Here is a 115,343-nt window from a genome sequence, read left to right as displayed (position 1 = left end):
TTTCGGGGAAAGGCATTTCTTTGTCATACTTAGTATATTTACTGATTTCCGAGGAGCAGGAACCAACAGCGATAAATCATTTTTTGCACCTATTCCGCGATGAACGATGGATCCCATATATGATAGAGAGACTGGAATGGACCAATCGCCAACTTAAAAGTGGTAATGAAATCCCACCATATAATCCAGAAGATTTCAAACACGCATTTTGGCCCAAGAAGTAATATTAGCAGAAATCAATCATTTCCATAGTCATAAAGGTCAGCCGGGTCAATTTCGGTAGTAGATATCCCATGAAAATCAGATGGATCCCATACAACCTGTTCAGTAAATTGTCCTCCGTAGTCAGCGATAACTAATTCTTGATGATCAATTAGTTTAAACCCACAACTATAGCAAGTAAAAGAAGTGGGAAGGATTATCCTTTCATAAATAATATCTCCATCAATAAGTTTATCCTGCGACACAGAAACAACCTTGCCGGCCAATAGGCCGTCTGCGTTGCAACAAATACATTTTTCTATCTTTGTGCCACTCCTATGATTCTCCAGCGCCTTTTCACTACCCATTTTGAGTTTAGATTCTTTTTCAGCATCCGATAATTCTGCGAATGATTTAGCAAATTTACTTATGCTGAGTTTTACTGCTTTCAAAAGCTTAGTGTCAACTTCTGTTATCATTTCCTCTGCTGCACTTCCTTCAGATTTTCCAAACAGTATTTCTAGGCTAAATCCTAGGAATTCCAAAAGTATTTTGCATGCGTTATAAAAATCAGCCAACCAGTGTTTTGTTGAATAATCTGCAAATGCTGCAGAGCCACTATGTAGCTCTTCATTTCTGCGATCTATTAATTTTAAACAGGCATCTAGCTCTTTTTTGGTAAAGCCAGGAACTATTTTAAAACATCGATCAAATACAGTTTTAGCTGCAATGGACTTAGGTGGACCTTCAGCTTTAGAAAAGCCGAATACATACAAAATGTTGTCGCCTTCTCTAGGGTCCGCCAATAATACAGGGTGAATTTTTGAAAGAGTAGCCCTGCCCAAAAACTCTAGTGCAAGAGCACACCAAAAAGGAAACATAGGACTCTCACGTGACTCACTAATAGCCTTTTGTGTGTAAACATTACATTTGGACCATAATAGGTCAAATTCCCAGACGGAGGTAAATTTAGTCATTGATCATAAGTCTTTGAAGTGTTCTTTTATCTAATTCGCTCATTTTAACACTAGGACGGTTGTGCAATACCATCCAATTATTGATAATCAAGGTTTTTCCAGGACTCCAAGAAATATTCACACATAATCCTCGGCTAACTTGTGATGCAATTATTTTTTCTATTAAACTAACTTTACTGATGCAGTTCATACATCCAACATCATAGCGTAAAAATAGCTGTTTAGTATTAATATCAAGGTTCACAACACTTGAATAAAACCCCCAATTCCTGCCGAATACTGACCAGCATTCCCGCCTTAAATAGTCAATGTCGTCGCTATTCAAAAAAAATAAAAAAGGTAGTATAATTGTTGGCGTAGGGTCTTCTTCACCTTCTTTGTAACGAAGTAAGATGTACTTTGGTGGGCGTAAAAGGTAAGCGCCATCTGTATGATATGGAAATTCGGATAATCCAAACAATCGAGAGAGAGAATGCTGACTAGCATTTATGGATGTTGTAGGTTTTAGCAAATCTATGACCTCTCCATTTCTTCTGCTTTTCATTGGAGTGCCCAATTGGTTTCCGATATTTACAAATTCATCTTCGCTTGTTGTCAACTCCGTAAATCCGAATTCTAAAATATTCTTAACTATTCCGCTTATGTTCATAAGAAAAATTATTCAAAGTGATTTTATTTTAGCTATCATGATAGCTAATTATCAGACACCCTGATCTTTAAACATCAATCTTATATGCAAGCAATGAAGGTAAACCTCATTGAAAAGTAACTCCAATGGCCCTCCATATAGGTTATGCTCTTTAATTATCAATGGTAAATCACTATCTGACAAATGTTGATAATACAGAAGCCAACCAAATAGGTGAGGAGTTGTCTGTGTATTATTTAGTCCTAACACCTCTTTTGATAGTTTTCTTGCTTTCTGATCATCTGTAATGATCGCCTGTTTTGTGCGTTTAGCAAAGGCTATAGAGGAAAGCTCTCCTAGTCCTAATTTCTTCCTTTCTCTTAATAATTCAACCTCTTGTAAATCAGAAATACTTAAACTAAATGTTTGAATGGAAGATTTTTTTAGTTGTTCCTTAAGTTTATTTTGTAAGATTTCGTCCTCATTCTTTTGAGTTTTTCGAGTTTTCGTTAGACACTCATATTCGACGTATTTTGTAATAGAGAAAAAGCACTTCGCTTCCTGTGATGCAGCAAATAAAAGGCTAGATGATAGGATGTTCCATACGGAGCAGCAATCGACTACATTGATTGTGTTGAAATTTTTAATGTCAATTTCCATAACTTAGTTTCAGTGAAAATAACCCCAGAATTAATGGGAGATCAAATTCATTTGTGAGAAGCATTTCAGCCATTCTTCTTTCTGTTACTAGCCCGGCCTCATAAGCCGCATAACATTTATGAACATAGAATGCTGAAAGTCCTCTTTCAAGAAGGTGCATTTTTGCTTCTTTGCGCTTAGTAGTTAAGTTTTGTAGTTCTGGATCCTCTTTTATAAAAATTGGAATTTTTACTCTCTCTAATTTTTGAAACTCATTCTGCCCTATTAATTTTAGTTCTTTTAAAGAGATCAGCAAGGGTTTTACATTTGTTTTTAATTTTTGTGCAACAGACAAAATAATTTCTTGAGTCCATTCTTGGACATTTAGTGATTTCAAAGCTTCTTTTGGAATGAGAAAGTTAGACGCAAAGGTATTTGCTCGTAATTCTATATAGTCAGAATTCTTCTGCCAATCAGATTGGAAAGAGATATTAATAGCATTGTTAAAATCAAAAATAGCGTGTCCTAATTCATGGGCGAGTGTGAAATTTTGCCTGTATATATCCTCTTCGTAATTAACTAAGATACATTTCCCCGCGTAGGGATGATTTATAAATAATCCAGAAATACTCGAGTTCTTAAGTCGCCTTCTAAATACATGGATTTGAGCCTTCCTCACTTCATAATATATATCGTTTATAATAGTTTGGGTGGAATATCCTAAGAATGTTCTGAATGCTACTGCTCCCAATTCACCATGACCTTTATAATAATTTCCAATAGGAGAAAAATTAAACTTAGGTTCATTTTTGTTGAATTGATCCCATAGAAACTGTTCACATTCACATAAATATATAAATTCTTGAATGGCCCATCTATCTTCTTTTGAAAAGGAATTCCCAAATCGTCGATATAATATATCAACTTGCTCAGAGGCAGATAATTTTTGGTTACTTATAAAAAAATTATAGTCCTGTTTATAAAAGTCGGAAAATATCAAAATCTCGTCACCGGTTGCCTCGATTTCACCATTTTCAACCAAATTTATCCTGTTACTAGTTATGCCTGTTCCTTTCTCAACGTCCATTAAAGTTAATTGCAATTGCAGTCTGCAACGCATCAATTTATTTCCAATGGATTTGAGGTCGAGTGACATAAGAAGTAATGATAGGTATCTAATATAAGAAATATTTTATTAAATCTATTACTGAAAGTGGCTTTATTGAATACTAAATAGACCTAATCGAGAAAAAGGGGGCACTATGACCTCAGTTGGCTAATGGTCACCAAGCTTCGCTCGCCCCTTCCGCTGCGCTCTGGAGCGCAGCGGAAGGGGGGGGATGGGCGGCGGGGAGGAGCGACAGTAACGCTATTTAGCGGGAGATTATAGCACTGAACGACAGAACACTGATTAAGCGACGGGAGAATAAGCTGCGCGAACACCAGCGTCAGTACCTTGATCGACAGTGTACTATCGCGCGGCGTCCGTGAGAACAGATGATGGGAGCATCGATAGAATATAGGCTCAGCTTTATCACTTTGACCATCGGTTGATCATAAGCCCAGCTGTAGTAGCCCATCATCTATTCTCCCGGACGTTAGCGCGTTTGATAGAACAGTAATTTTTAATTGCTCTCACTGATAGCCCAGTAACTGGCCGTCTCGTGATAATTGGTTACTTCCAGGCCACGGCCCCACCCAATAATAGCCAATACGTTATCTGCCTGGATAAAGCAGGCAGATAACGCTGACAGGAATGTTATAAAAATGATTAGTTAATTATTAGGCTGTAGAGCGCCTATAAAAGATTTATCCGTGAGCAGCTCGGGCTTTTGCCTCATTATGGTAACTGTCACTGGCAGTTTTTAGGTCACGAAATAGCAATTCAGGGTGTTTCCAATATTTAACGCTCAACTTTTCCCGAATTTTACGGACCTCTGCAACCGCATCGTATTTTTTAGCTTTTTTCATGGTCGTTTGGCTTTAAAATTTCCCGTGGTGTTCTGATTTCAATGATTGCATAACCCATCTGTAAGTTAATGGAATTATACAATTTAATTCGGTTTAGATTAACAATATGTTTAAAATTCCAACTGGCCAAAACTTCCGCTTTGCTAAGTGTAGCAATAGCAATGTGAAGGGCGTCATTAAAGCTTTTATTGCTTAAAGCTCCGCCTGCAATATATGCCTCTGCAAGGTCTACTGCTTCCGGCGTATTTTTATGTTCTGCTTTAAAACTGGCCGGTACTTCATCAAGTTTTAAGGTTACTTCCTCGCGAGCCTGTCTCAGTTCCAACAATACCAGATCTGATATAACCAGATGTTTTATGCCATTTTTGAACTCTTCAAATAATGCGTTGCTGAATTCTTTGAATTCAATATCGAAACAGCCTCCAATTACGGAGGTGTCAGTATAAACATTCAACATGAATAAGAATTGAAAAATGAAAGAGGGGTTAAATGCTAAGCGGGAGATGCCTAGTGACTGTATGCTTGTACCTCAGCGCTACTGCTGTTATTCGGCGCATATACAAGACTTGGTGAAATATCCAGGTATCGCAACAGGTAGGAGAGTTGCGCTTTAACAATTATACGGATCTTCAGTAATTCTTCATCCGTCGGTCTCATATTTCTACCTGGACGTGGCGGCAGTACCAGTTCTGAAAATTGGGATTCAGTCCAGCCTAATTCGCGGCGCAGATACTCTTTTATGTAAATCGGAAAGTTGCATAACCTTGTATAGGTATCATGCAATTCGTTATCAGATAACGGTACCGGCGGGAATAGTTTTGCAAGGTTTTCAGCAAACAATCGTTGTTCGCTGGTTCGGAGTTTTTTCATTAAAACATGGTTTGGGTAACAACCCGATCCCCGCGGGCGGAAAGATCAAAGATGCGGTCCGCCCGCAGGCGTCCGGTTGTCGGGGTTAACAAAAAAAGGGGTGATTACAGATAATGGCGCTTACGTCGTGTTTTCTTTTCGGGTACAGGTGGCAATGGTTCAGGCTCTATCCTGTTAAGTAGAAGGCGGTTTGGCTCGATATCTACAGTCAATTTATCTCCAATCTTAAATCCTGCTTTCTCTATCCATAAACCTATCAACCTAATTTTAGGAACATGCCTGTTATCAATATCCAATCTCTCATGGATAGTGGAGCCTACCGTTAAACATCTTGTTTTGTGTCGATTTTCCATATATCTAAATTGTAATTATTGATACATAAATGTACGTATAATTACAATATAAAACAAGCATTAAATGTACTTTTTTGTATGTTTATGTACAATTAATTCCCATTATTTAAGCTATATTTTACTTATCAGTACAAAATATTCATTATTAATATTTATAATGTAATTGCAATCTTCTTAGTTCTTCATAGATTTAGGTTAATTAAAGTATTACTTCAAGCGACTTGAATTAACCCAATCAAAAAATTGATATGACATTCGGGCAACGTGTAACCATAATGCGAAAACAGAAGAATATAAACCAATCTGAGTTAGGAGCTTTGATCGGTACCAGCGGTAATATTGTGAGCAAATACGAAAGGGATTTTATCACTCCATCAATAGACGTGGCGGCCAAAATGGCTAAAGCATTAAACGTGTCCATTGATTACCTGGTTAACGGGATAAACGCAGAAAAGGGACCAATTACAGAAGAGGAAGCCAATAAATTGCAGCACTTCGACCAATTATTACCCGAAGATAAGTTGCATGTTCTGGCTGTAGTGGAAGCATTTCTGACAAAATCAAAATTACAATCCCTTATAGGATAAAAAAAGGCTCTCGCTGTTCGCGAGAGCCCCTTTACACCAAACAATCCGTAAGGTAACCACACCTTTAAACCGGAGAACTATTTTAGGCAATACTAACCGCCTTTTTCACTTACGGCAGCCTGACTTACTCCAGTCATCACCGTACCCGCAACAGCAAGGTATCCTGCTACTTTAGCGATGATCAACGGCAATGCTGGCATACCCATCAAGGCTCCGCTAATTGCGGTCAGAATCAATCCTATGTTACGCACCTTGGTAAAAAAAGGTGGTGTTGATGCTGTAAGACGTTTCATTAATTCCATAAAACGCTTTTTAAAGATTAAGAATTACCTGGACATTCTTGTCGAGGCTAACGTTTCGTTACGGACCCGGGGGAGGAGCCGGCATACCGGAAACCTCTACTACAGCCAGGGCATTGAAAGCACCGTTTTTAAGACTGTACAGCGCTCCATTTACCTGTTGGTAGAACTCAATGCCTAATGTAAGGAATAGCGGTTTTGTGCTATTGTCCGTTACTCTGGCGGTCAGGTTCATGGCAGCCGTTGCGGTAGCGTCGATGGGAAGTTCTGCACTGCTTGCATTCCCATTGACGAAGGTTTCTGCCTCGAAGTCTATTTCAGCAGCGGCTGCCTGCACTTTGAAATGCGTGGCGCCTGCAGGCCCAGCCAACATATTGACCGGAATAAACGACGGTATATCGACTATTAACGTTCCCGCCGCGCGATCAATTGCCGTAGTAAAAGGTGCATACAATGTACCGCCTAAACGACCGTTGATATTGAACTCAAAGCCTTTCAGCAGTTCAGCCTCGCCATCAATGACGTTACGCTGTCCTCTGATATTGGTTGCATCTGCCTGTATCACTTTCATCATTTCACGGGTTAGACGGGAAGACATGTAGCTATCACCAATATTCAAAAGTATTGCGCGAAGCGCCGTCCGCAGAAGCTTACCTGCTTTACCGGCCCTGCCAAATTCCGCTCCGTTTTCACGGGTACGAACAAACGCAGGATCTGTAGCAATGCGATCGGCATTAAGTCCACCTTTTCCGCGTGCCAGGTGTCCGGCCTTTGATTGGTAAAAAGTGATATTACCTATCGTACCTTTCAAAGGAATTATTCCCATTTGTTTTGCCATTGGAAACAATTTAAGATTAAGAAAAAGGGCTGTTTACATAGCCAAGCCCGTTAGGCTCACATCTGCGCAGAATGCAGTAAATTTGTGATTAACCACACCAAACATAAACCGGCATTTTAACCCAAAAAAGTTTCCATTCCGATTATGCCGAATTTGCAGACATTAATACCTCACCGCATGGTGATTTATGCCCGGGATATAGAAAATATCACCGGCCGCAGTGAGCGGACCTCCCGACTTTTGCTGCAACGTATCCGTGAAGCCTTGGGAAAGAATCCAGGGCAGTTCATAAGTGTTTCTGAGTTTTGTCAATATACTGGACTGAAAGTAGAGGAAGTAAACCTGTATTTAAGGCATTAAGTGCGTGTTAAAACCAAGTCAAAGGACTGTGTAAAGTAAGGTAGTACAGGGTTGTAGGGTTCAAGCCTAATTCATTTTGTAGTCTTTTAGCTTTTCTTTCGTATCTTTGTAAGGATAGAAAGTTCTTTCAAACCTGATCAAATGAAGCTATTCCGGGAGGTAACAAAAAAGGTTACACTAACTTTTAAAACCCTGAAAAGCCGCGATATATAAGGCATTGATGTAGTCCCAAGGGGATCACTGGAAGATTTCAAAGCTCGCGCTGGTCGCGGGCTTTTCTTTTTAGTTGAGTCCCTTTGGTATAGCCCCGATTTCAGGGTACTCAGCTTTTACTAAAATATGAAAATCCGAATCGGATTGTACCAACAGTCATCGCTATAGTCTTTTCCCGCAAAGAGGTCAGTAAATAATTTAAATCTGTTGTTTTGCGATACTCTTCGTCGCATAGTTATTTATTATATTTGCCTAATTTATCACAAATTGCTCCATAGAATGGAAGATGTCAATCTTTGGTTAGATCAGCCTAGAAAGGGCTAATCAGAAGTTAAGAATAAAGAAGGTTTTATTTAGTAGAATCTTTCGATGAGACAACCTGGAAGTCTTCCGGACATCTTATTGTGCTCATCAATCAACGCTTTCAATAGCTTATTTTTAACTTCATAATGAAAAGATGAATATAATTTTGTGGATAATACAGGGACTTCTCTCTGCATTTTTTATTTTGCCTGGTTATGGAAAAATTGCAGGAAGTAAAGAAAAGCACATCGCAGACGGACATTTGAAACCGAGCAGGTCTATAATACCAATTCGAATTTTAGGGGTTCTGGAATTATTAGGATGTATCGGCATTATAGTCCCATGGCTTTCAGGCATTGCACCAATTATGACACCTATGGCAGCGGCAGCCTTTTGCTCAATCATGTTAGCAGGTGTGGTTGTTCACGTCAGGAAGAAAGAATACAAAATGCTCCCAATGTTGATTGTAGTTTTTATCCTGTCAGCAATTGTTGCATACTTTAGGTTCGCAGGTCTAGCATCACAATAGAAAATATCCAATGGTTCAATGGAAGATTACAAAGCTCGCGCTAGTCGCGGGCTTTGTTGTTTTGGGACTATTTGTTAGTCTGTCAAGGTGCGGATTCGATGTTTCGGCTTACCTTTTTGAGCTCAGTATGTTCTGATTCAAGATCTTTTAGATGCTTGACATCACTGGCTTCCATCTCTCCATATTACTTCCTACTGATAATTTCCTTGTATAAAGCAGAATTATTCAACAAGTCCTGATGAGATCCTCCTTCAATAAGGACTTTTCCTTCATCTATAACAATAATATTGTCAAAAACATTGATATTTGAGAGGTTATGTGAAATTACAACGACTGTCCTATTTTCATTCGAAAAATTCCTGATTATTTCAGTCACATAATCATGACCACCCTTATCGAGCGAAGAAGTTGGCTCGTCGAGAAGTAATATTTCAGGATTTCTGTATAAAGCCCGGGCAATAGCAATTTTCTGCTTTTGGCCGGCCGATAGCAAAACTCCATTTTCTCCAATGTAGGTGTTAAAACCATTAGATTGTTTTTCTATGAAAGATAGTAAGTTAATCTGTTTACAGACTTTCATCAGGGTTTCATAATCAATCCTGTCGGGCTCGCCTATTGTAATATTTTCAATAATAGTTCCGGCAAACAGGTCTATTTTTTGAGGGACAACTCCTATCATTTTCCTTAAAGAGTGATTGCTTATGGTATCTAGATTGTACGCTCCTATATGTACATTTCCTGCGTCAATAGGATACATGTTTTGTAAAAGATTCATGATTGTACTTTTACCTGAACCATTATTCCCTATTATTGCGGTTGATTTTCTATGAGGAATAAGAAGGGATATATTATCCAGAATAATTGCACGGTTACCATATCGAAAAGTGACGTTTTTGAAAGTAATATCTCCAATCATACTAGTTTGAAGATCAATCTTACTGGTCTGATTTTCGGCCTCTGTTTTTAAATCCATAATTTCAAATAGCCTGTCAGATGCAATAACTGCTTCCTGAATTTGTTTATTCGATGCAATTAATGCAAAAAGAGGGGCGGTAAAGTACGCCAGGAGACTATAGAAGGAAAACAACTCTCCGGTAGTAATTACACCGTCTGTAACCATGAAAGTCCCAAAATAAAGCAGAAGAACGATAAGTGCCTTATTTACCAGGTCGCTTATTACTTTAATATAAGAATTTGAAGTATAAGCTTGGTATATGGTTCTTAAAAAGACGATAAAACTATTTTCCGTTTTTTCGTTCACATAATTTTCTAAGCCCAATCTTTTGATGGTACCTGAAGCATTTATTGATTCGACAAGCTGGCTCTCCAAAACTGCCGATGCCTCCATTCCTTTTCTCTGATAGATCCGGTTAATTCTATGACTGAAGAAATAAAGTAAAATCGCAAGAGGTATAATCAGGGACATCAGCAGTGCAAGTTTCCAGGAATAAATAGCCATTAAAACCAAGGATAACATGACAATAGCCCCGTTTAGAAAGATACTGATACAGACTTCATTTATAAAACTCCGGATCTTAATGGCGTCATTTACACGGCTGATAATTTCTCCTACACGCATCCCATCAAAAAATGCCTGAGGCAGGTAAATAATGTGTTTATAATATCCTAATATCAATTTTACATCAACTAGTTTCCCTATTTGTATAATTAAAAGCTCTTTGGAAAGATTGATAAAAGCTTGCATCACCACGATAATAATCATTATTATCGTCAATAAATTTAAAAGATTATTATTGGAGCTGGGGATTACATAATCTGTAATTTTTTGCACGTAAATTGAGGTGGAAACACCAAGTGTGGCATAGATTATTCCACCAAACAGCACCTGGAGAAACAATGATTTTTGAGGTTTTATAAGAGACCAAAAGTGAGAAGCATGCGACCGGGTAAAATTACCAGTCTCAAATTCAGCATCCGGAGTTAGCGTGATCAGCGTTCCACTCCAGATTTTCAGGAAATCTTCATGGCTATATTTAATGATTGTACCATAAGCGGGATCCATCACCTTAACATATTTTTTTGTAGTTTTATAAATGACTACATAATGGGGTTGCCTACTGATGAACACATGCGCAACAATTGGCTCTTTTCGTTCTTCCAAATCTATCAATTGTGCATTTGCGTATGCTGTAGAGATAAATCCCATACTTTTGGCGGCTTTGACGATTCCCAGAACCGTTGTGCCTCTAAGGTCCGTTTTGGTTAGACTACGGACGCTTGCTATTGAGATTTTAAGTTTATAATAAGAACAAACACTAACCAAACAGGCAGCGCCACAATCAAATGGATCATGCTGTTTAATTTTAATTCCCATCTTCCATTCTTTTTGTATTAAACCAATCAGCAGCTTTATCTGTAATCAACTTTCTTAAACTTCTCCGGGTTAAAGATAAGAATCATTATTAGTATTATCATACTCCAACTTATGCTGTTCGAATTGAAGTGCCCTGCATGGTAATTTGTCCTAATAAGATAAGATACAGACCGGTTGAAGGGACTGTACCTTATCTCCAGGATGTTTACCATTCAGGGATTAGTGTGAACATAGCAACTGGGTTTGCCAGCAAACACCATACAGTCGACCCTCCATCAATTGAAGCCATATCAGATTCGGTTAACTCTGTTACGGTTCTCTTTTCAATTGACAATGACTTTAAATCATCCATTTCAAGTTTGCATTCTTCTTTTAATAACATAGTTTCTGGGTTTAAAAATTGCGTCTACTCTGATAGCTTTTCGACATCCGCTTTTATTTCTGTTAAAGAAATGATTTTTTGCTATTTATCGCGATATGAGATAAATAGTAATTATAAATAAAGTAATAAATAACCATCTCATTAGTTCTTGGTTTGAATGAAAAAACGCGATTTAGAGTCATGTGGGTAACACTACTAAAGTATCGGAGTTCGCTAAAAAAAACAGCGTTCTCTTTTTTTTTCTCAGGAAAATGAGACAAAAATCCAGCTATACCCTTTTGATTAGCTGATACAATATGCTTAATGAAAGAAATATCTGAATCATTGCGGTCATATTTTTTGTCATTTGATAATAACTCCTGTAGCTTATCCCTATGTTTTCGATATTTTAAATTTAAAGCTTTCTTTTCCTCCTTGCCTACGTTGAACTCAATGTAAAAAGCATCCAAACTTTTTTTTAAATGGCTTACTTTATCAGAAGAGCTAAATCCAGCAGTGTTAAGAAATGAGTCAACGGAGACAACCGCAAACATCCATTTCTTTTCTTCCCATTCATTTGAATTGAAATTAACAAGGAAGTCAAGGAAATTAATACTTTCAAGATGAAATATACCTTCTGTCAGGTCGATGGATTTATCTCCATAGCGATCCAATTCCCGAATATAATTGTCTGTACTTAGCCTTGAAACCAGGTTCATTTGGACAGCTTTCTGCAGATACCGGCAAATTATTTCATAAACTTTTCCCTTGTTACTATCATCTGTCAGCTTAACTCTAAAACGTAAATGAAAGTAAGGGTCATAATACCTAATAAAGAACCACATCGTTATAAGACCTGCTTCAATAAGTAAGTCTGTCACAGGTTTAAGATAATTTAGGAGGACGTGGTCTGCTGAACTCTCACCACAATAAATTTTGAAGTATAGCCATTCTGCTTCGGGTGCATCATTGCCTGGCTCCATTCTGGTTTCATGGGGAAAGTTTCGATACATTTTGAACTCCTTTGAACCATCGATTAATACAGTCCCCATGAGTTGGTTGGCTGAAATTGTATGTTCGTCTTCGTGATAAAGAAATTCTTTGATTAATATTTGAGAACGATTCTTTGCTGCTTTCAGAAGGAACCTGAATGTGATCTGCGTTTCAAAGTCAATCAACAGTTCATTATCTCCGTCAGCTAAGACCACATATCTTGGAAACCTGAATCTGTTTACGAACTCCTCTATTAATTCAGTTATTGACTTATCACCATCATTTTTATAAAAACAATGCAGGTCCGATCTATCCAACTTCCACATCGCAGGATATAAAATTACCTTGCCATAAGTTACACGCGGGAAAAACTCGAAACAATGAAGAAGATCACCCCACTGGAAACTAATATTATTTTTCAAATTTTGCTTTTGAAAATCGCACAGGAAGCGGTATACAGGTAAGTTGCTCGAACTGTAATTATGCATTGAATTAAGCCTTGGTCGCACAAAACACTTTAACTTTTTTGACCATAGTAACAACACTCCATCCATACACTTTAAATAGAGGTCATTAATGTTTACCGAATACTTTCCCGACTTGTTGGAGTTCCCGAGATATGCGAGATTATATTGTCCAAAATCTGGATGTTGGACAATATTGGCAGCTTTGTCGCTTGGTATGTGTATTATTTCAACATCAATACAATTTACCAGTTCATTTTCTTCATATGATATAATATCTTTCGCTAAGTCAGCAATATCTGTTTTTATGTAAGCAAAGCGACTAATCGCATTTACAGCTGAGGGACCAAAAAAGCCTTCCAGCTGAATTTTATACGAATCGTTATTGATCAATCTGAAAAGAGCTGAGAGTGTGGACGGCAGATTGTTCGTTTGTCTTTCCCTGATCGGCAGATCATTGTCTGTCAAAGATATTTCATACGCCCGATTATCCCTGCCGGCCATTATTTTTTTAAAAAGCAGCCGATTACTGTAGTTCCATTTGATGCTTATAGCTTCACGAGGCGATTGGTGAAAGTCAATATCATTTACAAACGGCGAATACCCGAAATTTTTGCTAACTGGATAACCAAGACCACTATCATAATCCATGATCAGGTTGAGAGGCATAAAGCGATCACCATACTTTTCTGAAAATTGCTGTGAGAAAAGATTTAATTCTTTATCCTGATTATTTCCTTCAAAAAATGAATTTAGGAAAGTAAATGATTGCGCTAACAGCACCTTGTAATCCGCACTAACTGCTTCCTCTACTCCTTCAAAAAAGGAATCTACCTGTATAAGATTACTTTCGACCTGGTTAGGTATTATCAATTTAGACCTTTGATATAAGTTTTTGTATGCCCCTACGCCTAATGTATTATTTTCATTTACGTGTTGAAGATCCGAGCGCAAAGCATTGATAAAGTCCATAGCATCGTGTAATTCTCCCATTTCGCGATCGGGAAGATCTAAACCGATAAGGGCTTTAATATTATTTGAAATTTGTTGGAGAATATCAGTACCAACAGGAGACGGCTCGAAAGCGGAGGTCAGCACCTTACTTTCAATTAAGTAATCGAGGAATTCATTTGCAGCTTTAACATCGATGCCATTCTTAACAAGAAAACGCTCAAGATCTATAAAAGTTGCCCCTGTGATCGTTAAGTCAAATACCTCTTCAATGAGGCCGGATATTTTTATAGCGGCAATTTGATACTTCCTGGCAAATCCATATGGAAAAAACTCTACATACCTGAGTTCATTATTTATTTTGTAACCGCTATTATTTAGAAAGTATACTGAATATCTCTTTACAACAGTTAAATTTGATATTTTTTTGATTGTAGCCGCTAAAAAATGGAAATCCAATCTTGCTTTTCTTCTCCAATGGATCTTACCGGGATTAAAAACAACGTCCCCCTTGCCCCAGGAAGTTATTCCCACTCCAGAAAATAAACCAAAAGGCGTACTTCTTGTTGACATTCTGGTATAGTACTTTGCAAGAGTAAGCTCTAACGTATCAACATCAGCGACAGTAAGAGCGTTTGCCTGAAATTTAATGCATTTATCATAGACGACGGGAGAAGCTACATAAACAGCTTCCAAAAAGAATAAATCCTTCATCATCATTTCTATAGTCAAATCCGCAGCCAAAGTTTTTTTGTGGATTATATAGCGTGGTAATCTCAGAAATACCTTATCATGGAATCTAAAATTCATCTATATTAATGATTAGGTTATGTTTTGGTAGTAAGCAGCTTAAAACATTTTTGTTTATGTGTATTCGATATAAGCTTTTTGCCTTTTGCTTAAACAAAGCAACTAAATTAACCATGTCAGTACAATACCTGATTACCGGTATTTTTTTCTACCAGTACTTCGGTTTTATAAACAAGTAATCATTTTTGAACCCGGGAAACTTAAATCTGAAAATTTAAGTCGTCATTTCAGACTATTGCGCAGTGATATGCGCATGAGTGAAATTGCCTATGGTATTGGCTTTTCGGGCGAAAGTTATCTGAACGGTATTAACAATGCCTGATAAATATGGCGGCCATTTTAAACAAATTCCGGCTATTGGTGTTAACCTAATTGAAATACTCTCCTGGCATAAACAGCAATATCAAGTTTTATCGTATTTGTGACCAAACTGTAAAAGCGGAATGGGATAGGTAAGCATGCTTATACCTAAGGGCATAATCCTTTCCTATTCAGTAAAACAGGCTGTTTATGAAGAAATCTCTATTTGCTCCGGACAGAAATATTTGGCCGTTATGGGTTAAAAGAAGTTTTCCTTTACTCCTGCAGTTTAGGTCCATCCTTTTTTATATAGAAGGTTACACTGAAGGCCCGTTGTTTAACATTCATTTCTTCAGCTTTATACCGCGAACGTAATATTTCTTTCTGTGAGACTAAACCCTTTCTTATGGAGATACCTTTACTTGGTATACGCTGCATTTACCAGGTTGTTGTCCTGACAATTCTGATGTTGACTACCATATCAACTTTTCCTGTGTTTTCACAGACGAAACCTAATGTAATCATTTCGGTAACAAATGGTGTTTGCCAGTCAGACGGGAAGATCACGGTAACTGCTACCAATACCGCTCCACCGGTGCTCTACGAGTTGCTGGACGCCAACAGCATGGCGGTTGTAGTGCCGCAGCAAGGCAGTAATATATTCAATAATCTCCCGGCGGGAAATTATCTCGTGCTGGTGTACGATGCAAATACGGGAACTACCCCAGTGGTAAAAAATGCATCAGTGACCTCTCCTTATCAGCTACTGGAATTTATAGGTACCGAACAGTCTTATCAAACAATTCCCGGCAATCAATGTAGTCCGCAAGGTTATCTTAGCGTAAGCATCGTGAAAGGGAGAGCCCCCTATCAGTATGAATTGTTGGATGCCACTGGTACCACCGTATTGCGGCCTTACCAGTCGTCCAATTTTTTTTATAACCTGGCGAGGGGACAGTACACCGTGCGGGTTTTGGATGATTGTGGCAGCTCTCGCCTGAGCGGCGTTATCACCGTCGTGGAAGATTATTCTTATTCAAACCGGCCGATCGATTCTGTAAATATTGAAGATAATACACCCTATAACAACTTTTTCATCAACGCCACCTGCGACGGGCTGACGGTAAACGGTCAGAAAGTGAATATATACAGTGGTGGTCAGAAATGGCCTGACTTCAATTATGCAAGTGTCATGGCGCGCTTCGAATCACCGGCGCTATCCGGCAATTGGGGGCCCTGGACGGCACTTAGCAATCCGGCTGTACCCGTAGGCGGCGCTTACGATAATTCAGCAGCTCAAACCGTCAGGATGCAGGTTGAAAACCCCTGTACACTGGAAAGTAAATATTATACCTATACTGTAGAACCAACAGACCTCATAGTAAATACGATCATCAGCCCGGGGGCAAGTAATATGTGCGGAAGCGAGTACCTGACTTATCTCAGTTCCACCCTGTCTTCTTTCCGGCGCATTTGCAATCCCATCACAATTACTATACAGGAGGAGGGTGGCCCGTACAACCGGGTGGTCACAGGAAATATGTCGTCGCACACTTTTCACCTGCCAAGCCTGGTAGCCGGGAAAACATATAATATAACGATCAGCGACGCTGCTAATTTTTCCAAAACAACAAGGATCACTCTCCCGCAATCCACTTTACAGCAGCCTATTTTCACTTTAACCGGGTATATGCCCTGTTCTCTTGAATCCGGCAGGATCAGCGTAAAAAATATACTCAGCAACGGGCCATATCCCATTACTTTTAAAGTGCTGACCGGTCCCGGGAACATAGGACAGACTTACATAATGAACAGCGGAGTGGCCGCAAATGATATTTTCCAGAACATGCCTTTCGGGGTTTATTCCATAGAAGTATCCTATGGAAGCCCCGTTTGCCGGACAGACACTTTGAGCATGAACCTCGTCAAATCTTACACCAGGGCGGTAATTGACTCTGTAAGGATGGTACCGGCAGCGAAAGGTTGCGGATTCTATGATGTACAGACGTATGCCAGGTTTTTTGTTCCTGCCGGTTCCAAAGGCAATGTTGCTCATAATTCCTTTCTTGTTAATACGCAGACCGGCGACGTTGTTCAGGGGATTCCTGCTGGCAGCAATTTTGCGAGGGCATTTTACAATCTCCCTTCCGGCAATTATTATGTGAAGGTTTATACAAACGGAGGTTCACCCTCTCTCTGTCCGAAAGCGTTGGATTCCTTGCTGGTAACGTTGCCTCCTTACATGCCGCCACAATTTGACCAGCTAAAGTCCGGCGGTTTTGTGTGTAATGGCCGGGATACGGGAACCTTACATGTGGAAGGAGTGGGCAGCTCTCCTTTTACTTACCGGTTAAAACCAGCGGGCGTTCCCGACGCCTCATATACTCCCTTCCAGGGATCGCCCGATTTTCACGGGCTTGCTCCCGGAAACTATACCATTCAGATCCTGGACGGATGTGGTACACAGGTTACGCCGAATGTAGAGCTGTTCAATACTGCTTCTACTTCACTTATCCGTGTTTCCGGTGCTGTTTCGGAAGGGAAGGTATGCCCTGGCGGAAGGGTTGTGCTGAGAACGCGCCCCATCGGCAGTATCGCCAATATCATATGGACACTGCCTGATGGCAGTACACGGTCCGGCATCGACAGTATCGTGATACCTTCATTTACAGCGGCCAACAGCGGCTCTTACCAACTGGTCGTTACCGCCGGCACCGGCTGCGTGGCCACATCTACAGAAAGCCTGCAACAGGCCCTGAGTCCTTCACTACAGGTTACACCGGTCTCCATTTGTGAGGGAGACAGTGTAAACCTTACCCTTCCCGCGATCACCGCGGGTAGTACGAATGTCGATAGCATCGCATATTTCGTGGACGCCGGGGGCACTACTCCTTTGGGCAATCCAAACCGGGTTACCCCAACTGTTACCACCACCTACTATATTACCGCATATTCAGTTGATAAATGCGCTTCCGGCAATCAGCCTGTCCAGGTTACTGTAAACCGGCGTGCAACAGCGGCAGACATCAATATCAGGGATACGGTGATTTGTACAGGTGCTTCTGTCGCGCTCACGGCGTCCTCGTCAACTGTACCGGCTCCTGTTTTCAGATGGTATGCGGATGCGTCTTTGACTACCTTGCTTTTTACCGGCAACACCTACAGCGCTCCATCCCACAGCGCTTCCACCACCTATTATGTAACGGTAACCGGTACAGGCGTCTGCGAAAACTTTACTTCCAACATAAAGGCGGTAACAGTTGCCGTACATCCTTATTCAGTAGCGGCAGACATACAGGTGAACGATCAGAACATTTGTTATAATAGCATCGTCAGGCTTGTTGCAAGTACCTCACATACCGGAGCGGGAAAGGTATTCAAATGGTATAAAGACCCGCAACTCACTAACCTGCTATTCACCGGCGATGTTTATGAAACCCCGCATCTAACCGCTACCACTACATATTACGTTACCCTCAGCAGCCAGTCTTCCTGTGAGAATTTGCCCAATACGGCAAAAGCCGTAACCGTGACCGTAGACAGGAATGCAACCACAGCCGATCTCTTTGCACGTTCCACCAGCATTTGTGCCGGAGAAAGCGCCATGCTCACGGCCAGTAGCAACTTGCAAAATCCCGTATTCCGCTGGTACCAGGATCCTTCGCTGACACAGTTATACGCCGTTGGCCCTATGATCAACACTCCTCCGCTGAACAGTCAAAAGCAATTTTTTGTAACGGTTAGCGCGGATGGCATTTGTGAAAACCAACCTGGCCCCATCGGCACCGGACCTGTAGTTGTAAATGTAGATGTACGCCCACACACTGCTCCGGCTGATGTATCCGTGCAAAATCCGGTGATATGTGCCGGTTCCACCGCTTCACTCACAGCCACCTCCAGCCTGCCAGGGACGAACTTCTCCTGGTACGCAGACCCAGGCATGAACACGCTGCTGGGCACTGGCAATACATTTGTAACGCCACCCACTTCTAATACCACCACCTATTATGTTGCCGCATCCAGCGGTGATTATTGCGGTCCTCTGCCAGGCGATGCCAAACAGGTAACCGTGACCGCCAACCGGAATGCTGATTCATCCGACATCAAAGGTCTGAACCAGCACATCTGCAGCGGTGTATCCGCTACGCTTGTTGTTGGTTCTCCAACGATCTCCAATCCGCAGTTCACGTGGTTTGCTGATGCGGCGCTTACTCAACCGGTGGGTTTGGGCTCCAGCTTTACAACTCCGGCCTTAACAGGCACCACAAACTATTATGTAGCAGCGGAGGGAGCCAATGTGTGCAGAAATCTGCCAGGCACAGCAAAACGTATAACCGTTACAGTTACCAGCCTGGCGGACTTAACCGACCTGGCCCTGAAAGATTCCACCATATGCGCCGGTAACACAATTGTATTGACGGCGGCAAGTACAACGGTGGCCAATCCGGTATTTACATGGTATGCAGACAGCGCATTGACCATACCGCTTACCAGCGGCGCCAATCATACCACCACGGCGCTTCAGGATAGCATTACCTATTATGTTACTGTTCAGGGCACGGATGCTTGCGAAAATGCGCCGTCTAATGCAGGCAGAGTGCGGGTGAATGTGAACAGAAATGCAGTGGTGGCAGATATCACAGGCAGCGGCCAGACGATCTGTGCTGGAGATTCTGCTGTACTTATCGTACAAAGCGCCATACCCGATCCGCGATTTACCTGGTTTGCGGATGCAGCCCTTACGCAACCGCTCGTAACCGGTGATCATTACCAGACCTCCGCATTGAATACCAGTACAGATTACTACGTGGCGGTAAGCGGAACCGGTGTGTGCAGCAGCCGGCCCGGGGATGCCTACATCGCCAATGTGATCGTGAACAGGAATGCAACGGTTGCGGACATTAATGCGGCCGGCAAGACTGTTTGCAGCGGCAATAGCGCTACGCTAACAGCCACCACCACTACCGTGAAGAACCCCGTGTTCAACTGGTATGCGGATGATTCGCTTCATATTCTACTGGCTACCGGCCCGACATATATCACTTCTGATACCGCCGTCACTGATACCTTCTATGTAACCGTTCAGGGAGACGCTGTTTGTGCTAATATACAGGGTGCGGCAAAAGCCGTGGTGCTCACTGTACAGCGCACCGCTTTGCCTGATGACATCACTGCAGCTGATATCGCCATATGTCCCAACAGTGCCGCCACTCTTACCGCCAACAGCAAAATAAAGGGTGCAGTATTCAATTGGTACAGCGATATTTCCCTTCAGCACAAGGTGGCTACCGGTCCTGGCTATACTATATCTGCACTGGATAGCAGTGCCACCTTTTACGTCACCGTTTCGGGAGACAGCGTTTGCGCCAGCCTGCCCGGAGATGCCAAAGCAGTTCAGGTAACGGTTAACCGCACTGGCATATCCGCCGACATCATTGTTGTGGATACCCTTGTATGCCCGGGCGAAGGCATTACTTTAAATGCTACGTCAACTGTGCCCGGCGCCGTATTTACCTGGTACGCGGATCCCGGGCTAACTACCGTGCTGAGTACCAGCGCCAGCTATGCTGTACCGGCTATTAACACCACATCATTTTATTATGTAACGGTGAAGGGAGATAACGTGTGTGAAAATCAGGCCGCGGATGCACATACCGTAACCGTTGGTGTAAAGCGCCGCGCCACTGCTGCTGATATACTGGTGAACGATCAGGCCATTTGTGCAGGACAGGCTGCCACGCTGGTGATCAATGCTACCAATCTTACCCGTGGGCTGGGCAGTGAGGCAAGCCCTGTATACAGATGGTATGCGGATGCGGGGTTGACCAATCTGCTGTTTACAGGCACTACCTACATCACACCCGTATTGCAAAATATTACTACTTATTACGTTACCGCCAGCAGCCGCCTGGTTTGTGAAAACGCAGTGGGTTCAGCCAAAGCAGTAACAGTAACTATCCGGCGGAACAGTACTGCAGCAGATATAACAGTAGCAGGGCAGGCGGTCTGCGTTGGAGAGGCAGGCACGCTCACCGCCAGCAGCGCGGTAACCGGTGCTGTATTCACCTGGTATAGCGATGCTGCCTTACAGCAACAGGTAGGTGCCGGCGCAACATATACCACACCTCCGCTGGATGCCGCTACCACCTATTATGTATCCGTATCCGGAGATTCCGTGTGCAGCAGTCTGCCCGGCACCGCCAAAACTGTATTGGCAAATGTAAACCGCAAAGCCGTTGCAAACGATATAACTATACGGGATACCCTGGCATGTCCAGGGGAAGGCGTAACCTTGATCGCTACCTCCACCGTGCCAGGTGCGGTATTCACCTGGTATGGTGATCCTGCGCTGACCACTTTGCTGGGAACCGGCGCCAGTTTTTCCACACCGGCCATCACTACCACTTCGCTTTATTATGTAACCGTGCAAGGAACCGATGTTTGTGAAAATAAAGCAGGTGATGCACATGCCGTGACAGTTGGAGTAAAACGCCGCGCTACTGCTGCCGATATACTGGTGAACAACCAGGAGATATGTCCGAATCAGTCTGCGACTCTCGTCATAAGCACCACCGATCTCACCCGCGGCCTGCGCGGGGAAGCGGGGCCTGTATTCAGGTGGTATGCCGATGCTGCCCTGACCAACTTACTTTTCACAGGTACCGTTTACACTACCCCGGTGTTAGTGAACACTACCACCTATTATGTTACGGCCAGCAGTAACCTGGTTTGTGAAAATGAACCCGGAACCGCGAAGCCAGTAACAGTAACGCTGCTCCGCAACAGCACTACAGCAGATGTAACGGCGGAAGGTCTTACCATCTGCGCAGGGGCAACGGGTACTGTTGTGGCTTCATCCAATATTACCAACCCGGTATACAACTGGTACAGCGATGCCGCCAGAACGAACCTGCTCTTCACAGGGCCGGCTTTCACCACACCGCCGCTGGCTATTACTACTCAATACTTTCTGACTGTAAACGGAGACGGTATCTGCGAAGGTCCTTCCACTCCGCAGCGTGTGCCTGCCACCGTTACGGTGACTGTGAACAGGCATGCGGTGGCTTCAGATATTACCGCGGCGGACCAGTCTGGCTGCGCAGGAAACGCCGTGACCATGACGGCCGGCTCTTCTGTTACCAATCCCGTGTTCACCTGGTATACGGACGCAGAATTGAACCATCCTATTGCGGCGGGAGCAAGCTTTACCACACCTGCACTCTCTACATCAGCTACTTATTATGTAACTGTGAATGGTTCAGATGCCTGCGAAAACTTCCCTCCGAATGGCAAGGCAGTAAATATTGCGATTGCCAGGAAAGCAGTAGCCAGTGATATCAGCGTTAAGGATACGGTGATCTGCTCCGGCAACACTGTACAGCTCACCGCTTCCAGTAGCATTGCAAGCCCGGTATTTAACTGGTATGCAGACCCAGCTCACAATCAGCTACTGTTCACCGGTGCAAGCTTCACCACGCCCGCTCTAAGCGCTTCGGCTAACTATTATATCACCGTTTCGGGAACCGGGGTTTGTGAGAACGATCCCGGCACATCAAAGGTGGTAACGGTAACGGTACAACGTAATAGCGTGACCGCAGATGCGACCGTGGCCGGCATGACGATTTGCGCCGGGGAAACCGCTACCCTCGTGGCAAATAGCCAGTTGAGCAACCCGGTATTCAACTGGTACAGTGATGCAAACCGGACCAGCCTGATCTTTACAGGCCCTGTATTCACCACACCAGTCCTGGCAGCCACCAAAAATTATTACGTGGCGGTAAGCGGAAACGGTGTTTGCGAAGGTCCTTCAACTATTCCGCTGTCCGTTACAGTAGCCGTGAACCGTCATGCCCTGGCAGCGGATATTACCACTGCGGATCAGTCCATATGCGAAGGCAATGCAGTGACCATGACAGCCAGTTCCGACATTAGTAATCCCGTATTCAGCTGGTATACAGACGCCGGGTTGAATAACCCGGTAGCTGCGGGTGCAAGTTTCACCACACCATCCCTTTCTGCTCCGGCTACGTACTATGTCACCGTGAATGGCACGGACGCGTGTGAAAACTTCCCGCCGCAAGCAAAACCAGTCAATATTATAGTTTCGCGGAAAGCAGTAGCGGCGGACATTATCATCAGGGATACCGTGATCTGCGCCGGCAGCAATGTGCAACTTAACGCATCCAGCGGCATCACCAACCCGGTATTTAAATGGTATGCGGATCCGGGGCTCACCCAATTGGTATTCACTGGTGCAAGCTTTACCACCCCGGCTTTGAGCGCATCCGTTACCTACTATATAAACGTTACCGGCGAAGGTGTTTGTGTGAACGGTCCTGGCGATGTGCAGCAGGTAACGGTTACTGTCAACAGGAATGCAACCGCTGCAGACATTGTCGTGGCGCCACGCGCTATCTGTAAAGGAGATATCACCACATTGCTGGCCACCAGCAATACGATAGCGCAACCGGTATTTAACTGGTATGCCGATGCGGCGCTCAGCCAGTTGTTGTATACCGGTGAAGCTTTCCAGACGCCTGTTCCTACCGCCACTACCTCTTACTATCTTACAGTGGCTGGCACCAACGTTTGTGTAAGCAATAAAGCCAATGCGCAGCAGGTTACTGTAACTGTCAACCGTTTTGGTACAGCGACAGATATCAATGTGGCAGATACCTCTTTTTGCGAAGACGGAATTGCAACACTGCGTGCTTCCAGTAGTATGCCCGGCGCCATTTTCAAATGGTACCGCGATGCAGCACTGACCTCTCTGGCTGGAACCGGCGCCACTTTTGTAACGCCGGCCCTGAATACTACTACGGAGTATTATGTGACCATCAATGCACCGGGCGTTTGCGAAAATCTGCCCGGCGCCGGTAAACCGGTAAAGGTTACCATTAATCGTTTTGCAGTGCCCACGGATATTATCCTGCAGGATACTACTGCGTGCCCGGGCGGCCGCACCACGCTTACTGCCTCCAGCACATTGACAAACCCGGTATTTACATGGTATGCCGATCCCGGGCTGACGCGAGCACTGTTCACCGGCGCAGCTTTCACCACGCCTCCGCTGTATAACATCACGAGTTATTATGTGTCAGTGACTGCAACAGGGGTATGCAGCAATAAACCCGGCGGGGCAAAAACAGTCAGGATTGCTGTTAAGCGGAGCAGTACCCGTGAAGACCTTGCGGCTACAGACCGCATTATCTGCGCGGGCAACACAGCAACGCTCAACGCTAACCTTCCGGCAAGAGTGCGGGGGACTGCCATCTTCCGATGGTATGCAGATGCAGGGCTTACTACCTTGCTGGCAACAGGCAGCACATTTACTACTCCTTCATTACAGCAGACTACACATTATTATGTCACTATGCAGAATGATGTGCTCTGTGAAAACACACCCGGCAATGCCAGGGAAGCGATTGTAAAAGTCTTTCGCGTTGCCGCGGCCACCGATATTGTTGGTAACGATGTGTCCATCTGTGAAGGGAACAATGTATTGCTCAACGTAACAGCGCCTTCTGTAAATACACCGGCATTCAACTGGTACGCGGATTCCGCCCTTACCCAATTGCTGGATTACGGGCCAACTTTTGCGACGCCCGCTATTAGGGGCAATACGGTTTATTATGTAACTGTGACAGGAGACAGTGTATGCGCTAACCCCACCGGCGCAGCAAAGGCCATTAATGTAATGGTATCCCGGAATGCCGTTGCTACTGATATTGCCGTAAACAGCGCCAGCATTTGCCAGGAAGGAACTGCCGTGCTTAATGCAAACAGCACAGTACCCGGCGCGACTTTCAATTGGTATGCAGATCCTGCACTTACACAAAAACTGGCTACAGGTCCGGCCTTTACGACGCCGGCGCTCACTACCTCTACCAATTATTACGTGACTGTTCAGGGGACAGGTGTTTGTGAGAATAGCCCGTTGACAGCAAAACAGGTATTCGTTAATGTGAATTATAAAGCCATAGCTGCGGATGTTACCTTAAAAGATACCAGCACCTGCCAGGGATCTCCGGTAACTATTACCGCTACCTCACGGCTCACGGACTTTGCAAGGCTCAGCAGCCCGCTGATTTATAACTGGTATGCCGATGCCGGGCTGACAAATAAGCTGTACACCGGCGCAACATTTACCACCCCGCCCATTACCGCGACTACCACATATTATGTGACCGTCAGCAACAACACCATATGCGAAAACGCGGCAAATGACGCACAGGCGATCACCGTAAGTGTTGGTGCAGGCCCGTCTGCCCCCGTGCTCAATGTACCTGCACAGGAAGCGCTATGGTCGGGCTCCAACCTGACGCTTACCGCCACGGCGGCAGGCGCCAATGCTTTCACCTGGTACAAAAACAACGTGGTGATCAGCAGTGTAACAGGCAATACACTCAACCTGGCTAATGTTAGTGTGACAGATGCAGCCCTGTACGAAGTGAGCGCCTCTTACCCGGTTGGCTGCAGTGTCAGCGCAAGGGCATCATTCAGGTTGGATGTGAAAGATTTTACCACGTGGAAAGAAGTAAGGGATGCAAGTGGAGATAACAGCGCCCAGCCGGGTGAGGTGCTTACCTACATCATTTACGTGCGTAACACCGGTACCGTGCCGTTGGCTGATGTGAACGTCAGCGATCCCATTCCTGCCAACACCAGTTACCTAACAGGCAGTGGCGGCACACTCACCGGCGGCAATGTGCTGTTCGGGTTCAACAGCCTTTCCGTTGGCAGCACGCAGCAGGCGGGCTTCCAGGTGATGGTAAAAAACAGCACCGCAGGAATATCTTCCATCAATAATATGGCATTAGTTACGATAGATACGGTGACCAATGAAACCGGCACTACGCCTACCGGTCCACCGGGCGGGGATACCACGAAGATACCTTTTGACGGTGGCGGCAGACTGGTGTTCATCCCTAATGTGATCACACCGAACGGCGACGGCCGTAACGATAAACTGGTGATCAAAGGATTGGAGAATTACCCGGCTTCTTCCATCGCCATCTATAATCGCTGGGGCAATGAAGTGTATTATAACTCCAGCTACCACAACGAATGGGATGGTAATGGCCTTACGGAATCAACGTATTACTACGTACTGAAATTACGCATCCCCGAGGGCATCAAAACCTACACGGGATGGATTCAATTAATCAGATAAAAACAGTTGATATGAACCATAAAATGCTGATGTGTGTATTATGGGGCTTGTTGTATCTGTTACCTGCAAAAGCCCAGCAGGAAGTGCAATTCAGCCAGTACATTTTCAATATGCTGAATCTGAATCCGGCTTACGCCGGCTATAGGGGTGGAACCAGCCTTAATGTGATCCACCGCAGGCAATGGAGGGGAATAGACGGCGCACCGGTAACCACGGGTGCTTCGATAGACGGGCTGACCAATGCGAAGGAAGAGCGGCTTGCACTGAGCGGAAATTTTATGCTCGATGAAATGGGGGCGCAAAAAACTATTACAGCAGCGATGGGCGCCACCTACCGTATACCGTTGGACGAAGAAGGCGCGAAGCGGCTTTGTTTCGGTATTACCGGTGGTATTCTGCAATATCAGCTGGATGGCTCTGTACTGGAATATGTGGACGATTTCGACGAGCGTGTCCCCGTGGGCAGGCCCACCCACATCGAACCGGATGCAACCTTCGGCGTACTGTTCTATACGCCGAAATATTACATTACCGCATCTGTCAATAACCTGCTTCAGGCCACCGGCATGAAGGCATATAACTGGGACGGCAAGCTCTTTACCAGCATCGTCAGGGAACCGCACCTTTACATGGGGGCGGGAACGGTCCTTAATATGGGAGAACATCTCAAATTAAAGCCTTCTTTTCTTTGGAAAGAGGATTTTAAAGGTCCGTCTAATATTGACCTGACCGCCTTTATGCTGATCAAAGAGATGCTGTGGCTGGGCGTTTCTTACCGGACTGGCTTCCAGATATGGGACAAAACAAACCTGCAAAGCGGTCTGGAAAGACAGGATGCAGTTTCTGCATTGGTGGAAGTATACGCCACCAAATGGTTGCGGCTGGGATATGCATATGACTTCACTGTCAGCGGGCTTAATTCCTATCAATCGGGCAGCCATGAAATATCCATCGGCCTGCTGTTCCTGAACAAACAAAAAAGGGAGATATCGCCCAGGTACTTTTAAATGAACGATCATGCCCGTTAAATCAATCCTATTCCTGCTGCTGTTTTTTTATGTTCCTTGCCTGGGGCAGGAACAGCCCGGTTATGAGCAATTGGCTGATACCTACTTTAGAACATGGCGTTTCAGCAAAGCTGCACCGATATACGAGCGGTTGGCCCGGTCAAAGAAAGCCAAACCGCTGGTGTACTACAGGCTGGGGTACAGTTATGAATCGTTGCAGAAATACCCTGAGGCGATCGCTGCTTATACAGGCTGTGTTGAGAAAGATCCTTCTGCCGATTCTCTCCTGGTAAGGATTGGGGACATACAGAAAATGCTTGGGCAATATGATGCTGCCAAAAATAGTTACGGCCAGTATAAAGGCAGGAGGGACCTGCGAAATAGAATTGCCGGCTGCGATTCCGCCATGCAATGGACAACCCCGGGGCGCATTCGCCTGCAAAACCTGGATGCCGTTAATTCCACCTATTCAGATTGGGGTGCTTTCCGTGAAAAAGGAAAACTGTATTACACTTCCAATTTCAACCGGTTGGAACCTACTTCGCAGAAGGTATCAGGACAAACGGGCGAGCCTTACTTCAGGGTATTCCAGCTAAGCAACCCCGAAGGCTCTCCCGGCAGGCTAAATATAGACAATCTTGCTTCCGTGATAGATGTAAGCAAGTATCATATCGGGCCTGCCTGTTATCATGGGGATTCCGTGTACTTTACCGTTAGCCGGGAAGGCAGGTTGAAAATGGAAAAAGAAGACGGGAAGAAGATCGGGACGCGCAGGCTGGAGTTATATATATCGGACGGTGAGAAGCCAGCCTATCCATTCCCATACAATAATGCAGAAGAATGGTCCACTGGCCATGCCGCCATCACCGGCGACGGCAACATCCTGTATTTTGTATCCGACAGGCCGGGTGGTCAAGGTGGTGCAGATATCTGGTTTTGCCTTCGCGATACATCCGGCGGGTGGCTGGCGCCCAGGAACTGCGGGGCGGTGATCAATACGCCTGACGATGAATTGTTTCCCGTGCTGGGGCCGGACGGCAACTTGTACATCGCCAGTAGGGGACATACAGGCATAGGCGGATTGGACATATTCCGTGTAACTGGCGCTATGGATCAGTGGAATGAACCAGTGAATATGCGGCCTCCGTTAAATTCCAGTTACGACGATTTTTATTTTGTGTCTGCAGATTCGGTCAGTGGCTACCTGGCTTCCAACAGGCCAGGCGGGAAAGGCAGCGATGATATTTATATATTTGTCCGCCAGGCGTCTCCCGTTGAACCTCCCGCAGCGAGCATTCCCCCGCCAAACCGGGTAAAACCGAAGCCTGGAGTACCACAACCCGATGAGGTATTTATTTTGACTAACTTGTACTATGACTTCGATAAGAGTTATATCAGGTCTCCAGATGCCACAGCGGTACTTGATTCCCTGGCATCGGTGCTTATAAGGTATCCTGAGATAAAGATAATGCTGAGTGCCCATACCGACAGCCGGGGGAGCGACAGTTACAACATGAGCCTGTCCCGTAAAAGGGCTGATGCAGCCGTACAATATCTTGTGACAAAAGGAATTTCCAATGAAAGGATGACTGCCCGTGGATATGGGGAATCAAGACTGGTGAATCATTGTTTAAACGGGGTAAAATGCGCGGAAGCGGATCATCAGGCGAACCGGAGAACAGAGATTACAGTGACCAGGAAAAAAGAGAACACTGATTTCTGACGAAAGAAAAAGAGCTCGCCCAAAGCTTATCTTAATCTTGTATTATTCGACGATCAGTTTAAATTAGTGGATGGCAATCGAACAAGGAGCTGCGGGTTTCATAGATAAAGACAGTCACTACAGATGGAAATCACAGGATGAATGCGGCTATCCAATATACATTAGAAACAGGAGATAATACGTTTGTGCAATCACTGATCCAAAATGATAATTTTACAGGCGCAAATCCTGCAGAGGATGGTATAAAAGTAATCTTCCAGTAAAGGCCAAAAAATGATACGAGGTTTATTGATAGAAAATTATGAATATAGAGTGAAAAATCAGTTGAACTATGGGTCTCTGTATATGATATTAACATCTATTCCTGGAATCCAGCGCCAATTATTCTCTACCTCACAACCGCCAGTTTCTCATATTAACTCTTTTTTTCAAGGAGCTATAAAAGTGTCCGCCTATAAAAGTCGAAAGAAGTTCAATTCTACTGGAATCGATTATCTGAGGCAGATATTTAATCTTCCGGATCTGTCCTTGAGTGATAGCAGCTTTTATGAGCAAATTATCTTTGTAATCTTAAATGAGTTGGATAATCATGAAGTTGTTGTTGTAGAAACAACCGGCTTAGCTAATGACGCTATAGGCTACCTTATAAGGTTTTGTTATGACTTTTTAATCGTTAACCGGGATAGATTGATTGTTCTTGTACATCCTGAACATCAAAGAGTCAAATATCCTGAATTTCTATTGTTTGAGTTAGATGATACAATAGTAAGGGACGTGACAAGCTGGTTAAAAGGATTAGACTCGGATTATCTCAGATGATGTCAGTGTTTTTCCGGCTGCTTAAAAAGATAATTGATGTTCATTCAAATTTATAAATAAATCAAAGCTTCTTTTTTCTCGATAATTTCATTGTCTATTTGATCCAGAAAAGTGGTGCGAATGCTATTCATTGTTAAATCAAAATTTTAATAATCCCAATTATATTTTTTTAATTATGTGGTAACAGCACCCTGACAGCGATTAAAACTATTTTTATATGACAATAGGTTTAATCAGCTTAAGTTGCCTATTTGCTTTAAATTTAGCAAAAAGGAAATTCGATTCCTGTACCATAGGAAACGTAATAGTGCCCTATCTTGCTATTGCAACTGCAATAAACTGATAAATTATGGATCTTAACTTTGGCCCTTTTGGGAAGTACCTGCTTTACACCTTTTATTATTGGTACATTACTGTACCAATAGCTTTTTTACTGCTCTGGGCTTGCCTCGACAGAAATAACAAACCGGGTATAAGATGGATTTCGGGTATTGGCGCTACTGTGCTGTTATTTCCGATGGTGGTAATGGTATGGGATCAGGGCGGATTAATAAATAATGGAATCAATAAACCGGAGGTAAGGCCACAAAAAATGCTACATACTTATATCTTGAAGCAGCCCGAAACTACAGCCGGCATTGTCCTTTCGGCCGGAGATACTGTTTTTTATGCTACGGAGTTTGATATGAACTACAGGAAAGAGGCACAATTGAACGATATTGACTCCGTTCATTTATCAAAACCTGCCCGTTTTTTTAATTTACAGGTAACGGATATTATCAGGGTTGGTTTGCATAATGAATGGAACGTTACGCTTACCCATCAACAACTGGTATTTGGCTGGCCCTGTATTGGGGATGTAATGATTGGCGCCGATAGCACATTTATCAGGGGAACGCTGGCCGACGATTACATTTTACTAGGCTATCGTTTACCCAAAGGCTCAGAGGTCACGTATGACTCCGATTATGTAAACATCGTTTTGCCAAATTTGGAATTGCTTACCATCACTGGGAGAACAGGACGACCACTTTCGGAAGAGGACAAGCAACAGGCCGATTTACTAAAATATAAGCGCCCATAAACTCAGAAAAAGGGCTGTGGCGTAGAATGTATGGCCAAACGATATGGATGTGGATTGTTTTTCTATTGCTTATCATCAAATGGGAGTATTAGCCTGATATAATCGTAGGTACTTTTCTCAATAACCTTATCGCCATTATCATTCGGGTATAGCAATTTTACTTTCAGCCATAGTTCGCGGTACGATACCAGCTTAACCTCCGCTGGTTTCCATTCCGTTATCCTTATCTCAAGCAATCTTTTTATTCCGTAATATTGTCCCTTAAATTGCAGGTTGGTGGCGATGGTTTGCCCTACACGTTCTCCTTTGCCCCTTGGTGCGGTTGTATAAATCTCTTCCACAGCTCTTATTCCGGTTAATGTGATAGCTCCGTTTGATACAGGTGTGATTAAGGTGTTTTTGTTATCCGCAGTTTTTGTGTTCGAATTTTTCCATTCCTTTCGACTTAGTTTTTTTACCGAAAAAGCGGCAAGGGGCGTGCTGTTATCAACAAACGCGGTATACGTTTTTTCGAATTGGTTAAAAGAAGTATCTGCTTGTGCCATAGCGGAAGTGTTTAGAAAGAAAAGAAATATCAAGATATTTGATGGCGATGTTTTCATACTATGGCAATATCTTTCTTTACTGAGCAAATGCTATTAAAATAGTGTCTTTCCTTTTATGGCAACGCTTTGTATGCTTTAATCTTTATTGTAGTCTTCAGGTTTTGTAGTTTTAAAATAAACCTTTTTTCCTTCCACATCCTCAAAATAGTCCAATGGCTTTTTTGATATTTTTTTAAATTCTCCGTCTGCATATACTAAACCACCAAAGCCACAGTTAACCTCAATTGACTGTATTGTCAACTTGTTTCTTGAAAACTTAAAAATCAATTTACATCCATTCTCTGCGAGGTCAATTTTAGTATAAAATGTCCCGTTGTCATTTTTAATAATCACTCGTCCATATAAATACCCCGTGTTGTATGAAGGAGCGCCACGATTTAAGTCAATATAAAACAGAATAGTGCTGTCTGTCTCGGGATAAATATAAATTGTTCCGATACGACCTTTCTCAACATTACCTCCATAAGTATAAGTTCCCCCATACTTTAATGTCTTAGTTACTGTCTGTCCAATACAAGGAATTGATAATATTAAAAGTCCGGATATAATGATCTGTTTCATATTTTCCGTGTCAAACCAAAAGGACAATGAGGCCAATAAAAGCCAATACTGCTTCTACAATCCAAATTGTTAGAAGGCTTTTGATGGTAAGCCTGAAAATTACATCTAATACCAATGTAATCACAAATAAAAACCCTGTTAGCAAGACAATATAGCCCCCATACCTGCCTTTGGGTATGTTTTGTATACCTTGTAAATAATAAATCGTAGCTATCAGTGCTATTATCGAAATAATAGCGAAGGGTGTAATTTGCAGTCTCATAATTTTTATAGCAATATTGATGTTTAGGGCAGGCAACAAAACTTTTATAGTTCTTTCAAATTACAAAGATACTCAGTAATACAAGGAATAAAATACCTGTATCCAGGGATATTTGTCAGCACCATAATGTCTATTTTTGGAATATGAGCCCACAACCAATCTTTCAGTTATTGCTCTTGTTATCAGCAATTATGACATTTACAAACGGCAATGCCCAAACAAAAAACAACCAGTTGTTAGACATTTATAAAATAGATTTTGGCTTTTACATTAAGGCAACAGATACCAGCAGCCCATCTGAAGTGCCGATGCACGTGGAGCAGGAACGGATAGAAAAGGCCGGTTGGAAACCTTTGGTAGTTTATGCTCATCCCGGGTATTTGTATGCAGAGGATATTTTGCCCAACGGCGATAAAACAATCTGGCAGATAGAATACAAAATCAAAAGGCTGATGGAATTGCGGGGCAAAATGGCGCTTCCGATGAATTTTGATGAATTTATGAAGACCAATGTTTACCATGCCGGTGAGGGTTTTCCGGAGCGGTGGAAAAAGCACGGTGGTATTACACTGACCAATGATACGATGACTGTAGCCGGCTATCTCTGTAAACGTGCAGTAATCAATTATACCCCGGATGCGGTAAGGCCGGGTGATACAAAACTGGAAACAACGGTGTGGTACTGCCCGGAACTACCTCAGTTTTATTTGCCCTCGTTTGAATACCTGCAAAGAATACCCGGTATGGCTTTGTTGGTTTACAGCGACAGAGGCTACGGCGAAATAAAAGGGATGATGGCAAAAAGTGTTGTGAAGCTGGAAAAGCCGGCGTCGTTTTACCAATTGCCCGAAGGAACATTTATAATGTATCCGCCTAAAATAAAATAGAAAATCAGCTTTGAAGGGGCAAAATAACATAGGATAATGTCAATTTTGACGGTATGTTACCGGGATATATCATTTAGCTTAGTGCGCCGTTCCCGCATGAATTAAGTGTAGAATCACAGGGGGAAGAAAATTGTTGCTGATATCTTCCTGGTATTCAAAAATCCGGGGATTGGTCAGCCTCTGAAATGAAAAGCTACACCATTTATGATAAAAAGAGTTAATGCTTTAATTGTTGTTATTTTATTATTCGTAACAAGAACAGGTGCACAAGATCGAAAAACAGCTACTCCCCATATTTCGAAAGTAACAGACGTATGGGTGGTATTTAAGACCCATTTTGACTTAGGATTTACCGATTTACCACAGAATGTTTTCAAGCGTTATCGCACAGAAATGATGGATAAGGCATTGGAAATAATAGAAAAAAATTCCACACAATCACAAGATCACCGATTCGCCTGGACAGTTCCGGGCTGGCCGTTACAGGCACAGATACTTGGTCCTCTGCAAACTCCTGAAAGGAAGGCAAGAATTGAAAAAAGTATCAGGGATGGCCGGATTGTGGTACATGGGCTTCCTTTTACAATGCAAACGGAGTCGCTCGATTATGAGGACCTGGTTCGTGGCCTTTATTATTCGTCTGCCGTCACCCGGAAGTACGGGCTACCAATGACCATTAGTGCAAAAATGACTGATGTGCCGAGTCATTCCTGGGTTTTGCCAACCTTATTGAATCATGCGGGTATTAAGTTTCTGCAGCTGGGTTGTAATCCTGCCAGCCAGTATCCCCGTCTGCCTGAATTGTTTTGGTGGCAAGGCCCTGATGGTTCGAAAATACTTTGTAATTATACCGCTTTGTACGGCTCCGATATCAAGCCAACTGAAAACTGGCCATGTAAAAATTATCTGGCGATGCAAATGACGAATGACAACGCCGGACCACCTTCGGAAAAAGACATAGCGAATCTTTTAGCCTATGCCAGGAAGGAAATGCCGGGGATTAAAATCCATTTCGGAACCCTCGATGATTTTGCCAATGCGCTTATTGCCGAAAAACCTGATTTGCCAACTGTTACCGGAGATATGCCGGATACATGGATACATGGCCTGATGGCAAACCCACAGGAATCAAAGATTGCCAGGAATATCCGTCCGTTGGAATCTGTACTGGATGCACTTTCAACACAAATGAACATCTGGGGCGTATCTAATCAGTCAGTTGCACAAAGGCTGGCGGAATCATATGAGCAAAGCCTTTTATACAGTGAGCATACCTGGGGTATGAATGCCGGATATGGTCCCCGGTATAGCTATGGCGATGACTGGAAGAAATGGTTGGAAGAAGCAAAAGCCGAACCTATTCCCCTGAATGGGGACTATTCCGGGTTGCCCAATAGCGATGCGGAAAACACCAAAATAGGAAGCAAAACAAAATGGTTAAAATCTTATGACGAAAAGCGCCAGTATATTCAAAATACAAACAATATCGTAACAAAGGAACTGACATCCCGGTTAAACGCATTGGCAAAATCGACAAATATAGCAGGAAAGCGTTTCGTAGTATATAATCCGCTATCCTGGAAACGTTCAGGAATGGTGGAGGTACCCTGGGAAAAAGGAAAAACCATTTTCGTGAAAGACGTTCCTGCGGGCGGGTATGTTGTCATATCCGAAAAAGAACTGAAAAATGAAACCACATCGTCTGATGAAAAGACCACACTCACCACACCGTTCTTTACCGCAATTTTCGATTTAAAAAGAGGCGGGATATCATCTTTAAAAGAAAAAAGTACTGGTCGTCAACTGGTGGATAATTCTTCTGCCTATGTGATGGGACAGTTCTTGCATGAGCGCTTCAGTGCTAATGAAGTGGATAAATGGTTTAATGCATACAGCAGGATTAAGGAAGGGTGGGGGCTGGATGATTTAGGTAAACCAGGTATGCCGTCGGCAGACAAAATCCCTTATCTGTCTTTTACTCCTGAAGACTGGAAATTATCGGTGCAGCATACCCCAATAGCCGATGTAGCTGTTTTATCGACAACTGAGACAAAAGGTTATGCAAAAAGTTACACTATTGTTTTTACTTTTCCGCGACAGGAAGCGTATGTGGATGTTGAATGGTTTGTAGCATCTAAAACCCCATACAAACAACCTGAAGGAGGGTGGCTTTGTTTCCCATTTGCCGTTGATAAACCTGCATTCACGGTTGGCCGCCTGGGAGGGGCGATAAATCCGGCAACGGATATTATTTCCGGCAGTAACAGGTATTTGATGGCGGTGAATTCAGGTGTTGCCATTACGGCTGCAAACAAATCAGGAGTGGCGCTTGCGCCGATAGATGCTCCCCTTATCAGTTTGGGAGAGCCCGGGTTATGGAAATTCTCTTTAGATGATATGCCCAGAAGATCATCGGTATTTGTCAATCTTTACAATAACATGTGGAACACTAATTATCCTCTTTGGCAGGATGGTACATGGAGCGAAAGAGTTCGGATATGGGCAACAGATCAACACACGGAAACCGTACCCAATCTAATACAAAAATCCTGGGAGGCCCGGGTGTCATTACTGACAGGAGTAGCAGAAGGGGCCTCCGGAAACCAACCTTTAAAAAGGAAGGGCATATCTATTTCAAGAACCGGTGTTTTAGTAACGGCATTCGGTGAAAATCCTGACAGTAGCGGAACCATTTTGCGATTGTGGGAGCAGGCAGGTATATCCGGTAACTGTACCGTACAGCTCCCTGATGGGTATAAAGTTAAAGAGGTTCAACCAATTGATTTGCGGGGAAACATACAGGGAGAAACGATCAATGTAAAGCACGGGGCCTTTGATTTTAACTTAAATAAGTATTCTCCCGCTTCATTCTTATTGCTTTTTTGAACCGGATGGAACATAGGTTAATATCGCTGCACCATTCTCAAAATTGCGGATATCCGTCAATGTGAGTTTGACCTGGTCCGGGTCCATACCTTCAAAAATACGGCGGCCTTTGTCAACTGCAACAGGAATAATACAAAGCTGAAGTTCATCGATGAGATGATGCAACATCAGCGTCCTGTCAAGGTCACCAAACCCGTATTTAAGAATATGCTTACCCGGTCCTTGCTTTAGCCTGGCAATTTCTTCAGTTACTTCCCCATTGATGATCGTCGCATTCCATCCGGCTTCCTTGATGGTCTTAGACGCCACAAGCTTTGGCAGCGCATTCATGTGATCGAAATAAGCCTCCCCTTTAATATTCGGCCATAGCGATGCAAAATGTTCATACGTAGGACGGCTTAACAAAAACAGGTCGACATCTTTAAGCTTCGTTAATGAGTCCTGCTTATGCTCCTGATCAAAAAAAGACCCGACCCACTCCCAGGGTTTATCTACAACGCCGTCAAGGGAGACAAAGCTGCTTACAATTAATTTTCTCATGCTAGTCTATTTTTGTAATCACCTATTTCCTTCACGTCAATTGAAACGGGCTTGTTGACAATCCGATCGCCTGAATTTTTACTGAATGCCTTAAATGAAGGCAGGTTGGTAAATGCCTGATGTGCAGCCTCACTGCCAAACTGTGCGATATGCATAAAGGTATGTTCACCTGTTTGAAAACAACTATAGCTTACCTCTGTCAGATGACTGCGATTCAGTTCCTCAAATACGCCGCGTATCAGGTCGATGTGTTCACCGGTTTTTTCCGGATTTACGGAATAACTTATCTGTGTGCTTTTCATAATATTTAGTTGTTAAATGTGCTTTTGTTTTTGTAAATAAACGCTGCAAAATTCGTTGGCAGACTTATCTTCTTCATTGCTGCTTAAAAATGTGCTTGTGTTGTTCTGCAAATTGTGCAAATGTGGTTGGCGTTATATCAAACAATTGATGTGTGCTGATATCAATAAAAGCTTGCGGCTTGCTTACTCTTTCTGCGGTCTGTTCTGCAAGCGCATCAAGAAAGTAACCCGGCATGCCTGTAGCTGCCAATGCTGCTTTCCGTTCGTCCCAGCTTACAGGGACATAAGGAATCTCCTTACCGGTGGTGTCAGATAATATCCGGGCAATCTCCGACATGGATAGCGCCTCTGGTCCGGTAATGCGAAGAGACCGGCCGTGGTATCCACCATCAATTAATAAGGAAGCGGCAATTTTCGCTACATCGCGCAAATCGACGGGCGACATCTGGATTGACGCTAAAGGCAGGCGCAATGCACCATGCCTGCTGATGGCTGCCGTTTCCCGCAGGTATACCTGCATAAACTGGCTGGGGCGCAGGTGTGTCCATTGAAGGCCGGATTTTTCCAGATAATCCTCGATCTGCTCATGCTCACGGGTAAAACGAAATTGCTGCGCATCGTAGCCTTGCTGTGATTCTTCACCAGAAAATTTAATAACATGATTTACACCAGCCTCTTTACAGGCGTCGATAGAGGTGCATTGTGTTTCCACCATGCGATCATTTGCCGATGAGATCAGGATAGTGCGCTCCACACCCTCCAGGGCTGGCCTTAGGGTATCTTTGGCCAACATATCGCCTTCGATCCATTCAATTAAGGGAATATCAGTCCCGTTTTTTGCGCTTGCTATATTGCGTGCCAGGGCCCGGACCGGTTGTTGTCGCGAAGCCAGTTCCCGCAGAATTAAACCGCCGCTTTGCCCTGCTGCTCCGCTCACAAGAATATTTATCTCTTTCATGAAAGCAAAATTAGAGCGCACCGGCGACTCCGAGGGGGTGTACATTTAGCAATTTAAGGGGTTGTTTGTGCATATAGGGTGGTTTACCTTTATAATATGAAAAGTGTAACGATCTTAATAGCTGATGGCGTACTAAAACCAAGTACCCTTTTTGGAGCGATCGAAATATTCGAGAAAGCTAACCAGTTTTATCTGGCGCAGGGTAAACCGCCTTATTATCATATCCAACTGGCAGGTACCGACCTTCGGCAGAAGTTATTGAACGGAACTTTCCAGTTAAATATCACACCGTTCGAAAATATTACTAAAACAGATCTGATCCTGCTGCCCAGCTTCGATCATGAGTACGACTTCGGCATACAAAAAAGTACAAAGATGCTGGATTGGGTAACACGACAATATCGCAGGGGAACCGAAGTGGCCAGCTTATGTACAGGTACTTTCCTTTTAGCCGCCACAGGATTGCTCAGGCACACACCCTGTGCAACACACTGGCAGGCTGCAGCGCATTTTCGTGCATTATTTCCTGAACTGGACTTGCAGACCAGCAGGATCATTACAGAACATCAGGGGCTGTATACGGCGGGAGGTGGTCATTCCAGTCTGAACCTGGTACTTTATCTTGTTGAAAAATATAGCGGCCGCGAAGTCGCGCTTTACTGTTCAAAAGTACTGCAGCTCGATATTGATCGAAACTCCCAATCACCTTTTATCTTGTTTAATGGATTGAAGGATCATAAGGACCAGATGATACGAAACGTGCAGGAATATATAGAGCAGCACATCGGTGACCGGTTAACAGTAGAGCAGTTGGCAAAGCATTGTTTTATGGACCGGATTAACTTCACCCGCCGCTTTAAAAAGGCTACACAGCTTTCTCCGGCAGATTATATTCAGCGTGTTAAAGTAGAGGCGGCCAAACGGAGCTTTGAATCAACAAGTAAACAAATCCTGGAAGTAATGTACGAGGTGGGTTATGGTGACGTCAAAGCGTTCCGGCAAATCTTTAAAAAAGTAGTCGGCATGACGCCGGGTGATTATCGAAGCAAATTTAATAAGGTAGCTTAATTATGAATGAACCGGGGCGCTTGTAGTGACTGGCTGTGCAGAAATAAAAAACGGTTGCAAATCACCTGATCTGCAACCGTTTCAAAGTACTAGAGTGTTTACCATTAATTGACAGCAGTAAATAACTGTTGAATTTCGGTTGCACTTAATGCTCTGTTATATATGCGGATATCTTCCATTGCCCCTTTCAGGTAATAGCCATTTGTGCCAAGAGTGAGATCATCACTGCCGATATATAATTTGGATGCCGGAGCGTTAGCTGGCAGCACACCGGTGGTAACATTATCCAATACGCCATCAATATAGATGCTAAGTTGTTGGGTACTTACATTATACACATTGCTGACCATGTGCCAACTATTCAGGGCAACTACTTGTGTGCCGAATGCATTGACAAATCCGCCACCAGGACCAAATGAACCGGTACCAATGGGCGAAGCCAGCAGTCCGGTGATTGACCATGTAAAGCCAGGAGAAGATGTGTTTCGTTTTACTAAAATTTCAGAACCCCAGGACGAGTTATAGCTATCGAGTTTTACCCACGCATTCATGGAGAAGTTTGTTGCTGTTAATCGGATATCTGCCTTATCTTCTACAGAAATGTAGCTGCTTGTTCCATTGAAATAGGAAGCACTGTTATTGATACCCGACCTGTCTTTTGTGTAGGTGATATTATAAGCAGTACCATTATGTCCTAGTCCCGTTAAATCATTGGCTGCTGAGCAACTGTTTAATGGCCAGTAAGCGATTAAACCGCTAGTTGGAGCAGTAGTCTGATTATACAAGGCAAGAATTTCGGCAGCAGTCAATGATCTCCTGTAAATGCGGATATCATCTAATGCTCCTTTGATGAAGTATCCTGTTGGTAACGAAATTTCGTCTCTACCAATATATAATTTATTTGTAGTGCTACTAATAGGTGGTGCGGCATTGGTAATATTATCAAGTATTCCATCAACATAAATACTCAGTTGCTGCGTTGCATAGTTATAGGTAGTGGAAACCATGTGCCAGCTACCAGTGGTAACTACTTTTGTACCGTAGGCATTAAAAGATCCACCACCAGTGCCCAGGGAAACGAGACCGGGTGTGGTCAGTAATCCTGTGATTGACCAGGCATACCCGTTGGAGCTACCATTTCGCTTGGCTATAATACTGGATCCCCAGGACGATTCATAGTTATCCAATTTTACCCAGGCACTGAAGGTGTAGTTGGTATTAAGCAATTTTATATCTGTCTTGTCATCCACAGATATATAACTGCTTGTGCCATTGAAATAATAAGCCCCTTTACTACTACCAAACCTGTCTGTGGTAAAGGTGGTACTAAAAGAAGTACCATTATGCCCGTTTCCGGTGACATCATTGGCGAGTAGACAACTGTCCAGTGGCCAGTAAGCAATTAAGCTATCCGTGGACACAGGTGCAGCCGCTAATAATGTTAAGTTTGGGGTGACAGTTAGTCCTCCTGCAGGTAACTTGTCAATCTTAACTGGCTGCGCTTTTTCACAGGAAAATAGTGTAGCCGTTACAGTGGCGATAATGGATAATTTTCCAAAGGTTTTTGTTGTTAGCATATTATTTTATAATTGATGTGTATGGGATAACTATTGGTTTTACTATAGGATTTCAAATACTATTTCGAGGGTGTTGTTAAGTAAGATGTGGGTTAATATGTTTAGCGAAGGCGAATTTAGATTATTGGAATTAAATTGCAAGAAATTTTTAAAGGTTGATAAATTGATAGTGTAAAGATGTATTGAGTATTAGCCATAGGTGGGTGTTTTCCTGTTTTGGGAAGGCAATATTTATTTTGAAATTTATGGAATCTGGCAGGGACATCATCTCTTTACTGTTCAAATAAAAATAACAGCATTGAAATATCTACTAAAATCAGTTCCAATGAAAAAAGTTTTATTGATTACTTTGGGAATGAGTGCATTTTTATTTGCATCGTCTCAGGCACAGCATCTTTCCCTTGTTCCTGATAACGTCATTCCTTATCAGGTAACTGTTAGGCAATTAGATTATAAAGGCAAAAACGCGCTGGCTTTGCAAATGACGAACACCGCCATTAACGAAAAGACAGTTGCCTTGCTCAAAAATATCGATTTTCATAATGGCATCATTGAAGCAACTATTTCGGGACAACCACAGGTGAATGCCGGGGAAGGCGCACGTGGGTTTATTGGCATTGCCTTTCGGGTGAGTAAGGATACCTCCAAAATGGAGTTGTTTTACATTCGTCCAACCAATGGCCGGGCCAATGACCAGGTACGGAGGAATCATTCGACTCAGTATGTTTCGTTGCCGGGCTACCCCTGGGATAGATCACGGGAAGAAACACCGGGAAAATACGAGGCTTATGCTGATATGCTGCCGGCTGAATGGATCAAAGTGAAAATTGAAGTAAAAGATGAAACGGCCAAATTCTATATCAATGGTGCTGAACAACCTACTTTGATTGTCAATGACCTGAAGCAGGGCAAAGATCTGCGTGGAAGCGTAGGACTTTGGATTGGACCGGAAACGCTTGGTTATTTTACAGATGTGAGCATACATAAACTCGATTAACAATTTCCAATCTGGGTTTTCGCTGCCCGTTGACGTACACCGCATGTTCTCAATCGGACATTTTGTTGGATTTGGACTTATATAAATAATTATTAATAAGATGCTTGCATTTTGGCATAGGCATTGAAATGTTCAGGGAGCTTATATTGCCTATATGCTTAGAAACTACCTCAAGATTGCAATTCGCACACTTGCGCAAAATAAAATCTACTCTTTAATCAGTATTGCAGGACTAGCTATTGGTCTTACATGTGCTATGCTGATGCTACTTTATGTAAAGGATGAAGTGAGCTTTGACCGTTTTCATAAGAAGAGTGCCAGTATTTACAGAATAGTTTCCAGGATAGTTGTCAATGGCACAGAGCATGGATCTTCGAGTACAGGCTTATTATAGGGACCCAGGTTTTCGCGGAATGTGAGTGGGATCAAATCATTTGTGCGTGTTCAGGATGGCCGGGCAGATCTTAAAAAGGGGGCTGAAGTAGAAAGCAGGGACCTCCTTTTTGTAGATGCTAACTTTTTGTCACAACAGACTTGTTTTGTCGGAATTCTACCCCTAAGTTGTCGCTTTCACCCCATGCCGGATCCTGGAGAGAATGATAGTTTTGTATTGTCAATAACATTCAAACTAACATTCAAACAGCGATATGAAAAATCTATTCAAAACACGTCATCTTCTTAAATCAATACTGTTAATTGCAATTATGGCTATAGCATCGCAATCAAGCGGACAGCAAGCGAAACCTTCCAGCAGCGGCTATGCACCTGTTAATGGCATCAAAGTTTATTATGAAGTATATGGCGAGGGCAGGCCTATCATTTTACTGCACGGTGCTTTTATGACAATTAATACAAACTGGGGCCAATTGATCCCCGAGCTGTCAAAAACCAGGAAGGTAATTGCCATTGAATTGCAGGGACACGGACATACACCGTATTCAGACAGGGAATTATCGCATGCTGCTTTAGCACGCGATGTGGAAGGAGTAATGGATTATCTGAAAATTGACAGTGCGGATGTAGCAGGATTTAGTTTTGGCGGCGCTATAGCTTACGAATTTGCTATACAAAGTCCTAAACGCTTAAGAAATCTGGTCATCATTTCGGCTACCTATAAAAGTACCGGTTGGCTGCCCGTAGTAAGCGATGCGTTTAAAAAAATGAAGCCGGAGTTTTTTGCGAACACCCCTATGAAAACTGCCTATGACGCTGTGGCGCCTGATAAAACAAAATGGACAAAGTTCCTGGAGCAGATGATTGCGTACGCTGCGGTGCCATTCAACCTCGGGGAGGCCAATATTTCGAAAATCACTGCACCGGTATTAATCATATCCGGTGATAATGATGGGCTGGATAAAATTGAGTTAACAAAAACATATCAATCATTGGGAGGTGCTGTTAGTGCTGATCTGGGAACAATGCCCAAATCGCAATTGGCCATCGTTCCTTCACAAGGTCATGTTACCCTGATGATGCAGACAACAACAATATTGAACTATCTGAACAATTTTTTAAAGTAACCGGTAGATCTCAATATCAGAAAAACAACTTTTATCTTAATTGTAAAAAAGAAAGTAAAATGAGAAAAATAACTGTTTTTTCAATGATTACACTGGATGGCGTTATGCAGGCGCCCGGCGGCCCCCAGGAAGACACCTCAGGCGGCTTCAAGTATGGCGGCTGGACTTCATCTTATGGTGACGAGCTTTTTGGCAAGATCATGATGGAAGAGCTGAAACCGGCAGATTATATTTTGGGCAGAAAAACATTTGAAATTTTTGCATCTTATTGGCCTCAACATGCTGACTTTTGGCCTGGCATCAATGATGGCGCCAAATACGTACTGTCGCAGACCATGGAAAAATCAGATTGAAAAAATACCATTTTCCTCAAAACTCCGGCAGATATCCAAAAGCTGAAGAATTCGGAGGGTGCAGATATTCAGGTATGGGGTAGCGGAAAACTCGTTCAACTGTTGCTTAAACACGACCTGGTGGACGAACTCCGGTTCAAAATTTACCCGTTGATTCTTGGTGAGGGAAAAAAGCTCTTCGAGAACGGCGGGATCCCGGCAGCATTTACGTTGACAGAAAGCCAGGTGACTTCTAAAGGGGTTATTATAGCCAATTACAAACGGGCCGGGGATGTTGTAACAGGTGATGTTGGGCCTTGAGTTTCCCTTAGTTTAATCAAGGGGATGGTTCTTCAGAGCCATCCCCTTGATTGTTAAATCCACTTTAGCCGGACAAGCATAATTTTTAGCATAAAAAATATTGCCAGACACGGAAATAGAGGCTGCTGTTTTAGGAGATTTATAAAATATATACCGAAACCCTGGCAGTGGCAAACCTCAGACTTTGACCTAATACTTGGTTAGAAGGCGTTTGTAGATGTCATCAAGTGGATACAAATCATTTCTTTCCAACTTTTGCCAGCAGTCGGTTGTAAAGGACCCTTTTAAACTGTGTTTGGAAGAATTTGCTGAAAAAACAATCCTGCTAAATGCATGGACGTCATCGTAGCATCCGGAGAAATTTATAGTTGTATCCATCCGGGCCTTATCAATACACTTGGTATAATTTGATTTCTGCTGCTTGGTTAATCTTACATTACGAAACCTTGATCCCGGTTTATAATAAGACAAGTTCCTAATGCCGTTTATTCTTTGTCCTTTTTTATACAAAATAACAAGGGAGCCTCCACTTGAGAACATGTATAGATACTCCATTATTCCTGAGGTTTCCAGCTGTTTTATCTTGTCGGCTATTAATTGTTGAGCTTTTAGGCTATCTGAAGTATATTGCTGGTTCTGAGATAAAGCTGGCAAAGCAAGTAAGCTAAAACAAAATAATAATATGGGTTTTATTGGCGTCATGGTAATCGCATTAATGATCGGATAGTAAGATAGCTATTAATTTGTCGCTTTCGAAGTATTTAAAAAGTCATTCTGATCATGTTGATCAGATGCCAGTGGTAAGACATAACAAAAAGGGTGCCTTCTACAGCACCCTTTTTAATTATCTGCTAGAACTAATATTTCTAATCGCTCATCAGCGATACTACATCTGAAATATATTAAACTTATGACCATCAGGATCAGCAAACACGAAACCATAATAACCCTTTCCAAATTCCTCTGGCTGTGAAACTATTGTTCCCCCGGCGTGCTCCACCTCTTTTGCCCAGGCATTAACCTCTTCCTTAGTTTCAACAGAAAGGGTGAAAATAATTTCATTGCCGGATTGGGTGTCTATTATTTGTCCCTTCATAGCAGGTTCAAGTATATCCTTCAAAAAGAAATGGATGATAAAATCTTCCCCGCCAAAGAAGAAGCTGGTGAGTTGGTCCGACGCTCCGTTTGGCTTAAATCCAAGTTGTTTATAGAACTTAGTGGTTCGTTCTAAATCACTGACACTGAAATTCGCCCAGATTTTTTTTGCTTTCATAAACTAAAGGTTTTATAGTTAATATTTTTATTTTCAATACAGATTTGGATGCTGCTGAAATGTTCATCCGTGTTCCAAATCAGTTTCAAAGATAGTCCTTAAGCTTATTAAGCACGATGGTAGTTTGGGAGATTTTGGGGGGCTATTTCTGCCATTCTCACTGTATTATGGGAATTATACCCTTAACGATCCGCGAAAGCCCCTGGCGGCATAGTAAGATTCCGCACCATTATGATACACAAAAACATGATCATAACGACGATCACAGAAGAGCGCGCCGCCAAGTTTTCTTATTGCAGGGGGCGTTACGATCCAACTCGATGTTTTCAAATCAAAATTGCCAAGTTGCTGTAAGTCGCGGTATTGGGCTTCCGTTAAAACCTCGATACCCATATCCGCAGCCATTTCAATGGCGCTGTTTTCCGGTTTGTGTTCTTTCCTCGACTCCAGTGCTTCATGGTCATAACAGATACTTCTGCGGCCCTTGGGGCTTTCAGCTGAACAATCAAAGAAAATGTATTCATCTTTATTTTTATCATATCCCACTACATCCGGTTCGCCGCCGGTCAGCTCCATTTCATCGAGCGACCATAACTTCCCTGGGTTTGCCTCCAGCTTTGCCTGTACTTTGGCCCAGTCGAGCCCTTTGTGACGGTGCTTGTTCTTTTCAAAACGGGTTTTCAATACGCTGAGGAGTTCCTGTGATTGTTCGGGTGACAATTTTTTTTTAGCGTTTTTCATATGGTGGTAATTTAGCGCTTTTATTTGCTGCAAAAATAAGAAATTTAGTTTGTGTGATTCACAGTGCTTTCTATCGATATGAGGCCTTAGTTACGGAATGGCACTATACGCCTTTTTCAATCCTCCAAGATCAATCCGGATTTCATCTAATATTACCCCCGGATCCATGCAATATATTTTTAACTGATGCTTTCCGGCGCTTAGATGCGGCATATCAATTTTCTTTTCAGCCCTGTTGCGCAATACATTTTGCTTCCACTCTTCACTTCTGCCAAAGGTTTTATAGTCAACCATTTTTAATGGCCCATCATCGATGGAAACAGCATAACGTAAATGATAAAGGTTATTTAGCGGGTGGGTGGGTAATGTGAAGATAGTAATGCCCGGATCTGCGGAGGAGAAGGTATAGAAATCATATTCAACATAAGAACGGTTGCTTTTAATAACATCAGGGTCTGTCGGCAATTCATCTGCAATTGTTACTGGCAAAGCCTGTAGCACCGTGTCCTTATATCCCAGTCCTTCTACAAAATTCCAATGCTGCAGCCCTCTTTTCATTTGCCGGGAAAAATGAGATGCCTGTATGGAAACAAACCCACAGTTTTCAATTTTACCCCTGTAGCCTGAAAGCGCCGGAATATTTCGTTTAATTCCCTGGATGTTTACCTGCATCTGCCTGCCAGCTCCCTGAAATGTTATTTGACCGGTCATTTTTTCATTCCCTGTAAATTTGTTCCAGTCAAGGTCCACCCATATTCGTATTTCTTTTTTGCCAGGTTCTGTAGTTAACACGCCACTGCTGCTGGACAACCGGATCCAATTATCAGAGGTGGTTACTTTCCATTCTACCGGCTGATTTTTACTTAAGAAGATGTCAATAAAATATTTCTGCTTATTAAATACATCAAAAACCGGTAGCGACTTCGATCCGGTCGTGCTTAACAGGGAAGAATCTTTGGTTACTAAACCTTCGGGAGCGATATCCCAACTGTTTGTACTGTCGATATGGATGGGCGGTATAACGGGCGCCTGGTATACAGGGAGACTTCTCGGCTCCATCGACATCATATGCTTCCACTTACCGCCTGCCAGTGTTGTGTTATAGTAGGCGGTTTCCCGTACTATACTTTCATAAGCATCTGAAGATAATTGGGCATAATCGTATGCACTTAACCTGTTTTGTTTGGCGTATAAGTAGCTTTTATCCCTGTAAAGAAATTTTTTATTCATCAGCGAGGCACACACGATGGGATAATACACCAACTGATAAAACGCGTCTGTGTCCTTAACGTTGATTTGTGACCGGATATTTCTCATTTCCGCCTCCAGTCTGCTGTATTTGTCTATCCGGCGCCGGGCCTCATCTCCAAAGTAAAAATGATTATAGGCGGTATAATTTGTTGGGGTAGTCGGTTCGGTTTGGCTCCATCCCATAAACTCGGGTCTTCTTTCGAACGCCAGTCGATAGTATTCCCATAGCATGTTACTAATTTTCCGGGCATGGGTGGTTCCGAATATAGAGCCTGCCCAATTCGTCAGGTGATCTTTGACATACCTGCTGTCCCGGAATGATTTTATGTTATATGCCATATCCAGGAACAACGTTATGTTGTACTCAAGGGGCTTGATATCTCCCACATTGAGTACCCACAACCTGTTGGCGCCTGTTTCGAAGGCTTTCAGCATTTCTTCGCGGATCAGTCCGGGATGCGTGGAACTAAGCCAAAGATAATCATGAGGGCGGCCCCAATAGGAAGCATGGTAATAAACACCAGACCCACCGCTGCGTCCCTGCTCTGTTTTATTATTGAGGCGGTGTATGTAACCGTAGTTATCATCAGGCCATACAATGGTTACATCATCGGGAACCTTCATGCCAGCATCATATATTTCCAGTACTTCTTTGTAAGGAGTTAGTACCTGTGGTACAGCTGTTACATCTTTGTTGATGTACCTGGCGAGCATCTCCCGTTCATCCCCGATAATTTTCTCCACTATGGGAACAGCGTCCCGGAGATCTTTAATACCTTCCATCTGGCCATCATGCACGCCCCTCATGCCGAGGGTATAAATGGCATTAATGCCACGGCTTTCCCGGATTCGGTTTTCCCAATAGCTGTAAATCTTTTCTTTGTTGGTGAAGTAATTAAACCGGCCCATCGTTTTTTCATCCCATTCGCCTACATTATTTCTCAGCATTGGCTCCGCGTGAGAAGAGCCAATAATGATCTGATAGTCTTCCGCGGTTTTTATATTGCCGGGGAAATGAAAGAATGCTTTGGTAAAAGGGTGCATAGCGGGCCATATCAGGTTTGCTTTTAAACGGAGGAGCAGTTCAAATACCTTGGCGTATGTTTTCGGGCCAATATCGCCTGTTTCAGGTTCAAAGGTTTTAGCCGCCCACGGCTGCAGGTCCCAGTCTTCATCATTGATAAAAATCCCCCTGTATTTTACGGAGGGAGGGGCGGAGGTATAGTCTTTTATATCGATGGAAATTTTTTTCCTTTTTACCGGCTTAACATCGGCCCACCAGTACCAGGGCGAAACACCCAAACGGGCAGATAAGTCAAACACGCCATAAGCCGTACCTCTGGGGTCGCTTCCGCAAATGAGGAGTGCATTTTTAATATTTTTTGTCGGGGCTTTCAATAGGCGGTAGCCATAACTTTCCCATTTACCATTTAAAGAGTCGAGGTTTATCTTATTGCGGAATCGGGCAATGATTTCAGCATGAATGTTTCCAATAACAATCACATTTCCGCTTACATCAGCAATGCCTGCTGAGGTGGAAGGCCGGAAGCCACTGATCTGTTCAATATCCGATGCAAGAAGATGGGCAGTAATGGAATCTAACTTACTGTTCGCATCATAACAAATAGACACCTTATTATGAAGCGTAACAATGTCAAATTCCTGTGCCCGTGTGTGGCTGTAAAAACTAAACAGGGTTAGTAAAGTGATGGTTACTTTTTTCATGTTAATACGTACGGATCACGATGGTTTTTCAAATACATAGGGGGGATTTTCATACCCCCTTTTGTAATCTTTAAATTGCTATGGTTTTATTTTCCTGGGGTACTTTTGAAAAACGTATCCACTTCATTCACCCATAATTCGGGGGCTTCCAATGCAGCGAAGTGGCCACCTTTTTCCATGACGGTAAACCGTTTTACATTTGTTTTTCTCTCCGCCCATTCCCGTGGTGTTGGTGCATCTCCGGGAAATACCGCGACGCCGGTAGGAGTATTCACCTTCTGGCCCGAAGCAAGTTGCTGATAAGCGCCTTCGGCATAAGTACGCATGGAGGAGTTAATGGTTTGACTAACCCAATAGATCATGATATTGGTGAGCAGCTCGTCCTTTGTGAAATGTTCTTCAATAGTGCCACCTGGTGAACCCCAGGTATTAAACTTTTCAACGATCCAGGAAGCCAGGCCTGCAGGGGAATCATTCAGACCGAACGCCTGCGTTTGCGGCTTCGTGGCGTGAAGCATGGAATATGCCCCTTCCCGGTACCACCATTGCTGTATGAACTGTCCAAATTCCTGTTCGGCTTTGGACATAGTACTCCAGTCTTCCGAGCCGTTAGGATACCCTACGTCCGAGAGGTGGATGGCTGGTACGTTTTCAGGATAAAGATTGGCGATGGATTTGGCGATGCCGCTGCCTACGTCTCCGCCGGCCACCAGGAAACTGTTGTAGCCGAGCACGTCTTTCATCAGTGTGGCGAAAATTTTTGCAGAACCGTCGTCGGTCATGGATACATGGCCCGAGAAGCCGAAACCGGGAATGGAAGGCACTATCACATCGTAATCATCCGTTAACAGCGGAATGGCTTTGTAAAAGCGATAGAAACAATCAGGCCATCCGTGTATGAGCAGCAGGGGCCGGGCATTGGGGTTTTTACTCTTGATGTGCAGGAAATGAATGGAGACACCATCTATTTCCACTGTAAACTGTGGAAATTTGTTAAGTGCGGCTTCCTGCTTGCGCCAGTCGTACCCGTTTTGCCAGTAGGCGACGAGGCTTTTGAGAAATTCGGGGTCAGTGCCGTATTTCCAGCCAATGTTTTCAGGCGCATCGGGCCAACGGGTTTGGCGGAGGCGGGTTTGGAGATCGTCCAGTACAGTTTGTTGTACATCGATTTTGAAGGGCTTTACAGTAAACATATTGTTGCTTTTTTTGGATTGTGCGTGGGAAGTCAGGGCTATCATTGCGATGGCCAGTACAAGAATAGTTTGTTTCATGTATTGGATGTTTGTTGAAACAAAGTTATAAACGGGTTGTGACAACAGTATGTCAGTTGTAGATAGACACTAAAATAAAAAATATAATTGATTATAAGAGTAAATAAAATGTCGGGTTGACACTTTTTTAAACCTTATCTGTGGGGAGGGGAGTGATGGATTTTTTTCTTTGTCTTTTTATTGGATTATCCTCATCGGGTATAGAGGGATATACAATTTTATGCGTTATTAATAAGGCCCTCATATAATTGACAGCTATGGTGTCTTTTTCCTTAAAACAACGTTTTCATTATCGTTGTCGTCTTCCTCCAGTATTAATTCCCAGTTTATTTTTTCGGCAATGTCAGTTAATAAACTGATGTAAAAAGTTTCATTTTCAGGTGTAGATCTTGATCCGATGATGGCGATTAAATTAACCCATTCGCTGTTGAAATCTTCGGCCCTGCCATAACTGCCATTCCGCGAATTGATAGCAGTAACGTTGATCCACGGAAGACCTTCCATGTTACAGAATTCCTGGTTCCCCTTGGCTTTTAACTTCCCGGTATTTTCCAAAACGCTGAGAACATCGTTGGTTAATAGTTGCTGGCTATAAGTTTCGTTACCTCGTATCTCGTAATACCAGTAAAGGTGTGACCACATATTTTTTCTATTTTACCCCAGGAATTTAATGATCAGTTTTAACACTTCATCAAAATTTGTTTCCAGCGCCATATGGCCGCCATCAACAATATGAACCTGGGCGCCGGGTAAGTCCCTCTTGTAGCAATGGGCTTCCTTTACACTAAAAAAAGCATCATACTTTCCCCATATAATCAAAGCAGGAGGCTGGTGAGTGCGGAAATATTCCTGGAAAACCGGGAACATTTTAATGTTATTCTCAAAATCACAGTTCAGATCAAACTGCATATCAATATTACCAGGCCGCTTCATACAGTCCCAATCGAGCTGCCACAACTCAGGACTAACCCTGGGTAACAATTCCTCCGGCAGTCCTGCGGTATATTGCATCTTTACACCTTCCTCACTTAAGAACGCTGAAACTTTCGCTTTCTTCTCAGGGGTAGGGTTTTGCCAATAGTCAATCGTTTCATCCCATTGCGGACCGATACCTTCATCATAAGCGTTGCCGTTCTGTACTATTATCCGCGCTATCTTTTCAGGATGGTTGACGCATAGCCGCAGTCCGATCGGACAACCATAGTCGTGGAGGTAGATAGTGAACGACTTCAGGTTTATTTCATCCGTCAATTTATTGATATACGCTGATATATTACTGAAGGAATATTCAAAAAGATCTTTGTCCGGAAAACCACTAAAGCCAAATCCCGGGTAGTCCGGGGCAACTAGGTGAAACCTGTCTGATAAGGCTACCATCAGGTTTTTAAACATCACAGATGAGCTTGGGAATCCGTGCAACAGTAATATGGAGGGGTGTTTTTTGTCTCCGGCTTCCCGGTAGAAAATATCAATCCCATCAACTTTAACTGACCTGTTAAAAATTTGCCTGCTCATATTGCTAATATTTATTGATCAAAAACAGCGCTTGAATGAATACCAAAGATAATTGATAATTGAAAAATCCGGCTTCATCAGGTGCTCTGATGCCGGCATTTTGGAGATTACTAATCTGTCGCAAATGCCCCCTTAAATTGTCGTTTGCAGGGGAGGCGTGACTCATCTGATCAGCGTATTTTTGTGATGTAATATTTTAGTTCATTACAATAAAGCTTAGGAAATGAAAATCATTATTTATCTCGCTGCTTCTGCGAATGGAATGATCAGTAATAAAAGAAATGTACCTGATTGGTTATCGCCGGAGTACGGGGAGGGGTTTATGGCGATATGTCAACGTACACAGGCGGTGATCATGGGAAAAACCACCTACAACATCCTGGCGCCAAATTACCTGCCGATTAAAGAAGGTTCGCTGGTGGTGTTAACGCACGATACCAGCGCCACACCGGCTCAATCCAATGTGTTGTTTACCAGCGACGGCCCGGAAAAGATTGTAGCGCAGCTCGCTGCTAAAGGACATACTGAAGCAGTGATCATTGGTGGTACGCAAACAGTAAGCGCATTTATGAAAGCAGGATTGGTGAATGAAATAATCCTGGTGGTAGAACCCGTGTTATTTGGGAGCGGATTACCTCTTGTCAGCGGCCTGGAGTTTGAAAACCGCCTGGAGTTACTGGATGTAAAGAAATTGAATAATAACACCGTCCAGGTGCACTATAAGTTGTTATAGTAAAAAGACCTGCGTAACCTGCAGGTCTTTTTACCCTCCTCTCAAAATACTTCTATATATCCGTCTGTTCCGTTCACCCGGATTCTTTGTCCGTCTTTGATCAGCCTGGTGGCTTTGTCTACGCCAACAACGGCCGGTAACCCATATTCCCGGGCAATAACTGCACCGTGGGTCATCAGTCCGCCCACTTCGGTGACCAGGCCTTTTATGGATACAAACAAGGGCGTCCAGCTGGGATCTGTAAAGGTGGTGATTAATATGTCACCCTCTTCTATATCTGCGTCTTCCATGTTCAGGATAACGCGTGCCCGCCCTTCTATAACCCCGGAAGAGACAGCCAGGCCCGGAATAGCCCCGGCCGGCATGTTTTCGTGCTTGTACTCACCTGTAACGATCTCACCATCGGAGGTGATAACGGGTGGGGGAGTTAGCTTATCATATAATTTGTATTCGTCTTTCCGTTTGTTGATGACCTCGTAATCCAGTTTATTAGTGCGTACCACTTCGCGTAATTCTTCAAAAAAAAGATAGTAGATATCCTCTTTCTCATGAATAACGTTGGCTCGTACCAGTTGTGCCGCTTCTTTCAGTAACGCCTGCCTATACACGAAGTAACGGTTAATCACACCGTATTTCGGATATTCACGGTACCCGGCAAAGTTCCGGATCAGGCTGATCATTTGTTTTGCTTCAGCAGCTTTTCGTTTGCCTCCCGGTAATTGCTTCAGCCGGTCTAATAATTCCTGTTCCTTTTTCAGCGCGGCCTGTTGTCCCTGCTCAAACTTCAAACGACTGGCACCCGGCTCAAAGTTCCTGACATGGCTGAGGATCATCGGAACAAGGATAATGGGTTTTTCACTCCAACGGGTTTTGGTAATATCAATTTCCCCCGCGCACCGCATGCCGTATTTGTTGAGATAAGCATTAATAGCGTCCCGGGCTTCCTGTCCGCCCTTCAGCTTCACCAGCCCTTCCAGGAAGTTATCATCTTTCGCCTGCTGTAAATACGCCACTACTTCCGGGTAGGGACGGATCACATCTGCCACATCCAATAGTTCCAGCCCCATTTCTGCCGTAATATTGTTGGATACAGACAGTGAAAGCGTATCAGCCACATTTTTTTCACCCAGCCACTTCATCATGTTTTGGTTAATCCAGGTGGCGGCATGCATCGCCATCATGATTATATCCAAACTTTTGGGGTTAAATGATACTTTCTTTAATTCCTGGATATCTTCCGGAATAAAATCAAACAGGTCTGGGCCCGACTTAGTTTGTATTTGCTGTTTTAACGCTTCTATGGATGCCTGGCTGGCTTTGATTAAATCAGCAGCAATGGCCGGGTTGTTTTCGAATTCGGGCGGAAAGGTCCACGACATTACTTTATTGCGGCTACGCTGATCCGCTGCTTTTTTATCGTCCGGCAACGATTTAATAAAACCCTTTCGCTTTACGATGGTCATGAGCGCGTCTTTTATGAGCGGATGGGATTGTCCCACGACCGATATGATCTTTTTTCTGCTGGCGGGAGATGCCAGGGCGGCGGCTATGTCAGCAAATAATCTGCCGCCGGCTTTGTGCATGGCGCCACCTGTTGTTAACAGGAAGAAAGATAATCCCAAGGGTTTCATGGCGTCGGTCATCATTTGCTGATGCCCCACGGATATATAAACGTGATTTTCGGAGTCGTTTGCTTCAGGGATGGGGTATAAAGTAGTGATGGGCCGGCTCTGTACAATATAGAACTTACCTTTATGCAGGCACCATTCAATATCCTGGGGACTACCGAAATAGGCTTCAATTTTTCTTCCAATCCGTTCAAGCGTTCTGATCTCTTTATTGGTAAGTGTTGGCGCACTTTGTTGTTCCGGCCCGATCTCCTGCTGTTTGGTGCCGCCTTCCGCTGAGGCAAGAACTGCCAGTTTTTTTGAAGAAATTTTCCGGTCAATAATCCTGCCCTCCCGGACTTTATAATTATCAGCATTTACAATCCCGGAAACGAGTGCTTCCCCCAATCCGAAGCTGGCGTCAATAGACACTACCTTTCTGTTGGAAGTAACCGGGTCTGCTGTAAACATAATCCCTGCGGCATCTGGAAAAATCATTTGCTGAATCACAACAGACAAATACACTTTTCTATGATCAAATCCATTTTGCAAACGGTAGGTGACTGCCCTGTCGGTGAACAACGATGCCCAGCACTTGCTGATATGCGCCAGAATAGCTTCTTTGCCGGTGATGTTCAGATAGGTATCCTGCTGACCGGCGAAGGAAGCGGTAGGAAGATCCTCTGCAGTGGCGCTGGAGCGTACCGCATATGCGTGTCCTTCACCCAGTTTTTTAAGATGGCGGGTGATCTCCTGTTGAATATCGTCCGGAATGACTATTGCTTCAATTACCTTCCGGATTTTTGCAGCGGTATCACTGATAGCTTTCCTGTTATCCGCTTTTAACACGGACAGCTGGTCCAGCAGTGAATTAAACGTTTCATTATTCGCTGTAACTTTTTTATATACATCCGTGGTAACGCAAAAGCCACCGGGTACCTGTATCCCCTCCATCCGGGATAGTTCTCCCAGGTTGGCGCCTTTGCCGCCTGCCATTGCTAGTTTTATTTTATCGATTTCGTGAAAATCCAGTATGCTAACTCCCATATTCAATTATTTTTTATTGAGCTTATCGGTTGTTTCATTCATTATTTCAATTGCCTTTAAAAAGTAGGCTTCAATCACTTTGATTTCTTTTTCAGAAAAGGAAGCAATCAGCATTTCTGACTTGCTCCGGAATTCTTTATAAAGTGGCGCCAGCAATGCCATTATATTAGGGGTGATGGGCTCAATGATCACCTTACGCCGGTCATCTTCCGCAAATCGTCTTTTTACCAGTTTTTTCTTTTCAAACCGGTCTATCAGGCCGGTAACTGCACCTGTGGTTAAACCGGTGATGTTGGAAAGTTCGCCGGCAGTCATTTGCCCTCTCTCCAGTAAGAACCCTAAATATTTATGATCAGTTCCGGAAAGGCCGGCCTTCCGGGCAACTGCTTCATGCATCTGAATAGAGGTGTATGAATGTTGCTGGTTCAATTTTCTTATTCTTTTGATTACCTCGGTATTCATTTTATATCTTATTAACTAATTATCTTAGTTGCAAAGATAACATTAAATGTGACGTGTACAAATAGTTTTGTGGGGAAAGCGGGGGCAAGCGACCACCGATGATTCACTGTATTTCGTGTGTACGCAAGTGAAATGACGAAATATCGTGTGATTTCTTTTGCCGGTTAGAAGGTAATTATCTGATTTTTAATGAATTATATGCCTGGCCCATCGATTGCCTCTGCTGAAGCGTTTTCGGCATGACGGGCAACCCGTCCTGTTTTCATCTTTTAAAATGATAATAACATGAACATCTTCTCACATCTGCTGCACCCTGGTACAACACCCACTCCTGATGGCCGTACAGAACCGAAGGAGCCCGAGGTGATATTGCCCTATCACAATGAGAATACCGCAGAAGGCGGGGAATTCCTGGACGACGCCATCCGCATGGAGGATGTACCATCCGCACCGGAAGCCTAATAATGTGCGCCTGTTACCTTTAGTTCAACGCTGGCCCCGGGGAACAGTGACGGGATGGTTATTGAACAATATAAAAACTGAAAGTCGGAAATATGCATGTAGGTAAATCATACAAATTCGGGGAATTTCTCTTCTGGACACGAAGGAAGGTATATGTTTTGCTGGTTTTGAGCATTGTGCCCGTGGTACTGTACGAAACATGCGGCCTGGAATGGATCAGTATTCCCTGGACGGTAGTGGCATTGTTAGGTACTGCCACAGCTTTTACGGTGGGTTTCAAAAATACGCAGACCTATAACCGCACAAATGAAGCACAACAGGTTTGGACCTCTATAGTAAGCTTCAGCAGATCGTGGGGACTATTCAGCAGGGATTTTTTCAGTAGCCCGGCTACCACAAAGGAACTGATCTACCGCCATATGGCCTGGTTAACGGCATTGCGGTATGAGATGCGGTCATCACGCCCCTGGGAAACGGTCGATAAAAAGCACAATACAGAGTACCAGCGACTTTTTCGCGTGGCAGAAAGGGAAACACCATTGGAAGCCGAACTGGGAAAATATATTTCCAACGAAGAACTGCAGGAGGTGTTGGCTGCCAGTAGTATTACTGCCCGTATTTTGTCGAACCAGGGCAAGCTGCTGCGAATATGCTATGATGAGCAGCAGATGCAGATTGCGCAGTTTCTCGAAATGGAAAAGGGGCTGAAAGAGTTTTATATCAGCCAGGCTAAAAGCGAGCAGTTGAAAAACAGTCCGTATCCGCGGCAATACGCCATCGTTAACCGTTTTTTTATCAGGCTATTTTGCCTGCTGCTGCCGTTTGGATTGCTGAAGGATTTTGATCAGTTCAATGAGTTAGTGGATGGAGTGATGAAAGGACACATGGTATGGTTGGTGGTTCCGTTCAGCATCATGATTTCCTGGATGTATACGTCGCTGGAGCAAATAGGTGAAAGTACCGAGAATCCTTTTGAAGGCAGCGCGAACGATGTACCGCTGACCAAAATATGCCGCGACATTGAAATAGAATTGCGCGAATTGTTGGAAGAAAAAGATCTTCCTCCTAAATTGTATCCTCAGAATAATATCCTGCTGTAACTGTTTTGGCAGTCAAAAATATTCTTTATCATGAATTGGTTTATAAGATTTTTCTCAAGTTCTATCGGAAAAAAATTCCTTGTGGCAACAACGGGCCTGTTTTTAATCAGTTTTCTGGTGGTACATTGTTTGGTTAATGCGGCCATCTTTTATAACGACGGGGGCAAAACATTTACCATCTGGGCGCATTTTATGGCCACCAACGTGGTTATCCGGACGATTGAGATTGTATTGGTGCTTGCTTTTATTGCGCACATTGTACAGGGCTTGTGGTTATGGAAAACCAACCGGGATGCCCGCCCGGTGAAATACCTGGTAAACAAGCCCGGCGCCAACAGTACCTGGTATAGCAGGAGCATGGCGTTGCTGGGAACGATCATTCTATTGTTCCTGGTGGTGCATACTTCCAATTTCTGGATTCCGAACCGGACCAACCAGTTTTTACACGGAGAGGAGCTGCCCCTGTATGAAATGATGCTGGAGAAATTTCAGCATCCGGTAGAAGTGATCATATATCTTGTTGGCTGCTTTTCGCTTTTCTGGCACCTGCTGCACGGATTTAAAAGCGCTTTTCAATCGCTGGGGTTAAATTATGTGAAATATAATGCGCTCATCAATTACTCCGGTATTGCATTTGCCGTTATTGTACCGTTTATACTGGCCATGATGCCGGTGGCTATTTACCTGCAGTGGATAAGGTAGGCATTTTTTGATTAAGGTATTTTTAGAGAGATATCTCCCTATGCAAAGAAAAAGCCTTCAGGTTGTTAAACCTGAAGGCTTTTTCAAAATCAAGCAACTACCGCGTTAAAACTTAATCAGCAGCTTTTCAGAAATGAGCTTATTATCTTTATAGTACTCAAAATACCAGTCTCCGTTTTTCTTCAGCACTATTCCATGAGATGCATCACTATCGGCAATAAAATAATCCTGCACGGAGGTTTTAAACAGCGTCAGCACTTTTTTCGGAGAGGTGTCAATTAACTGGAACCCGTTTGCTGTAGGTTGTGCATATAAAGTACCAGCAGCTTCTTTAGTTTCTGCTACCGCAGGTGCAGGTGTGTTGGCAGGCGCAGAAACCGGGGCAGGAGTAACGGTAGGCGCAACGGCCTGCTGAGGCGCTTCAGCGGTGGTGCCGTCATACGCATATGGTACGTCATTCAGGGACGTAAAGGCATCTCTTAAAGCAAGATTATAGGAAGCAGCAAATTCTTTTTCCCGGCTTTTGCCTTCTTTACTTTTAAAAATGACATTGCCTTTGCAGTCTTTTAATAAAAGTGTAAGGTTGGTGACAAACAGTCCTTTTTTCTGCACCACATCCGCATTCAGGGCATTGCACCTGTTACCGGCCAGTTCTTTTGGTATTTCTGAATTGTCGAAATAAACGGTAAATCCTTTTTCTTCCAGCAACGATTTAGCTACGGTGTTTAGCCCATACTGGTTATCTTCCCGGGAGAAATTGAACCTTTCCGGTATCACCACGTATTTGTAATTATTAATTGTGCTCTGGGCATACCCGGAAAATGAAGCGAGCAAAAGAATGATTAAAGCGTATCTTCTCATAAAGTATTTTGTATTCTAGATTACGACGAATATATACAAAATAATGATCAAAATCAGCAGAATCCCGGAACCGGCGGACACATTGCTGCATCCCCCGGTCCCGGGACCTTAAGGCACTTCTTTGTGCACCTTGTAATAAATCATTTTTAAATTAACTACAGAAAATAGAAAAAGTTAAGCCCGGACAGATGTAGGTCGCTTATAGCGTGTAACGTTGCAGGGTTATTTACATCATACTATCTGCCGCAGTCAGCTGTCCAGGACCGGCCGTCCCTTGCAAAGCCTATCACGAGCTTGTCCTTATTGATCGTAATAAGACCGGTACCTGATGATCCCATACTTACCATTGTGTTATCGTCCTTCCGCTCAAACTGAACGCCGGTAAGGTCAGGAATGCCGTCGGAAAATCTGAAGTCATACCGGGTACCAACCTTTGTAACGAAAACGCTGCCATTGTCCTGGCTGATGTTTTTTTCCGAGTCAACATACCCGATCTTTCCCCTGAATGTACCAGCAAAGATATCAGTGTCTGCAGGATCGGTGTCCTTGCTGCAAGAAGCAAAAAGGATGGCCGATAACAATAACACACCAATGACGCTAAGAATCGATTTCATAAACTGTTTTTTTGGTTATTCAATAAAGATTTAAAATCCAAAAATGCAATTAGCATACCAGAAGCGGTTTTCAACGGAGCAGGTTCTTCTATGTATCAGACTATCATTGGGTTTACGGGGTCATGCAGGTAAAACGGCAGCTGTGTGAGCCCATACACAAAATGGGTAAGTATGTTCTTGCTATGGATGCAATTCAGCCCGCAAAGTGGACTGAAACGTTATATTTCGTAATTTGTTAGTATAAGGTTTTTATAGAAATAAATCCTCCCGCGCAGAGAGCGCTTAAGTAATTATCACATCATCAAAATTAAATCATGGATCAGTCAACAAAAATAACTACCTCCTGGCATGCCAATGCCGACAACTGGATTGCGTCTATTGATAATGCTGAAATTGAATCGAGAATACTGGCGACTAATGATGCCATTGTAAACACCATTTGTTCCCACAATATTCAATCAATAATAGATATCGGCTGCGGCGAAGGATGGCTCACCCGTTGTTTGCAAAGCAAAGGAATAACGGCCTTTGGTGTGGATGCTGTAAGCGCATTGATAGAAAATGCCATTGAAAAGGGCGGAGATCATTATGCAGTAGCCAGTTTCAATGACCTGGCCACCGGTAAATATACAATAGGGAACAAGCCCGGAGCAGCGGTCATTAATTTTGCGCTGCTGGATAAAACAGATTCGGATGCACTGTTGAAAAATATCAATAAACTCATTGTGCCCGGCGGCCTGGTGTTCATTCAAACATTGCATCCATCCGCAATTGCGCAGCAGGAACCTTATGTTTCCGGTTGGAAGGAAGGGAGTTGGAAAGGTTTGAAAAGAGATTTCCAGCAACCCTATGAATGGTATTTCAGAACATTGGGCGCATGGGCGTCGCTGTTCAGCGAAGCAGGGTTAACAATCCGGAATATAGAAGAACCATTGCATCCTCAAAGCCAAAGCCCTGTATCCATTATTTTTGTACTGAAGACATAGTGCTTTCATTTTCCGGATCGTTCCCTGTTGCGTTATTGGCTATTCACCATAGATAACGGCAGAAACATTTCCCTGGACCTTAAGAACATGGCAATCCAGAGTATAACCAGGAACACAGCGGAAGCAAAGGGCTGTGCACCGGATATTTCCAGGCACAGGGCGCCGCCGAAATAACTAGTGGCTAACAGGAACCCGGTTTTATTTGTTACCGGGTAAAGCAGCAGCGCTGCAATGATTAGTTCTGTGATGCCAAGTGCTTTTATATAATTGCCAAATCCCGATTTAATGAGGAATTGCATTACTGATGCAGGTTCCGCTCCAAGTAATTTCATTACTCCGCCCATAACAAGTACTATGGCAGGAATGACCATCAGTACTGTAGATAGGATACGCTTCGTTTTGACTGTCATCGTTATTTTTTAAGGCTGTTAATAATTATGCAGCAAAAGTATCTACATTTGCTATACAGCTGATAGTACTATACCATCGGATAGCGCTATCCATCGGGAAAGTAACGGGAAAACATCGTTAGAAATAAAAGAAAAAAATGCTGACACGGGAAGGTTGCCCCCATAATGTACTTGCTATAAAAGACGCCCTGGATGCCCTGGAAGGCAAATGGAAGCTGCTTATTATGCTTTCTCTGTCCACAGGAAACAAGCGCTTTAAACAAATATCAAAGGAAGTGGGCGGTATTACAGATAAAACGCTGTCGAAGGAATTAAAAACGCTGGAAGCGAATAAACTGATAAAAAGAGAAGTGCACAATACTTTTCCGCCTACGGTTGAATATTCCATCACCCAGCATGGAACATCTATCGAAAAAGTGCTGGACTCATTGTTTAACTGGGGAGTGGAACATAGAAAACAGGTGATAGGAAAGTAATTCCTCTTTAAGTATAACAGCGATCCTGTAAAGATGACCATTTTTGAGCTACAACAGTATATTGAGGAAGCAGAGAGAAATCCGGTGCTCTACCAGGAGCGGGAATTTGATCTGCGTATGGAGGTCATTGACTTCATCGACTTCCAGGTGATTGAGCGGATTAACGAACTCCTGTTGAACACGCCCCAACCGGATCCATTGCTGGTACTCAGGAACCGCGCTGAGAAAGTAAAGTCCAGGCTGGAAGGAATTGATGTTAACCTGTTTCAGCAACTTCAGCGAACGATCAGTACAACCTTATTTACAACGAATGGGTTTAAACACCTGGTGAATAAATACGTGCATATTAACCCGGATGATAATGGGCATGGGGAAGAAGCGGGGTATGATAACCTCGATATTTTTATCAATGGATTATCCCCGCTGCAAACAATGCCGGAGCAGACCAGGGATCTTGAACCTGAAATGGTTTATTATCAGAAAACACCAGCGAGGATCGTGTTTGAACTGGTAGAAAAAGTTCCTTTCATAAAAGAAGATGTCTTTTTCGATATCGGCGCCGGCCTGGGACAGGTGGCTATCCTCGTAAATCTGCTCACCGGCATCGCCACCAGGGGAATTGAATTTGAGCCGGCCTTCTGCGATTATGCAGGGGCCTGCGCTGCGGCACTCCATCTGCCGGCTGTTACATTTATAAATGTGGATGCGCGGGAAGCCGACTATTCTGAAGGAACGGTATTTTTTATGTTTACGCCCTTCAAAGGCGAAATCCTGCAGGAAGTTTTATCGATCCTGCAAAAAGAATCGGTAAAGAGAAAGATCAGGCTCATTACCTACGGCCCCTGTACTTCCCGCGTAGCATTGGAAAGCTGGTTGTATATTGCCACACCAGCGGATGATAATATGTATAAACTGGCTGTTTTTAATAGTTATTAACAGGAAAGCCCCTGTTAATATGGATTACCCTTTACGTTTATTTTGCTTAACAGCTGCGGGTTTGTGATGGAGCTGTAGTTGTATTGATAAATGCCGTCCCTGGCGCTCACCAGCAGGCGGTGCTGGCCTTCAAAGGGAATTACATCGTATGTCTCCGGCCCTGTTACCAGCTTTGCAGTGGTGATGTTAGTAGCATTTGTGGCATCCATGAAGCGAAGTCCGTACTGGCCCTCACAAATGAAAAGCTTCCCGTTGTCAATACCTAAACCGTGTGGGTTGATCATTTCGGTAGTGCTCAACTTTATGGGTTGATCCACATTGCTCACATCAAATACCTGCAGCTGATTGAAATTGCCTGCGCAGGCTGCACCGCTCCTGATGGTTACATATGCTCTGTTTCCTTCCACTACAACCGGGTCGCATGCCCTGAAATGTGTTACCATAGAGCGTTTGGTTGGTACTGCCGGATTAGTGATGTCATAAATGAACATGGCGTTCTGGCTGCCGATAAAAAGATATTCACCATAAGGGAATATGGTTTCAATAAAGGCATTAAAGGTTTGCAGGCTTTTAAACACCGGGTTAGCGGCATCCGAGAGATCAAATGTTTTTAACTGCCAGGAATTAACAGTATAAAGGTAATCTTTAGCGATGGTAAACCGGGCCATGGATCCACCTTTGCCGGTGCCGGCCTGTTTTTTATAAGAGGAGGCCACTTCTGCGCTGGCAAGATATTGTATGTTAGGATCCGGATCGCAATCGCAATAACTGGTATCCCTGGTGGTATAACCAATCACGATGCTGTCACGGTTATAGCGCCATCCTACCAGCAGGCCGTTTACGTTGGCCGGCAAACTGGTGGCTTCCGGCACACGTTTAACAAACCTGATGTTGCGCGGATCGCTGATGTTGAATACAATCAGGTCAGCATAGCTGTCGGCATAAAGGAAGTCGCCTTTTATAGCGATATCGATATTCCCCATTACATTGATAAAAGAAACTTTCTGAGGAGATGACGGGTTACTGTTATCTATAATGTGGATGCCGGCGTAGGGCTCGTTCACAAAAATATACTGGTCTTTCACATAGATTTTGCCCGTAAGGATGATCTCCTTTGGCGCTTCCGATTTGATGGAGGCCCAATAGTCGGTCAGTGCCATCATAACGGGAATATTTATTTTAGTTTGGATCATTTTGGTGCACTTGTCCTTTGTGCATCCGCCCAGTACCAGGATAACCGCGAGAATAACCGGGAATTTAATATAGGTAGAAATATGCATGGGGAAGAGCTTTGATGTTTAACGCAGGCCCTGGAATAAATGTTACAGGAGGGGATACCGGTAAATATCACGATAATTATAGATTTGGGAGCTGGTTTAAATAAACCCGATAAAGTGCTATAAGAAGCAGGATCAAATATTTATCTTTATAGCTTTCTTCAATAAACATGGACATGAACATGAATAGAAAAAGTATTATCGCAGGTCTGATATGCTGCATGGGGCTGGGATTAGCTAATCCTTCCGGTGTAATGGCACAGGTATCGGCTATTAAGACCGAAGCCGTTAAAGGCGGGGCCCTGATTGGCGCCTGGGATATCAAGGTCAGCGAAAATGGAGTAGATAAGCCCTCCTGGCTGGAAGTGGAGCTTTCCGGTTTTAAAACCCTGGTAGGTCGCTTTGTAAGCACCGGCGGCAGCGCCAGGCCTATCTCCAAAGTGAATTTTGACAACGGCAGGTTCAGCTTCTCCATCCCGCCGCAATGGGAAAAGGAAGACCGCGACCTGACGCTGGAAGGCACGGTAACCGATGCCGGGATAAGCGGTACAATCCATACCAGCGACGGACAGTCCTATGCTTTCACCGGGGTAAAAGCGCCGGATCTTAAAAGAACGGCAGCACCAACCTGGGATAAACCAGTAAAACTGTTTAACGGAAAGGACCTCACCGGCTGGAAAGCCCTGGGTCAGAACCAATGGATCGTTAAGGACGGTATCCTTGCCAGCCCGCATTCCGGCGCTAACCTGATCTCTGAACAGAAGTTCACCGACTTTAAGCTGCATGTGGAATTCCGCTACCAGGCAGGTAGCAATAGCGGCGTTTACCTGAGGGGCCGTTATGAAACACAGATCATCGACAATCCTAAAACAGATCCGCCATCCAGTCACCTGTTTGGTGGGGTATACGGATTCCTGGTGCCAAACGACATGGTGGTGCTTGGCCCCGGTCAATGGCAAACTTTTGATATTACCCTGGTAGGTCGCCTGGTAACGGTTGTTGCCAATGGCAAAACTATCATATGCAATGCCGCCATTCCCGGTATTACCGGCGGTGCATTGGATAGCAATGAAGGTGAACCCGGCCCGATCTATTTCCAGGGAGATCACGGTCCTATTGAATTCAGGAACATCGTCATTACCCCTGCAAAATAAAAAAGCATAAAAAAAACGTGATACAAATTCAGTATCACGTTTTTTTTATCCGGGAGAATAGAAAATTTTATTACTTTTGCGGCAGTTGTTCTTTATAGAAAATGCCCCGGCAGTATCCCCAAATAGTTTGATACCTGCGCTGCCCGCAGGTTTTGTTATTTCACAGCATACCATTTGTTATACCCGCCCATCTTGTGTAGCCCAACAGTGTTTCACCATCATGCTTATAATTGAATTTGCCCGTTTCAGTTAACCGTTCCCGCATATTGGCTTCAGTAACTCCATGCGCCTGCACTACGATCATTTACTATATGGTCATCCATTTTTATTCAATCAATTAAAACAACATGAACAAGTACGAAAGATTAAAGTCCGGATTGGAAACTACCGGCACAGGAAAAATGAAAGCCTTTGGCTCCTCTATGTTACCCATTTTGAAAAGCGGCACCCTGCTCACTTTTGTAAAGCAAGCGGAATACGTCATTGGCGATATTGTGTTTTGCAAAGTAAAAGGCCGCTACATCGATGCACACAAGGTGATTAAAAAAGATACCAATAAAGGTTACCTCATAGCTAATAATCACGGTTTTGAAAACGGCTGGACGAAGGTGATCTATGGCCGCGTGATTCTCGGTGAATGTGAAAATAAGGTGATCTACAAAAAAGACTGAACCCCGTAATGTCTTTTACAGATGGTAAGCATCTTTCCCTTAAATTTAATAAATAAATTAGCTGAATGAAAGGTTTTTGGAGTTACTTCTGGTTCATTTACATGCTTTTCTTTGCGATCCCTTTTCCCATGCTCATCTATTATAATACCGGGTATGGCGTAAGTGATGGGGATGGCGGCACGCAGCCATGGCTGGCGCTTACCTGGTTGACGCTGTCTGTAATACTGTGGGGGATATTGATCCAGCGCTGGTTCAGAAAATGGATTGTATTGCCTTTTATCATGAGGAAAAATATCCTGCGTCTTTTAAAAGAAGGCGTGAGAAAGAATGCACGTGTGTTAACCAGCAAGGAACTACCCGCTGAAGGTAAGGATGTTGTTACCCGGGAGATCACCTGCGCTCTTGAAAATTTCTGCGGCACGGAAATCACCGAACAGTTACAGGTAAACGATACCAAGCCGGAGCTGCACCGTTATGAGGTGGGTAAAACCGTTCCGCTGGTGATTGATGATAAACTTAAAGCAGTGCCGCATTTAACCCTGGACGGCGTAACGGTGGGAATAAAAGCAGGCCGGATCATCATGATGTGCCTTGCCTGGTTACTGGTTGTTGCCGCAATAGCCGGCTACTACGTATATTCCTATATGTTAGAGAACCACGGACGGGGCTGGCGCTTTATAGCTTTCTATCATCCGCTTATTTTATGTCCATTGATTATGCTGGTGAGCGGGATCGGGTTGGGCTGGCTGTTGAAACTTTTTACAGGCACGCCAGGCAATGCGTTGCAGCTTAAGTACTACGGCTTGCGTACAGATGCACAGATAGTTTCTGCCGAGCAAACAGGCACTTATATTAATGAACAGCCGCAGGTACGCTTTGAGTTGCGCTACCAGGATGATGCAGGAAAAACCCATACTGCTTCGTTAAAAAAAATAGTGCCGCTCCTGGATCTGGGCATGACCAGGCAGGAGTCTGTCCCGGTTTTTTATCTGAAAGAAAATCCTCAACAGGTAATATTTGCCAGTGATATAGCTGATTAAAATTATGAAGATGCGTTTACAAAAGATGACCGGCATTATAGTAGTAGTGGTGATGTGTATGTCCTGTAACCAGTTCCGGGAATCCATACATGATACCCTGTATGGCAGTGATACCGACAGCAGCTACAAAGATCTTCCGGCTACCCAGGACGAAACCACCACCACCACAAGTTCCAGCACCAGTACCCACCTGAGTACGAGTACCAGCACCAATACTACTGTTGTGGAACATCGCAATGGCACCACGATTATACATAACTCCACTACAACATCCGGCGACCATGATTTTCTTAGTAATGCCGTAAAGTTGAATGCTGCCGAACACGCGCTGCGCGAATTGCCGGCCTTTGCAGGCAAAAGTATCCATCTCTACAGATCCATTCATTTTTATAACGACGGACGAATAAATGTAACGGTTCAGCATCCGCAGAACGCCGCCTATATTGACGAATACAACTATAACGATGGCAAATGGGAGGAACCCAAACCGGTGCAGATGTCTGTGCGCGATGATATCAGCAAATCACTGGTTGGTCTCGATGAGATCAGTTTTGCCAGCGTTGCTGCTGTATACAGGAACTATCACCGTAAAGCAGCAGATATCGCCGGCGCAAAACCCCTTGAACATATTTACGGCATTTTTAATGGAAACAGCATCAGCTGGTATCCCCAGTCCATCAATGGCAGCCGGGAGCGGTATTTCATCAGCTTCACCCCAAATGGCAGCCTGAAAGATTATTACAGGGAGTAGAGGAAGCCATTCAAAGTAAGGCTGGGAAAAAAGCGTGCTGTGCCAATATTTCAAATGAAAAACAGTTTTACCTTTACAGCCTGATCTGTGGGAGGCATGGCCAACGCGTTCCCGATGTGAATGTTCATGAAAATAAAACAATCCACATTTGGAAGATTCTGGTTGTAGATGACAATCCTGATATCCTTGAAGCAGTATCCCTCGTCCTTTCCAGAAAAAACATGGACGTGATGACCCTGGAAGACCCTGCAAAGCTTCATCAGAGTATCTCGCAGTTCGCTCCTGACCTGCTGCTGATGGATATTGCCATGGGTAATTATGACGGGCGGAATTTATGCCGGGATATTAAATCCTCGCCTGACGAAGCAAAGTTGCCGGTTATCCTTTTCTCCGCCAGGAATTATCCTGAAGAATCCATCAGCCAATGTAAGGCCGACAGTTTGTTAGCGAAACCTTTCCGCATTAACGAACTGTATGAGGTGGTGTACAGCCTGCTGCCTACCGGCTGATGGCTGAAAACGTTTCCGGGCCGGTTTAAAATGCGCCCTGTTGTCACGGCTTCTCTTTCCGTGAAAATAACCGGATAGCGTGATCGCTGATACTGGTGGGAAACTGCGCTTTTATTTTTTCGGGCACCTCATCGCGGTAATGGGTAGTCCGGCCTTCAATACGCATCCATCCCGACGGATCAAGGGTTACAAAAGCATAGAGTGAGTCGGCGTAAAAATGGGCGCCTGATTCGGTGTACACATACGTAGCACTGTTCAGCAGGATATAATGTACGCCATTTCTTTCCCCATACCGGTCGTCGTGGTCATGACCCATAAACACAGCTGTTACCCGGGAGTTTTTACCCTGTTGTTTTGCTGCGAGGTTCGCTTCATCAAAAATGGCCAGGATTTCATCTGCATTTCCGAGTTCCTGGAAAAAGTCGCTCAGGAAAACCGGTTGATGCATAAAAACAATAACAGGATATTCCGCCGCTGCCAGGTCCTGTTTCAGCCACGCCAGTTGCGGCGCATCGGTGAAACTCCGCAGCGGAGAAGGGAGAGGTCCCCAGTTACCGTTATTGTAATCTTCCAGTGTTTTATCTTCTTTCAGCAAAAAATTCCGGTCCATCACCACAAAATGATAACCGCCCTGGTCAAATGAGTAATAAGGCTTTTCCATGCTCCATAATTTCATGATCGTGGCTTTGTCGCATACATCCATATCATGATTGCCCAGCACATGATATTTGGGCCCCCTGAACCGGTTCCATTCAGTCATGATACCCTCTGACTTTGCCGGACGGCAGAAATCCCCGCATTGTATGATAAAATCCGGATCAGCTTTCATTACCGCATCCATAAAGGATTTCAACCGTGGCTCTTCCGATTTCCCGAACTGCAGGTGGTGCAGATCAGAAATAACGCCGAAGCGGAGCAGTTTATTCCCGGCTGCAGGTGCACTAACGGGCATGGATAATGTGCGGGAGGCCAGTAGCAATCCGGTTCCGGACAGGCCTAAGTTTTTGATGAAATTTCTACGTTTCAACATGTTCACTGTTTTTACTAAACTTTAGGAAGATAGGATATTCTTAGGAGCATAAATCATTTGCCTGCAAATTCTCTCCGTTGCTGAATGCGGCCATGTGCCTAAAGTTTTGTAAATTAAACAAATGGCATTCAATCACTTTCTCTACAGGAAATGGAAAATTACGCTCCCGTTATGGTGTCTTATCAGTCCTCTAATCGGATTGGTATTATTAGGATTCGCAGGAGAGCAAAATGGCGTTTTATCGGCGGTGATGGGACTATCCCTTATCGCTGTGGTATTATCTGCCGTGCATCATGCGGAAGTAGTAGCGCATAAGGTAGGAGAGCCTTATGGTACGCTTATCCTGGCACTGGCAATTACAGTGATAGAAGTATCACTGATCGTATCCATCATGTTGAATAAAGCGGACCAGGGCTCAACGCTCGCAAGAGATACCGTGTTCGCCGCCATTATGCTGATCCTTTCCGGTATCATCGGCATGTCGTTGTTTATAGGAGGCTATCGTTTCAAGGAGCAGGCGTTTATAAAAGCTGGTGTCAGTGCCGCATTGGTCGCGTTAACGGCGATCTCCGTTTTAACCCTCGTCTTACCAAATTATACGACTACCGAAGCGGGGCCTGTTTATTCAAACAGCCAGCTGATATTTGTGGCTATCATTTCTTTGGTGTTGTATGGCGGTTTTGTGGCCGTGCAAACCGTCCGTCACCGCGACTATTTCCTGCCTAAAGATGCGCCGCCGGGTGATGAAGATATACATGCTGCTCCGCCTTCCGGACTCACCACCACCGTGAGCCTGGTATTTTTATTAATAGCGCTGGCAGTAGTGGTGTTGCTGTCGAAGAAGTTATCGCCTGTTATTGAAACCATTGTGGTGAACCTGGGTGCGCCCAAAACCCTGGTAGGCGTTATCATTGCAGCGGTTATCCTGCTGCCGGAGGGACTGGCAGCTATCAGGGCGGCTTCACAAAACCGGTTGCAAACAAGTTTGAACCTGGCGCTGGGCTCCGCACTCGCTAGTATTGGTCTCACCATCCCGGCTGTAGCCATCGTCTCTTATACGCTTGGCTTCAAAATTACGCTCGGTATTGATGCCAAATCCACACTGCTGCTCATCCTCTCACTTTTTACCATCAGCATTTCTTTTAATGCAGGGAAAACCAATATCCTGCAGGGAATTGTGTTATTGGTGATACTGGCTACTTATTTATTTATTACTGTAGTGCCATAATTGCTGTATAAATATTCTTATAGGTAACAATAAACTATATTATTTTCTTTATAGCTACAGGAATGCCAGTTTTGTGATCATAAAACAAATAAGTACATCACATGATCACAGACCTGGCATTTAAACCCACCGTACAAGCGGCATTAGACTATATCAATCATATCCCCGCTGCTCCTGCACAAACAGATCCCGTTACGGCTGCCCGCGATTTTTACCACCGGTTTATACCAATGGCCGGCACACCCGCAGCTGTAAAAGTGGTGCAAAACTGCACACTGCATACTACTGAAGGCCCTGTAAACGTACGCATTTACAGGCCATCGGATAAGGCCGGCCTGCCGGTAACTGTTTATTTTCATGGCGGATGGTTTTATATGGGCAGCCTGGATACACACGATACGCCCCTGCGTGCATTAACCAATGCAGCAGATTGTGTGGTGGTATCGGTGGACTATGCCCTGGCGCCGGAACATCCTTTTCCCCGGGGACTGAAAGAAGGCACTGCCGTGGTGCAGTGGATCGCAGATCATGCAGGGGAATTAGCGGTGGATGGAAATCGTATAGGCGTAGCCGGTGATAGTGCCGGGGCTGCACTCGCTGCTGTAATTGCCCGTCATGCAAGGGAGCATGGCGGCCCCGCGTTACGGTTCCAGGCGCTGATTTACCCGGTTACCGATGCTTCCCTGCAAACGCCATCATGGAAAGAGTTTGCAGAAGGATTGAACCTTGATCTGGCGGGAGCGGAGCTGGCGTGGTCATTATATATTCCCAATCCGCAAAACCGGCAACACCCGGATGCTGCGCCCCTGCTGGCGCAGCATCTCACAGGACAGCCGCCTGCACTGGTTATTACAGCAGAATATGATCCCTTGCGAGATGAAGGAATAGCCTATGCTGCAGCGCTTCGCAAAAGCGGGGTACCGGTTCAGGAAACCCTGTATAAAGGTATGATCCATGGCTTCTTTCAAATGGGTGGTATGATAGAAGAAGGAAAAATGGCAATAAATGAAACAGCCGCTTTTATCCGTAAACATTTTTAGCCGGGTATGTTAAATCACTCCAGGCAAATAAGAAAATGGGCATTTCCCGGGACAAAAAACGTTACCTTCGTGCACATTTTTTTATAAAGGATATTATGAAGCTGAACGAACTATTACTAACAAGGAGTGAAAACAAGTGCGAACTATGCAAATCAGAAGAACCGCTGAATGTATATGAAGTGCCTCCTCAGACCTACAGTGATCAGGATAATTGTATCTTCATCTGTGAGAAATGTCAGTCGCAGATTGAGAAAAGAGCAGAGCTGGATAGTACCCACTGGCATTGCTTAACCGAATCAATGTGGAGCGAAATTCCGGGTGTGCAGACGGTATCCTGGCGCATGTTGAACCGGTTAAAACAGGAAAGCTGGGCGGCAGATAACCTGGAAATGATTTACCTGAACGATGAAGCGCTCGCCTGGGCGAAAGCTACCGGCGATCATGAAAACGATGGTGCGGTGGATTTGCACAGGGATAGCAATGGCGCCATCCTGCAAAATGGCGACACCGTTATTCTTACCAGGTCCCTCGATGTGAAAGGTTCTACCCTAAATGCAAAAATGGGTACGGTGGTAAAGAATATCCGTCTCGTACCGGATAATACAGAACAAATAGAAGGAAAGATAGAAGGACAACTCATCGTGATCCTCACCAAATACGTAAGAAAACAAAACGCATAAAAAAAGGAAGGCCATCCAGCCTTCCCTTTCGTTTTATCTTTATGCTGCGCGCTGCAGCTTCTCTGCTGTAATCGTTCCCGGCTCCGGGGAAGTAGCAAAAAATGGTTCCAGCACTATTTTCAGCCATACTATCGAACAGAATACCGCTTTCACGGCGTAAGGCTCTACATAAGTTCTGGCAATCCAGTAAGGCGTGATCAGATCGGTAGAAGAGAAGGAGGTGAATACCAGCGTAAGCACCACCAGTACTGTATTTAACGTGGAAGGCCGCTCCTGCGTAAAATACCAGATCGCTACACCGGTGAGCGCAATAATATAAGTAGGGGATTCCCCCTTGTGGTTAAAGATCACTACCCATATCAGCACAGAAGCCAGCATGCTCAGGTTAAATTTCGATTCCCGGTTATAAAGGATGGGTATGAACGGTAACATGAATACGGCCGCTGCTGAAAGCATGAACAGCTGTTTGGAGATATCCATATCAAACCAGGTATGCCACCATCCCATCACAGACACGCCGTAGGAAGCGGAGTAATCGTTGGCCAGCAGGTGTCCCCAGCTTTTGTAAAGAAACAGCAGCTGATCCCAGGAAATCACGAGCAAAGGCATCACCGCAATGACAACGGTCCAGAACACCGTGTATAACGCTGCTTTCCAGCGGTCAGGATATAACAGGAACAGCGACATGGCCACTATGCCAAATAATTTAATGTATACGGTTACTACCAGCAGCAATGCTGCCAGCCAGATCTTTTTATTTTCCATGCTATGCCAGGCCAGGATGAAAAAGCCTGTGATGAATACGTTGATCTGGGAGCTGGTGAGCGCAATCATCATCTCTATAGCCAAAAATAACAGCAGGATCGATTGCTTTTCTTTCTTTACCGGTAGTGTTCTGATAGCGATAATAAATACCACCACATTCATAATATTCCAGCAAATCAACGCAGGCACGTCCGGCATCCAGGCGAAAGCGCCCATCCACAGGGCAAACGATGGGCTATATTTATACAGATCGTAATACTGAGATTCGTATAATACGTACAGGTCCTGGTTGTGTACCAGGTGCGCGAATGCGTGTTTAAAGATCAGGAAGTTATTATAACGGGTCCATCTTTCCATGTCCTGCGAAGAATACCAGGAATGAAAGGAGATGCCTACCGCCATTAATAAAAATAAAGCATACAGGTATTTCGGCGGAATTTTGCTGATGGTATTACAAAAAGCATCCCAGCGGCCTTTTATGGCTAAGCTTTGCATTGTACTCTTTTAAGTTGTGACAGTTGTAGTGATCGTTCTCCCATAAAGGGTCAAGGCAAAACTATATAAATTTTTCTTTATTTGTGAATTATCAAATTGTTTTAAGATATAAATCAACAGATGGCTTTTAGCGGACCAAACCGGCGCCGGCGGGCTCCGCAGACGGAATCCCGCCATTAGCCGGTGTAATCCTGGAATTCATTGTTGCTGCTGCTGCTGTTGCTGTATCATCATTTCTTCCAGGTGGCGCTGGTAACTGTTTTTTACAGGCTCGGCCGCAACAGTACTGCTCATGGCGGGCTGGGCAGGGAAAAATGGTTCAGGATCAAACTGGTCCTGGTCGTCGTAACCTACTGATACCGTCACATCCAGGGTATGGCCTGCTCCGCCGCTGTATACGCCTTTCACCGGTGAGCAGTCGCTGAAGTTACGCCCTACTGCCAGCTTTACATGGTTCTCCCCCGCGATGCAGTTGTTGGTGGGATCCAGCCCCAGCCAGCCATATTCGGGAATATACACTTCTGCCCAGGCATGGGTGGCGCCCTCGCCGCGCATACCGTTTTTATTCGGGCAAATATACCCGCTCACATACCTCGCCGGAATTTGAGTGAACCGCAGCATCGCGGTTAACAGGTGCGCAAAATCCTGGCATACGCCTGCCTGTAACAGCAGGATCTCATCAAGGGTACTGTCCACAGTTGTCACTCCTTTGATATAATCGAAATGCGTGTATACATAATCGCAGAAACGCACCGCTGTTTTGAACGGCGTATCAGTGTCTTCTTTCAGGTCCAGCGAAATTTGCCGTAAAGAGGCCACGCTTTCAAAAAATTCCTGTTTGAGATAATCAATAAATGCTACGTCGTAGCGGATATCCTCGAGCATCTGCCATTGGGTGGCAGGAAGGAGCACATCGGTGGGCAGTGGCCGCGGAATGGTTTCCACAACGATGGCCGAGAATATTTTCAATTCATGATGCGGATCCGTTTGGGTGAAAATACCTACTTCATTGCCATAATAATCTTTGAACGTTTCCACTTCCGGGTGACGGGAGATACTCAGATCATGTTTGATCACTCTCTGGTAATCGTCTTTTACAGGATACAAAATGATCTGGTTGGCACTGTCCCGCACCGGTGTTTCATAAGTGTAATGCGTGATATGTTTTATTCTGAAAACAGGCATAATAATGCGATGGTTAAGCGTTTGCGAAATAGTATTCATTCAGCAGGTTCCCGATGCCATACAGCTCACTCCTGATCTTAACAAGATAGGGATGCAGCCCTTCCGCTTTCATACTGTTTACGGAGCTGTAGGTGATGGTACTGTTCAGTCGCCCGATGTTAAACGACAATTTATTATAGTGTTCAATATTTTTATCACTTTTCAGTCGTTCGAAATACCGGTGAATATTGTTGACCGAATATTTTGCTGACCGGGGAAAATCGTTGTTGAGCATGACCAGTTCCAGCACGTTTTCCGCTTCAAAGCCTTTACGGTAGGTTTTCAGGTAAAGCTCATAACCGCCCAGCGATAAAAGCAGGTGTTGCCAGTAAGAGGTATCCGTGAGCAGGTCGGGATTATTGGAGATAGAGATAAACTTGATGTCCAGGATATCGATGGACTGTATACTTCTCTCCAGGTATTTACCAATGCTCATAAAGCTCCTGCTTTCGCCTCTTTCCATGATACTGCCTGCAGTACCGTAATAAAGCATTACCTGCTTAATGAGGATATCCAGCGCGGTAACAGGATCATCTTTTTGTACATACCAGAGCAGCTTCGGATCTTTTACGGTATGATAGTATTCATTGAGGCACTGCCAGAGGTCTTTCGCAATATGTTCCTGCACGCTCCGGGCATTTTCACGGGCCAGCGTGATCATGTTGATAATAGAATTGGGATTATCGCGGTTAAAGAGCAGGTACTCGATCACCGACCGGCTATCGTTTTTGATAGAAGATATTTCAGCTTCATTTCTGCCGGAAGAAATACGGATCACCGGCGTCCAGGTAAATTCCTGGATGGTGTCCTGTGAAGATGCGTAGTTTATTTTCAGCATTCTTAAAATACCATCGCTTCTTTCTACATACCTGCTCAACCAATATAAACTGGAGGCTACTCTGCTTAACATAGGCTTGTGTTTTAGTTTATGATGCCAGTACCCAGGTGTCTTTACTGCCGCCACCCTGTGAGCTGTTTACTACGAGGGAGCCTTCTTTCAGGGCTACCCTGGTTAATCCGCCGGGAACAATAGAGATGCCGTCTGGCCCAACGAGGGCATAAGGTCTCAGGTCCACCCGGCGTGGTTGCAGCATGCCATCGAGGTAACAAGGGGCGGTAGACAGGCTGATAGTGGGCTGTGCGATGAAATTGCGGGGATCTTTCAGTATTTCTTTTTTATAATTTTCTATTTCAGATTCCGAGGCGGCATGCCCCATTAACATGCCGTAGCCGCCGCTTCCGTTGGTTTTTTTGATCACCATTTTGTGCATGTTCTGGAAGACGTATTCCTTATGTTCCGGGTTACCCAAACTGTAGGTAGGTACGTTTTGCAGCAGTGGTGTTTCATTCAGGTAATATTTGATCATGTCCGGTACGTAGCTGTACACGGCTTTATCATCGGCTACACCGTTGCCGGTGGCGTTGATGATGGCTACATTGCCTTTGCGGTAGGCGCTCATGAGGCCGGCTACGCCGAGCACACTTTTAGGGTTGAACACCAGCGGATCTATGAACTCATCATCCACACGCCGGTAGATCACATCTACCTGTTGCAGACCGGTGGTGGTTTTCATGTATACTTTCTGATCGCGTACTACCAGGTCGCGGCCTTCCACCAGTTCCACGCCCATGAGACGGGCCAGCGTGGTGTGTTCATAGTAGGCGGAGTTGTACATACCCGGACTGAGCAAAACGATGGTAGGATTAGCGACAGCCCGCGGCGAGAGTGACAGCAGGTTTTTATAGAGAATAGACGGGTATTCCGTTACGCTGCGCACTTTGCATTGGGGCAGGAGATCGGGGAAAAGCCGCTTGGTGATTTCACGGTTTTCCAGCATGTAACTTACGCCGGAAGGCGTGCGGAGGTTATCTTCCAGTACGTAAAAGGTGCCGTCGTAATCCCGGATAAGGTCTATCCCTGCAATATGAATGTAGATATCGTAAGGTACATTCAGCTGGTGCATTTCCCGCAGGAAATGGGGGCAGGAGTAGATCAGCGAGGCGGGGATCACGCCGTCGCGGATAATAAACTGGTTATTATATACATCTTTCAGAAAAAGGTTCAGGGCCTTCAGACGTTGTTTAATACCTTTTTCAATAAAGGTCCATTCGGCACAGGTGATGATGCGGGGGATGATATCAAACGGAAAGATCTTTTCAATCCCTTCTCCGCTGTCGTATACCGTAAAGGTAATCCCCTGGCTCATAAACAGCCGTTTCGCCAGTTCTTCTTTTTTATTGAGGTCGTTGGCAGATTCATTCTCCAGGTAACTGATAATCCGGTGGTATTGCTCCCGGAGGTGATTATCGGCAATGTACATTTCATCCCAGGTATCGGAGATGTGATCATAGCGGTTGAGGTTTATAGTATTCATTTTAGTAATATTTTAATTATGCCATGGGATGAGATTGTTTTTGTATAATTTATGAATAAAATGTTAATTATAATAAAGAGATGTTGTTTATTTTTTTAATTATAGAGATGATTATATAACATTATTGTAAAATATAATATTAATGAAAATGCAAAATATACAGATTAACAAACCTTAAAAGTTAAGTCCGTTTATTCATCGGGAATTATGTATATTTTGCTGCCGTACCTGTTTTAGCCATTAAGATGAACTGAAGATCACAACCCTGTCAACCACTCAATTTAACCACAAAGAAATAAGTAACTCCATGATGAGAACACCATTACTAGCCGCTGCGCTGTTATTATCCGGCCTTTGCCCGCTACAGGCACAAACCACGTATAAAATGAAGCCCGTTGCTATTCAATCCAGGTGGGCGAAAGAAGTGAGCCCGCAAAATGCACTCACCGCTTATCCGCGTCCACAGCTGGAACGGGGCAACTGGCAAAACCTCAATGGCCTCTGGGAATATGCTATCACCGGCGCTGATGAAGCAGCGCCGTATAACTTCGAAGGACAAATACTCGTGCCTTATCCGCTGGAATCGGCCTTGTCGGGTGTAAAGAAAACACTGCTTCCCGAACAACGACTGTGGTACCGCCGCAAAATTGATATCAGCCAGGCTGCCGGCGAAAGAACATTGCTGCATTTTGGTGCGGTCGACTGGCAAAGCAAAGTATATCTCAACGGCAAAGAAGTGGGTGGTCACACCGGCGGCTATACGTCGTTTACCATCGATATCACCAATGCTGTAAAGAATGGTGAAAACATCCTGGTGCTGAAGATCTACGATCCATCCGACAGGGGCGTGGGCCCTTCCGGCAAGCAGGTACTCAACCCCGCTAATATTTATTATACCCCCAGCTCGGGTATCTGGCAAACCGTATGGCTGGAAAAAGTGCCCACAGATTATATCTCCGGGTTAAATTTCACGCCGGATATAGACAAGCAACAACTGAACCTCACCGTAAGCGCACCTGCCGGATACACCCTAGAAGCCATCGCCTCCGCCAACGGTAAGCCCGCAGGTAAAGTGAAAGGCAAAAGCGGCGCACCACTGCAGCTGAGGCTGGAAAACCCCACGTTATGGTCGCCCGGCAACCCTTTCCTGTACGACCTTTCCGTGAAATTGCTGAAAGGCAATACCGTTAAAGATGAAGTGAAAAGTTATTTCGGTATGCGCAAAGTATCCATTGCAAAAGATGAAAAAGGAGTGGACCGCATTTTCCTCAACAACAAACCTTACTTCAACCTCGGCACACTGGATCAGGGTTTCTGGCCCGATGGTTTATACACTGCGCCCACCGATGAAGCGCTGGCATTTGATATCAAAGCCATCAAAGCAATGGGCTTTAATACCATCCGTAAACATATCAAAGTGGAACCGGACCGCTGGTATTACTGGGCAGATAAACTCGGCATGCTGGTATGGCAGGATATGGTAAGTCCCAATCACAGTCTTCCGGAAGGCGCCAAAGCCGCCTTTGAACAGCAATGCAAAGAAACGCTGGCTCAACTGCACAACTATCCCTGCGTTACTACCTGGGTATTGTTCAACGAAAAATGGGGACAGTTTGATCAGCAGCGTTTAACGGAATGGATCAAACGCAGCGATCCTTCCCGCCTCGTCAACGGCCACTCCGGCGAATACCTGTATGTAAATGAAAAACTCCGCAGTCCGAGTCCGGATGCATACATTGGCGCCGATCTGACCGATGTACACAGTTATCCCAACCCCATGAACGCCATAAAAATGCCGGGGAAAGCCCGCGTATTGGGCGAATTCGGCGGTATCGGTGTATTCATCGCTGATCATCAGTGGAACACCAATACCGCCTGGGGATATATCCAGGAAAAGCCGGGCGCACTGAAATCGAAATACGCGGTCATGAACCAGCACCTGCAATTACTGGAACGGCAAGGCTTATCTGCCAGCATCTACACCCAGCCCTTTGATGTGGAAGGAGAACAAAACGGACTGCTCACCTACGACCGTGAAGTAGTGAAAATTCCGTTTGCCGAAATAAGAAAAATCCATGCACCCCTCAATAAAGACATGGGCGCCATTCCCGCAGTCGCCGCGCAGGACGCCGATCTCACAGAACCCACCGCTATTTACAGCGCCATGTTGCAGGAGTACATTGATGGTAAAAAAGATCCGGAATTTTTGAGAAAACTGGCTATGCTGGCCGTGCAGGCCGGCGATAAAGATGGCGCCGCCCTGGCAGGAGCCGACTATTTCGCGGTCATGAAACAGCCGTATTCGGAAGAAGACCTTCGTTATGTAATGCAGGTAACCGGCAGCACCCGCGACACCGGCTTCTCCATTATCCGCGATAACATGGAAGCCATCGATAAAGCTATGGGCGCCAGGCAATCGGCCGTAAAAATGATGAACCTTATTTACCAGGACCTGATTGCGCCCGCTGTACCGGATAATGGCGCTAACCCCGACTGGGCCGCCATTTACGCTGCCGTAAAGCCTTACGGCGCACCCGGCGAGGAAATATACCTGCGGGCAAGAACAATCTATCTGCTCAATAAACAGGATAAGGCCGGATTCAAAACAGTAGCCCGGGAGTACCTGGATAAATATGGCCAGTTTGTGAAATTGGACGAGAAGAAAAAGATAGAGGCGTTTATGAATTAAGCGCGGATTTTGTCTTTCTCAGGATTACGCTGATTATACTGATTACGCTGATTTGATCACTTTTTGATTTTAAAGGATTTGGGGAGATGTTAGCGAATATATCCGCTTTTATCTCCCCAAATCCTTTAAAATCCTTATAAAATCCAAAAAGTAAAATCAAAGTAATCAGTATAATCAGCGTAATCCTGAGCCAAGACAAAATCCGCGTCTCCGCTTTTATCTCCCCAAATCCTTTAAAAAATCCAAATAGTAAAATCAAATAAATCAGTATAATCAGCGTAATCAGCGAGAAAGACAAAATCCGCGTCTCCGCTTTTATCTTCCCCATCTTTTAAATCTAAAAAAATGCAGCTGTTGTCTTTTTGCCTGATTATGTTTATCTTTATAATGTGGCTAAAGCATTGATATCCAGTTTGTTTCTCTGATGAATCCCGTCTAAAGAATATTTCAAAACCCACTATAGCGTATTGATAAACAATACATTACCGATCAAGTCCACGTCATCTCCACATCAAAAGCAGGTCAAAAGCACGTATAAAGTAAATGCAAAGCATGTGTAAGGTATGTGTGAAGCATGAGCTATCCCGTCTTCACGTCATCTCTTTTTAAATACCCATCTCCAAACAAAAAATAAAATCAAAGTAATCAGTATAATCAACCTAATCCTGAATAAGACAACCTTTGCATAGATTAACACAAAGGTGTGAGCAATACTTTTGTTCTTTCTCCTTTCCTTTGTTCCCGGACGGAAAGTGTTCAGAATGGTTAACCCGTTACCCTTCAGTTATTGTAGCATCCCTGACTTGCAACGTAGCCTTGCCCTGTTTTCTGTCTGCCCGGAATTTATATCTGAAAAATAAAATCTCATGAAAAAATTACTCCCTGTACTTTTTGTATTTGCTTTTACAAGTGTAAAGGCCCAAACCAATGTGATTGGTACTACCGGCAATGTAGGCATAGGAACGCTTAATCCTGTAAGTAAGTTGCAGGTATCTGATAACGGCCGTAACTATTATGTGAACCGGCCTATTGTTGGGCAATCGGAAGATTCGCAAGGCCTGAATTATATATTGCTGCACGAGATTTATACCGGAACTCCGATGGCAGATATGCATGTGATGGGAAGGGTTACCGGTATAAGGGGAGGAACTGTAGCATACTACAGGAGGTGGACGGTTGACATAAATACTGCAACAGCCAATAATATGAATAAAGGTACGCTGATCAGCTACAATGAAATAACAAGGTTAGTAACGCTTGTTTATAACGGGAAAACCTATCTGGCGACTGAAATAGCGAATAGCTATGCCATGTTAGGTTTTTCATTTACAGGTTATGCAAGTGGAGAGTCGCTCATTTTAGTAAAAGATGATAACGTAACAAATGTGCTGCCGTTTGTACCGACTGATGCGATCGCAATACAGGGAAATCTCAGTGTGGGAGCAGCTACTTCAGCAGCACGGCTGGATGTGGAAGGAGGCCCAACCTGGACGACCAATGCCTGGAAGAAATCAATGAAATTGTATAATGGTTCCGCTATTGAGTTTGCCGGCGCCACAAGGTCATTTGGCCTGGGCGCTTCCGGTGCAAATTTGTATTTTTCAAATATGCACTCCGACGGAAGTGGTGCTGCTAACTATTTTATGGCAGCTGACGGAAACACCGGCAACATGTGTATTGGAAGTTCCAGCCCGTCAGCCAATTACAAACTCACGGTAGAAGGCACGATCGGCGCGCGCCGTGTGAAGGTACAGCAAGGCGCCTGGGCAGATTATGTATTTCATCCGGAGTATGAGTTGCCATCCCTGCAACAGGTGGAGCATTTTGTAACAACCGAAAAACACCTGGAAGGTATTCCTTCCGAAAAAGAAGTACTTGAAAAAGGATTGGACCTGGGCGACTTTGATCAGCAGTTGCTGAAGAAGGTAGAAGAACTCACCCTGTATATTATTCAGCTGAATAAAAACGTAGAACGTTTAAATAAACAGGTTGCAGCACAACAGCAAACTATCGCCACTTTACAGGCTAAATAACCGTAAGCTATGCACCGGTATACCTCCGGTGCGTAGCCTTTTATTGCTTCCTCCCCATCCATTCCAGTGCATCCAGTATCAGCCTGTTCTGCGTTTCATTCGCAAACGTGGAAGATAATTCCTTATTGGTATGATGTTCATAGTCGATATCGTTATGCCCCATATTCAGGTATAGCATCTTATATTTTTTATTAGTCCATACTACGGGATAATAGCCGCTGTGCCAGATCTCGTGCTGCTTTGGACCTGTGCCCAGCGGGAAACTGCTGGAATCTACCGACAGCAGTATCCTGATGTCCGGGTTTTTGCGCAGATCATTGCTCCAGCGGTACCATTCATTGGGTGCGGCGGAGAAAGTATCCGGCAGGTTTTTGGTGGCCGGATGCCGGTGGTCTTCCACGCGCAGCACCGCGGAGGTAGGGCGCCAGGTATTGCTGCCATAGGAACCCGAACCCAGGAAGGTGTTGTGGTACCAGTCCCAGTTTTGAGGCACATCCGAAGGGGTGAGCGCGAACGCCGCAAAGTGAAAACCAATCCAGCCGCCTCCATGTTCCATATACTGCCGGAAGGCGGCGCGTTGCGCCGGGTCTTCAGGGCGGGTGTCCAGGAAGATCACTACCTGGTACCTGGAGAGGAACGCCGTGTTCAGGTTTTGCCAGTTGTTGGTGGAATCATAGCTGAACTGGTATTTTGCGGCCATCTCCGGGAACCACTTATTGGCTTCATGTACAAAGCTGATGTGGGCCTGGTCGTTTTTAGCCGTATAAAAGGCGATAACCCGGAACCGGGGAGGAGTGGACTGCGCCTGGCTCATGGCGCTGCCAAACAGGCTTAAAATAAGCCAAAGGGTGCTTAGGTGGAATCTTAGCTTCATAAATAGTAAATGATCGTTCAGTACTACAAAATAAACTATTTCTTTCAGCAAGCGGTTAAAGCTGCAGCAGATCCCGTACAATTTTTACCCGGTCGGTAGCCATCCGGGTATTGTCGTAGGCAAGGTACAGCGTATTGCTGGCGGGTACATTGCCCCGCCATACTTCTTTCAGTTCTCCTTTTTTAATGCCTTCTTTTACCATGTAATCCGCAGTGATAGTAAGCCCGTTGCCGCAGCTGATCGCCTGCAGGATCGTTTGCATATCCGGGATAATAAACTGTGGTTTGATAGCGGGACGCTTGCGGAAGTTTTCCAGCCAGAAACGCCGTATCACGGGCAGGTCGCTGCTATAGGCAAACCATGGCTGTTTCAGCAGCCACGACTCCGCTTCATCCAGTGATTTCTTTTTCAGGGAGTTTTTAAATGGTTTGGTGTCAAGATCCGGGTGGGATACAATCAGGAACTGTTCCCGGAGAATGGGTTCATAGATGATGTTCTTTTCTTCTATCAGCTGCGTGGCAATGAGGAAATCAAGATCGCCTTTCTGCAGCCGCCGCAGCAGGTCTTTGGTCAGGCCAAACTCAATGATAATATTCGCCTGCACCTCGCTGATGCGTTTGGCTACTACTGCCTGGAAATATTCTTTTACGGCGCCGATGTGGATATTCGGTAATTGTTTGGTGATGCAGAAATAACGGAAATCCGCTTCCACATTTTCCAGCTTTTCCAATGGCTCCACTACCTGCGTATAAAATAGCTTACCATAATCGGTAGGCACCAGTTTGGGTTTGCGCTCAAATAGCTGTTTCCCGATATGCGCTTCCAGCGCGGATAAATGCTGACTTACATTCGGCTGCGAAATAAACAGCATCTTTGACGCCGCTGTCAGCGAGCCGGTTTGATATACGGCTTTAAATGTTCTGTACCACTCCAGATTAACCATCCTGCAAGTTATAAATATTTTTATGACGATTGATAAATCATATTATTTTCTTTATATGATTTACATACTCACTTTTGTACCAGCAAAAAAAGTCCGGCATTATTCAACAGCAAAGCAAATGAAAGGAATCGCATATATCGGAAGTCTTGGTTTACTCGGCATCATCACCACGGAATTTGGTGTTATTGGGATACTCCCGCAACTGGCGGCGTATTACAACATTTCTATCGACCAGGCAGGAACGCTGTTAAGCGCATTCGCGCTGGTTATTGCATTAGGAGGACCCCTGATGACGCTCTGGTTATCAGGATGTAACCGTAAAACACTGATGGCTGTCAGCATTTCCATTTTTCTCATAACAGGGGTGGTGTCCTCCTTATCACCTCCCTTCTGGCTGTTACTGGTGGTGCGGATGTTGCCGGCATTCCTGCAGCCGGTATATATTTCCACGGCTATCGCTGCGGCTACCGGTGCGGCCGATAAAAAGCACACGCATAAAATGATGGCCGTCGTGATGAGCGGGATTGCCATTGCAACGGTAACGACTATCCCGTTTGCCACCTGGCTGGCAGGGATCTATAACAGCTGGCAGTTATCGTTTGTAGTGCAAACCATTGTAAGTGCGATTGCGCTGATAGCCATCCTTGCCTTTTTGCCATCGATGCCGGCTACAGAAAAACCATCTTATGGCGCGCAGCTGAAAATACTCACCAAACCCGCCTTCCTGGCCAGCAGTATCATGAACGTGTTTATGGTATCGGCCATGTTTTCCACCTACAGCTATTTTGCGGACTATCTGGGAAAAGTAAATCATATGTCCACCGGCGAAGTGGGCGTAATGCTGCTCCTGTTTGGCGCAGCCGGCGTGCCCGGCAACTTCCTGGCCGGCAAACTGCTGGGCAAAAGTGTAACCGGTACAATGGCTGCCTCTCTCATTGCCATCACGCTGGTGTCCATAGGTATTTACTATCTGCCGCTGTTCGCAGTACCACTCGTTATTGTATGGGGTTTCCTGCACACACCCTGCTTTATCACAGCGCAAGCCTACATGGTGGCCGCTGCGCCAGAAGCCCCGGGGTTTGCCACCAGCTTATCTATCTCTTTCGGCAACATGGGTGTTACCCTGGGAACGGCCGTCAGCGGCTGGATCATCACCTCGCAGGGCATCCATAATGCTCCCTGGGTGATGCTGCTCTTCGGTGCCGGCTCCCTGCTCATGATGGGACTCAAAGAAGTGCTGACAGCGCGGAGGTTGTCTTTCTCAGGATTACGCTGATTTTACTGATTAGCTGGATTTTTACTTTTGGATTTTTTTAGATTTTCCTGATAATATGTTTAATAATATAGTTAAGGGAGATAAAAGCGAATCCGCTTTCATCTCTCTTAATTTTTTTAAATCTAAAAATCCAAAAAAATCCAAAAGTAAAAATCCAGCTAATCAGTAAAATCAGCGTAATCCTGAGAAAGACAAAATCCGCGCGCAATTGTCGCAAGTGCCCCCAAAGAATGTCGCTTTTGCACCTTCAATAAGAGAAAGACGACGGGTATCTTTGTAACGAAATGAAAATCTGTAAAATTCTAATCTATCGTTATGCAAAAGATCACCCCATCATTATGGTTTAATATGAATGCAGAAGAAGCGATCAGCTTCTACTCATCTATCTTCAAAAATTCAAAAGTGACCGATAAGTCATATTACCAGGAAGGTATGGGAATTCCTGCCGGTACACTGCTCGCAGCTACCTTTCACCTGGAAGGACAGGAGTTCCTGGCGATTAACGCCGGACCGCAATTTCCGTTCACAGAAGCTGTTTCCTTTACGGTATATTGCGAAACCCAGGAAGAAGTAGATTACTACTGGTCGAAGCTTACCGCAGACGGCGGAAGCGAAGTGCAATGCGGCTGGCTGAAAGATAAATTTGGCTTATCCTGGCAGATCACGCCTACCATTATGACTAAATTGTTGACTGATCCTGATAAAGAAAAATCCGGCAGAGCGATGCAGGCAATGATGAAAATGGTGAAGCTGGATATCGCAGCGTTGGAAAAAGCGTTTAACGGGAAATAAATAATTATTGCCGGCTGTTACCTTCAAAATTAATAAGCCAGTGAAGACCAAACTTATCAGTAAGCCCACCGAATAAAGCCCCCCAGAAAGTACTTTCCAGCGGATGCGTAGGAATACCATCCGTGGAAAGACGGGCATAAAAAGTTCTGGCTTCGTCTTCACTGTTGCAATTCAATAATAAAGAAACGGTATTGCCGGCTGTAAGTCCCGCGTCAGGCACCATGTCGGACGCAGTGAGTACCAGGCTGCCTTTGGTAAGACTGGAATGTAATATAAACGGCTTCATAAAAGCGGGTATTTCTGCTGAAACAGGCGATTCTCCGATGGTTTGAATCTTCAGCTCTCCACCCAGACAATCTTTGTAGAAAGTCATTGCCTCCCGGCAGTTACCGTTGAAAGTAAGGTAGGTATGGATCATGGTCATTTTTAACCGGATTTTTGTGTGAAAACTATAATGCAAAAATCGTAAGGGTTACGGGAAGTAACAGGGGTGTAAAGCGACAATTCTCAGGGTAATTGCGGCATAAACTATTATAATTGCAGCGTATGATACATATTTCCATCCTGGTTCCCCTCGGGCACACCAGTTTAGTTAACATCGAAGGCAGCTACCAGATTTTAACGGATATTAATAACTTCCTTGCGGAAAAAGGCCGGGAGCCAATGTTCCAGGTACAGCTGGTTGGAATAACAGCCGAAGTAAGCCAGCGTAACCGTTTATTTACCATCTCTCCGGAGGTGCTGATAAACGATGTAAAGAAAACAGACCTGATCATCATTCCTTCCCTGCACGGGGATCAGTCGCGCGCAGCAGCCATGAACCAGGATTTTATTCCCTGGATCAGGCAGCAATACGAGCAGGGCGCATCCGTGGCCAGTTTATGCCTGGGCGCTTTTTTCCTTGCTGCTACCGGTCTCCTCAAAGGCAAGCAATGTGCTACCCACTGGAAAATGGCCCGGGAGTTCAGAACCATGTACCCGGATGTAAACCTGATGGACAACCGGATCATCACGGAAGAAGAACGTATTTATACCAGCGGCGGCGCCTATTCTTATCTCAACCTCATCCTTTACCTCGTGGAGAAGTACGCCGGCAGGGATATTGCGATCCTTACCGCCAAGGCATATGCCATTGATATAGACCGCCAGAGCCAGTCGCCTTTCATCATTTTCGAAGGACAAAAAGCACATAACGACGAACCTATCCGTAAAGCACAGGAATTTATTGAATCCAGTTACCAGGACAAGATCACGGTAGAACAGCTGTCTGATATGTCGGCTATAGGGAGAAGAACTTTTGAAAGAAGATTTAAAAAATCGACCGGTAACACGGTGATAGAATATATTCAGCGGATAAAGATAGAAGCAGCCAAGCGCGATTTTGAAACCAGTACAAAAAACGTCAACGAAGTCATCTACGACGTAGGATATATCGATACAAAAACATTCAGGACCATGTTTAAAAAGGTAACAGGACTTACCCCGCTGGAGTACCGGAACAAATACAATAAACAAATTATGAACCCTGTAAATGAATAGTTATGGAAAAAACAACGTTTAAAGCTACCATCAATGCGCCACGCGAAAAAGTATGGGAAGTACTTTGGGGCGATAATTCCTATCCGCAGTGGACAGCTCCTTTTGCTGAAGGCTCTAAAGCAGATACCAACTGGGAGAAAGGAAGCAAGGTAATATTCCACGATGGCAGTAACCGCGGTATGGTGGCCAGGATTGCGGATAAGGTGCCCAATGAATTTATGTCGTTTCAACACCTCGGTGAAATTGACAACGGCGTGGAAGACCTCACCAGCGACAAAGTAAAAGCCTGGGCCGGCGCATATGAAAATTATACGCTGACTAACGTCAACGGCAAAACGGAGTTGCTGGTAGAAATGGACCTGGCTGACGAGTTTAAAGACTATTTCAATAAAGCATGGCCATTAGCGCTGGATAAAGTAAAAGAATTATCAGAACAGCAGTAAGCTGTTATCAACTAATGTTCCCCTTCGCCTGCCGGCACGGCAGGCGAAGGGGTTTCCTGTTTTCTGACCAAAAAAATGGACATGCTTTGATCCGGAATACAGTTGTGCTATCTTTGCGGTTATTGTATCAGGTAACTACGGGCCCGTAAAAATAAAAAGCACTATGTTTCGGAAATCAACGATCTCCTGCCTGCTGATGTTGTCTTTTTTAAGATTATCAGCGCAGGAAAAATATGAACTCAACAGCGGATGGCAATGCAGCAATATTGCTGGTGTAAAAGTTACCGGTCAGCAGCTCTCAGATCCAGGCTATACACTCTCCGGCTGGACGCCGGCCACCGTACCAGGCACGGTGCTCACCACGATGCTGGATAATAAACAGGTGCCCGATCCGATGTACGGCATGAACAATGAAAAGATTCCGGACATCTATCACGTTGGCCGTGATCATTACACCTACTGGTTTGTAAAGGACTTTACAGAACAGCCGGCCACCGGCGACGCCCAGGTATGGCTGCACTTCCGGGCAGTAAACGATGGCTGCGATATTTATCTGAACGGGCATCGCGTAAATAAAACCACTCACTATGGCGCCTATCTCCGCCAAACATATAACATTACTCCTTTCCTGGCGAAGAACGGTAAAAACCGTCTCGCTGTAATCGTGTACCCGCCCCAGTTTCCGGGTAACCCCAACGGTGGGCAGGGAGGCGATGGTACCATCGCAAAAAATAATGGTCCGCAGTATACCGCGGGGTGGGACTGGATCCAACCCATGCGCGACCGCAACACCGGCATATGGGATAAAGTGACCATTGAAAAAACCGGCGCCGTAAGGATTAAAGACCCGCACATCATTACCCGCGTATCCGGCGTCCGCCAGCCACAGGGCCCACAGGCGCCGGCTACCCTGCAGGTGGGAGCCACGCTGGAAAATGCCACTGCCAGGGTTGTTACCGGTACTTTGCAATACACCCTCGCAGGGAACCGCATCACAAAGAAAGTAGCCTTGCCGCCACATGCCACCGCCATCGTGCAACTACCGGACTTGTTGCTGAAACAACCGCTGTTATGGTGGCCCGCCGGCTATGGCCCGCAATCACTCTACCAGCTGCAGCTGCAGTTTATAAACAACGGTAAAACGGATGACCAGGAAGCCGTGGAATTCGGTGTGCGTGAAATTCAAACGTACTGGAATGCACACACCGGCAGCAGGGAAGTGGCGGTCAACGGTCAGAAGATATTTATTAAAGGCGGCAACTGGATTACCTCCGATGCCATGTTCCGCTTCACTAAAGAAAGATATGACGCGGAAGTACGCTTCCACCGCGATATGAACCTGAACCTCATCAGGATTTGGGGCGGCAGTCTTACGGAAAGACCGGAGTTCTACGAAGCCTGTGATAAGTACGGCCTGCTGGTGTTCCAGGATTTCTGGATCTCAGGCGACTGTAACGGCAGATGGCAGGACCCCATGAAAAAGGACGACCAGTGGACCCGCCGCAAATACCCCGACAATCATTCCCTGTTCCTCGAAAGTGTAGCCGACCAGGTGAAAATGTTACGCAACCATGCCTCGCTGGCTTTCTGGTGCGGGGGAAATGAAATTACGCCTCCGGCAGATTTGTTCGCCGCCATGAAGGATTCTATTATTCCGTCACTGGACGGCACCCGCTATTTCTTCGACTACTCCAATTCAGACAGCATGTCGCACAACACGCTGGGTGGTAACGGCGACGGTCCTTACGGCATTCAGCCACTGTCCACCTTCTGGAGCACGCGCACCTTTCCGTTTAACTCTGAAGTAGGTTCGGTAGGCACCGGCGATTATGAGTCACTGGAAAGATTTTTACCCACGGAAAACCTGGTGCCGCCCAACCAGCAAACCGGCAAAACCGACGCCGTATGGGATTACCATAAGTATATCGCTTATAACAAAGCCGTGGATCCCTATGGAAAAACAAATGATTTAAGAGAGTGGGCCAACAAAGCACAGCTAGTAAACTACGACCAGTACCGCGGTTTAATGGAAGGTATCAGTTCACATATGTGGGATTGGTATACCGGTGTGATCATCTGGAAAACACAAAACCCCTGGACTGCCCTGCGCGGACAAATGTATGATTACTATCTTGACCCCAATGCCTGCCTGTATGGTACCCGCAAAGGAGCCACCCCGCTGCATGTGATGTATAACCCGGAAGAGGGAATGGTAATGGCCGTAAATAACACCTTTCAATACGCCCGCGACCTGATGCTGGAATTAAAAACATACGACATGCAGGGCAACGATAGCCTGCTCACACAGGTATTTGTAGAGGTGGGACCCACCACGGTGCAGCCATTCATGAATATGAAACCGCTCCTGGATAAATTAAAAGCGCCGCAGGGATTGTTCTTCTCTTTGCGCTTGCTGAACGCCGCGCAGCAGGTGGTAGATGAAAACCTGTACTGGTTGCCGGATGCCAAAGGAAATTATTCCGGGTTAGCACAAATGCCGGCAGCAGGTGTGAAGCTAACGGCCGTGAAAGCGGGAGGCGACAGTATTAATGTAACTATCAGCAATCCGGCAGGAGGCCCTGTGGCATTTTTCAACCACCTATCACTGGTAAATGCACAGAACAAGAAAAGGATCTTACCGGTATTTTACAGCGATAATTATATTTCTGTATTACCAGGCGATCAAAAAACGATCAGCATCAGCGGCGGCGCAACCGCCACCAGTAAGGATGCGCTGGTAGAAATTTATGGTCATAACGTAAAACGCCAGTATATCGCTATTCAATAATCAAACATATTGCAGGCATCTGTTTACACAGATGCCTGTTTTTTTTGTATATTCATTTTGTTAATCTGTTCCCTGAACCTATTTGTAGCTGTTGCCCGGGACCGGTTTGTAAGAAAATACCTATTATTCCAATTTATAGCAACAAAATAATTATCGATGACCTCCCTGCAGGAAGAAACAACTATCCGGAAATTAGCCACAAACGAGAAGATGCCCTATGACCTGTTATTGCTGGCCGATCCATCTGTAACGATGATCAACAGTTACCTCCCTTTCAGCGACGTATATGTGCTGGAAACAAAGAAACAGGTGATTGGCGCCTATGTATTGTTGAAAGATAACGACGAACTGGAAATTAAGAATATTGCCGTAAACCCCGCCTACCAGGGAAAGGGGCTGGGAAAAATCCTCCTGCAGGATGCTGCACAACGCGCCAGGGCAGGGGGTTCTAAAAAGCTTTGTATTGGCACGGGCAACTCCAGCATTGCTCAATTGTACTTATACCAGCGCCAGGGATTTGAAATAACAGCCATTAAGAAAAACTATTTCACCACCCATTACCCCGAACCGATCTATGAAAATGGTATTCAATGCAAGCACCTGATCGTGTTGGAAAAATCGCTATACTGACAAAGGCCGGTCGTCCTTATTTTCAATATAGGCCCTGGTTTTAGGGAGGCTGTCAGGGTGACGTTCCCTGATATACTTAACGAGATTTTCGCGGATATAACACCGCAGGTCAAAGGCTTCGCCTGAACTGGCAGCACTCATCAGCGCCCTTACTTCAATGGTGCGTTCGCTGGTATTGGTTACCTGCAGCGCCTTTGCGCGTTTGTCCCACAGCGGGGATGTATCCAGTAGTCTTTCAAACTCGGCCCTCACCTGGTCCACCGGCACGGTATAGTCGAGGTAAAAGAACGCGGTGCCCAATATTTCTGAACCGGTGCGGGTCCAGTTCTGGAAAGGCTTCTCTATAAAATAATTAATCGGTAAAATCAGTTTACGCTGATCCCAGATATTCAGTACCACGTAGGTGAGGGTAATTTCTTCAACACGTCCCCATTCGCCTTCCACCACCAGCACATCATCTATCCGGATAGGCTGTGTAAATGCCAGCTGGAAGCCGGCCAGCAGGTTGCCCAGTGATTTCTGTGCGGCAAAACCAATGATGATACCGCCCACACCCACACCGGTAAGGAGTCCTGCGCCGAGTTTACGCATGCTGTCGAAGCTCAGTAAAATAATACAGGCCGTCAATATCAGTATCAGCGCAATAGACACCTTGCGGATAAACTGCAACTGGGTGCGTATTTTACGTTCTTTCAGGTTGTTCACTTTCTTCAGGTCGTAGGTATGGTACACATAATCCTCCAGCACTTTGATGGCGCCGATCACCAGGGCTGCAAAAGAAAGCGTCAGTGCTATTTCTGCTATTTTACTCAGCGTTGGTACATATTGCTGGTGTACCCGCATTAACGGGATTGCCATGTTGAGCAGCAGCAACGGCAGGAAATAGTTAAACGCTTTTCCAAGGCGGAAAAGGATAGTATGTATTAAAGAGAAGTCCTGCTGTGTCCGTACAGATTGACGCAAAAAAATCGATAACAGATATTTGATCAGCCATCCTGTGATGACTGCAATCCCCGCCAGTATAAGGTTCCATAGGAAATTAGGCAGGTGGTCCGCATTTTCAATAAGTTGATTCCACATGCGCGCCTTGCCTCAAACATGATGCCGTTATATCCCTTCCGTCATTAAGTTATCATTAGAAAATACAGTCATCACCAGCTTGCGGCCCTTGCTCTGGTTGAGTTCCAGCAGTTGGTGCGACTGCCGTACAGTATCCACGCTAAATCCGCCAGTGATCCATATGGGGGAAGGTAACAGGGCGCCGGTTTCCAATAACGTGGTTATCTGCCGGAGGCCATCTCCATAATATTTAAAATTCCCGGTAAGCGAATATGCATAGTTGGAAATATTCATGATTACTGCGCCTTTGTTGAACAAGGTTTCCCTGGCTGCTGCCGTGGTAAGCGCTGTTACATCCTGGTAAATACCGTTGGTAGCAAGCAGTGCTGCCCCTGTTTCAGACATCTGCCCGCCTACGAGATCAATACATGCGTCAAACAGTTTTCCTTCCTGCTGATGCAGTATTGCCTGCAATAATCCGCCTTGCCGGTAATTGATAATTTGGGAGATGGGTAGCCCGGCGTTGATCAGCTGTTGCGTACTTTCTTCGCTGCCCGCGGTGGCCAGCAGTCGCGTAAAACCTGCGTGCAGCAGCAGTTTTACCAATACCAGTCCTACGCCCCCGGCTGCGCCGGTGATCAAAACAGATGCCTGCGGAGGAAGTCCGAGCCTGTTTATGCATTGCAATGCCGTAAGGGAGCCCGTTGGAATAGCAGCGGCTGTTGCAAAGGGAATATCCGCCGGTTTATGCGCCAGTATGTGCTGCGGCACGCTGATATATTCCGCGTAAGTGCCATTGGAGCCCATACTGCCGGATGCTGCTATCACGGCGTCGCCGGGGCTGAATTGCGTAACATCTTTGCCTGTTTTCACTACCACACCTGAAAATTCGCGGCCCAGCACCGGGGAGTGCATGCGTTTGCGTTCTGTAGCGCCTTGCCTGATCTGGTAATCAATCGGGTTAAAGGCAGTAGCTGCAATTTGTACCAGCACTGCATCATCGCCTGGCTGAGGTACCGGCATGGTAGTCATGGAGAAATTCTCCACACCGCCGAAATCGTTTAATATGATTGCCTGCATTTGATGTTTCATCCCGCAAAATTATTACTATGTTGGGTTACCTTTGCTATAGGTATACCGGAGGTAACCGGTTACATGAGGAGAACCTATATGGCAACGATCAACATCAAAGGGCAGATACGGGAAGCCACCTGTGAGGAAGAACTCACGGCCATGCGCGACAGCATTGAACTGTTCAGCGGCAAATGGAAACTGCAGTTACTGCGGTACCTGGCCAACCGCACGGAGCAAAGCAATCACTTTAAAAAAATGCTGCGGGAGATCAATGGCATCTCTGCGCGAATGTTATCGAAGGAGCTAAAGCTACTGGAGATCAATTTCCTGGTGACCCGTACGGTGCTGGCCACCAAACCGGTAACCGTGGCGTATGCCATTACACCATACGGGCAAACTATTCTCCCCGTAGCAGAAAACCTGGTAGCGTGGGGGCTTTGTCACCGTGAAAAAGTAAAATCGGCGATATCCGCATAGGGCTTATTCATGTACCCGGATAATTTGCCCGGTTACTACTCCTTCCACACTTTTGAGGTAAGCGTTTACCAGCTTCTGCATGGGCACCGGGTTAAAGCCGGGAAACAAATGTGCAATTGCATCCGCGGAGTCGGCTGCCAATCCGGGGCTCACGGCATTGATCCGCAAATTTCTTTTCAGCTCGGTGGCCGCCGCTATCGTAAAACTATTCACGGCGCCACTCACCAGCGAGCCTGCAGCGGCATCCCGGGCGGGTTCGTCAGCGAGTATGCCGGAGGTGAGCGTGAAAGAGCCGCCTTCATTCAGGTAATGCTGGCCAATCAGTACTACATTTACTTGTCCGAGTAATTTGGATTGGATGCCCGGTAGCAAACTTTTTTCGGAAAGGGTTTGAAAGCTCTCCATGCCGGAGGAGCCGGCCGTAACAATCACCGCATCTATACCGGGTGTGGATCTGTACATGTTTTCAATGGAAGCTGCATCGGTAAGATCTACCTGGATATCGCCGCTGCTGCGGCCTGCGCTGATCACCTCATGTTTTGCTGACAACGCCTCTTTTACTTTACTGCCGATGGCGCCGGTAGTGCCTATGATAAGTATCTTCATTATTAATAATTGGTTACTTCAATAGTGGTTTCTTGTGCAATCTGTTTTAACCTGGCGGTCCACTCTTCCAGTGCCAGTGCGCGTTCTTCCGGTGATATTCTGGCGGGGCCATGTATAACAAATGGCTCCAGCACGGAAAAGCCCGTGAATTGGAAGATGCCCCGGTGAATGGGTTTCAGCATGTTTTCCAGGTCGCCGTGAAGGCCACCGCTAATATACGCATCTTCCGGTCCGCCGATGGTGAGCGAAAGCATTGCTTTTTTCCCGGTGTAAATGCCGGTTTCATAAATGTGGCTGTTCCCGTAGGAGGTGCCCATTGCAAATACGCGGTCTACCCAACCTTTGAGGATGGCAGGTATGCTGAACCACCACAAAGGAAACTGCCAGATCATTAGATCGCACCAGGCTATTTTTTCCTGTTCGGCTGCAATATCTGCTGCAAAGCCATGTACGCGCGAGGCGTGCTGTTCTTCCAGTTGTTGTTTGAAAAAAGCATCGTTGTATACTGTGGTGAAATTTTTACGATCGGAAATTGGGTTAAACCGCATGGCATAGAGGTCAGAGGTTTGCACTTCATGGCCTGCGTCCAGGAGTGTGGTCACTGCAGTGTTGAACATAGCGCCGTTCATACTTTTGGGTTCCGGGTGCGCATAAACTATTAATATCTTCATAAAAGTTGTTTTTTAAATAACTGCGGACAAAATTATTCCACGAACGTTACATTTGTATTTTTGAAGCCTATTGTATGCAACACACAAAAATGTAAGTAATGGCAAAGCGCAAGGAAACGTCTACCAATCATTTGAACCGCGAACAGATTTCAGGTGTGTGCGGGGTGGCCTATGCCATTGATATCCTGGCGGGGAGGTGGAAGTTATATATCCTGTACAAGCTGGTGAACAGAACGCTGCGCTTCGGTGAGTTGAAAGAACACATTCCCAATATCACCGATCGCATGCTAACCCTGCACCTGCAGGAGCTGGAAGCGGACGGGCTTGTTACCAGGACCGTATATGCGGAAGTACCGCCGAGAGTGGAATACCAGCTTACTGAAATCGCTGCGCGGCTTATTCCTGTATGGGATCAGTTGAACGAATGGGGATTTCAGCACCGCGATAGCCGGTTACACCAATAGCGTAGTAGCGTTACCGTTATCTGCTGATTGATATCATAAAAAAACGGCGTACCCGTGAGGATACGCCGTTTCTTCATTATTATTACCTGTTACTGTTGTGCGGTTTGTTTCTTCTTGTGATCTACAATTGCACCTGTACCAGCACCTACACCAGCCCCGATCAGGGTACCGATGGCAGCGCCTTTCACGCGGTCTTTATTCACGATAGCACCGGTTACTGCACCTGCGCCGGCGCCTACTACAGCACCTTTAGCGGTATGGCTCCACGATTTCCAGCCCTTTTTCTTTGCGGGGGCAGGCGCGGGAGCTTCTGTATTGGCTACCACCGGAGCGGTTTCATTGTTATATTGGGTACCGGCTACATTTTCGCGGCCATGTGAACGGTTGCTTTTCAAGGCATTCATGGAATCCACTACCTGCTGTTTGATGGCACTCACATTATTCATCGAATCGATGGTGGCTTTCTTTGCACTTTCAATAGCGGCGGCATTATCAGCGTTACTTTTGCAGGAAAAGAAAACGACTGCTGCAGCTAAGGCTACGAGTATCTGTTTCATGGTTTTAAGTTCTTTACCCCGCCACCTGTCGAAAATTGTGCCACTTTTTTATGAAATCCCGGAAACTCATATGGGGAGCCGCATTTCCAGCATGTGCTTGCTGAAGCCGGTTTTCTCATAAGCTTTAATTGCGGGCGTATTTTCATGGTATACCTCCAGGCGCATTTCTGTTATGTTCCGCGATTGTGCCCATGCCTTCAGACCTTCAATGATCAGCTTATTCACCCCTTTACCCCGCCAGGATGGCGCCACGTACATAAATCCCAGGTAAGCATATTGCGCAAACCTGACATAGGGTTTTGCATCCTCTATACGGGCATAGCCGGAGCCAATCAGCTGGCCGGCTGCTTCTGCCACCAGCAGCTCAATATGCGAAGCGGTGATCATGGCCGCTATATCGTAATAATGTATAATGCCCTCTTTTAAGGTGGGATCAAAAGGGCGTTCTGCACTAATAACACCTTGCTCAAACTCCAGCAATACAGGCAAATCTGCGGCAGTGGCTTTACGGATAATAATTTCTTGCATGGTTCTCTGGCTAACTGATTCTTACAAATATCAGTTATTTTCAGTTTAACGGGAACGATTGCGTAAATAACGTCCTGCTTTTGCAGGTCATTTACTAATTTGACCGGCACATTTTCAGCACGTTATGAAACCATTAAAGTTCTTTATGCAGATAATCACCGGTGTGTTATGCCTGCTAACTGCTACCACTGCTATCGCACAATCGACCGCGGATATTTCTAAAGTATGGGTATCTGATAAAGGAGACGGCACTTATAAAAACCCGGTGCTGTATGCGGATTACTCTGACCCTGATGCCATCCGCGTGGGAGAAGACTATTACCTCGTTGCCTCCAGCTTTGATGCGATTCCCGGTCTGCCTGTCCTGCATTCCCGCGACCTGGTGAACTGGCGTATTATCGGGCATGCATTGCTGCGCCAGCCTCCTTACGATCATTTTTCCGTGCCACAACACGGCAATGGTGTTTGGGCGCCAGCCATACGCTATCACAACAACGAATTCTACATTTACTACCCGGACCCCGACTTCGGGATCTACGTGGTGAAATCAAAACAGATCACCGGCCCGTGGAGTACGCCTCAACTGGTGGTAGGTGGCAAAGGATTGATTGACCCATGCCCGCTTTGGGACGATAACGGTGACGTATATATGGTGCACGCATACGCCGGCAGCCGCGCCGGTATTAAAAGTATTATCGTGGTGAAAAAGCTGGATGCCACCGGTACAAAAGCCACGGATGAAGGCGTGCTGGTATTTGACGGGCACGATGAACACCCCACGCTCGAAGGACCGAAGTTTTATAAACGCAACGGCTACTATTATATTTTCGCGCCCGCAGGTGGAGTCGCCACCGGCTGGCAGCTGGTAATGCGCTCAAAAAATGTGTACGGCCCTTACGAAAGTAAAATCGTAATGGACCAGGGGCGTACGCCTGTCAACGGGCCGCACCAGGGCGCATGGGTGCAAACACCCAAAGGAGAGGACTGGTTCCTGCACTTCCAGGACCTGGAAGCTTACGGCAGGGTAGTACACCTGCAGCCAATGAAATGGGTGAACAACTGGCCGGTGATAGGAACAGATAACGACAACGATGGGAAAGGAGAACCGGTGCTGACCTTCCGCAAACCGGTTACCGGTGCGGGTTACCCGGTTGCCACGCCGCAGGAATCAGATGAGTTTAATGCCAGCACTTTAGGGTTGCAATGGCAATGGCAGGCCAACCCGGCTGCCGGCTGGGCGTTTCCGTCTGTGGCAAAAGGCAGCCTGCGCCTGTTTGCCGCACAGATACCCGATAGCGCCCGTAATTTATGGGAAGTACCCCATGTACTCCTGCAGAAATTCCCGGCGCCGGTATTCCGGGCTACCACAAAGCTGAGCTTTAAACCACGGCAAAATGGGGATCGTGTCAGCTTCCTGGTGATGGGAACAAACTATGCGGGGTTGTCGCTGGTGAAAAAAGCGAATGGTATTTATTTGTCGTACTTCACCTGTACACAGGCTGACAAAAGCTCCCGTGAAACAGCCACCGCTATAACAGAGATAACGTCGACGGATATATTTTTCAGGGTAGAAGTGGGGGCAGGAGGTATATGCCAATTCAGTTACAGCACAGATGGGAAAACTTTCCATACCACGGGTGAACCATTTACCGCCACTACCGGCAGATGGATAGGCGCCAAGATGGGATTGTGCTGCAGCCGGGACGTAAAAACAAACGATGCCGGCTGGGCAGATATAGATTGGTGGCGGGTGGAATAAACCCCGTTACTTTGATGGTATCAGCAACTCGGAGTGCAGCACCCTGGTTTCAAATTCTTTAACGGGTCGCTTGCTTTCTATCAGTTGCAGTAATAATTCGGTCGCTACCTGCCCCATTTCAAAAGCAGGTTGCCGCACAACCGGAATAGGCGCATGCAGCAGTTCTATCAGGTCTGAATTGGAGAATCCTGTCAGTGCCATTTCTTTGGGAATAGCCACCTTCGCTTTTTTCAGGGCACGCATGCAACCCGTAGTGAGCTTATCAGACGTGGCAAAAATAGCATCGGGTTTATGTTTTAATTTAATCAGCTGGTTAACTGCATCCGTTACTTCAGGAAGCAGCATGCCACCGTGAAAACAATATTTGATCAGCGCTGGTTGAGGCTGAATGCCATGCTTCTCCAGTGCTGCCATATATCCTGCCACGCGCTCCCGCGTAATGGAGAGATGCGCTGAGTTGGTAATACAGGCAATATGCCGGTATCCCTGTTGAAGCAGGTGCATCGTAGCGTTGTAGGCGCCCTGGAAATTATCCACCATCACCTTGTGCGTGGCGATGTCTTCTATGATCCTGTCGAAGAATACAATCGGGAATCCAAACTGGTGCAACGCCTTGAGATGGGTGAGGTCTTTCGTGGCACTGGACACCGAAATCAGCAACCCGTCGATCGACCGGGACGCCAGGTATTGCAACGTTCTCACTTCTTTCTCAAATGATTCATGGCTCTGCGAAATAATTACCGTATAGCCCTTCTCGTTAGCTACCGATTCAATGCCATTAATTGTTTGTGAAAAAAAGCTGTTGGCAATTTCTGATACGATCACGCCGATTGACCTGCTTTTCTTTTCTTTCAAACTCAGTGCAATCGGGTTGGGATGATAGTTCAGTCTTGCTGCATGTTCCAACACCAGCTGCTTGGTGGCGGCACTGATTTCATGGCTGTCACGCAACGCGCGCGACACAGTGGAAGTGGACAGGCGAAGCGCCTGCGCAATATCTTTTATGGTTGCTGCTCTATACTTCATAACGGCTTCCGGACTATGTTTTCCGGTATTCTTGTTATGGTGAAAGTACTGATTTTTCCGGGAACGATTGCGTAAATAAACTTCACCATTAACAAATTGTTCTGTAGACTTGTAACAGTACAATACGGAAGAAAGAGCTCCTGTTTCGACCAATTAATCACCACGTTAATCAACGCTTACTATAGCACAACTTTTATTTGCCATTTAACTCACGCCAAACGTTATGAAAAGAATTTACTTCATTTGCTTACTGCTGTTGGGTTTCAGCAGTTGGGCGATTGCACAGACCCGTACCGTGAAAGGGAAGGTGACAGACGCCACTACCGGCGATCCACTGCCGCTGGTAAGTGTTCAGGTCAAAGGCACTACTTCTGGTACCCAAACAGATACACATGGGAATTTTAGCCTCCAGGTACCGGAAGGGAAAAAAACAGAGCTGTTATTCAGCTATATAGGCTATACAGCGATGACACTCACCGCGGATAATGTCGCCATGACAATCAAAATGGAACCCAACAACAAGAAGCTGGATGAAATTGTGGTAGTGGGTTACGGCATGGTAAAAAAACGGGATCTTACCGGATCGGTGGTTTCCGTAAAAGGAGAAGAACTGAAAAAAGTACCCTCTACCAACGTGATGGAATCTGTACAGGGAAAGCTGCCCGGTGTGGATATCACCCGCAGCAGCGGCGCAGCAGGTGCAAAAGTGAATGTAACGGTGAGAGGTAACCGCTCCATCAAAGCCAGCAACGGTCCCTTATACATTGTAGACGGTGTACAGTATGAAAATATACAGGACATCAACCCGAATGATATCCAGTCGATGGAAGTACTGAAAGATGCGTCTTCCACTGCTATCTACGGTTCCCGCGGCGCCAACGGCGTAATTATGGTTACCACCAAACGCGGTACCAGCGGTAAACCCCGTGTAAATATCAGTTCTTATGTTGGATCGTCTGAAGTAAATGGCTATCCACGTATGAGCAACGGACCCGAATATACCGCCCTGAAAAGGGAAGCTAACCGTACCACCGGCAGATGGGCCACCGAGGCCGATGATCCAAAAATATTTAACGCTTTTGAACTGAATGAAATACAACATAACCTGTGGGCCGACTATGCAGACCTGCTGTTACATAACGGCTTACAGCAGGACTACCAGGCAGGCATCTCCGGAGGATCAGAAAAAACAAAAGTGTATTTCTCCTTTGATTATTTTAATGAAAAGGGATTATTGAAACTGGATGACCTCAAACGTTATTCCACCCGTCTCAACATTGATCAAACGATCAATGATGCTATTAAAATAGGCGCGCAAAGCCAGATTACGTATTACGAACAAAGCGCCCGCCGCGACCCGCTCAACCAGGCGAATAAGTATATTCCACTGGCCATACCGTACGATTCTGCCGGCAACCTGGTGTTATTCCCCAACAGCGGCTCGGCCATCAATCCGCTGGCGGATGAGCAGCCGAATGCTTACCAGAATAACACCCGCACTACCCGTACATTTATCAACGCTTACCTGGAACTGACACCCTTCAGTGGTTTCATGTTCCGCTCCAACTTTGGCGTAACACTGGAAAATGCAAAACAGGGCGTGTTTGCTTCCAAAAGCTCTATCGACCGGTCTACCGCTTCCACTTCGCGGTCGCAGTCGAACGGCAGCACCCGGAGGTACCTCAGCTGGGAAAACGTGGCTACCTATAATAAAACAATCGGCGATCACTCCTTTGGCGTCACGGGCGTAGCCAGCGTATTGTCGGACCAGCGCGATTCCTCGCTTATGCAGGGCGAAGGACAGTTGCTTCCGTCGCAGTTGTACTATGCCATGCAAAATAACGTAAGCGGCATCGCTGCACGCAGTATGTACCAATCCAGCAAACTCATTTCCTTTACCGGCCGCCTGAATTATGCGTACAAAGGAAAATACCTGTTGTCGCTCACTGGCCGTTCGGATGGATCATCGAAGCTTTCGCCGGGCAACAAATGGGCTTTCTTTCCCTCAGCAGCAGCTGCATGGCGCATCAGCGATGAAACGTTCATGAAGTCGCAAACCTTTTTCAGTGATCTGAAACTGCGGGTGAGCTATGGTATTGCCGGTAACGATGCGGTAGATCCTTATTCCACCATGAGCTATCTTAGTAAAATACCCTTTTCATGGGATGATACAAATGCAGCCATGGCTTACACCATTGGCGACCAGGCTGGTAACAAGGGACTTAAATGGGAACTGTCTGCAACCAAAAATATAGCACTCGATTTCGGTATCATCAACAACAGGATCACCGGTAGCATTGATTATTATGACACGCAGACAAAAGACCTGCTGCTGCAACGCACCCTGCCTACTTCTTCCGGTGTGAGCACCGTGGTGCAGAATATTGGTAAAACCCGCAACAGGGGTATTGAAGTGGGAATCAACACTACGAACATTTCAACAAGCGATTTCCGGTGGACGTCCAACATCGTATACTCCCGCAATAAAGAAGAAATTGTAGCGCTGGCAGATGGCAGCACCAACGATGTGGCCAATGGCTGGTTTATCGGCTCGCCGGTAAAAGTATATTACGACTATGAGAAAATCGGTATCTGGCAAACATCAGAAGCTGCGGAAGCTACGAAATTTGGTTACAAACCAGGCGATATCAAAGTGAAGGACCAGGATGGAAAAGGAACGATCAATACATCCGACCGCGTGATACTTGGTGCGCAGGTGCCTAAATGGAGCGGTGGTTTCAATAACGATCTCCGTTACAAGAACTTTGATCTCAATATTTATGTTTTCGCCCGCATTGGCCAGTGGATCAACTCCGAATATGCAGCAAAATATGATCCGCAGGGATTGGAAAACAGTGCGCCTGTAAATTACTGGACACCGGAAAATCCATCCAACGATTATCCCCGGCCCAATGCCAGTCTTTCCAAAGATGGTACGCCTTTTATCAAAACACTGGGATATAAAGATGGTTCGTTCGTGAAAATCCGTAACCTTTCACTCGGTTATACTTTCTCCGCCGATGCTTTAAAAGCGCTGCACCTGAGCAGTCTTCGTTTATACGTTACCGGTAAAAACCTCTTCACCTTCAGCAAGGTAAAAGACTATGACCCGGAAAGGGGAGGAGATCTGAGCAACCCGCTTACTAAGATGTATGTGGCAGGAATAAATGTTGAGTTCTAAATTTTAAAAAACGTAACAATGACACCCAATATAAATAAGTACCTCATCATATTGTGCCTTGCCGCCGGAAGTCTTGCCGGCTGCAACAAGCAGCTGGAAGAATACAATCCCGGCGGTACTACCACCGATGCCGTATATTCCACACCCGAAGGGTTTGAAACACTGGTAAATGCAGCGTATACCTATAACCGTTGGTGGTATGGAAAAGAAGAAGGATACAGCATGTCCGAAATGGGGACCGATATCTGGACAAGCGGCACCGGCGATAAGTATCCTGATATGACCAACTACAACAACCTGCAGGCCAGCAATTCCGTGATGAGTGTTTTATGGAAACAGCTGTATGCCGCTATTAATTTGTGTAATGCAGGGATCACACGTATAGATGGCGCCGGGTTAACGCCGGAAAGAAGAGCCGTGCGCAGCGCTGAGTTGCATTTCCTCCGTGCCTTTTATTACTGGCATATCGTGGAAACATGGGGGCCTGTCCATTTTACCCTCACCGAAACATCTGGCGTAGTAACTACCGCCAACCGTACACCGGTGGATACCTTCTATGCACAGATTTTCCGCGACCTGGGCGAGGCGGTGAACAACCTTCCTGCTACCACGTCTGACTATGGCCGTGTAACTAAACCCGCTGCTGAAGCCTTTCTTGCCAGGATGTATCTCACCCGTGGCATGAACCAACAGGCCGCCGACCTGGCAGAAAAAGTGATCAGCAGCTACGGCTATACGCTGTTGCCCAAATACGCTGATCTCTGGCGTATGGATAACCTGCAGAATAAAGAAGTGATCTGGGCGGTAAATTATATGAAGAATCTCGTGTTTGATGATCGCACCGATGCTACCCTGTTTCCTAACGGACACTCACGCGGCGCCAATAATGCACACATGATGTTTGCCATGAAGTACGACGACCTGCCGGGTATGCAGCGTGATATCCTGAACCAGCGGCCATTTAACCGTTACATGCCTACGCTGTTCCTGTTAAACCTTTTCAACGAAACTGCGGATGCACGCTACGAAGGTTCTTTCAAACAGGTGTGGTATTGCAATAATCTCAAAACAGCACCTGCAGGTATGAAGCTGGGTGATACGGCTATCTATTGCAGCAAATATGTGCTGCCCGCTTCTACCAAATACCGTATATACGACAGGAATGCAGTGTATACAGAAAATGGCGGCGGAAAAGACCGCACCCGTTATGTATCCCTGGATAAATTTGATGATCCTACACGGGCATCCATGAACGAAGAGCAAAGCGCACGGGACGCATTTATTATCCGCCTCGCGGAAATGTATCTCATTGCAGCAGAAGCGCAGTTCAAATTGAGCAATTCAGCTAAAGCGGCAGAATATATCAACGTGATCCGCAAACGTGCCGCCATCCCCGGACATGAAGCAGATATGGTGGTAACAGCCGCAGATATGAGCCTCGACTTTATCCTTGATGAAAGGGCGCGGGAGCTGGCCGGCGAACAACTGCGCTGGTTTGACCTGAAACGTACCGGTAAGCTCGGTGAGCGGATCGCCCTGCATAACCCGGATGCCAATGCATATTTCCAGTCGTTTCATACGGTGCGGCCTATCCCGCAGGACCAGATTGATGCGGTGACCAATAAAGAGGAGTTTAAGCAGAACGATAAATATAACTAATGAAAATTCTCCAGATACTTTTATTATCATTATTGGGACTGGCGCCAGCCGGTCCCAAACCTACTATATTCATGATCGGCGATTCCACGATGGCTAACAAGCCACTGGAAGATAATCCTGAGCGCGGCTGGGGACAACTGTTCCCGCAATGCTTTGAAAAAGATATCGTCATTAAAAACTATGCCGTCAACGGCAGAAGCACTAAAAGCTTTATTGATGAACGTCGCTGGGATAGTGTGTTAGCGCAATTAAAACCCGGCGACTGGGTGATGATCCAGTTTGGTCACAACGACGGGAAGATCAGTGATTCAACCCGCTATGCTGCCCCGGAAGGCGCGTATAAAACCAACCTGGAGCGCTTTGTAAAGGAAGCCCGTGCTAAAGGCGCACAGCCGCTGCTCATTACACCGGTAGCGCGCCGCAAGTTTACGCATGGAGTTTTGGAAGATACCCACGGTGCTTATCCGGCAGTGGTAAGGTCCGTAGCGAATGCGATGCAGGTGCCGCTGGTAGATCTGCAAAAAAGCAGTGCCGCTTTGCTGGTAAAGGAAGGTGAAGCAGCCTCTCAGAAAATGTTCCGCACCACCCCTCCGGGACATTACAATACGCTGCCGGACGGGATTACAGATAATACCCATTTTTCTGCATATGGCGCTGCTAAGATAGCTGCTCTTGTTGCTGGTGAAATCCGGGAAAAGAAATTGCCGCTGGCCGCTTACCTGGAAACAACACCTTTTGAAGGGAAATACCGCTATGAGCTACCGGTAGTTTATGAACCGCATTTCAGGAAAGATACTTTTACCATCACTTCTTTTGGCGCTAAAGCAGATGGCATTACGCTCAACAGTAACGCTATCAACGAAGCTATTAGCACCTGCAGCAATAAAGGCGGCGGGGTAGTGTTAATACCATCCGGGCTGTGGCTCACCGGGCCGGTGGTGCTCAAAAATAATGTGAACCTCCACTTAGCGAAGAACGCGGTGCTACAGTTTACCACCGACTTCGACCAGTATCCGCTTATCAGCACTACATATGAAGGGCTTGCGGCGGTACGTTGCCAGCCGCCGGTTTCAGCAAATAACCAGGAAAATATAGCCATTACCGGTAGTGGTATTCTTGATGGCGGCGGCGATGCCTGGCGCATGGTGAAGAAGGGAAAGCTCACTGCCACGCAATGGGACAAACTGGTTGCTTCCGGCGGACTGGTGGGGGAAGACAGTGCTACCTGGTATCCTACCCGGTCATCTTACCTGGGAGCGAAAGCCAGCCTGCCAGGCGTAATCAAGCCAGGCAGTAAAATTGAAGACTACGCCGGCATCAAAGATTTTCTCCGGCCCAACATGGTGAGTATTGCCTCCTGTAAAAATGTATTGCTGGAAGGAGTTACCTTTCAGAACTCACCGGCATGGTGCCTGCATCCGCTGCTTTGTGAGAATATTACCATGCGTGGTATTTATGCCAAAAATCCCTGGTATGCACAAAATGGCGACGGGGTGGACCTTGAATCATGCAGTGGCGCACAAATCCTCGACTGCACCTTTGATGTAGGCGATGATGGCATCTGTATTAAATCCGGCCGTGATGAGCAGGGACGTAAAAGAGGCAAGCCCACTGAAAATGTAGTGATACAAAACTCTACCGTATACCACGCGCATGGCGGCTTTGTAATAGGCAGCGAAATGTCTGGCGGCGCCCGGAATATTTATGTATCCGACTGTTCGTTCCTGGGTACCGACATCGGGTTGCGTTTCAAAACTGCCCGTGGTCGAGGCGGCATCGTGGAAGATATTTATGCGGCCAATATAAACATGAAAGATATCCCCGGGGAGGCCATCCTGTTTGATATGTACTACGCTGCAAAAGACCCGGTGCCACTGGCAGGGGAAAAGAGAGTGGCTCCACGTGTGGAAACGCTGCCAGTTACCGAAGCAACACCGCGATTCCGCAATTTTTATATTAATAACGTAACCGGCAATGGGGCAAAGAGAGCAGTGTTCATACGCGGCCTGCCGGAAATGCCGGTCAGCAATATCCACCTCAGTAACCTGGTGATCAAAGCCGATGAAGGCATACAGTGCCAGGAAGCTGAAAACATACACTTCAAAAATGTGTATCTTCTTACCGCTTCCGGCAAAGCGGTGCTGGATACCCGTAATACAAAAAACATTACAACAGACAGTTGCCGTTACCGTGATACTAAAACCAAATCAACAGAAGACCATGCGTTTTAAAACATCAATACTATTCGCCATACTGTTGCTCACTGCTACACTTTCACAGGCCCAAACCGGCGCCGCCGGCATGGCGGCTACGGTCATGCGTATATGGAAAGACTCACTGGAAATGCAGCCTGGCAGGCCGGTTAGGTGGTCGTACGACCAGGGCGTGATCCTCGAAGGATTTACCGGTCTGTGGAAAAGGACAGGCAACCAGGAATATTTCCGGTACATACAAAAGAGCATGGATCATTTTGTGGACGCTAACGGTAACATCCATACGTACCAGCTGACGGATTACAATATTGATAACGTTAAAAACGGCCGGATACTGCTAACGTTGTATAAAGCCACTAAGGACAATAAGTATAAGATTGCTGCCGATCACCTGCGGGAGCAGCTACGCGGACAACCGCGCACTAACAACGGCGGCTTCTGGCATAAGAAGCGCTATCCTTACCAGATGTGGCTGGACGGGCTTTACATGGGAGAACCTTTTTATGCTGAGTATGCCGTGCTTACCGGTGAAAACAGCGCCTTCCGTGATATTACCCGTCAGTTTGTACTCATGGAGCAGTATGCACGGGATTCCCGTACGGGCTTATTATATCATGCCTGGGATGAATCAAAGGAACAGCGCTGGGCCAATAAAACCACGGGGCAATCGCCGCACTTCTGGGGCCGCGCAATGGGCTGGTATGCCATGGCGCTGGTAGATGCGCTGGAATATTATCCGGCCGGTGATCCTGGCAAAGACAGTCTCATTGCCATTTTAAACCGCACCGCTGCCGCCGTTAAAAAATACCAGGACGCCAAAACCGGTTGCTGGTACCAGGTGCTGGATAAAGGCGACAGCACAGGAAACTATGTAGAAGCCTCCGCTTCCTGCATGTTCGTATATGCGTTGGCGAAAGGCATGCGTTTAGGCTACCTGCCGGCTAGTTACCGTGGAGTAGCACAGAAAGGATACAAGGGAATCCTGAAACAGTTTATCCGTAAAAATCCGGAAGGAGATATCACCCTAAGCGGTACGGTAAGCGTAGCAGGACTTGGCGGAGATCCCTACCGGGATGGCAGCTATGCCTATTATCTCAGCGAAAAAGTAATTGATAATGATCCTAAAGGCGTAGGCGCGTATATTTTAGCTGCCAACGAAATGGAAATGATGACTAAATAATGCGGATATGAAACTTTCTAAAGAATTACTGGCACGGCTGCACGAAAATGATGGGCTGCAGGTTCCGGCGGAAGAATACTTTACGCTGCCGGAAAAGGTGCTGCAATTTGGAACAGGCGTATTGCTGAGAGGACTGCCCGGTTTCTTCATAGATAAAGCCAATAAACAGGGATTGTTTAATGGCAGGGTAGTGGTGGTGAAGTCAACAGATAAAGGCAGTACCGCTGCTTTCGATGAACAGGATAACCTTTATACACAGTGTATCCGGGGCATTGATGGCGGTAAAGCGGTATCGGAAAATATTATCAATGCCAGTATCAGCAGGGTGCTCACAGCCGCTACCCAGTGGAACGATATTATGGACTGCGCTGCCAGTCCGCATATGCAGGTAGTAATATCCAATACCACCGAAGTAGGTATTGTGTATGTGGAAGAAAGTATTCATGCAACGCCGCCGGCATCCTTCCCCGGTAAATTGCTGGCCTTCCTGTATCGCCGTTATCACCATTTTAAGGGAGATACCACCAAAGGAATGGTGATTATTCCTACAGAACTGATACCGGATAACGGCAGCAGGCTCCGGGAAATACTGTTGCAGCTGAGCGCCTTTAACCAGCTGGAAGAAGGATTTGTACACTGGCTTGTTAACAGTAACTACTGTTGTAATTCATTGGTGGATTGCATTGTACCTGGTGCGGCCTACCTGCCAACCGGTTATGAAGATGATCTCCTGATCATGACAGAAGTATACCGCTTATGGGCCATTGAAACCAGCAATGATCATGTGAAGAAGATATTATCCTTCAGTGAGGCAGATGCCGGGGTGGTATTATCGCCCGACATCAATGTATTCCGCGAACTGAAGCTCCGGTTGCTCAATGGCACACATACGCTTAGCTGCGGACTGGCCTTCCTGGCTGGTCACGATACGGTGAAGGCGGCCATGAATGATGAGGCAATGGCTGCCTATATGGAAGGACTGATGATGCATGAAATTATACCTGCTATAACAGATATCCATATACGAAATGATGCGGCCATCCGTTTTGCCGGCGCTGTACTGGACCGCTTCCGCAACCCGGCTATCGAACACCGGTGGTTAAGCATTTGCAGTCAGTATACGGCGAAATTGAAAATGCGGGTACTGCCGGTGCTGTTGCAATATCACCGGCGTACAGAACATGTGCCTGCGTTGATAGCGCTCGGTTTTGCTGCGCATGCGTTATTTATGCGGGGCGGCAGTAGCTATACCATCACGGATGAGCATGCCGCCTGGTATGCGGCGCAGTGGCAGCAGCATACGCCGGAGGAAGTGGTGAAAAATTCTTTCAGCAACGAGGCGATATGGGGCTGTAACCTCACTGTCATTCCCGGCTTCGCACAGTTGGTAACTACGATGCTGAAAGCGTTAATGGAACAGGGGGTAGCTGTTTATCTTGAAAAAATAGCAGGAGAAATAACGGTATCGTAAAAAAAACAAGGACAGATAAATGAAGCAGAAAGTATTAAAGGTGCATCCACACGATAATGTGCTGGTAGCACTGCAGGATCTGGAAAAGGAAGAAATGGTGGAATATAACGGCGCCGTATATACGATGCAGGAAAAGATTCCTGCCAAGCATAAATTTGCGGTGGCGTCCATGAACGAAGGAGATGCGATTTACATGTACGGTGTGCTGGTGGGTCGTGCGCAGCGCACTATCAGTGCCGGCAGCAGGATTGCTGTGGAAAATGTGCATCATGCAGCTAGCAGCTACGAGCTGGCTGCCCAGCGGAAAACCACCTGGCAACCACCGGATGTTTCCCGCTGGCAGCAAAAGACTTTCATGGGGTATCACCGTGCCGATGGGAGCGTAGGTACGGCTAATTACTGGCTGGTGATCCCATTGGTGTTTTGTGAAAACAGGAATGTGGAAGTATTGAAAGAAGCGCTGCTGCCGGAACTGGGATATGCCCGCCCGGGTAAGTATGCTGCCTTCACACGTTCACTTGCCGCAAAGCAGCAAACCGGCGCAGGCCCTGCACAGATCCTCGAAACCGTGTATACGGAAGAGGCGCCGGGAGTGCAGCATAGCCGCGTATTTGAAAATGTGGACGGCATTAAATTCCTGACACATGATGGCGGTTGCGGTGGTATCCGCCAGGATGCGCAAACCCTGTGCGGCCTGCTGGCAGGATATATCACCCATGCTAACGTTGCCGGTGCTACGGTGCTGAGCCTGGGTTGCCAGAATGCGCAGATCAGCATGTTGCAGGACGAAATCAATAAGCGCGACCCCGGTTTTTCAAAGCCGCTGTATATACTTGATCAGCAGCAAACAGGCGCAGAGAGCCAGTTGATCGCTGATGCCATCCGTCAAACGTTTGCCGGCCTGATGATCGCCAATCAATGTACCCGGCAGCCGGCGCCATTAAGCAAGTTATGCATCGGGCTGGAGTGCGGCGGCTCGGATGGCTTCTCCGGTATCTCTGCCAACCCTGCTATCGGCTATACGTCCGATCTGCTGACGGCCCTGGGCGGCTCTGTCATCCTTGCTGAATTCCCCGAACTCTGCGGAGTAGAACAGGAAATGAGCGACCGGTGCCGCAGCGTGGAAGACGCCACCCGGTTTATCCGGTTGATGCGTACCTATCAGCAGCGTGCAGAAGAAGCAGGCTCCGGGTTTGATATGAATCCATCTCCCGGAAATATAAAAGATGGCCTGATTACCGATGCCATAAAATCGGCGGGGGCAGCCAAAAAGGGCGGCACTTCTCCTGTAGCCGCCGTACTGGATTACCCCGAAAAAGTGCAGCTGCCGGGATTGAACCTGCTTTGCACGCCCGGTAACGATGTAGAATCCACTACTGCGGAAGTGGGCAGCGGCGCTAACGTGGTACTGTTTACCACGGGGCTGGGAACGCCCACCGGCAACCCTATTGCACCCGTGATCAAACTGTCCAGCAATACAAAGCTGTACCAGCGAATGAATGATATCATTGATATTAATACCGGTACTATTATAGACGGTGAAGAAACCATTGCTGAAGCAGGAGAACGTATACTCGACTACGTTATACAGGTGGCCAGCGGCGCCATTACTGCAAAATCTGTCCTTAACGGCCAGGATGATTTTATTCCCTGGAAAAGAGGGGTGTCATTGTAATACTTAAATATTTTTACGGATGAGAAAAAAATTCATGGATGAAAATTTCCTCCTGAATAGCGATGCGGCAGAAAGGCTCTATCACGACTACGCCAGGGATATGCCCATCATTGATTACCACTGTCACCTGCCACCCGCGCAGATAGCCGCGGATACAAGGTTTGAGAATATCACACAGGCTTGGCTATACGGAGATCATTATAAATGGCGCGCTATGCGCACCAACGGTGTACCGGAAAGTTACTGTACCGGAAATAATACGGATTGGGAGAAGTTTGAACAATGGGCAGCCACCGTGCCCCATACTTTGCGTAACCCTTTATATCACTGGACACACCTGGAACTGCAACGCTATTTCGGGGTCACCGATATACTGAATCCGGCATCCGCAAGGCAGATCTATGATACCTGCAATCAACTGCTGCAAACGCCGGAATACAGCGTACAAAACCTGCTGCGCAGCAGGAACGTATCGCTCGTTTGCACTACCGATGATCCGGCCGACAACCTGCAGTATCACCGGCAGCTGAAACAGGAGGGTTTTGAAATACCCGTAATTCCTGCTTTCCGCCCGGACCAGGCCATGAATGTAGAGGTGCCGGAAGTATATAACCGCTACCTCGAAAAACTGGAGCAGGCAGCAAATTGCAACATCAACACCTATGATGACCTGTTACAGACCTTAAAAAGCCGGCATGATGTATTTGCCGCGCATGGCTGTAAAGTGTCTGATCACGGGATTGAGGAAATTTATGCAGATGATTTTCTGGAGAAAGATATCCGGCAGATCTTTTTGAAGATACGCGGTGGTCAGTCGCTCACCTACACCGAAATCCGGCAGTTTAAATCGGCGTTGCTGCTGGAACTGGCGCTCATGGACTGGAAAGCAGGATGGGTGCAGCAATACCATCTTGGCGCGCTGCGGAATAATAATTCCCGCATGATGCGGCAGCTTGGACCCGATACCGGCTGGGACTCCATTGGTGATTTTTCCCAGGCGCGTGCGCTGGCTAAATTCCTCGACAAACTGGATAGCCAGGATAAACTGGCAAAAACGATCATTTATAATCTGAATCCGGCCGATAATGAACTCATGGCTACCATGACCGGCAACTTCAACGACGGTTCTGTAGCGGGGAAAATACAATTCGGCGCTGCCTGGTGGTTCCTGGATCAGAAAGACGGCATGACGAGACAAATGAATGCACTCTCCAATATGGGACTGATTTCCCGCTTTGTGGGCATGCTTACGGATTCCCGCAGCTTCCTTTCCTATCCGCGGCACGAGTATTTCCGTCGCCTGCTCTGCGATCTGTTCGGTGAAGAAATAGAGCGGGGCGAAATCCCGGACGATATCGATGCCGTAGGAAAGATCATACAGGATATCTGTTATGGCAATGCCAGGTCATATTTTGGCTGGTGATTCAAAGGAGTAGAAATTTTCGGCAAACTTTTTTTTAAGGCTACTGACATAGGGTTGTCACAACTCTGTGTTTCCTTTGTATTGTAAACAAAAAAATACAACACTCATGGAAAACAACACCTTATCTGCCGCAACTACTACCACCGTTATTACGCCTGATCAGTTACTGAAACACTGGCAGGGTCACCGCGCATTGACCCGCCGGATGATCGAAGCATTCCCGGAAGATCAGCTGTTCACCTTCAGCGTGGGCGGTATGCGACCCTTTTCTGTTTTGGTAATGGAGTTTTGCGGAATGGCCTTTCCGTCCGTGTACGGCGTTGTCACCGACGAATGGCTGGGTATCGATGTATTGCTGAAAGATGCCGGCGTGTCGGTGGCCCCTACTACCAAAGCGGAGCTGCTGCAACTCTGGGATGTGATTACAGAGAAACTCAACGAATGGTGGCCTAAAATCCCGGTGGAAGCATTTCAAAAAGAGATCACTGCCTTTGGACAGTATGAAGGTAAATCCATCAGCATCCTGTTTTACATTTTCGACAATGAAATTCATCACCGCGGACAGGGGTATGTATATCTCCGCGCCCTCGGCATAGAGCCTCCGGCTTTCTGGGACAGGGATCAGAATTTATGATCTGGCGGCGTTAAACTTTTCCCGGTATTCAGAAGGGGTCATTCCCACCGTTTTGCGGAATACCTTTCTGAATGCCTTGGGATCGTTGTAGCCCGAGTTAAAGATGACTTCCGCCATTTGCTGGCCGGTTTGCTCCAGGAGTTTTTTGGCGGCTTCAATCCGGGTAAATTGCAGGTATTCAATAGGGGTTACACCGGTTACCTGTTTAAATCTTCTCACAATATTTCTCCTGCTGGAAGGGATGTCCCTGATCATTTCTTCAATCGTACCCACATCCTGGTAGCTGGTTTCAATTTTTTGCTGCGCTGAGGCTACGAGGTCGTCGTGGTGATTACGGGCAGGCTGAAAGGTGCTGAAATAAGATTGTTTGTCGCGGCCCATATCCACCGCAAAAATTTTAGCGGTCTTTATCGCTATTTCAATGCCGCAATGAACTTCCAGCAGGTGAAGCAGCAGGTGGAAGGTAGAAGTGGCGCCACCGCTCGTGTAAATGCCGGAATCATGGGTAACTGTTTTATCCGATAACAGGTTCACAGCCGGGAAAGAAACGGAAAATTCCCTGCAGGCATCTACATGGGTGGTGGCTATTTTGCCATCCAGTAAACCGGAAGCCCCCAATAAAAATGCGCCGGTACAAAAGCTGGCGATTTCAGCACCGTTTTTATATTGTTGTTGCATCCAGGGAAGATAAGCCCGGTTTTCTATGATCGACTGGCGGATATCATCCGTAGTAAAAGAGGGTACCAGCACCAGGTTGAAAGCGCCTGCTGCATCTGTATGTTGCGACGCATAATCCGGAAAGGCGGCTGCCAGGTGTTCCGTTTCCGGAGTATGTACCAATGTTATTCTGAAAGGTGCAGGCTCACCGTTTTTATAGTAAATCTTATTGACGGTGTCCAGTACATCTGTTATGGCAGCCAGGCTTAAAAGCTTGTAGTGGCGTATAAGCAGGATCCCAATCTGTAGCATATGGTTTTCAGTTTTTAGTTATCTACTCAAACATAACGAATTTGGCGCAAATACCCCCTAATATTGACTCTATCAGCATCTATCCGGACAAAAATTAAGAGGTACCTTACCGTTAGTTTGAGAACCAAAAAAAATAATTTATATGGAAACTGTAAGCACCCGGATGCAGGGCATCCTTCCACTATTTGACCTGCACACAGAATTTTTTCCAAAGGTACTGGATGGAATTACTGATGAAGATGCGCATAAAAGACTGGACACACCCGCCAACCACGTTGCATGGCTCGCCGGCAGCCTGGTACAGCAGCGGTTCGAACTGGCCGGTTTGCTAAAAGTGGAAGCCACATCTACGGCGAATGATCTTTTCAAAGATTTCCAGGGAATAAAGGACTCACAGCAGTATCCATCTCTCGAAATTTTTAAAAAAGACTGGCAGAAAATTTCCCCGTTGTTAAAAACAGCACTGGTAAATGTAACGGATGAACAACTGGATCATGTGCTGGAATTTCCCGGCATGAAAATGTCGCTCTGGGACCTGCTCACTTTTAATATTTACCGGGAAGCCAATTGTATCGGGCAAATTGCCTTGTGGAGGCGGCTGTTGAAATACGAGCCGATGAAATATATGTAATCAAAATTATTACAATGGTAGAAGTATTCGTAACGAATGTAAAACGGGTAGCAGCTGCGAAAGAAATAGTTGCGCTGCTGCTCCGTAATTTTCCGGATAGTAAAATCAATTTTGATCTGGAAGACTGTGATAAAGTGTTACGGGTGGAAGGAGAGAATTTTCATCCCGGAAAAATAATGATGCTGGTAAATGAAAATGGATTCCGGTGTCAGGTAATGGAAGATTAGGAGCCGTCTTAACAGACGGCTTTTTCTTTTGTAAGCAACAAATTTCTACTTTGTGAGGATTGTAAGGTTTTTCTTATCATTGCTGGTCATGGAAACAATATTACATTTATAAGCAGATTAAAACAGCAATTATGGAAAACAATCATGCAGAAGAGAAATTAGCGGCCCTGGGACTGGAACTGCCACCAGCCCCATCGCCATTGGGTGTTTATAAGCCTTGCCTTATCGATGGCAAATACCTGTATCTCTCCGGTCATGGTCCTGTACAGCATGATAAATCACTGATCATCGGACGGATTGGAGATGCGCTGGATATGGAGCAAGGCAAGCTGGCAGCAAGACAGGTAGGATTAACCATGCTCTCTACCATTAAAACGCATGTGGGCAGTCTGGATAAAGTAAAAAGGGTGATCAAGGTGCTGGGCATGGTCAACTGTACACCCGACTTTGAGCGGCATCCCTACATCATCAATGGCTGCAGCGAATTATTTGCTGCGGTGTGGGGAGAAGAAAATGGTGTAGGAGTGAGGAGTGCCGTGGGCTTTGGCTCCCTGCCGGATAATATCCCCGTGGAAATAGAAGCTTTGTTTGAACTGTATTAAACATTTGGATATCTGCGAACTATGTTTATAATAGATGCACATTTAGATCTCAGCATGAATGCGCTGGAATGGAACAGGGACCTGCAACAGCCGGTAACCGCCATCCGTGCGAGAGAAGCCGGCATGAACGATAAACCCGACCGTGGCAAAGGGGTGGTGGCATTCCCCGAACTACGGAAAGGTAACATCGGGTTGGTAGTAGCCACCCAGATAGGCCGCTATGTGGCACCGGATAACCCGTTGCCGGGATGGCACTCTCCTGAACAGGCCTGGGCCCAAACGCAGGGGCAGCTGGCCTGGTATAAAGCGATGGAAGACGCCGGAGAAATGGTGATGATCAAAGATAAACAAGGACTGGAACAACACCTGCTATTGTGGAACGATGGTACGCCCAACGACAAAAAGCCCATAGGCTACATCCTCAGCCTCGAAGGAGCCGACTCTATCGTAAACCTCAAGTATCTCGAACAGGCCTACAATAAAGGATTGCGCGCCATAGGCCCCGCACACTACGGCCCGGGGCGTTATGCCAACGGTACCGATGCCACCGGCCGGCTTAATGAACAAGGTAAACAGCTGATCCGTGAAATGGAACGGCTCCATATGATCCTCGACGCCACGCATCTGTGCGATGACGCCTTTTGGGACGCCATGGAATTATTTAACGGAGCCGTATGGGCCAGTCATAATAACTGCCGCGCCCTGGTAAATCATAACCGCCAGTTCAGCGACGACATGATCAAAACGCTCATCCGGAAAGGCGCAGTTATCGGTGGCGCCCTCGACGCCTGGATGATGGTACCCGGATGGGTTCGTGGTACCTCCACACCCGAAAGCATGGGCTGTAACCTGGAAAAAATGATCGATCACATGGATCATATCTGCCAGATCGCCGGTAACTCACTCCATGTAGGCATTGGCACCGACCTCGACGGCGCCTTTGGTAAAGAGCAATGCCCTTACGACCTCGAAACAATCGCCGATATGCAGCAACTACCCGCACTCCTCACCAAAAGAGGCTACAGCGCTGAAGACATCGACAATGTGATGCATGGCAACTGGCTGCGTTTCCTGCGGGATGCGTGGCGCGATTAGAGCGGAGTTTGTCTTTCTCAGGATTACGCTGATTTTGCTGATTAGCTGGATTTTTACTTTTGGATTTTTTTTGGATTTTTAGATTAATAATATTTACGGGAGATACAAGCGGATATATTCGCTTGTATCTCCCGTAATCC

At 45.6% G+C, this 115,343-nt stretch carries 100 protein-coding genes (1 of these 100 running past the window's edge); 53 read left to right on the top strand and 47 right to left on the bottom strand.

The window, feature by feature from the left end:
* A protein-coding gene (locus ACLHR0_RS30375; RefSeq protein WP_436491562.1) for a GTP pyrophosphokinase crosses the window boundary here: on the top strand, window positions 1-224 show its 3' end. The gene continues 904 nt to the left of window position 1, outside the view; 224 of the gene's 1,128 nt are visible here — the last part of the coding sequence; the start codon falls outside the window, past its left edge; its stop codon occupies window positions 222-224.
* A 12-nt stretch (window positions 225-236) separates the two neighbouring features.
* On the opposite strand, the gene ACLHR0_RS30370 is transcribed toward ACLHR0_RS30375, so the two are convergent.
* The 8 genes from ACLHR0_RS30370 to ACLHR0_RS30335 all read right to left on the bottom strand — a co-directional run bounded on the left by ACLHR0_RS30370 (window position 237) and on the right by ACLHR0_RS30335 (window position 5,639).
* Window positions 237-1,178: a hypothetical protein gene (locus tag ACLHR0_RS30370; RefSeq protein ID WP_436491561.1), complete on the bottom strand. Its 942-nt coding sequence runs from the start codon at window positions 1,176-1,178 to the stop codon at window positions 237-239.
* A complete protein-coding gene (locus tag ACLHR0_RS30365; RefSeq protein ID WP_436491560.1) occupies window positions 1,171-1,827 on the bottom strand; it encodes a hypothetical protein in 657 nt (218 codons plus the stop codon). The genes ACLHR0_RS30370 and ACLHR0_RS30365 overlap by 8 nt, the downstream gene beginning before the upstream one ends.
* 51 nt (window positions 1,828-1,878) lie before the next feature.
* A complete protein-coding gene (locus ACLHR0_RS30360; RefSeq protein WP_436491559.1) occupies window positions 1,879-2,466 on the bottom strand; it encodes a hypothetical protein in 588 nt (195 codons plus the stop codon).
* Complete coding sequence (locus tag ACLHR0_RS30355; RefSeq protein ID WP_436491558.1) at window positions 2,456-3,601, bottom strand: ImmA/IrrE family metallo-endopeptidase; 1,146 nt, start codon at window positions 3,599-3,601, stop codon at window positions 2,456-2,458. The genes ACLHR0_RS30360 and ACLHR0_RS30355 overlap by 11 nt, the downstream gene beginning before the upstream one ends.
* Window positions 3,602-4,254: 653 nt before the next feature.
* Window positions 4,255-4,416 (bottom strand): hypothetical protein, encoded by a 162-nt coding sequence (locus tag ACLHR0_RS30350; protein ID WP_436491557.1) that lies wholly within the window; start codon window positions 4,414-4,416, stop codon window positions 4,255-4,257.
* Window positions 4,403-4,873: a hypothetical protein gene (locus tag ACLHR0_RS30345; RefSeq protein WP_436491556.1), complete on the bottom strand. Its 471-nt coding sequence runs from the start codon at window positions 4,871-4,873 to the stop codon at window positions 4,403-4,405. The genes ACLHR0_RS30350 and ACLHR0_RS30345 overlap by 14 nt, the downstream gene beginning before the upstream one ends.
* 50 nt (window positions 4,874-4,923) lie before the next feature.
* A complete protein-coding gene (locus ACLHR0_RS30340) occupies window positions 4,924-5,286 on the bottom strand; it encodes a hypothetical protein (RefSeq protein ID WP_436491555.1) in 363 nt (120 codons plus the stop codon).
* A 104-nt stretch (window positions 5,287-5,390) separates the two neighbouring features.
* The gene (locus ACLHR0_RS30335) at window positions 5,391-5,639 is read right to left on the bottom strand and encodes a SymE family type I addiction module toxin (RefSeq protein WP_436491554.1); all 249 of its coding nucleotides are present in this window, start codon (window positions 5,637-5,639) and stop codon (window positions 5,391-5,393) included.
* A gap of 248 nt (window positions 5,640-5,887) precedes the next feature.
* On the opposite strand from ACLHR0_RS30335, the gene ACLHR0_RS30330 reads away from it, so the two are divergent.
* The gene (locus ACLHR0_RS30330; RefSeq protein ID WP_436491553.1) at window positions 5,888-6,226 is read left to right on the top strand and encodes a helix-turn-helix domain-containing protein; all 339 of its coding nucleotides are present in this window, start codon (window positions 5,888-5,890) and stop codon (window positions 6,224-6,226) included.
* 92 nt (window positions 6,227-6,318) lie between these two features.
* Here the strand turns inward: ACLHR0_RS30330 and ACLHR0_RS30325 are convergent, their stop codons facing one another.
* Together ACLHR0_RS30325 and ACLHR0_RS30320 are read right to left on the bottom strand one after the other, a co-directional pair.
* Window positions 6,319-6,528 (bottom strand): hypothetical protein, encoded by a 210-nt coding sequence (locus ACLHR0_RS30325; protein ID WP_436491552.1) that lies wholly within the window; start codon window positions 6,526-6,528, stop codon window positions 6,319-6,321.
* A 58-nt stretch (window positions 6,529-6,586) separates the two neighbouring features.
* Window positions 6,587-7,363, bottom strand: a complete 777-nt coding sequence (locus ACLHR0_RS30320; RefSeq protein WP_436491551.1) for a hypothetical protein — start codon at window positions 7,361-7,363, stop codon at window positions 6,587-6,589.
* 1,030 nt (window positions 7,364-8,393) lie between these two features.
* On the opposite strand from ACLHR0_RS30320, the gene ACLHR0_RS30315 reads away from it, so the two are divergent.
* Window positions 8,394-8,768, top strand: a complete 375-nt coding sequence (locus ACLHR0_RS30315; RefSeq protein WP_436491550.1) for a DoxX family protein — start codon at window positions 8,394-8,396, stop codon at window positions 8,766-8,768.
* A gap of 184 nt (window positions 8,769-8,952) precedes the next feature.
* On the opposite strand, the gene ACLHR0_RS30310 is transcribed toward ACLHR0_RS30315, so the two are convergent.
* From ACLHR0_RS30310 to ACLHR0_RS30300, 3 genes are all read right to left on the bottom strand, one after another.
* A complete protein-coding gene (locus ACLHR0_RS30310) occupies window positions 8,953-11,103 on the bottom strand; it encodes a peptidase domain-containing ABC transporter (RefSeq protein ID WP_436491549.1) in 2,151 nt (716 codons plus the stop codon).
* A gap of 205 nt (window positions 11,104-11,308) precedes the next feature.
* Window positions 11,309-11,485 (bottom strand): hypothetical protein, encoded by a 177-nt coding sequence (locus ACLHR0_RS30305; protein ID WP_429049931.1) that lies wholly within the window; start codon window positions 11,483-11,485, stop codon window positions 11,309-11,311.
* Window positions 11,486-11,547: 62 nt separating this feature from the next.
* Window positions 11,548-14,682 (bottom strand): lantibiotic dehydratase, encoded by a 3,135-nt coding sequence (locus ACLHR0_RS30300; RefSeq protein ID WP_436491548.1) that lies wholly within the window; start codon window positions 14,680-14,682, stop codon window positions 11,548-11,550.
* Between the two features lie 793 nt (window positions 14,683-15,475).
* Here ACLHR0_RS30300 and ACLHR0_RS30295 point away from each other — a divergent pair.
* The 5 genes from ACLHR0_RS30295 (at window position 15,476) to ACLHR0_RS30275 (ending at window position 30,788) form a co-directional block, all read left to right on the top strand.
* Window positions 15,476-26,155, top strand: a complete 10,680-nt coding sequence (locus ACLHR0_RS30295; protein ID WP_436491547.1) for a gliding motility-associated C-terminal domain-containing protein — start codon at window positions 15,476-15,478, stop codon at window positions 26,153-26,155.
* Window positions 26,156-26,166: 11 nt separating this feature from the next.
* The gene (locus tag ACLHR0_RS30290; RefSeq protein ID WP_436491546.1) at window positions 26,167-27,162 is read left to right on the top strand and encodes a PorP/SprF family type IX secretion system membrane protein; all 996 of its coding nucleotides are present in this window, start codon (window positions 26,167-26,169) and stop codon (window positions 27,160-27,162) included.
* Window positions 27,163-27,172: 10 nt separating this feature from the next.
* Entirely contained in the window at window positions 27,173-28,885 is a 1,713-nt protein-coding gene (locus tag ACLHR0_RS30285; protein WP_436491545.1) for an OmpA family protein, read from the top strand.
* A 273-nt stretch (window positions 28,886-29,158) separates the two neighbouring features.
* Window positions 29,159-29,704: a hypothetical protein gene (locus tag ACLHR0_RS30280; protein ID WP_436491544.1), complete on the top strand. Its 546-nt coding sequence runs from the start codon at window positions 29,159-29,161 to the stop codon at window positions 29,702-29,704.
* Between the two features lie 349 nt (window positions 29,705-30,053).
* Window positions 30,054-30,788 carry a hypothetical protein gene (locus ACLHR0_RS30275; RefSeq protein WP_436491543.1) on the top strand — a complete coding sequence of 245 codons (735 nt, stop codon included), beginning with the start codon at window positions 30,054-30,056 and terminating at the stop codon, window positions 30,786-30,788.
* A 62-nt stretch (window positions 30,789-30,850) separates the two neighbouring features.
* On the opposite strand, the gene ACLHR0_RS30270 is transcribed toward ACLHR0_RS30275, so the two are convergent.
* Window positions 30,851-31,390, bottom strand: a complete 540-nt coding sequence (locus ACLHR0_RS30270; RefSeq protein ID WP_436491542.1) for a hypothetical protein — start codon at window positions 31,388-31,390, stop codon at window positions 30,851-30,853.
* 78 nt (window positions 31,391-31,468) lie between these two features.
* Complete coding sequence (locus ACLHR0_RS30265) at window positions 31,469-31,954, bottom strand: hypothetical protein (protein ID WP_436491541.1); 486 nt, start codon at window positions 31,952-31,954, stop codon at window positions 31,469-31,471.
* A gap of 453 nt (window positions 31,955-32,407) precedes the next feature.
* Here ACLHR0_RS30265 and ACLHR0_RS30260 point away from each other — a divergent pair, with 453 nt between their 5' ends.
* Both ACLHR0_RS30260 and ACLHR0_RS30255 read left to right on the top strand, forming a co-directional pair.
* Window positions 32,408-33,103 carry a hypothetical protein gene (locus tag ACLHR0_RS30260; protein WP_436491540.1) on the top strand — a complete coding sequence of 232 codons (696 nt, stop codon included), beginning with the start codon at window positions 32,408-32,410 and terminating at the stop codon, window positions 33,101-33,103.
* 204 nt (window positions 33,104-33,307) lie between these two features.
* Complete coding sequence (locus ACLHR0_RS30255; protein ID WP_436491539.1) at window positions 33,308-35,989, top strand: hypothetical protein; 2,682 nt, start codon at window positions 33,308-33,310, stop codon at window positions 35,987-35,989.
* On the opposite strand, the gene ACLHR0_RS30250 is transcribed toward ACLHR0_RS30255, so the two are convergent.
* The 3 genes from ACLHR0_RS30250 to ACLHR0_RS30240 form a co-directional block, all read right to left on the bottom strand.
* The gene (locus tag ACLHR0_RS30250; RefSeq protein WP_436491538.1) at window positions 35,975-36,529 is read right to left on the bottom strand and encodes a dihydrofolate reductase family protein; all 555 of its coding nucleotides are present in this window, start codon (window positions 36,527-36,529) and stop codon (window positions 35,975-35,977) included. The two genes, ACLHR0_RS30255 and ACLHR0_RS30250, sit on opposite strands and share 15 nt — an antisense overlap.
* Window positions 36,526-36,831, bottom strand: coding sequence for an antibiotic biosynthesis monooxygenase (locus ACLHR0_RS30245; protein ID WP_436491537.1), 306 nt, complete (start codon window positions 36,829-36,831; stop codon window positions 36,526-36,528). Before ACLHR0_RS30245 ends, ACLHR0_RS30250 begins: the two co-directional genes overlap by 4 nt.
* A gap of 73 nt (window positions 36,832-36,904) precedes the next feature.
* Window positions 36,905-37,789 (bottom strand): NmrA family NAD(P)-binding protein, encoded by an 885-nt coding sequence (locus ACLHR0_RS30240; protein ID WP_436491536.1) that lies wholly within the window; start codon window positions 37,787-37,789, stop codon window positions 36,905-36,907.
* A gap of 96 nt (window positions 37,790-37,885) precedes the next feature.
* Here ACLHR0_RS30240 and ACLHR0_RS30235 point away from each other — a divergent pair, with 96 nt between their 5' ends.
* Window positions 37,886-38,857, top strand: coding sequence for a GlxA family transcriptional regulator (locus ACLHR0_RS30235; RefSeq protein WP_436491535.1), 972 nt, complete (start codon window positions 37,886-37,888; stop codon window positions 38,855-38,857).
* Between the two features lie 104 nt (window positions 38,858-38,961).
* Here ACLHR0_RS30235 and ACLHR0_RS30230 read toward each other — a convergent pair whose 3' ends face one another.
* Window positions 38,962-40,434 (bottom strand): LamG domain-containing protein, encoded by a 1,473-nt coding sequence (locus tag ACLHR0_RS30230; RefSeq protein ID WP_436491534.1) that lies wholly within the window; start codon window positions 40,432-40,434, stop codon window positions 38,962-38,964.
* Window positions 40,435-40,759: 325 nt separating this feature from the next.
* On the opposite strand from ACLHR0_RS30230, the gene ACLHR0_RS30225 reads away from it, so the two are divergent.
* The 4 genes from ACLHR0_RS30225 to ACLHR0_RS30210 all read left to right on the top strand — a co-directional run bounded on the left by ACLHR0_RS30225 (window position 40,760) and on the right by ACLHR0_RS30210 (window position 43,604).
* Window positions 40,760-41,431, top strand: coding sequence for a hypothetical protein (locus ACLHR0_RS30225; RefSeq protein ID WP_436491533.1), 672 nt, complete (start codon window positions 40,760-40,762; stop codon window positions 41,429-41,431).
* A 704-nt stretch (window positions 41,432-42,135) separates the two neighbouring features.
* A complete protein-coding gene (locus ACLHR0_RS30220) occupies window positions 42,136-42,951 on the top strand; it encodes an alpha/beta fold hydrolase (RefSeq protein WP_436491532.1) in 816 nt (271 codons plus the stop codon).
* A gap of 59 nt (window positions 42,952-43,010) precedes the next feature.
* Window positions 43,011-43,304, top strand: coding sequence for a hypothetical protein (locus tag ACLHR0_RS30215; protein ID WP_436491531.1), 294 nt, complete (start codon window positions 43,011-43,013; stop codon window positions 43,302-43,304).
* Window positions 43,305-43,313: 9 nt separating this feature from the next.
* Window positions 43,314-43,604 carry a dihydrofolate reductase family protein gene (locus tag ACLHR0_RS30210; protein ID WP_436491563.1) on the top strand — a complete coding sequence of 97 codons (291 nt, stop codon included), beginning with the start codon at window positions 43,314-43,316 and terminating at the stop codon, window positions 43,602-43,604.
* Window positions 43,605-44,490: 886 nt separating this feature from the next.
* Here ACLHR0_RS30210 and ACLHR0_RS30205 read toward each other — a convergent pair.
* The 6 genes from ACLHR0_RS30205 to ACLHR0_RS30180 all read right to left on the bottom strand — a co-directional run bounded on the left by ACLHR0_RS30205 (window position 44,491) and on the right by ACLHR0_RS30180 (window position 51,380).
* Entirely contained in the window at window positions 44,491-44,877 is a 387-nt protein-coding gene (locus tag ACLHR0_RS30205) for a VOC family protein (RefSeq protein WP_436491530.1), read from the bottom strand.
* 174 nt (window positions 44,878-45,051) lie between these two features.
* Window positions 45,052-45,618, bottom strand: a complete 567-nt coding sequence (locus ACLHR0_RS30200; RefSeq protein WP_429063550.1) for a DUF4256 domain-containing protein — start codon at window positions 45,616-45,618, stop codon at window positions 45,052-45,054.
* 90 nt (window positions 45,619-45,708) lie between these two features.
* Window positions 45,709-48,594, bottom strand: a complete 2,886-nt coding sequence (locus ACLHR0_RS30195) for a glycosyl hydrolase 115 family protein (RefSeq protein ID WP_436491529.1) — start codon at window positions 48,592-48,594, stop codon at window positions 45,709-45,711.
* A gap of 86 nt (window positions 48,595-48,680) precedes the next feature.
* Window positions 48,681-49,865 (bottom strand): epoxide hydrolase family protein, encoded by a 1,185-nt coding sequence (locus ACLHR0_RS30190; RefSeq protein ID WP_436491528.1) that lies wholly within the window; start codon window positions 49,863-49,865, stop codon window positions 48,681-48,683.
* Window positions 49,866-50,120: 255 nt separating this feature from the next.
* Window positions 50,121-50,507 (bottom strand): hypothetical protein, encoded by a 387-nt coding sequence (locus tag ACLHR0_RS30185; protein ID WP_436491527.1) that lies wholly within the window; start codon window positions 50,505-50,507, stop codon window positions 50,121-50,123.
* A gap of 12 nt (window positions 50,508-50,519) precedes the next feature.
* Window positions 50,520-51,380 carry an alpha/beta fold hydrolase gene (locus ACLHR0_RS30180; RefSeq protein WP_436491526.1) on the bottom strand — a complete coding sequence of 287 codons (861 nt, stop codon included), beginning with the start codon at window positions 51,378-51,380 and terminating at the stop codon, window positions 50,520-50,522.
* A gap of 223 nt (window positions 51,381-51,603) precedes the next feature.
* Here ACLHR0_RS30180 and ACLHR0_RS30175 point away from each other — a divergent pair, with 223 nt between their 5' ends.
* A complete protein-coding gene (locus ACLHR0_RS30175; protein ID WP_436491525.1) occupies window positions 51,604-52,113 on the top strand; it encodes a dihydrofolate reductase family protein in 510 nt (169 codons plus the stop codon).
* A 41-nt stretch (window positions 52,114-52,154) separates the two neighbouring features.
* Here the strand turns inward: ACLHR0_RS30175 and ppsA are convergent, their stop codons facing one another.
* The gene (ppsA, locus tag ACLHR0_RS30170; RefSeq protein WP_436491524.1) at window positions 52,155-54,767 is read right to left on the bottom strand and encodes a phosphoenolpyruvate synthase; all 2,613 of its coding nucleotides are present in this window, start codon (window positions 54,765-54,767) and stop codon (window positions 52,155-52,157) included.
* Between the two features lie 6 nt (window positions 54,768-54,773).
* Window positions 54,774-55,229 (bottom strand): MarR family winged helix-turn-helix transcriptional regulator, encoded by a 456-nt coding sequence (locus tag ACLHR0_RS30165; RefSeq protein ID WP_436491523.1) that lies wholly within the window; start codon window positions 55,227-55,229, stop codon window positions 54,774-54,776.
* A gap of 285 nt (window positions 55,230-55,514) precedes the next feature.
* On the opposite strand from ACLHR0_RS30165, the gene ACLHR0_RS30160 reads away from it, so the two are divergent.
* The 3 genes from ACLHR0_RS30160 (at window position 55,515) to ACLHR0_RS30150 (ending at window position 57,493) form a co-directional block, all read left to right on the top strand.
* On the top strand, window positions 55,515-55,691 hold the full coding sequence (locus ACLHR0_RS30160) for a hypothetical protein (RefSeq protein ID WP_429049878.1): 177 nt from the start codon (window positions 55,515-55,517) through the stop codon (window positions 55,689-55,691).
* A gap of 92 nt (window positions 55,692-55,783) precedes the next feature.
* Window positions 55,784-56,791, top strand: a complete 1,008-nt coding sequence (locus ACLHR0_RS30155; protein WP_436491522.1) for a bestrophin family protein — start codon at window positions 55,784-55,786, stop codon at window positions 56,789-56,791.
* A gap of 30 nt (window positions 56,792-56,821) precedes the next feature.
* Window positions 56,822-57,493 carry a succinate dehydrogenase cytochrome b subunit gene (locus tag ACLHR0_RS30150; protein ID WP_436491521.1) on the top strand — a complete coding sequence of 224 codons (672 nt, stop codon included), beginning with the start codon at window positions 56,822-56,824 and terminating at the stop codon, window positions 57,491-57,493.
* A gap of 105 nt (window positions 57,494-57,598) precedes the next feature.
* Here the strand turns inward: ACLHR0_RS30150 and ACLHR0_RS30145 are convergent, their stop codons facing one another.
* Window positions 57,599-58,354 (bottom strand): hypothetical protein, encoded by a 756-nt coding sequence (locus ACLHR0_RS30145; protein WP_436491520.1) that lies wholly within the window; start codon window positions 58,352-58,354, stop codon window positions 57,599-57,601.
* A 236-nt stretch (window positions 58,355-58,590) separates the two neighbouring features.
* Complete coding sequence (locus ACLHR0_RS30140) at window positions 58,591-58,968, bottom strand: hypothetical protein (protein WP_429049873.1); 378 nt, start codon at window positions 58,966-58,968, stop codon at window positions 58,591-58,593.
* Window positions 58,969-59,282: 314 nt separating this feature from the next.
* On the opposite strand from ACLHR0_RS30140, the gene ACLHR0_RS30135 reads away from it, so the two are divergent.
* The gene (locus ACLHR0_RS30135) at window positions 59,283-59,954 is read left to right on the top strand and encodes a class I SAM-dependent methyltransferase (RefSeq protein ID WP_436491519.1); all 672 of its coding nucleotides are present in this window, start codon (window positions 59,283-59,285) and stop codon (window positions 59,952-59,954) included.
* A 32-nt stretch (window positions 59,955-59,986) separates the two neighbouring features.
* On the opposite strand, the gene ACLHR0_RS30130 is transcribed toward ACLHR0_RS30135, so the two are convergent.
* Window positions 59,987-60,364, bottom strand: a complete 378-nt coding sequence (locus tag ACLHR0_RS30130) for a hypothetical protein (RefSeq protein ID WP_436491518.1) — start codon at window positions 60,362-60,364, stop codon at window positions 59,987-59,989.
* Window positions 60,365-60,501: 137 nt separating this feature from the next.
* Between ACLHR0_RS30130 and ACLHR0_RS30125 the strand changes: the two genes are divergently transcribed.
* Together ACLHR0_RS30125 and ACLHR0_RS30120 are read left to right on the top strand one after the other, a co-directional pair.
* Window positions 60,502-60,840, top strand: coding sequence for a winged helix-turn-helix transcriptional regulator (locus ACLHR0_RS30125; RefSeq protein WP_436491517.1), 339 nt, complete (start codon window positions 60,502-60,504; stop codon window positions 60,838-60,840).
* Between the two features lie 33 nt (window positions 60,841-60,873).
* Window positions 60,874-61,776 (top strand): hypothetical protein, encoded by a 903-nt coding sequence (locus ACLHR0_RS30120; protein ID WP_436491516.1) that lies wholly within the window; start codon window positions 60,874-60,876, stop codon window positions 61,774-61,776.
* 14 nt (window positions 61,777-61,790) lie between these two features.
* Here ACLHR0_RS30120 and ACLHR0_RS30115 read toward each other — a convergent pair whose 3' ends face one another.
* Window positions 61,791-63,056, bottom strand: a complete 1,266-nt coding sequence (locus ACLHR0_RS30115; RefSeq protein ID WP_436491515.1) for an LVIVD repeat-containing protein — start codon at window positions 63,054-63,056, stop codon at window positions 61,791-61,793.
* A 179-nt stretch (window positions 63,057-63,235) separates the two neighbouring features.
* On the opposite strand from ACLHR0_RS30115, the gene ACLHR0_RS30110 reads away from it, so the two are divergent.
* From ACLHR0_RS30110 to ACLHR0_RS30090, 5 genes are all read left to right on the top strand, one after another.
* The gene (locus ACLHR0_RS30110) at window positions 63,236-64,207 is read left to right on the top strand and encodes a 3-keto-disaccharide hydrolase (RefSeq protein WP_436491514.1); all 972 of its coding nucleotides are present in this window, start codon (window positions 63,236-63,238) and stop codon (window positions 64,205-64,207) included.
* A gap of 347 nt (window positions 64,208-64,554) precedes the next feature.
* Window positions 64,555-64,878, top strand: coding sequence for a S24 family peptidase (locus ACLHR0_RS30105; protein WP_436491513.1), 324 nt, complete (start codon window positions 64,555-64,557; stop codon window positions 64,876-64,878).
* 65 nt (window positions 64,879-64,943) lie between these two features.
* Entirely contained in the window at window positions 64,944-65,918 is a 975-nt protein-coding gene (locus ACLHR0_RS30100; protein WP_436491512.1) for a hypothetical protein, read from the top strand.
* A 10-nt stretch (window positions 65,919-65,928) separates the two neighbouring features.
* The gene (locus ACLHR0_RS30095; RefSeq protein WP_436491511.1) at window positions 65,929-66,669 is read left to right on the top strand and encodes a hypothetical protein; all 741 of its coding nucleotides are present in this window, start codon (window positions 65,929-65,931) and stop codon (window positions 66,667-66,669) included.
* Between the two features lie 116 nt (window positions 66,670-66,785).
* Complete coding sequence (locus ACLHR0_RS30090; RefSeq protein WP_436491510.1) at window positions 66,786-67,178, top strand: response regulator; 393 nt, start codon at window positions 66,786-66,788, stop codon at window positions 67,176-67,178.
* A 43-nt stretch (window positions 67,179-67,221) separates the two neighbouring features.
* Here the strand turns inward: ACLHR0_RS30090 and ACLHR0_RS30085 are convergent, their stop codons facing one another.
* A complete protein-coding gene (locus tag ACLHR0_RS30085; RefSeq protein ID WP_436491509.1) occupies window positions 67,222-68,208 on the bottom strand; it encodes a metallophosphoesterase family protein in 987 nt (328 codons plus the stop codon).
* A gap of 121 nt (window positions 68,209-68,329) precedes the next feature.
* Between ACLHR0_RS30085 and ACLHR0_RS30080 the strand changes: the two genes are divergently transcribed.
* From ACLHR0_RS30080 to ACLHR0_RS30070, 3 genes are all read left to right on the top strand, one after another.
* Window positions 68,330-69,436: a calcium:proton antiporter gene (locus ACLHR0_RS30080; RefSeq protein ID WP_436491508.1), complete on the top strand. Its 1,107-nt coding sequence runs from the start codon at window positions 68,330-68,332 to the stop codon at window positions 69,434-69,436.
* 101 nt (window positions 69,437-69,537) lie between these two features.
* On the top strand, window positions 69,538-70,476 hold the full coding sequence (locus ACLHR0_RS30075) for an alpha/beta hydrolase (RefSeq protein ID WP_436491507.1): 939 nt from the start codon (window positions 69,538-69,540) through the stop codon (window positions 70,474-70,476).
* Between the two features lie 95 nt (window positions 70,477-70,571).
* On the top strand, window positions 70,572-71,156 hold the full coding sequence (locus ACLHR0_RS30070; protein WP_436491506.1) for a PhnA domain-containing protein: 585 nt from the start codon (window positions 70,572-70,574) through the stop codon (window positions 71,154-71,156).
* A gap of 39 nt (window positions 71,157-71,195) precedes the next feature.
* Here the strand turns inward: ACLHR0_RS30070 and ACLHR0_RS30065 are convergent, their stop codons facing one another.
* From ACLHR0_RS30065 to ACLHR0_RS30050, 4 genes are all read right to left on the bottom strand, one after another.
* Entirely contained in the window at window positions 71,196-72,416 is a 1,221-nt protein-coding gene (locus ACLHR0_RS30065) for a glycosyltransferase family 87 protein (protein ID WP_436491505.1), read from the bottom strand.
* A 198-nt stretch (window positions 72,417-72,614) separates the two neighbouring features.
* Window positions 72,615-73,601 carry a transglutaminase family protein gene (locus tag ACLHR0_RS30060; RefSeq protein WP_436491504.1) on the bottom strand — a complete coding sequence of 329 codons (987 nt, stop codon included), beginning with the start codon at window positions 73,599-73,601 and terminating at the stop codon, window positions 72,615-72,617.
* A gap of 13 nt (window positions 73,602-73,614) precedes the next feature.
* Window positions 73,615-74,550, bottom strand: coding sequence for an alpha-E domain-containing protein (locus tag ACLHR0_RS30055; protein ID WP_429049838.1), 936 nt, complete (start codon window positions 74,548-74,550; stop codon window positions 73,615-73,617).
* Window positions 74,551-74,566: 16 nt separating this feature from the next.
* Window positions 74,567-76,015, bottom strand: coding sequence for a circularly permuted type 2 ATP-grasp protein (locus ACLHR0_RS30050; RefSeq protein ID WP_370907550.1), 1,449 nt, complete (start codon window positions 76,013-76,015; stop codon window positions 74,567-74,569).
* 307 nt (window positions 76,016-76,322) lie between these two features.
* Here ACLHR0_RS30050 and ACLHR0_RS30045 point away from each other — a divergent pair, with 307 nt between their 5' ends.
* Together ACLHR0_RS30045 and ACLHR0_RS30040 are read left to right on the top strand one after the other, a co-directional pair.
* Window positions 76,323-78,704 (top strand): glycoside hydrolase family 2 protein, encoded by a 2,382-nt coding sequence (locus tag ACLHR0_RS30045; RefSeq protein ID WP_436491503.1) that lies wholly within the window; start codon window positions 76,323-76,325, stop codon window positions 78,702-78,704.
* 866 nt (window positions 78,705-79,570) lie between these two features.
* A complete protein-coding gene (locus tag ACLHR0_RS30040; RefSeq protein ID WP_436491502.1) occupies window positions 79,571-80,737 on the top strand; it encodes a hypothetical protein in 1,167 nt (388 codons plus the stop codon).
* A 40-nt stretch (window positions 80,738-80,777) separates the two neighbouring features.
* On the opposite strand, the gene ACLHR0_RS30035 is transcribed toward ACLHR0_RS30040, so the two are convergent.
* A complete protein-coding gene (locus ACLHR0_RS30035) occupies window positions 80,778-81,611 on the bottom strand; it encodes a ThuA domain-containing protein (RefSeq protein WP_436491501.1) in 834 nt (277 codons plus the stop codon).
* Window positions 81,612-81,666: 55 nt separating this feature from the next.
* Window positions 81,667-82,554, bottom strand: a complete 888-nt coding sequence (locus tag ACLHR0_RS30030; protein ID WP_436491500.1) for a LysR family transcriptional regulator — start codon at window positions 82,552-82,554, stop codon at window positions 81,667-81,669.
* 118 nt (window positions 82,555-82,672) lie between these two features.
* On the opposite strand from ACLHR0_RS30030, the gene ACLHR0_RS30025 reads away from it, so the two are divergent.
* Together ACLHR0_RS30025 and ACLHR0_RS30020 are read left to right on the top strand one after the other, a co-directional pair.
* Window positions 82,673-83,830 carry an MFS transporter gene (locus ACLHR0_RS30025; protein ID WP_436491499.1) on the top strand — a complete coding sequence of 386 codons (1,158 nt, stop codon included), beginning with the start codon at window positions 82,673-82,675 and terminating at the stop codon, window positions 83,828-83,830.
* 315 nt (window positions 83,831-84,145) lie between these two features.
* Window positions 84,146-84,622, top strand: coding sequence for a VOC family protein (locus ACLHR0_RS30020; RefSeq protein WP_436491498.1), 477 nt, complete (start codon window positions 84,146-84,148; stop codon window positions 84,620-84,622).
* A gap of 4 nt (window positions 84,623-84,626) precedes the next feature.
* Here ACLHR0_RS30020 and ACLHR0_RS30015 read toward each other — a convergent pair whose 3' ends face one another.
* The gene (locus tag ACLHR0_RS30015; RefSeq protein WP_429049820.1) at window positions 84,627-85,046 is read right to left on the bottom strand and encodes a VOC family protein; all 420 of its coding nucleotides are present in this window, start codon (window positions 85,044-85,046) and stop codon (window positions 84,627-84,629) included.
* A gap of 122 nt (window positions 85,047-85,168) precedes the next feature.
* Here ACLHR0_RS30015 and ACLHR0_RS30010 point away from each other — a divergent pair, with 122 nt between their 5' ends.
* From ACLHR0_RS30010 to ACLHR0_RS29995, 4 genes are all read left to right on the top strand, one after another.
* A complete protein-coding gene (locus tag ACLHR0_RS30010) occupies window positions 85,169-86,161 on the top strand; it encodes a GlxA family transcriptional regulator (RefSeq protein WP_436491497.1) in 993 nt (330 codons plus the stop codon).
* 2 nt (window positions 86,162-86,163) lie between these two features.
* The gene (locus tag ACLHR0_RS30005; RefSeq protein WP_436491496.1) at window positions 86,164-86,604 is read left to right on the top strand and encodes an SRPBCC family protein; all 441 of its coding nucleotides are present in this window, start codon (window positions 86,164-86,166) and stop codon (window positions 86,602-86,604) included.
* Between the two features lie 163 nt (window positions 86,605-86,767).
* Complete coding sequence (locus ACLHR0_RS30000; protein ID WP_436491495.1) at window positions 86,768-89,392, top strand: glycoside hydrolase family 2 protein; 2,625 nt, start codon at window positions 86,768-86,770, stop codon at window positions 89,390-89,392.
* A gap of 156 nt (window positions 89,393-89,548) precedes the next feature.
* The gene (locus ACLHR0_RS29995; RefSeq protein ID WP_436491494.1) at window positions 89,549-90,022 is read left to right on the top strand and encodes a GNAT family N-acetyltransferase; all 474 of its coding nucleotides are present in this window, start codon (window positions 89,549-89,551) and stop codon (window positions 90,020-90,022) included.
* Here the strand turns inward: ACLHR0_RS29995 and ACLHR0_RS29990 are convergent.
* Window positions 90,014-90,985 carry a mechanosensitive ion channel family protein gene (locus tag ACLHR0_RS29990; protein ID WP_429063604.1) on the bottom strand — a complete coding sequence of 324 codons (972 nt, stop codon included), beginning with the start codon at window positions 90,983-90,985 and terminating at the stop codon, window positions 90,014-90,016. The genes ACLHR0_RS29995 and ACLHR0_RS29990 overlap by 9 nt on opposite strands.
* A 144-nt stretch (window positions 90,986-91,129) precedes the next feature.
* Entirely contained in the window at window positions 91,130-92,173 is a 1,044-nt protein-coding gene (locus tag ACLHR0_RS29985; RefSeq protein ID WP_436491493.1) for a quinone oxidoreductase family protein, read from the bottom strand.
* A 63-nt stretch (window positions 92,174-92,236) separates the two neighbouring features.
* Between ACLHR0_RS29985 and ACLHR0_RS29980 the strand changes: the two genes are divergently transcribed.
* Window positions 92,237-92,632 (top strand): winged helix-turn-helix transcriptional regulator, encoded by a 396-nt coding sequence (locus ACLHR0_RS29980; RefSeq protein WP_436491492.1) that lies wholly within the window; start codon window positions 92,237-92,239, stop codon window positions 92,630-92,632.
* Between the two features lie 3 nt (window positions 92,633-92,635).
* Here the strand turns inward: ACLHR0_RS29980 and ACLHR0_RS29975 are convergent, their stop codons facing one another.
* A complete protein-coding gene (locus ACLHR0_RS29975; protein ID WP_436491491.1) occupies window positions 92,636-93,238 on the bottom strand; it encodes a short chain dehydrogenase in 603 nt (200 codons plus the stop codon).
* Between the two features lie 2 nt (window positions 93,239-93,240).
* The gene (locus tag ACLHR0_RS29970) at window positions 93,241-93,909 is read right to left on the bottom strand and encodes an NAD(P)H-dependent oxidoreductase (protein ID WP_429049794.1); all 669 of its coding nucleotides are present in this window, start codon (window positions 93,907-93,909) and stop codon (window positions 93,241-93,243) included.
* Between the two features lie 98 nt (window positions 93,910-94,007).
* On the opposite strand from ACLHR0_RS29970, the gene ACLHR0_RS29965 reads away from it, so the two are divergent.
* Entirely contained in the window at window positions 94,008-94,373 is a 366-nt protein-coding gene (locus ACLHR0_RS29965; RefSeq protein WP_370907533.1) for a winged helix-turn-helix transcriptional regulator, read from the top strand.
* A gap of 89 nt (window positions 94,374-94,462) precedes the next feature.
* Here the strand turns inward: ACLHR0_RS29965 and ACLHR0_RS29960 are convergent, their stop codons facing one another.
* Window positions 94,463-94,930 (bottom strand): hypothetical protein, encoded by a 468-nt coding sequence (locus ACLHR0_RS29960; RefSeq protein ID WP_370907532.1) that lies wholly within the window; start codon window positions 94,928-94,930, stop codon window positions 94,463-94,465.
* 66 nt (window positions 94,931-94,996) lie between these two features.
* A complete protein-coding gene (locus ACLHR0_RS29955) occupies window positions 94,997-95,458 on the bottom strand; it encodes an N-acetyltransferase family protein (RefSeq protein WP_436491490.1) in 462 nt (153 codons plus the stop codon).
* Window positions 95,459-95,603: 145 nt separating this feature from the next.
* Here ACLHR0_RS29955 and ACLHR0_RS29950 point away from each other — a divergent pair, with 145 nt between their 5' ends.
* Window positions 95,604-97,217: a glycoside hydrolase family 43 protein gene (locus ACLHR0_RS29950; protein WP_436491489.1), complete on the top strand. Its 1,614-nt coding sequence runs from the start codon at window positions 95,604-95,606 to the stop codon at window positions 97,215-97,217.
* A gap of 6 nt (window positions 97,218-97,223) precedes the next feature.
* On the opposite strand, the gene ACLHR0_RS29945 is transcribed toward ACLHR0_RS29950, so the two are convergent.
* Window positions 97,224-98,243, bottom strand: coding sequence for a LacI family DNA-binding transcriptional regulator (locus ACLHR0_RS29945; RefSeq protein ID WP_370907529.1), 1,020 nt, complete (start codon window positions 98,241-98,243; stop codon window positions 97,224-97,226).
* A gap of 223 nt (window positions 98,244-98,466) precedes the next feature.
* Between ACLHR0_RS29945 and ACLHR0_RS29940 the strand changes: the two genes are divergently transcribed.
* The 8 genes from ACLHR0_RS29940 to ACLHR0_RS29905 all read left to right on the top strand — a co-directional run bounded on the left by ACLHR0_RS29940 (window position 98,467) and on the right by ACLHR0_RS29905 (window position 111,679).
* Window positions 98,467-101,424 (top strand): SusC/RagA family TonB-linked outer membrane protein, encoded by a 2,958-nt coding sequence (locus ACLHR0_RS29940; protein ID WP_436491488.1) that lies wholly within the window; start codon window positions 98,467-98,469, stop codon window positions 101,422-101,424.
* Window positions 101,425-101,442: 18 nt separating this feature from the next.
* Window positions 101,443-103,083: a RagB/SusD family nutrient uptake outer membrane protein gene (locus tag ACLHR0_RS29935; RefSeq protein ID WP_436491487.1), complete on the top strand. Its 1,641-nt coding sequence runs from the start codon at window positions 101,443-101,445 to the stop codon at window positions 103,081-103,083.
* A complete protein-coding gene (locus tag ACLHR0_RS29930) occupies window positions 103,083-105,314 on the top strand; it encodes a glycosyl hydrolase family 28 protein (protein WP_436491486.1) in 2,232 nt (743 codons plus the stop codon). Before ACLHR0_RS29935 ends, ACLHR0_RS29930 begins: the two co-directional genes overlap by 1 nt.
* Window positions 105,304-106,476 carry a glycoside hydrolase family 88/105 protein gene (locus tag ACLHR0_RS29925; protein WP_436491485.1) on the top strand — a complete coding sequence of 391 codons (1,173 nt, stop codon included), beginning with the start codon at window positions 105,304-105,306 and terminating at the stop codon, window positions 106,474-106,476. Before ACLHR0_RS29930 ends, ACLHR0_RS29925 begins: the two co-directional genes overlap by 11 nt.
* A 7-nt stretch (window positions 106,477-106,483) precedes the next feature.
* Window positions 106,484-107,947, top strand: a complete 1,464-nt coding sequence (locus ACLHR0_RS29920; protein WP_436491484.1) for a tagaturonate reductase — start codon at window positions 106,484-106,486, stop codon at window positions 107,945-107,947.
* Between the two features lie 19 nt (window positions 107,948-107,966).
* Entirely contained in the window at window positions 107,967-109,622 is a 1,656-nt protein-coding gene (locus tag ACLHR0_RS29915) for a UxaA family hydrolase (protein WP_436491483.1), read from the top strand.
* A gap of 19 nt (window positions 109,623-109,641) precedes the next feature.
* Entirely contained in the window at window positions 109,642-111,045 is a 1,404-nt protein-coding gene (uxaC, locus tag ACLHR0_RS29910; RefSeq protein WP_436491482.1) for a glucuronate isomerase, read from the top strand.
* Window positions 111,046-111,151: 106 nt separating this feature from the next.
* Window positions 111,152-111,679: a DinB family protein gene (locus tag ACLHR0_RS29905; protein WP_436491481.1), complete on the top strand. Its 528-nt coding sequence runs from the start codon at window positions 111,152-111,154 to the stop codon at window positions 111,677-111,679.
* Here ACLHR0_RS29905 and ACLHR0_RS29900 read toward each other — a convergent pair.
* Window positions 111,674-112,648, bottom strand: a complete 975-nt coding sequence (locus tag ACLHR0_RS29900) for a GlxA family transcriptional regulator (RefSeq protein ID WP_436491480.1) — start codon at window positions 112,646-112,648, stop codon at window positions 111,674-111,676. The genes ACLHR0_RS29905 and ACLHR0_RS29900 overlap by 6 nt on opposite strands.
* Before the next feature lie 142 nt (window positions 112,649-112,790).
* Between ACLHR0_RS29900 and ACLHR0_RS29895 the strand changes: the two genes are divergently transcribed.
* The 4 genes from ACLHR0_RS29895 to ACLHR0_RS29880 all read left to right on the top strand — a co-directional run bounded on the left by ACLHR0_RS29895 (window position 112,791) and on the right by ACLHR0_RS29880 (window position 115,203).
* Window positions 112,791-113,279 carry a DinB family protein gene (locus ACLHR0_RS29895; protein WP_429049757.1) on the top strand — a complete coding sequence of 163 codons (489 nt, stop codon included), beginning with the start codon at window positions 112,791-112,793 and terminating at the stop codon, window positions 113,277-113,279.
* A 14-nt stretch (window positions 113,280-113,293) separates the two neighbouring features.
* Window positions 113,294-113,506 (top strand): hypothetical protein, encoded by a 213-nt coding sequence (locus ACLHR0_RS29890; protein WP_436491479.1) that lies wholly within the window; start codon window positions 113,294-113,296, stop codon window positions 113,504-113,506.
* 131 nt (window positions 113,507-113,637) lie between these two features.
* A complete protein-coding gene (locus ACLHR0_RS29885) occupies window positions 113,638-114,108 on the top strand; it encodes a RidA family protein (protein WP_429049754.1) in 471 nt (156 codons plus the stop codon).
* Between the two features lie 21 nt (window positions 114,109-114,129).
* A complete protein-coding gene (locus ACLHR0_RS29880; protein WP_429049752.1) occupies window positions 114,130-115,203 on the top strand; it encodes a dipeptidase in 1,074 nt (357 codons plus the stop codon).
* Window positions 115,204-115,343 lie beyond the last annotated feature (140 nt).

Origin of the sequence: Chitinophaga sp. ARDCPP14 (genome assembly GCF_051362515.1) — a bacterium.
Lineage (GTDB): Bacteria > Bacteroidota > Bacteroidia > Chitinophagales > Chitinophagaceae > Chitinophaga.
The sequence above is the reverse complement of the archived record's forward strand: the minus strand, read 5'-3'. Positions and strand labels throughout refer to the sequence as shown.

What these genes read in the sequence shown, in the direction of transcription:
- ACLHR0_RS30370 (WP_436491561.1), bottom strand. Translation starts at nt 1,178, where the DNA reads ATGACTAAATTTACCTCCGTCTGGGAATTTGACCTATTATGGTCCAAA.
- ACLHR0_RS30365 (WP_436491560.1), bottom strand. Translation starts at nt 1,827, where the DNA reads ATGAACATAAGCGGAATAGTTAAGAATATTTTAGAATTCGGATTTACG.
- ACLHR0_RS30360 (WP_436491559.1), bottom strand. Translation starts at nt 2,466, where the DNA reads ATGGAAATTGACATTAAAAATTTCAACACAATCAATGTAGTCGATTGC.
- ACLHR0_RS30355 (WP_436491558.1), bottom strand. Translation starts at nt 3,601, where the DNA reads ATGTCACTCGACCTCAAATCCATTGGAAATAAATTGATGCGTTGCAGA.
- ACLHR0_RS30350 (WP_436491557.1), bottom strand. Translation starts at nt 4,416, where the DNA reads ATGAAAAAAGCTAAAAAATACGATGCGGTTGCAGAGGTCCGTAAAATT.
- ACLHR0_RS30345 (WP_436491556.1), bottom strand. Translation starts at nt 4,873, where the DNA reads ATGTTGAATGTTTATACTGACACCTCCGTAATTGGAGGCTGTTTCGAT.
- ACLHR0_RS30340 (WP_436491555.1), bottom strand. Translation starts at nt 5,286, where the DNA reads ATGAAAAAACTCCGAACCAGCGAACAACGATTGTTTGCTGAAAACCTT.
- ACLHR0_RS30335 (WP_436491554.1), bottom strand. Translation starts at nt 5,639, where the DNA reads ATGGAAAATCGACACAAAACAAGATGTTTAACGGTAGGCTCCACTATC.
- ACLHR0_RS30330 (WP_436491553.1), top strand. Translation starts at nt 5,888, where the DNA reads ATGACATTCGGGCAACGTGTAACCATAATGCGAAAACAGAAGAATATA.
- ACLHR0_RS30325 (WP_436491552.1), bottom strand. Translation starts at nt 6,528, where the DNA reads ATGGAATTAATGAAACGTCTTACAGCATCAACACCACCTTTTTTTACC.
- ACLHR0_RS30320 (WP_436491551.1), bottom strand. Translation starts at nt 7,363, where the DNA reads ATGGCAAAACAAATGGGAATAATTCCTTTGAAAGGTACGATAGGTAAT.
- ACLHR0_RS30315 (WP_436491550.1), top strand. Translation starts at nt 8,394, where the DNA reads ATGAATATAATTTTGTGGATAATACAGGGACTTCTCTCTGCATTTTTT.
- ACLHR0_RS30310 (WP_436491549.1), bottom strand. Translation starts at nt 11,103, where the DNA reads ATGGGAATTAAAATTAAACAGCATGATCCATTTGATTGTGGCGCTGCC.
- ACLHR0_RS30305 (WP_429049931.1), bottom strand. Translation starts at nt 11,485, where the DNA reads ATGTTATTAAAAGAAGAATGCAAACTTGAAATGGATGATTTAAAGTCA.
- ACLHR0_RS30300 (WP_436491548.1), bottom strand. Translation starts at nt 14,682, where the DNA reads ATGAATTTTAGATTCCATGATAAGGTATTTCTGAGATTACCACGCTAT.
- ACLHR0_RS30290 (WP_436491546.1), top strand. Translation starts at nt 26,167, where the DNA reads ATGAACCATAAAATGCTGATGTGTGTATTATGGGGCTTGTTGTATCTG.
- ACLHR0_RS30285 (WP_436491545.1), top strand. Translation starts at nt 27,173, where the DNA reads ATGCCCGTTAAATCAATCCTATTCCTGCTGCTGTTTTTTTATGTTCCT.
- ACLHR0_RS30280 (WP_436491544.1), top strand. Translation starts at nt 29,159, where the DNA reads ATGATACGAGGTTTATTGATAGAAAATTATGAATATAGAGTGAAAAAT.
- ACLHR0_RS30275 (WP_436491543.1), top strand. Translation starts at nt 30,054, where the DNA reads ATGGATCTTAACTTTGGCCCTTTTGGGAAGTACCTGCTTTACACCTTT.
- ACLHR0_RS30270 (WP_436491542.1), bottom strand. Translation starts at nt 31,390, where the DNA reads ATGAAAACATCGCCATCAAATATCTTGATATTTCTTTTCTTTCTAAAC.
- ACLHR0_RS30265 (WP_436491541.1), bottom strand. Translation starts at nt 31,954, where the DNA reads ATGAAACAGATCATTATATCCGGACTTTTAATATTATCAATTCCTTGT.
- ACLHR0_RS30260 (WP_436491540.1), top strand. Translation starts at nt 32,408, where the DNA reads ATGACATTTACAAACGGCAATGCCCAAACAAAAAACAACCAGTTGTTA.
- ACLHR0_RS30255 (WP_436491539.1), top strand. Translation starts at nt 33,308, where the DNA reads ATGATAAAAAGAGTTAATGCTTTAATTGTTGTTATTTTATTATTCGTA.
- ACLHR0_RS30250 (WP_436491538.1), bottom strand. Translation starts at nt 36,529, where the DNA reads ATGAGAAAATTAATTGTAAGCAGCTTTGTCTCCCTTGACGGCGTTGTA.
- ACLHR0_RS30245 (WP_436491537.1), bottom strand. Translation starts at nt 36,831, where the DNA reads ATGAAAAGCACACAGATAAGTTATTCCGTAAATCCGGAAAAAACCGGT.
- ACLHR0_RS30240 (WP_436491536.1), bottom strand. Translation starts at nt 37,789, where the DNA reads ATGAAAGAGATAAATATTCTTGTGAGCGGAGCAGCAGGGCAAAGCGGC.
- ACLHR0_RS30235 (WP_436491535.1), top strand. Translation starts at nt 37,886, where the DNA reads ATGAAAAGTGTAACGATCTTAATAGCTGATGGCGTACTAAAACCAAGT.
- ACLHR0_RS30230 (WP_436491534.1), bottom strand. Translation starts at nt 40,434, where the DNA reads ATGCTAACAACAAAAACCTTTGGAAAATTATCCATTATCGCCACTGTA.
- ACLHR0_RS30225 (WP_436491533.1), top strand. Translation starts at nt 40,760, where the DNA reads ATGAAAAAAGTTTTATTGATTACTTTGGGAATGAGTGCATTTTTATTT.
- ACLHR0_RS30220 (WP_436491532.1), top strand. Translation starts at nt 42,136, where the DNA reads ATGGCTATAGCATCGCAATCAAGCGGACAGCAAGCGAAACCTTCCAGC.
- ACLHR0_RS30215 (WP_436491531.1), top strand. Translation starts at nt 43,011, where the DNA reads ATGAGAAAAATAACTGTTTTTTCAATGATTACACTGGATGGCGTTATG.
- ACLHR0_RS30205 (WP_436491530.1), bottom strand. Translation starts at nt 44,877, where the DNA reads ATGAAAGCAAAAAAAATCTGGGCGAATTTCAGTGTCAGTGATTTAGAA.
- ACLHR0_RS30200 (WP_429063550.1), bottom strand. Translation starts at nt 45,618, where the DNA reads ATGAAAAACGCTAAAAAAAAATTGTCACCCGAACAATCACAGGAACTC.
- ACLHR0_RS30195 (WP_436491529.1), bottom strand. Translation starts at nt 48,594, where the DNA reads ATGAAAAAAGTAACCATCACTTTACTAACCCTGTTTAGTTTTTACAGC.
- ACLHR0_RS30190 (WP_436491528.1), bottom strand. Translation starts at nt 49,865, where the DNA reads ATGAAACAAACTATTCTTGTACTGGCCATCGCAATGATAGCCCTGACT.
- ACLHR0_RS30185 (WP_436491527.1), bottom strand. Translation starts at nt 50,507, where the DNA reads ATGTGGTCACACCTTTACTGGTATTACGAGATACGAGGTAACGAAACT.
- ACLHR0_RS30180 (WP_436491526.1), bottom strand. Translation starts at nt 51,380, where the DNA reads ATGAGCAGGCAAATTTTTAACAGGTCAGTTAAAGTTGATGGGATTGAT.
- ACLHR0_RS30175 (WP_436491525.1), top strand. Translation starts at nt 51,604, where the DNA reads ATGAAAATCATTATTTATCTCGCTGCTTCTGCGAATGGAATGATCAGT.
- ppsA (WP_436491524.1), bottom strand. Translation starts at nt 54,767, where the DNA reads ATGGGAGTTAGCATACTGGATTTTCACGAAATCGATAAAATAAAACTA.
- ACLHR0_RS30165 (WP_436491523.1), bottom strand. Translation starts at nt 55,229, where the DNA reads ATGAATACCGAGGTAATCAAAAGAATAAGAAAATTGAACCAGCAACAT.
- ACLHR0_RS30160 (WP_429049878.1), top strand. Translation starts at nt 55,515, where the DNA reads ATGAACATCTTCTCACATCTGCTGCACCCTGGTACAACACCCACTCCT.
- ACLHR0_RS30155 (WP_436491522.1), top strand. Translation starts at nt 55,784, where the DNA reads ATGCATGTAGGTAAATCATACAAATTCGGGGAATTTCTCTTCTGGACA.
- ACLHR0_RS30150 (WP_436491521.1), top strand. Translation starts at nt 56,822, where the DNA reads ATGAATTGGTTTATAAGATTTTTCTCAAGTTCTATCGGAAAAAAATTC.
- ACLHR0_RS30145 (WP_436491520.1), bottom strand. Translation starts at nt 58,354, where the DNA reads ATGAGAAGATACGCTTTAATCATTCTTTTGCTCGCTTCATTTTCCGGG.
- ACLHR0_RS30140 (WP_429049873.1), bottom strand. Translation starts at nt 58,968, where the DNA reads ATGAAATCGATTCTTAGCGTCATTGGTGTGTTATTGTTATCGGCCATC.
- ACLHR0_RS30135 (WP_436491519.1), top strand. Translation starts at nt 59,283, where the DNA reads ATGGATCAGTCAACAAAAATAACTACCTCCTGGCATGCCAATGCCGAC.
- ACLHR0_RS30130 (WP_436491518.1), bottom strand. Translation starts at nt 60,364, where the DNA reads ATGACAGTCAAAACGAAGCGTATCCTATCTACAGTACTGATGGTCATT.
- ACLHR0_RS30125 (WP_436491517.1), top strand. Translation starts at nt 60,502, where the DNA reads ATGCTGACACGGGAAGGTTGCCCCCATAATGTACTTGCTATAAAAGAC.
- ACLHR0_RS30120 (WP_436491516.1), top strand. Translation starts at nt 60,874, where the DNA reads ATGACCATTTTTGAGCTACAACAGTATATTGAGGAAGCAGAGAGAAAT.
- ACLHR0_RS30115 (WP_436491515.1), bottom strand. Translation starts at nt 63,056, where the DNA reads ATGCATATTTCTACCTATATTAAATTCCCGGTTATTCTCGCGGTTATC.
- ACLHR0_RS30110 (WP_436491514.1), top strand. Translation starts at nt 63,236, where the DNA reads ATGAATAGAAAAAGTATTATCGCAGGTCTGATATGCTGCATGGGGCTG.
- ACLHR0_RS30105 (WP_436491513.1), top strand. Translation starts at nt 64,555, where the DNA reads ATGAACAAGTACGAAAGATTAAAGTCCGGATTGGAAACTACCGGCACA.
- ACLHR0_RS30100 (WP_436491512.1), top strand. Translation starts at nt 64,944, where the DNA reads ATGAAAGGTTTTTGGAGTTACTTCTGGTTCATTTACATGCTTTTCTTT.
- ACLHR0_RS30095 (WP_436491511.1), top strand. Translation starts at nt 65,929, where the DNA reads ATGCGTTTACAAAAGATGACCGGCATTATAGTAGTAGTGGTGATGTGT.
- ACLHR0_RS30085 (WP_436491509.1), bottom strand. Translation starts at nt 68,208, where the DNA reads ATGTTGAAACGTAGAAATTTCATCAAAAACTTAGGCCTGTCCGGAACC.
- ACLHR0_RS30080 (WP_436491508.1), top strand. Translation starts at nt 68,330, where the DNA reads ATGGCATTCAATCACTTTCTCTACAGGAAATGGAAAATTACGCTCCCG.
- ACLHR0_RS30075 (WP_436491507.1), top strand. Translation starts at nt 69,538, where the DNA reads ATGATCACAGACCTGGCATTTAAACCCACCGTACAAGCGGCATTAGAC.
- ACLHR0_RS30070 (WP_436491506.1), top strand. Translation starts at nt 70,572, where the DNA reads ATGAAGCTGAACGAACTATTACTAACAAGGAGTGAAAACAAGTGCGAA.
- ACLHR0_RS30065 (WP_436491505.1), bottom strand. Translation starts at nt 72,416, where the DNA reads ATGCAAAGCTTAGCCATAAAAGGCCGCTGGGATGCTTTTTGTAATACC.
- ACLHR0_RS30060 (WP_436491504.1), bottom strand. Translation starts at nt 73,601, where the DNA reads ATGCCTGTTTTCAGAATAAAACATATCACGCATTACACTTATGAAACA.
- ACLHR0_RS30055 (WP_429049838.1), bottom strand. Translation starts at nt 74,550, where the DNA reads ATGTTAAGCAGAGTAGCCTCCAGTTTATATTGGTTGAGCAGGTATGTA.
- ACLHR0_RS30050 (WP_370907550.1), bottom strand. Translation starts at nt 76,015, where the DNA reads ATGAATACTATAAACCTCAACCGCTATGATCACATCTCCGATACCTGG.
- ACLHR0_RS30045 (WP_436491503.1), top strand. Translation starts at nt 76,323, where the DNA reads ATGATGAGAACACCATTACTAGCCGCTGCGCTGTTATTATCCGGCCTT.
- ACLHR0_RS30040 (WP_436491502.1), top strand. Translation starts at nt 79,571, where the DNA reads ATGAAAAAATTACTCCCTGTACTTTTTGTATTTGCTTTTACAAGTGTA.
- ACLHR0_RS30035 (WP_436491501.1), bottom strand. Translation starts at nt 81,611, where the DNA reads ATGAAGCTAAGATTCCACCTAAGCACCCTTTGGCTTATTTTAAGCCTG.
- ACLHR0_RS30030 (WP_436491500.1), bottom strand. Translation starts at nt 82,554, where the DNA reads ATGGTTAATCTGGAGTGGTACAGAACATTTAAAGCCGTATATCAAACC.
- ACLHR0_RS30025 (WP_436491499.1), top strand. Translation starts at nt 82,673, where the DNA reads ATGAAAGGAATCGCATATATCGGAAGTCTTGGTTTACTCGGCATCATC.
- ACLHR0_RS30020 (WP_436491498.1), top strand. Translation starts at nt 84,146, where the DNA reads ATGCAAAAGATCACCCCATCATTATGGTTTAATATGAATGCAGAAGAA.
- ACLHR0_RS30015 (WP_429049820.1), bottom strand. Translation starts at nt 85,046, where the DNA reads ATGACCATGATCCATACCTACCTTACTTTCAACGGTAACTGCCGGGAG.
- ACLHR0_RS30010 (WP_436491497.1), top strand. Translation starts at nt 85,169, where the DNA reads ATGATACATATTTCCATCCTGGTTCCCCTCGGGCACACCAGTTTAGTT.
- ACLHR0_RS30005 (WP_436491496.1), top strand. Translation starts at nt 86,164, where the DNA reads ATGGAAAAAACAACGTTTAAAGCTACCATCAATGCGCCACGCGAAAAA.
- ACLHR0_RS30000 (WP_436491495.1), top strand. Translation starts at nt 86,768, where the DNA reads ATGTTTCGGAAATCAACGATCTCCTGCCTGCTGATGTTGTCTTTTTTA.
- ACLHR0_RS29995 (WP_436491494.1), top strand. Translation starts at nt 89,549, where the DNA reads ATGACCTCCCTGCAGGAAGAAACAACTATCCGGAAATTAGCCACAAAC.
- ACLHR0_RS29985 (WP_436491493.1), bottom strand. Translation starts at nt 92,173, where the DNA reads ATGAAACATCAAATGCAGGCAATCATATTAAACGATTTCGGCGGTGTG.
- ACLHR0_RS29980 (WP_436491492.1), top strand. Translation starts at nt 92,237, where the DNA reads ATGAGGAGAACCTATATGGCAACGATCAACATCAAAGGGCAGATACGG.
- ACLHR0_RS29975 (WP_436491491.1), bottom strand. Translation starts at nt 93,238, where the DNA reads ATGAAGATACTTATCATAGGCACTACCGGCGCCATCGGCAGTAAAGTA.
- ACLHR0_RS29970 (WP_429049794.1), bottom strand. Translation starts at nt 93,909, where the DNA reads ATGAAGATATTAATAGTTTATGCGCACCCGGAACCCAAAAGTATGAAC.
- ACLHR0_RS29965 (WP_370907533.1), top strand. Translation starts at nt 94,008, where the DNA reads ATGGCAAAGCGCAAGGAAACGTCTACCAATCATTTGAACCGCGAACAG.
- ACLHR0_RS29960 (WP_370907532.1), bottom strand. Translation starts at nt 94,930, where the DNA reads ATGAAACAGATACTCGTAGCCTTAGCTGCAGCAGTCGTTTTCTTTTCC.
- ACLHR0_RS29955 (WP_436491490.1), bottom strand. Translation starts at nt 95,458, where the DNA reads ATGCAAGAAATTATTATCCGTAAAGCCACTGCCGCAGATTTGCCTGTA.
- ACLHR0_RS29950 (WP_436491489.1), top strand. Translation starts at nt 95,604, where the DNA reads ATGCAGATAATCACCGGTGTGTTATGCCTGCTAACTGCTACCACTGCT.
- ACLHR0_RS29945 (WP_370907529.1), bottom strand. Translation starts at nt 98,243, where the DNA reads ATGAAGTATAGAGCAGCAACCATAAAAGATATTGCGCAGGCGCTTCGC.
- ACLHR0_RS29940 (WP_436491488.1), top strand. Translation starts at nt 98,467, where the DNA reads ATGAAAAGAATTTACTTCATTTGCTTACTGCTGTTGGGTTTCAGCAGT.
- ACLHR0_RS29935 (WP_436491487.1), top strand. Translation starts at nt 101,443, where the DNA reads ATGACACCCAATATAAATAAGTACCTCATCATATTGTGCCTTGCCGCC.
- ACLHR0_RS29930 (WP_436491486.1), top strand. Translation starts at nt 103,083, where the DNA reads ATGAAAATTCTCCAGATACTTTTATTATCATTATTGGGACTGGCGCCA.
- ACLHR0_RS29925 (WP_436491485.1), top strand. Translation starts at nt 105,304, where the DNA reads ATGCGTTTTAAAACATCAATACTATTCGCCATACTGTTGCTCACTGCT.
- ACLHR0_RS29920 (WP_436491484.1), top strand. Translation starts at nt 106,484, where the DNA reads ATGAAACTTTCTAAAGAATTACTGGCACGGCTGCACGAAAATGATGGG.
- ACLHR0_RS29915 (WP_436491483.1), top strand. Translation starts at nt 107,967, where the DNA reads ATGAAGCAGAAAGTATTAAAGGTGCATCCACACGATAATGTGCTGGTA.
- uxaC (WP_436491482.1), top strand. Translation starts at nt 109,642, where the DNA reads ATGAGAAAAAAATTCATGGATGAAAATTTCCTCCTGAATAGCGATGCG.
- ACLHR0_RS29905 (WP_436491481.1), top strand. Translation starts at nt 111,152, where the DNA reads ATGGAAAACAACACCTTATCTGCCGCAACTACTACCACCGTTATTACG.
- ACLHR0_RS29900 (WP_436491480.1), bottom strand. Translation starts at nt 112,648, where the DNA reads ATGCTACAGATTGGGATCCTGCTTATACGCCACTACAAGCTTTTAAGC.
- ACLHR0_RS29895 (WP_429049757.1), top strand. Translation starts at nt 112,791, where the DNA reads ATGGAAACTGTAAGCACCCGGATGCAGGGCATCCTTCCACTATTTGAC.
- ACLHR0_RS29890 (WP_436491479.1), top strand. Translation starts at nt 113,294, where the DNA reads ATGGTAGAAGTATTCGTAACGAATGTAAAACGGGTAGCAGCTGCGAAA.
- ACLHR0_RS29885 (WP_429049754.1), top strand. Translation starts at nt 113,638, where the DNA reads ATGGAAAACAATCATGCAGAAGAGAAATTAGCGGCCCTGGGACTGGAA.
- ACLHR0_RS29880 (WP_429049752.1), top strand. Translation starts at nt 114,130, where the DNA reads ATGTTTATAATAGATGCACATTTAGATCTCAGCATGAATGCGCTGGAA.